This window comes from Streptomyces sp. HUAS CB01, from assembly GCF_030406905.1.
Classification (GTDB): Bacteria; Actinomycetota; Actinomycetes; order Streptomycetales; family Streptomycetaceae; genus Streptomyces; species Streptomyces chengbuensis.
Map to the genome: position 1 here is coordinate 3,855,343 of NZ_CP129137.1, position 114,652 is coordinate 3,969,994.

Sequence of the window (114,652 nt, forward strand, 5' to 3'; positions counted from 1 at the left end):
ATCGCCTTGAACCCGCACTGCGCGTCGGAGAAGCGCGCGGCGAGCGAGCCGCGCAGGATCAGGTTGTACGTACGGGAGAGGAACTCCCGCTTCGCCCCGCGCACCACCCGCGACGACCGGGTGAGCCGGGAGCCGATCGCCAGGTCCGAGTGCCCCGAGATCAGCGGGGCGACCAGGGGCAGCAGCGCGTTGAGGTCGGTGGACAGATCGACGTCCATGTACGCCAGCACGGGCGCGTCGGACGCCGCCCACACGGCCCGCAGCGCACGGCCGCGGCCCTTCTGCTCCAGCCGGCGGACCCGGACCCCCGGCACCGAGGCCGCGAGTGCCGCCGCCACCCGGGGCGTCCGGTCGGTGCTCGCGTTGTCCGCGACGGTGATCCGGAAGCCGTACGGGAAGGTGCGGGCGAGATGGGCGTGGAGCCGGCGCACGCACGGCTCCAGGTCCTTCTCCTCGTTGAAGACGGGGATGACCACGTCGAGCACGGGCGTGCCAGCCGGGACCACGGGCAGATGTTCCCGTGCCGGCAGGGTGCCCGTGGCGGTGGTGTCCGCCGGGGTGTCGGTTCGCATGGTCCGACTCTCGACGGGTCGGCTGTCACCCTCGTGTGCCGAGGCTGTGCGCCGTCTGTGAGTCCACGGGCTCATGGGCGAGCGGGAGCCGCACGGCGAAGACCGTGCGGCCCGGCACGCTCCGCACGTGCACCGTCCCGCCGTGCGCGGTGACCACGGCGTGCACGATCGCCAGCCCGAGGCCGGTGCTGCCGGCGTGCCGGGAGCGTGAGGCGTCGCCGCGCGCGAAGCGCTCGAACACATGCGGAAGCAGGGCGGGCGGAATGCCGGGGCCGTCGTCGCGGATCTCCAGCGCGACCGCCGTCCCGCACTCCAGCGGCCGCACGGCCGCGGTCACGGTGGTGCCCGGCGGGGTGTGCGTACGGGCGTTGGCCAGCAGATTGACCAGCACCTGCTGCAACCGCTCCGGATCGGCCCGCACCACGGCCGGGTCCTCCGGCAGGTCCAGGCGCCAGACGTGCTCGGGTCCCGCGGCCCGGGCATCGCTCACCGCGTCGACGACCAGCGGGGACACATCGGTGCCGCGGTACGCCAGCGGCCGTCCGGCGTCGAGCCGTGCCAGCAGGAGCAGATCCTCCACCAGCCCCGTCATCCGGGTGGCCTCCGACTCGATCCGGGCGAGCGCGTGCCGGGTGTCGGGACCGGGCCGCTCCCGGCCGCGCCGGGTCAGCTCGGCGTAGCCGCGGATGGACGCCAGCGGGGTGCGCAGCTCATGGCCGGCGTCCGCCACGAACTGCCGCACCCTCGTCTCGCTCTCCTGCCGCGCGTGCAGGGCGGAGTGGACGTGGTCGAGCATCCGGTTGAGCGCGGCGCCCACCCGGCCGACCTCGGTCGCGGGGTCGGCCTCCGCCTCGGGCACCCGCTCGTGCAGGGCCACCTCACCGCTGTGCAGGGGCAGTTGGGAGACACGGGTGGCGGTCGCCGCGACCCTCCGCAGCGGCCGCAGCGCGACCCCGACGAGAGTGCCGCCCGCCAGTCCGGCGGCAGCCAGTCCGGCGGCGGTCACGCAGACCTCGACGACCACGAGGGTGCCCAGGGTGCTGTGGACCTCGGTGAGGGGGACACCGACGAGGAACGCGCCGTTGCCGCCCGCCCGGTACTCGACGCGGTAGCCGCCGAGTCCCGGCAGCTCCACGGTGTGCGGCTGTCCGTCGCGCGGCACGGCCGCGAGTTCGGCCTTCTCCGCACCGGTCAGGGCCCGGTCCGTTATCCACGGACCCAGTTCGTCCGAGTCCTGCTGGGTGGAGACGAGGCCGTCGCCGAGGCCACCGTCCGGGGTGACCTGGACGCCGACCGTCCCGAGCGGCGCGCCGCCGCCGGTGACGAAGCGCAGCGGCTCCGGGGGCCGCGGCCCGGCGGCCGGTGCGCCCGGAGGGGGACCGGCCGCCCGCAGCGCGACACCGTGCAGTTGCTCGTCCTTCTGCCCGTAGAGGTAGGTGCGCAGCGCGAGCGTCGTCACGGTGCCGATGACCGCCGCGACCACCGCGATGAGCACCACGGCGGACACCACGAGCCGTGTCCGCAGCGACCATCCGCCGCCCGTGCCGCCGCTCACCTAGTCACCGGGCTTGATCAGGTATCCCGCCCCGCGCCGGGTGTGGATCATCGGGGTGCGCCCCGCGTCGATCTTGCGCCGGAGATAGGAGATGTAGAGCTCGACCACATTGGCCTGGCCGCCGAAGTCGTACGACCAGACCCGGTCCAGGATCTGCGCCTTGCTGAGCACCCGCCGGGGGTTGCGCATCAGATAGCGCAGCAGCTCGAACTCGGTCGCCGTGAGGTGGATCGACGTGCCGGCCCGGGTGACCTCGTGACTGTCCTCGTCGAGCTTCAGGTCGCCGACGACGAGCAGGGACCCGTCGCGCGCGGCCGCCGCGGTGCCCGAGCGCCGGATCAGCCCGCGCAGTCGCGCCACGACCTCCTCCAGGCTGAACGGCTTGGTCACGTAGTCGTCACCGCCCGCCGTCAGACCGGCGATCCGGTCCTCGACGGCGTCCCTGGCCGTCAGGAACAGCACCGGCACGTCCGGGAGTTCGCGCCGCAGCCTGCCGAGGACGGTCAGCCCGTCCATGTCGGGCAGCATCACGTCGAGGATCACCGCGTCGGGCCGGAAATCGCGCGCCGCGCGTACGGCACCCGCTCCGTCGCCCGCGCTGCGCACCTCCCACCCCTCGTAGCGCAGGGCCATCGAGAGCAGCTCGGTGAGGGAGGACTCGTCGTCCACGACGAGCACCCGTACGGGGCCGCCGTCGGTCCTGCGCAGTCCGGTCCGTCCCCGGGCGGTGGTCGTCGTCATACCGCCCACTCTGCGAGGCAGCGCTGAGAGGGGCCTTGCCCTTCCCTGTGAATTCCCTGAGAACCGTCCGGGCCGCCTCCGGAGCACGGGGTCACGGGCCGGCGGGCCTCACCGGTTCACGCGACCCGCCGGCCGGAGGCGGTGGCGGCGGACCGGGTAGGGGCAGGGGGTAGGGCATCACGGCTCGACGCGGAACAGCGCGGCCGCGTTCCCGTGGCAGACGGCGCGCAGCCAGTCGTCGCCGAGGTCCAGCCGCTCCAGCGCCCGGAGCTGGTGCAGATAGGGGTACGGGATGTTGGGGAAGTCCGTCCCGAGCAGCACGCGGTCCCCCAGGTCCGCCAGCCGTGCCCGCTCGGCCGCGGGAAACGGGCTGAGACGCTCGCTGAAGTCGGTGAACGCCATCGTCGTGTCCAGGCGCACCTCCTCGTGGCGCTCGGCGAGGTCCAGGAAGTCCGTGTACTCCGGCATCCCCATGTGGGCGACGATCAGCGGCAGTCGGGGATGGCGCGCGAGGAGACGCCCCACCGGCTCGGGCCCCGTGTGCTTGCCGGGCGCCGGCCCGGACCCGCAGTGCATCACCACCGGCACGCCCGCCTCGGCGAGCAGCCCCCACACCGGGTCGAGGAGGGTGTCGCCGGGGTCGTACGCCCCGACCTGGACGTGCGACTTGAACACCCGGGCCCCGCTCTCGACTGCCGCGCGGACATAGCGCTCGACACCCTCCTCGGGGTACAGCGTCGCCGTGCGCAGACAGTCGGGCGTCCGGGCGGCGAAGTCCGCGGCCCATCCGTTGAGCCACTCCGCCATGCCCGGTTTGTGGGGGTACAGCATGGAGGTGAATTTCTTCACCCCGAACTCCCGCAGCAGCGCGAGCCGTCGGCCCTCCTCCTCGCGGTAGGTGATGGGCCACGCCACGCCCGTCAGCGGCCCGGCGGAGTCGAAGTACGCCCACACCTTGTCCAGGACCCGCTCGGGCATGAAGTGGGTGTGCACGTCGATGAGTCCGGGCAGCCCCAGCCTCGTCCAGAACGCCCGTACCGCCAGGGCCTCGGTCCCGTCCGCGGCCGGGCTACCGCCGGGCCCCGCCACCGCTTCGCGGGCCGCTCCCGCCGTCTCCGGCGAACAGCACGGGGAGGTGGGGAGGTTCGGTTCCGGCACGGGGTGATCGCTCATGACCCCACCCTCCGACGTACGCCGACGGGCTGTCCAGGCCCGGCTCCGGTCGCGGGCGGTGCCGGGCGGATGTCCGCGTACCGGGGCCTGGTCCGGCAGCGGCGACCGCACCGGGCCCGCGCACCGGGGCAGGACCTGCCGGTGGCCGGGCCGGACCGGCCCCGTCGACCCCGGCCGGATCCCGTCGGACCCGTCCCGGACCGGGACCCGACCGGGACCCGACCGGTCAGAAGAGCCCGTCCTGGACGCCCGTCGGCAGCTCGTCCACCGGCACGGCCGGCACGGAGCGGGGATCGGCCGCGACGAGCTCCCAGCCCGACATCAAGCGGGTGTCGAGGACCGTCACCCGGCCGTCGTCGGTGCCCAGATGCAGATCGGGGCCCGCGGCGGCGACGAGCCGCCCGGCCACGCCTCCGCCGTCCACCAGCTCCCGCACCACCCGCAGGACCGCCGGGCCCCCGGCCGCCGCGCCGGGCCGCACCGTGCGCTCCAGCCCGAACACCCGTGCGTGGTCCACCACCTCGAACCCGGTCCGCTCCAGCGCCTCGGGCCACCCCGGGAGCGCCACGGCCCGCGCGTACAGCTCCACGACCTCGGCGGCCCGCTCGTCCGCACCGGCCGGAAGCACCGGTCGCACCGCCCGCTTCCGCGCGTAGGGGACCCGGTCCGGCACGCCGAGCGCGGCACGCAGCAGTTCCTCCGTGCGGCGCGCGGCCATCAGCGGTCCGCGGCCCAGCCAGCAGAACACCACCGCGCCCTGCTCCAGCAGACGCGCCGTGCCCCGCTCCTCGGCGGTGATCCCGACCTTCACCATCCCGGGCCCGAACCAGGCCAGATACACCCGGAACGTCCGCGGGTCGTCGGCCACGGTGTCGGCCGCCACGGAGTGCGCCCGGTCCAGTCGCGCGCACTCCGGGCACTGCCCGCCGGTGCTCCTGCCGGGCACCACGGCCCCGAGCGGGCAGACATGCCCCCGCGCCCCGGCACAGTGCCTCACCCCGACCGCCCGGAAGGCGATCTCCTGTCCGGCAGCGAGCGGGCTCGGCCGCGTCTGCGTACCGCGCGCCCACCTCAGCTCAGGAGCACCCCGCCCCCAGCTCAGCCCCGGCACCGCCACCGCTCGCCGCCCATGCCCGCACTCCTCCAGCAGGTCCCGCGCATGAGGCCCCCGGATCTCCCCGGGGGCCTCTCGGCTCTGTGCACTCGGCAGGATTCGAACCCGCAACCTTCTGATCCGCAGCTCCGGCCCGGTCGGTCGTCGACGTCCGTACCGGTCGCTTCGAGGGCCCCACGAGGACGCTACCGGACGGGGTCGGGTGCCGGCCCGGGCATGGTCGGCTTCCCCCGGCGGGCACCGCCGACCCACCGCGTCCGTGCGGGTGGCGGCCGAAGGAGTGCTTCCGGCGAGCCGGCACACCACCGTGACCTGCGGAAGGACCCCGACAGCGGGTGCGGGTCCCCGGGCCCGCGGGAGCGGGCCGGACGGGAGTGTGACTTTCTGGGGGAGACAGCCGCGTCCCTCGCCCAGGAGACAGCCGAGCCATGTTCGAGTTCCGCCCGTTTGAGGACGACCGGCCGAAGACGGCTCCTGCCGGGTGCTCCGGCCGACGCCGCGCCGGTACCCGGTCGCTGACCGCACTCGCCGTCCTCGTCATCGGAGGACTGCTCGTCTTCTCCGCCTCCACCACGTCCGCCGCACCCGGACCATCGCGGCGAGGGATGGAGTCGACCGCCTCGACCACGTCCCAGGTGTCGAGGACGTCGGGCGGCTCGACCTGTGAGGACGCCAGACCCACCAAAGTGGGCACCGAGCGGAACGACGTCATCTTCGGGACCCCCGGCAACGACGTGATCTTCGCACTCGGAGGCAATGACACGGTCCACGCGTTCGGGGGGAACGACCTCATCTGCGGGGGCCCGGGCAACGACACCCTCAACGGTGACAGGGACAACGACCAGCTCTTCGGCGGCAAGGGCGACGACCAGCTCTTCGGCGGCTGGGAGAACGACGAACTCCACGGTGACTCGGGCAACGACGAGCTCCGCGGCGAAACAGGCAACGACGAGCTTTCCGGCGGCTCGGGCAACGACCGGCTCTCCGGGTTCCTGGGCAACGACGCCCTGTTCGGCGGAAGGGGCAACGACGAGCTCCGCGGCGGAAGGGACAACGACGAGCTCTACGGGGACGCGGGCAACGACCAGCTCTTCGGGGAGGCCGACGACGACGCCCTGGACGGCGGATCGGGCACGAACCGCAACAACGGCGGATCCGGAGTCAACAGCTGCGTCGACCCGAGCCGTGGCCCCGGCTGCAACGACTGAGCCCGGAACGGGCGCGGTTGCTGTATTCGCTGCCGTACCGCACGACAAAGCCCCCTCCGGGATGATCCCGAGGGGGCTTTGGTCTGTGTGCACTCGGCAGGATTCGAACCTGCAACCTTCTGATCCGTAGTCAGATGCTCTATCCGTTAAGCTACGAGTGCTTGTCTGCCCGGGCTTTTCGGCCCGGTCGGCGTTGCGGGAACAACATTACATGACCTGCGCCGCCAGGCGAAATCCATTAGCCGCACCCCATCTGACCTGCATAAATGCCCGGACGGCCGTACGGGCGCCCATCGCTGGGGCCGCGGCCCCCGGCGGTGCGGAAGCGCGCGGAGCGCCGGAGACGGACCCCCGGGCGCCGGGAGAGGGCCGCGGCGCCCGCCGGGTGCGGCACCGGCGAGGAGCAGGCGTCACCGCGGGCAGCCGCCACGGCCGGAGGCGGCCGGCGGAACGGCCGGACGCGCACCGGGAACGGCCGAAGCCCCGGCCGTCGGGCCGGGGCTTCGGTGAGGGTGCGGAGGCGGAGGGATTTGAACCCTCGATGGGCTTTAAGACCCAAACCGCATTAGCAGTGCGGCGCCATAGACCGGACTAGGCGACGCCTCCAGCCCACCCGCGCGGACGCGGGTGGTGCGTGCAGATGATGACACAGCCGGGTGGGGTGTCACCAATCGCTCCCCACGGTACTAGGCGCCCGGGCTCCTGGGCAAAGACGCGCACACCCCCCGATCGGCCCACCCAGGGTTGCGCAACGCCCCGGCACGCGGAGCGTTAGAGATGCCGGGACGCCGTCCCCCGAAGCGGGGCCCCGCCCCCAAGACCTTCGCTTCCAGGAGAACGCATGCTGCGCCGCCTCGTCCTCACCGTCGCCGCGACGGCCACGGCCTCCCTCGCCGCGCTGACCGCGGCCGTGCCGACCGCGGGTGCCGCCCCGCACACGCCGATCCCGCTGCCGCTGCTCGAACCCGGCCAGCCGGAACGTACGGACCGTTCCGCGCCCGGGGACCGGCTCACCGTGACCACCTCGGAGACCGGGAACCCCCAGGCCGACGGCACGTACGAGCTGACGTGCGGCTCGGCGGGCGGTCCGGCAGGCGGCTCGCACCCCGAGGCGCAGGCCGCCTGCGAGCGGCTGTCCGAGTTCGCGACGGACCAGCGGGACCCGTTCAGCCCCGTCGGCGAGGACACCATGTGCACGATGCAGCACGGCGGCCCCGCCACCGCGCGGATCACCGGGACCTGGCGCGGCCAGACCGTCGACGCGACGTTCGACCGCACGAACGGTTGCGAGATCCGCCGCTGGGAGACCCTGGAGCCGGTCCTCCCGACCGCACGCCAGGACGACGCCCCGGCGCCCCGGACGTGACCCACCGCTGAGGGAGTCCCGCCGGGCGCCCCGGCGGGAGCCCGGCCCTCCGCCCCCGCTGAGGCTGCCCGGGCCCCTTCCCGGCCCGGCGCTTGCCGGCCTCTTCCCGGCCCGGCTCCTTCCCTTCCCGCCCGACGCTTCCGGCCTTCCGGACGGTGCCTCCGGGCCGGCGCCCGCCGGTCCTTCCCGGATGCTGCTCCGGGCGCGGAGGCGCCCTTGAGCGCCGGCGCGGGGACCGCCGGTCCCGGGCCGGCCCCACCCGGACGGCCCCCTGTCGGGAGCCGCGCGTCATCCGTCCCGGGGGTTTCCGCCAACGCCCCGGCCCACGCCCGCTTGACGTCCCACAGCGGAACCCAGCACTCCGGGCGGCCCGGCCCCGCCCAGGTCAGAGGGCCTGCCGGGGGCCCCGGGGCGACTGTGTGTACACAGAACCTTGGTGAGAGCTCCCCCTCATCCACCGCCGCGGCCGCCTCCCCAGCCCTTAGACTCCCTCCAGTGACAGGCTGCGGCCGCGAGGGCAAGATGGCCCCGGCCGTCCGCCGCAAGATGCTGTAGGTCAGGGAGGAAGCGTCGTCGTGAGCAGCAGGCCATCCCGAGGCGCTGCTCGCCTCGCCGCCATACTCGACGCCCTCCCGGACGGGCTCGTCCTCGTCAACTGCAACGGCACGGTCGTCAACGCCAACACCATCGCCCTCGAAATGTTCGAGGCCCCCGGTACCGCGCTCGTCGGGCGCGGGCTCCTCGACCTGCTGCCGGCGTTCGACTCCAGGCTGATCCCCGGCTCGATGCGCCGCCCCGACTCCGCCGACGAACGCGGCCGCACGAAGCCGACCCGGATGGTCGCGCGCCGCACCGACGGCAGCGAGTTCCCCGTGGAGGTGACCAGCGCCAGCCTCGAGGACGGCCGTGAGGCGTACGACTCCCCCGGCGTCGGGAGCGGCTACACCGGCGACGAACTGCTGATGCTCGTCGTGCGCGACCTCTCCGGCACCGTCGACACCGAGGCCGAACTCGCGCGCTCCCAGCGGCAGACCGAGATGATCCTGCGCGCCGCCGCCGAAGGTGTCGTCGGCACGGACACGGACGGCCGCGTCGTCCTCGTCAATCCGGCGGCCGCCCAGATCCTCGGCTTCCGCGCCAGCGACCTCGGCGGCAAGGATCTGCACCCGCTGATCCTGCACTCCCGCCCGGACGGCGAACCCTTCCCGTACGAGGAGTCGCCGCTCGCCGACACGCTCAAGTCCGGGCGCAAGCACCGCGTCCGCGGGCAGGTGCTGTGGGCCAAGGACGGCAAGCCGGTGCCCGTCGACCTGACGACCGCTCCGGTGCGGGACGGGGAGCAGCTGGTCGGCGCGGTCATGACGTTCACCGACCGTCGGCCCTACGAGGAGCAGGCGGAGCGGCACGCCGCGGAGCTCGCCGAACGGGACGAGAAGTACAGCAGGGACATCGCGGAGCGCGACGAGAAGTACGCGACCGACATGGCCGAGCGGGACGAGCAGCACGCGGCCGAACTGGCGGAGCTGACCGAGAAGCACACCGCCGAGATCGCGGACAGGACCGAGCAGTACGCCGCGGAGATCGAGACCCGGGACGAGCGGGAGGCCTCGCTGGCCGCCCGGCACACCCAGCTGGCCGCGGTGCTCGGCGACGCCCTGCGCGGGCCCCTGGAGGAGCTGCGCGGCGAGCTCGGGAAGCTGGCCGCCGATCCGGCAGGGCAGCTCTGGCCGGAGGCCAACCAGGTCCTGCACCACCTGGCCGCGGGCTACGCCCGGATGACGACGCTGGTGGACAACGTCCTGGGCTTCCAGCGGCTGGACGCCGGCGCGGAGCAGCTGCACAAGGACGTCGTCCTCCTCGACGCGGTCGTGGCGGCCGGTGTCGAGGGCGCGGTCGAGCTGATCGGCCCCGGGCGGGCGCAGTTCGCGGTGCACGCCCCGCCGATCGAGGCCGAGGTGGACGGCGCTCGGCTGGCGACGGCGCTGGCCCATCTGGTCGCCGACGTCGCCGGCGTCGACTCGACGGGCAAGGCCAGGGTGGTACCCGGCGCCGGGTACGTCGACTCGACCATCGTGGTCGCGGCGGCGCAGCGCGGCGACGTCGTACGGATCGAGGTGCGCGGTCCGCACTCCGGCGGCGATCCGGTGCACGAGCCCATCGTCCGCGGCATCGTGACCGCGCACGGCGGCGTGCTGCAGACGCACGAGGTACCGGGCATGAGCGGCAGCGCCTACGTCCTGGAGTTGCCGCTCGGCAGCGGCGCCGGCACGGTGGCGCCCCCGGCGGCGGCCCCCGAGCAGCAGGGACCGACGGCCCTCCCGGCGCAGGCCACGACCGGCGGCGGGCGGCGGCGCGCGCGGCGGGCCTCGACCGACGCGTTCCTGGAGAGCCCGACGGGTCCCGACGGCGCATCGCCGTCCGCCGAGCCCTCCGGGCGGCGCCGGGCGCGCACGGACGCCGACTCGGGCGAGGGCACGAGCGGCGCAGGCGTGGCCGGCCCCGGCGGCGCCGAGCAGGCGGGGACGCCGACCAGCGGCGGAGGCACGGGGCGGCGGCGCGGCCGGCCGAGCCCCGCCGAGGCCGAGCTGGCAGCCCTCCCGGCCGCGCAGGGCGGTTCGGTCGTGACCGCGGCGGAGGCCGGAGCGGGCCGCCCGGCGCTGGGCGACACCGTCCCGCCCCAGGGCGTGGGCCCGGAAGCCGCGGCGCAGGGCACCGGGCGGCGGGCCCGGCGCGCCCAGCCGGCGCTTCCCGCTCTGCCGCCGGCCGGCCCGGCCCCGGACGCCCCCGCGGCCACGGCGCAGGGCACCGTTCAGCACGGCGGTCAGGGCATGGCCGCGCTGGAGCCCGCAAGCACGGGAGCGGGGTCCGGCACGGGTGCCGGGACCGGTGGGCAGCAGGGCGGTCGGCGGGCCCGGCGCGCGCTCGCGACGGGCAACGACCGGCAGGCCCCGGCCGAGGAGCCGAGGGGCCCGTTCGCACTGCCGCCCGCGGAGGCCGACCGTACCCCGGCGCCTTCCGCCGTCGACGAGAGCCGCCACGACCAGGTGCGCCCCGAGCCGGACGCCGATCACACCCCGCCGCAGCCGCATCCCGTGCCGACCGGGCGCCGGCGTGCCCGCCCGCCCGAGGCCGGGACGCCGGGGCAGGGCATCCCCGCGCAGGCCGGACCCGCGACACCCACCGCATCCGGTCCGGTTCCGCCAGCGGCTCCGCGGACGAACGCCGCGAACGCCGGTCCCGGCGGGGACACCGGTTCCGTACCGCTGCCTCCGGCGGCTCCGGTCCCGGCCGAGCCCGCCGCGCGCCGCGCCGCCCAGCCACTGCCCGCCGCCCAGCCACTGCCCGCCGAGGCGCCGGTGCCCGCCGAGCGGACGACGACACCGGCGAGGGGGACCACCGCTCCGGTGCCCGCCCCGGAGCCGGTCGACCCCGATGCATCCCAGGGCAGGGCGTTCAGCGTGCGCACGCTCGGTCAGGGCGTGCCGTTCGCCCAGCAGATCGCCCAGCAGCAGAACCGTCCGGTCGTGCCCGCCGCGTCCGCGTCCCCGCTGGGGGCCGCCGCCCAGAACCAGACGCTGGGCTCCGGTCGCCGCCGCAAGCTGGCCACCCGGCAGGAGGGCGAGCAGCAGGTGTCCGAGTCCGAGACGGGGGCGCGGCCTCATCCGCAGCCCCAGGCGGCGCCCGCCACCGCGCCGGGTCCTTCGCAGCGGCTCGGTGCGCCCGCCGAGGGCCGGGCGTACGCGATCGGCGCCCCGGACGAGGGCGCGGAGGGACCGGAGCCGCTGGACGGTCCCGGTGGCGCGGTCGAGGTCGCCAACCGGCCTGCGCCGCTGCCCCGGGACGACGAACTGCCTCCGGAGCCGCTGGACAACCCGCGTCGGCTGCTGGTCTGGCCGGCGCCCGACGTCGCCACGCAGCAGGCGCTGAGCGACCGCGGCTACCGGCCGGTGATCGTGCACTCCCGCGAGGAGGTGGACGCGCAGATCGCCGCCTTCCCGGCAGCGCTCTTCGTCGACCCGCTGACCGGGCCGATCACCCGTACCGCGCTGCAGTCGCTTCGCCAGGCCGCGGTGGCCGCCGAGGTCCCCGTGCTGCTGGCGGCCGGACTGGGCCAGGCGACGCGCGAGGCCGCGTACGGAGCGGACCCCGCCGTACTGCTGAAGGCCCTGGCTCCGCGCGACAGCGAACAGCATCCGTCCAGGGTCCTGCTGATCGAGCAGCACGACGACATCGCGGCCGCGCTCACGGCCACGCTGGAACGGCGCGGGATGCAGGTCGCGCGGGCCGCGACCGACGCGGACGCGGTGGCGCTCGCCCAGCAGACGCGGCCGAACCTGGTGGTGATGGACCTGATGCAGGTGCGCCGCCGCCGTGCCGGGATCATCGACTGGCTGCGCGCGAACGGGCAGTTGAACCGCACCCCGCTGGTCGTCTACACCTCGGCCGGGCTCGACCAGGCGGAGCTGCCGAAGCTCTCCTCGGGCGAGACCGTCCTCTTCCTGGCGGAGCGGTCCACGAGCGCCGAGGTCCAGGGCCGGATCGTGGACCTGCTGGCGAAGATCGGCACCAACTAGGGCGGGGCGCGGAGGCAGCTCCGTCCGCCCGCAGGGCGGGGCCTGCGGCGTCCGGTGCGTGCGATCGCACGGCGCAGGATCATCCTCGTACTGGACGTACCTGGACGACTCCGACAACGCAGCGAGCGTGCGTGCCAGGCGTCGCGGGTCGGCCTAGCGCCGGGCAGGCGGGTGGCGCCCGCCGGGCAGGGCAAGCACCGCAATCGGCGACCGGCGGCTGCGACGGGCCGCCGACGCCGGCGACCACAGCCGGGTCTTCACGACCGCCCACGCACCCGTCGTCCGGCACCCCGGAGCGCCCGGGGCACCGATCCGCCGCCGGGAGGCGAAACCGTGCCCGAGGTCCACACGCCCCCGACACCCGCCGCGCAGGGCAAGCACCGCAATCGGCGACCGGCGGCTGCGACGGGCCGCCGACGCCGGCGACCACAGCGGGGACCTCACAGCCGCCGCGTCCCGGGCGTCCGGCACCCCGGAGCGCCCGGGGCACCGATCCGCCGCCGGGAGGCAGAACGCGCCCGGGGTTCCACACGGACCCACGGCCCAGGGACGCCGGCGCACTGTGCGGACGGCGCACGGACCCGGCGCCGCACATACCCGACCACCGACGGCGACGGACCCGGCGCGGCACGGAGCGGCCTCGGCCCGCAGCGGGCGCCGCACGGAGCCGGGCACGGCGGCACCCGCGGGCGCACGCGGCCAGGCCCGGTGCGCGATGCGCTCCGGGCCGAACGCCGGGGCTGCCTACCGCACTTCGGTGACCTGGAGCTCGCCGTCCGCGTACTGCCGGCGGATCACCTTCTTGTCGAACTTGCCGACGCTGGTCTTCGGCACGGACGGGATGATGGCCCAGCGCTCGGGCAGCTGCCACTTGGCGATCCGCCCGGCCAGGAACTCCTTCAGCGACACGTAGTCGGCGGTCGAACCGTCCTTCAGCACCACCGTCGCCAGCGGGCGCTCGCCCCACTTCTCGTCCGGTACGGCCACGACGGCCGCCTCGGCCACCTCCGGGTGCGCCATCAGCGCGTTCTCCAGCTCGACGGACGAGATCCACTCGCCGCCGGACTTGATGACGTCCTTGGCCCGGTCGGTGAGCGTGAGGAAGCCGTCCGGGCCGATGACGCCGACGTCACCGGTCTTCAGCCAGCCGTCCTCGCTGAACTTGTCGGCAGGGCGCAGCGGTTCGCCGGCCGCACCGCCGTAGTACGCGCCCGCGATCCAGGGACCGCGTACCTCCAGCTCGCCCGCGGACTCGCCGTCCCACGGCAGGAACTCCCCGCCCGGGCCGCGCAGTCGTGCCTCGACACCCGCCGGGAAGCGGCCCTGGGTGAGCCGGTAGCCGAACTCCGCCTCCGTGCCGACCGCGTGGGCCGGCGGCCGGGCGATGGTGCCCAGCGGCGAGGTCTCGGTCATGCCCCAGGCGTGGCAGACCCGCATGCCCAGCGAGTCGAACGCCTCCATCAGCGACGGCGGGCAGGCCGAACCGCCGATGGTGACCTGGGTGAGCGAGCTCACATCGCGCGGCTTGGCGGTGAGTTCGGCGAGGAGGCCCTGCCAGATGGTGGGCACGGCCGCGGCGTGCGTCGGGCGCTCGGACTCGATCATCTCGGCGAGCGGGCCCGGCTGCAGGAAGCGGTCCGGCATCAGCATGTTCACGCCGGACATCAGCACCGCGTGCGGCAGGCCCCAGGCGTTCACATGGAACTGGGGAACGACGACGAGGCTCGTGTCGGCGTCCGTCAGACCCATCGACTGGGCCATGTTGACCTGCATGGAGTGCAGATAGATCGAGCGATGGGAGTACACCACTCCCTTGGGGTCGCCGGTGGTGCCGGAGGTGTAGCACATGGCGGCCGCCGAGCGCTCGTCCAGCTCCGGCCAGTCGTACGTGGCCGGCTTCCCGGCGAGCAGTTCCTCGTACTCGTGCACGCGGGCGGCGGCGCCGTCCAGCACCGAGCGGTCGCCGGGGCCCGAGACCACGACGTGCTCGACGGTGGGCAGGTGGGGCAGCAGGGGCGCCAGCAGGGGGAGCAGCGAACCGTTGACGATCACGACCCGGTCGGCGGCGTGGTTGACGATGAACACCAGCTGCTCGACCGGCAGTCGCAGGTTGAGCGTGTGCAGGACCGCGCCCATGCAGGGAATCGCGTAGTAGGCCTCGACGTGCTCGGCGTTGTTCCACATGAGGGTCGCGACCCGCTCGTCACCGGTGACGCCCAGATCGTCGCGCAGGGCGTGGGCGAGCCGGGCCGAGCGCTCGCCGATCTCACGGTAGCTGCGGCGCTGCGGCTCGCCGTCGCCCGTCCATGTGGTGACCTGTGAACTTCCGTGGATCGTCGTCCCGTGGTTCAGGATGCGGGTGACGGTCAGTGGTACGTCCTGCATGGTGCTCAGCACGGCGTCCTCCCGGTGGGCGCACAGCTCTAAGGGGTGTGCAGATTCTGCGCACATACCACTCGGTATGTCACTACCCCCGGGTAAGAAAGCTCAGCGGACCGGGGAGAGCTCCGGGTCCTCACGGAGCTTTCCGAGCGCCCGCGAGACCGCGCTCTTGACCGTGCCCACGGAGACGCCCAGCACCTCGGCGGTCTGCACCTCGCTGAGATCCTCGTAGTACCTGAGGACGACCATCGCGCGCTGCCGCTCCGGGAGCCTCATCACGGCCCGCCACATCGCGTCGTGCAGCACCTGCCGCTCGGCCGGGTCGGCCGGCGGCGGTCCGGAGGGCTCGGGCAGCTCCTCGCAGGAGAACTCGTCGACCTTGCGCTTGCGCCACTGCGACGTGCGGGTGTTGAGCAGCGCACGGCGGACGTACCCGTCGAGGGCCCGGTGGTCCTCGATGCGCTCCCAGGCGACATAGGTCTTGGCGAGCGCGGTCTGCAGCAGATCCTCGGCGTCGTTCGGGTTGGCCGTGAGGGAGCGGGCGGTCCGCAGCAGCACGGGCCCCCGCGCCCGTACGTACGACGAGAACGACGTGTAGGAGGTCGGCGGCACGGCGGCGCTGGAAGCGGTCGTGCAGACTGGCGTGGTCATGGCTCCACGCTAGGAGCGGGGCCTCCCAGCCGGATCGGCCCCAGGTCCCGAACCCGGATCCGCCTCAGGTTGTAGGGGTGAAGCGGCCCGCACCTCCTCTGGGTGGAGGAGGCCTCGACTCCGCCTCAGGGTCCCGTGGGCCGGCGTCTCATCCGTCCGCCCCGAGGACCAGCGCCGAGGTCGGAACGCCCGTACCGGCCGTGACCAGCACGTGGGCCGCCCCGGCCGTCTGGTTGACGGAGGTGCCCCGCAGCTGTCTGACCGCTTCCGCGATGCCGTTCATGCCGTGCAGATACGCCTCGCCCAGCTGGCCCCCGTGCGTGTTCAGGGGAAGCGTGTCCGCCGCGACGAACTCCGCCGCCTCACCCCGTCCGCAGAAGCCGAACTCCTCCAACTGCATCAGAACATACGGGGTGAAATGGTCATAGAGGATGCCGACGTCGATGTCGGCGGGACCCATGCCGGAGCTCCGCCAGAGCTGCCGGGCGACGACACCCATCTCGGGCAGTCCGGTGAGGTCGTCGCGGTAGTAGCTGGTCATCTGCTCCTGGGCGCGGCCCGCGCCCTGGGCGGCGGCGACCACGACCGCGGGCGGGTGCGGCAGGTCCCTCGCCCGCTCGACCGTGGTCACGACCAGGGCCTGGCCGCCGTCGGTCTCCTGGCAGCAGTCCAGCAGCCGCAGCGGCTCGACGATCCAGCGGGAGGACGCGTGGTCGTCGAGGGTGATGGGCCTTCCGTGGAAGTACGCCGCCGGGTTGCGTGCCGCATACCGCCGGGCGGTCACGGCCACCTGCCCGAACGCCTCCGGCGTCAGCCCGTGGGTGTGGAGATAGCGCCGGGCCGTCATGGCCACCCAGGACGCCGGGGTCAGCAGCCCGAAGGGGAGGTTCCAGCCGAGGGCCGCGCCCTCCGCCGAGGGTTCGCGCTGCTGCACCCCCGAGCCGAATCTCCGTCCCGACCGCTCGTTGAACGCCCGGTAGCAGACGACGACTTCGGCCACGCCGGCGGCCACGGCGAGGGCCGCCTGCTGCACGGTCGCGCACGCGGCGCCGCCGCCGTAGTGGACGCGGGAGAAGAAGGACAGCTCACCGATCCCGGCTGCCTGGGCGACGGTGATCTCGGGGCTGGTGTCCATGGTGAACGTGACCATGCCGTCGACGTCGGCGGGCGAGAGACCCGCGTCGTCGATCGCGGCCCGCACCGCTTCGACGGCCAGCTTCAGTTCGCTGCGTCCGGAGTCCTTGGAGAACTCCGTCGCGCCGATGCCGACGACGGCGGCCCGGCCGCCGAGCGAGTCGGCCCCGTGCAGGCTCACGCCACCGCCTCCCCGGGCAGGGCGACGGTCACCGTGCCGGTGACGTGGTGGCCGAGGCCGTTGGCCCCGACCACGCGCACCACCGCCGTGTCCCCGTCGGCCTCGGTGACCGTGCCGGTCAACGTCATAGTGTCGCCGGGGTGGTTGGGCGCGCCGAGCCGTATCGCCACGCGGCGGAGCACGGCCCCCCGGCCGAAGTGGTCCGTGATGTAGCGCCCGACGAGACCGTTGGTCGTCAGGATGTTCATGAAGATGTCGGGCGAGCCCTTCTCCCGGGCGAGCTCCGCGTCATGGTGCACGTCCTGGTAGTCCCGGGAGGCGATCGCACCCGCGACGATCAGCGTGCGGGTGATCGGAACCGTCAGCGGGGGCAGTTCGTCGCCCGCACGCGGGCCGCGGGCCGTGGTGCCGCTCGCAGTCATGCCGTCTCCTCCTGCTCCTCCTGGTCGCCCTGCTCCTCGTGCCCGCGCCGCTCCTCGTGCCCGGACCGCCTGCCGAGCCTGCCGGGTTCGCTGTGCCCGGCGGGTTCGTCGTGCCCGGCGGGTTCGTCGTGCCCGGCGGGTTCGTCGTGTTCCTCGTGCTCCTCGTCGGCCAGCACCGCACCGAGTTCGTCCAGCAACCGGGCGCCGCAGCCCAGATGGGCGTCGATCTGCCGGCCCCAGAGGAAGTGCCGGTGCACGGGGTGGTCCAGGTCGGCACCGATACCGCCGTGCAGATGCTGGCCGGTGTGAACGACCCGCCGTCCCGCCTCGGACGCCCACCAGCCCGCCGTGAGCACATGGGAGGCGCAGGGCAACCCCTCGTCGAACCGCCATGCCGCCTCGTACGCGGTGACCCGGATCGCCTCCGTGTCCATATGGGCGTCCGCCGCCCGGAGCTGGACCGCCTGACGGGTCGACAGGGGGCGCCCGAACTGCTCCCGCACGGAGGTGTGGGCCACGGCCCGGGCGAGCGAGCCCGCGCACACCCCGGCCTGGAGCCCGGCGTACGCGACTCTGGCGGCGGCGAGCACATCCCCGTACGCCCCGACGCTCCCGAGCCGTTCGGCGGGCGTGGCCTCCAGCCGGAGCTCGGCCGCGGCCCAGGGAGCGGTGGTCACCACGGGGACGGTCCCGGCGTCCGCCACCCGCACCAGCCAGAGGCGCCGGTCCGCGTCCGGCACCAGGACGTGCGTGGCGTCCCGCAGCCAGGGCACCCAGCCCGTCGTACCCGTCAGCCGGCCGTCGGCGCCCGCCCGCACCGCTCCCCGGTCCGGGAAGGCGCCGGTCGCCACGGCCGAGCCGTCCCGGAGCGCCGGCAGCAGGCGGGCGCGCTGCTCCCGCGTGCCGTGCCGGCCCACGGCGAGCAGCCCGTACACACAGCTCACCGCGAACGGCACCTGCGCGGTCGTACGTCCCTGTTCCTCCAGCAGCAGGACCAGACCGAGCAGTCCGACGTCCTCCACTGCCGAGGTCAGTCCGGCCGCGCACAGCGCCTTCCACAGCTCGCCGTCCGTCCCCGACCCGGCGGCGGCGAGCCGCTCGGGGGTGGACAGGTCCCCGAAGATGCCCGCGGCCAGATCACGGGCCGCCGTCTGCTCCTCGGTCGGTGTGAAGTCCATGTCAGCCCGCCCCCGCGACCCGGAACACCGGCAGCTCCAGCTCCTCGTCGGCCCTCATGAACTCCAGCCGGACGGGCATCCCGATGCGCACCTTGTCGTACGGCACCCCGATCACATTGCTGACCATCCGCACGCCCTCGGCCAGCTCGATCAGTCCCACCGCGTACGGACCCCCGTCCGCACCCGCCCCGTCCGGGCCCTCGTCGGCCCCGCCGAAGGCGGGGAAGCGCGGATGGTGCATCACCACGTACGAGTAGACCGTCCCCGAGCCCTCGGCCTCGACCGTGTCCCACTCCGCCGAGCCGCAGCCGCCGCACCCCGGCAGCCAGGGGAAGCGCAGCCTCGCGCACGAGGCACAGCGCTGGATCAGCAGCCGGTGCCCGGCGACGCCCTCCCAGAATCCGGCGTTGTCACGGTTGACCACCGGGCGGGGGCGCCGGGGCACCGGCCGTCTCCCGGCCGCCGGTGCGTACTTGAGGATGCGGAATCGGTGTGTCCCCGCGAGTTCGCCGTCCGCCCGGATGTCCATCCTGGTCGTGACGAAGTAGCCCGTGCCGAGCTTGGTGGTCTTGCGCGGCGAGACCGTCTCGATCACCGAGTCGAAGGTGATCCGGTGTCCCGGCCGCAGCGGTCGCAGATACTCCTGCTCGCAGTCCGTCGCCACCACCGCGGCGAAGCCGGCGCCGTCGAGCAGCGCGAACAGCCCGTCGTGCGCGCCCGTGCGGCCCGCGTGGCCGGACAGCCCGCCCATCGTCCACGCCTGGAGCATGGTCGGCGGAGCGATGGCGTCGGGGCCCTCGTACGCCGGGTTGCGGTCGCCCATCACCTCGCACCAGTGCCTGATCATCGGCTCGTTCACCGGGTCCTTGCCCACGCCGGAGGCCGAGGCACTGCGGCCCTCGTACTCCTTCAGCCGCGGATACAGCTCGTCCTCGCTCACCGCTTCCCCCTCCGCATACCGAGCCGCATCGTGGCCACGAGCTCCCGCTGCACCTCGCTCACCCCGCCCCCGAACGTGTTGATCTGTGCCGCACGGTTCATCCGCTCCAGCTCCCCGTCCCCCACGGCGCCCGGTGAACCGGCCCTCACCAGCCCCGCCTCGCCCGTGATTTCCTGGCACATCCGATAGACCTCGACGGCCGATTCGGTTCCCATGAACTTCACGCCGCTCGCGTCGCCCGGGGCGAGCCGGCCGGCCCCGACATCCCCCACCAGACGCCAGCTGAGCAGGCGCGTCGCCGCGAGCCGGGCATGCACTTCGGCCAGCCTCGAACGCACCCAGGACTCGTCAATCGCCCGCCGGCCCGTCACCGGATCGGGTGTGCGGGCCCGCTCCAGCGCCTCGGCCGCGAAGTCCTCCGCCTGCATGCCGATCGCGGCGAGCGCCACCCGCTCGTGGTTGAGCTGGCTGGTGATCAGTCCCCAGCCGCCGTTCTCCTCGCCGACGAGGCGGGTGGCCGGCACCCGGACGCCGTCGTAGTACGTCGCCGTCGTCGTGAGCCCGCCGACCGTCTCGATCGGGGTCCAGGAGAAGCCCGGCGCATCGGTGGGCACCAGGAGGACCGAGATGCCCCGATGCCTGGGAGCCTCGGGATCGGTGCGGCAGGCCAGCCAGATCCAGTCCGCGTTCTGGGCGTTGGAGGTGAATGTCTTCTGCCCGCTGACGAGCCAGTCGCCCCCGTCCCGCACCGCCTTCGTGCGCAGCGCCGCGAGATCCGTCCCGGCCTCGGGCTCGGTGTAGCCGATGGCGAAGACGAGGTCACCGCGCAGGATCCGGGGGAGGAAGAACGCCTTCTGCTCGTCCGTCCCGTACGTCATCAGCGTCGGTCCGACCGTGTTCAGGGTGACCATGGAGACGGGCGCGCCCGCGCGGTACGCCTCGTCGAAGAAGACGAACTGCTCGTCCGGGCCCCGGCCCCGGCCGCCGTACTCGACGGGCCATCCGAGCCCGAGCAGGCCGTCGGCCCCTGTGCGCCGGAGCAGCCGGCGCTGCTCCGCGCGGTCGTCGGCCGCCGGGGGACCGTCCGGCATGAGGGCGCGGAAGTACGAGCGGAGTTCGGCGCGCAGCCGCTGCTGGCGCTGGGTCGGGGCGAGGTGCACGGCGGCGGCCTCCCGGGCGGCGCAGGGTGGGTTCTGGCGCAGGAGCAAGGTTTCTGACTGTCCGTCAGATAGGGTCGGCTGTCAAGGTCATGAGCGCCCGTCACCCTGCGGGACGGCCACCCCGGCCGCCCCGGCGCCTTCCGCAAAGGGTGCGTCGCCCCAGCCTGCCCCGGGAGAAACGCCGGCTCCGCGAACGGCGAACGGCCCGCGCGCCGATGCCGCAGCACCGCCACGCAGGCCGTCGTTCACCCTCGGTCGTCCGCTCCCCGGGCGGCGCCGCTACCAGAGCGGCAGGAAGGTGATGGCGATGTTCTCGTTCGACTGGTCGATCGCCGTGAAGGCCGACCCGTTAACACTGGCGGTGTTGTTCTGGTTGGACGCACCGGCGCCGGTGGCCACCTGCTGGGTGGTCGTCGAGTTGCCGAGGTTGTGACCGCCCACGCCACTGCCGCTGATGGTGGCCACGGCGGCGTTCGATCCGTCGCCCGCGAAGGCTCCGTTGTCGGCGTGCGCCACACCCGCGAAGAGGGCGGCGGCCAGGGGCAGCGCGGCGACGGCCGCCAGGGCGCGGGCGGTACGGATGCTTGCCATGTCGATTCCTCCGAAGCATTGGAAGTGCACCGGGCAGCGGCACACGGGACGTGCGGAACTACGGCTGGAAACAAGGCGGTTGGCCGACCGCCCCGATCGATCTTCACGACGTCGCGCATCCAGAGTTGCCCAGCGGATCCCCGGCGGACCACACCGGAAGGGGGGATTCGCCCTCAAGCGTGAGGACATGTCGACAAACCCTCACCATGGCGCGAATCTCGCAGCTCAACCGCCCGAGGGGCGCGAAACCCGCCCCCCTCAAGAGGAAAAGCGTTACGGCACATTTTCGGCCAATCTCCCCCTCTTCCCTTACTCGAACATTCGTACGAACATGGAGCCATGGCCATCACCGACCGGCACACCGCCACCCTGGCCCTCGCCCACGCGCTCTCCGCCGCCGAGCGCGGGCTCCCCGTGATTCCCCTGTCCCCCACGAAGCTGCCCGCCCTGCCGTCACCGCACCGCCTGGACCCCGAACCGGCCCGCTGCCGGGGCGAGTGCGGCCTGCCCGGCCACGGCGTGCACGACGCCACGGCCGACCCCGCCGCCGTGCGCGCGCTCTTCTCGGCCGCGCCGTGGGCCACGGGGTACGGCATCGCCTGCGGACGCCCGCCGCACCATCTGATCGGCATCGACCTGGACGTCCGGACCGCCGCCACCGGCGCGACGGACTCGGTCGCGGCGCTGCGGCAGCTGGCGCTGCGGCACCTGTTCAGGGTCCCGGAGACGGTCACCGTCGTCACGCCGAGCGGCGGCCGCCATCTGTGGCTGACCGGCCCGCCCGACGTGGTGGTGCCGAACTCGGCGAGCCGCCTCGCCCCCGGCATCGACGTCCGCGGCGCCGGCGGCTACCTCGTCGGCCCGGGCTCGGTGTCGGCGCACGGCGCGTACCGGCTCGCACCGGGCTCGGCGGAGCTGCCCCCCGCCCCGTGCCCCGACGCCCTGCTGCGGCTGATCGCACCACCGGCGCGCCCCCGCCCTCCCGCGCCCGCCCGCGCTCCGCGTGGCGAGGGCCTGGTCCACTTCGTGCTCGCCGCCCACGAGGGGCAGCGCAACACCCGGCTTTTCTGGGCCGCCTGCCGGGCCTACGAGAACGGCATCGGCGAGACCCTCGCCGACGCGCTGACGGAGGCCGCCGTGCGCACCGGTCTGACCGAGCACGAGGCCCGGGCGACGATCGCGTCTGCGGCGCGGCTGACGGGCCGCTGAAGACCGGCACCGAACCCGTGGCACCGCCGGCGCCCACTCGGCTCCGGCGGTGGCCGGCAGCGGGACACGGGCAACCCGCCCCACGCGAAGTGATATGCCTCACAGAAGAAACACGTCAATCGAGGGCAACTGCCCGAGTTGAGCACTTCGCCGGCCCTGTGAGACATCGTCAGGTCGCCCACCCCGCACGCAACTTGCTTCCGTACCGCAGGCGGCAGTCATACGATCACCACCGACCAGTCGCCTGCGTGAGGGAAACCGCGGTGGCTGCCCATGCTCCCGTACGCCGCCCCGGACCCCAGAAAAGGTGCTCGTGACACTCCGCCGCACCGTGGCAACGGCCGTCGCCGCTGCCGTGACCACGCCCGCCGTACTGTTCGGCGCCTCGCCCGCGTTCGCCGAGACCGGACCGGCCGCCGCCTCGGTCACCACCCCCGTCACCGCCGAGGACGCCGGATCGCACGCCGGCGTCCTGCGCAACGCCGCACTGGCCGGAAAGCTCCGCGCCGCCGGGGAGCGGGCCGTCACGCCCTCCCTGGAGGAACTGGAGAAGGCCGCCGCCGAGGCGCAGAAGGCGTACGACGACGCCGTCGCCGCGGAGGAGGCCGCGCTCGCCGCCATGGAGGCAGCGCTCGCCGACGACTTCCCGCTCGCCGTCGCGGCCAGGGCTGCGAAGGAGAAGGCGGCCGACGCCGCCACCGCCAAGACGAACGCCGACAAGGCCCTGGCCGACGCCGAGGCCGCGCTCGCCGCGCTGCCCGACACCGCCGGCCCGGAGGAGAAGGCCGCCGCCGAGAAGGCCGTCGCGGACGCCGCCGCCGCGGCCGGGACCGCCGCGGCCGCCAAGACCGCCGCCGACGAGAAGGCCGGGCAGGCCGCCACCGCCCTGGACGACGCCCGCGTCGCCGCCGTGCGCGCGTGGGGCAAGGCCGAGGAGGCCGTGAAGAAGGCCCTGGAGGCCAAGAAGGCCGCCGACAAGGCCCTCGAGGACGCCCTGGAGGAGCAGGACCCGGTCCCGTGCAAGCCCGAGAGCGAGCTCACCGCGACCCTCTCCGGACTGCCCGCCAAGATCACCGCCGGTTCGACCGTCGAGATGAAGCTCCGCATCACCAACGGCACGGACAGGACCCTCGACGAGGCCTGGCCGTTCGTCTACTTCCACGCGATCGAGAAGGGCGGTTACGCGCCCATCGACGACCGGATGCACCTGCAGTGGTCGACGGCCACCCAGACCTGGACGGACGCCGGCGACGACTACACCGCCGGTTCCGTCAGCCCGCTGAAGGCCGGCGCCCACGCCGACATCAAGCTGCGGCTGACGGTCGACGCCGGCACTCCCGCCGCTGCGGGCGCCGCGTTCATCGCGGCCGACTACGTCAACACGGACGGCTCCTGCGGCGGCTCGCCGAAGCTGACCCCGTACGACTTCGAGGTCACCGACAAGGCCGCCCCGTCCCCCTCCCCGTCGTCCAGCACGGGCACGGGCACGCAGACCCAGACCACGACCACCCAGCCGCTCACCACCACGAGCGGCAGCCTCGCCAGCACCGGCTCCTCCTCGGCCGTGCCGCAGCTCGCCGCCGCGGCCGGCGCGGCCGTGGCCCTCGGCGCCGGCGCGATCCTCGCGGCCCGCCGCCGGAAGGCGGACTCCGCCTCCTGACCGCGGCGACGCGGAGACGACGGAAGGGCGCTACCGACGGGCGGGGGCGCCCTTCCGCGCATGCCCTCAGCGTCTGCTGAACACGCTGACCGGACGCTGCTGCCGCTCACCGTCGACGATGACGTCGACGAACTCGTCGTAGAAGGCGATCCGGTCCTTGATGACGCCCACGGCCGGCAGCGGATCGGGATAGCTCCAGGCGATGTCCGGCCGCACGTCGCCCTCACCCGCCCACGACCAGTACTCGGTCGCCACTCCCTTGTACGGGCAGCGGGTGCTCGTGTCGGTCTGCGTGAACAGGTCGAGGCGCACGTCCTCGCGCGGGAAGTAGTAGCGCACCGGCAGATCCGTCTCGAACAGCAGCACGGGGGCCCGCGTGTCCGCGACGACCGTGCCCTCGATCTCGACCTGGACATGGCGAGTGCTGGGCAGCGCGTCGACGCGCTTGTGGGGATCACGTGGGTGCACGAAGATCTCCTCCTCCTCTTCGTACCAGTGGTCGAGGACCTCACGGCCGAACCAGGCGAAGCACACGCGGCCCGCCAGCTCCTCGCCGGGGCAGCCCCAGGCCGCGGAGCGAACGACCTCGTCGCCCACCACGAGGTCGTAGAACTCGGTCGCCCCCGCGTGACGCCGGCCCGGGGGCCGCTCGAACCTCCGCAACAGGTCCATCCGGACGTCCTCGGCCGGGAACGCGTAGACCGGCACGGGGACCCCGGGCTCCCACACCAGAACCGGACGGCGGCTGTCCACCACGGTGACGCCGCCCTTCGTGCCGCGGACCCAGCGGTCGCTGGGCTCCCAGACCAGGCTGTCGGCCGGTTCGGGACGGCGCCGGACCACGGGGGCGGTCCCCGACGTGCTCCCGGGTGTGGCCATGGCCTCCTCCTCCGGTCGGTGCGGCGCCGTCCGGACTCGCGGGACCGTGCCGCCCTTCTGACCTCTCCACCTTGGGGTTCGGCGACACCCGGCGCAACGCCGCGTCCCGGAGACGGCGGCGGGCCCGAGCACACCGTCGCCCGCGTATCCCGTCGTGCGAGTACCCCGTCGTGCGGGTGCCCTGTCGTGCGGGGGTGGCCTTCGTACGGGAGGCCCGCCCGCGCCGCCGACAGGGCGGGCTCGCCGTCCTTCCTTGATCGTCCGCCGTTACGGAACCGTCGTCTTCCCCCGTGCAACTCCCCTCTCCCCTGCGCCGTCTACCAGGCGGAACAGGGACCGCACAGGGACCACGCGCAGAAGGAGTCGACCGACGTGGGGGACATTCGCCGACGGGTAGCCGTCGCACTCGGGACCACCGCCCTGGTGGCCCCGCTCACCGTGGCGATGGGGAGCACGCCCGCGCACGCGGCGTCGTGCACGACGCAGACGGGGGCGTACCAGAAGCAGGTCGAGAAGTTCCTCGGCCGCCCGGTGGACGGGAAGCAGTCGCCGGCCGACTGCAAGGCGATCCAGGCCTTCCAGACCAAGCACTCGATCAGCCCGAACGCGGGCCTGGCGGGGCCGGTGACCTGGGGCGTCATGGACCTCATGAACAGGCAGAAGGCCGTCGGCAAGAACCCGAACAAGGCCGGCAAGTGCCCGACGAACAAGGGCCGCATCGCCTGCGTCGACCTGACGCTCCAGCTCAGCTGGATCCAGGACGGCAAGAAGCTGGCCTACGGGCCGGTGCCGGTCCGGACCGGTCGCAACGGCCACGAGACCCGCACCGGGCTGAAGAAGATCTACTGGCGCAACATCGACCACGTGTCGAGCCTGTACAACGTGCCCATGCCGTACAGCCAGTTCTTCGACGGCGGCCAGGCGTTCCACTCCGTCGGCATCAGCGTCTGGGCCCCGCCCGGCTCGCACGGCTGCGTGAACATGACCAAGAAGGACGCGGCCACGTACTGGAGCATGCTCCGCAAGGGCGACGACGTCTTCGTCTACGGCCGCAAGCCGGGCACCTGACGCACCCCGGTCCCGGGGAGCGGGCCGTCTCCCGGCGGTGACCGCGACCACCGGCTCCGGCCGGTCTCCGTGGAGCAGCCAAGGAGTCCGGGCGCCGGACGACTCTTCCCGGGCCGCCTCACGGGAGATCCCCGAGCCGGTAGGCTGTAGCCCGCTCCGCAGCAGGTGACGCGGGGCGGAGGTGGGTTGCCCGAGCGGCCTAAGGGAACGGTCTTGAAAACCGTCGTGGCGCAAGTCACCGTGGGTTCAAATCCCACACCCACCGCAAGCGAACGGCCCCTGACCGGGTGTACCGGTCCGGGGCCCTTCCGCTGTTGACGTCGTTTCCCGGAACGACACCGCGCAGAGAGTGGTGACGTACGGTACGGGAAAAGGGCGCCCGGAATATCCGGCCGCCCTTTCCGGGAAGCTCAGTCGCCGCTCGACGGCGGCTCAGTGGCTCAGCGGTCGGCGATGTCCTCGCGGAGGCCGTCGGAGAACTCCCACCACGACAGAGGAAGCCAGTCGCCGTCGACAAAGGCATCCACCGTGGCGCCACGACCGCGGACCGTCACCGTCGTACCGGCCGGGTACGTGGCTCCGGAGAGGCCCGGTACGGGGACGAGCAGGGTCCCTAGCCTTTGTGCTGCCACTTTCTCGCCCTCCATCTCGCTTTGACTCGGTGCGACACCTCAAGGCGCCACCCGGGGCGGGTATTCCTCCTGAGATTACCGGCTTGTCCGATCCCTCGGGCCGGAGAATCATGAGATGTGTGCCACAAGTGAGTCACAAGCGAAAGGAGGGCGGGGGCGGGGGGCCGCAGTCACGCACGCATCGCCCAGCGGAGGTCACAGCCATGAAAGCCGTCGTGTACAAGGAACCGTTCGAGGTGGCCATCGAGGACGTCGAGAAGCCGAGGCTTCACCACCCGAACGACGTGATCGTACGAGTCACCTCCACCGCGATATGCGGCTCCGACTTGCACATGTACGAGGGCCGTACCGCGGCGGAGCCGGGCATCGTCTTCGGTCACGAGAACATGGGGGTCATCGAGGAAATCGGTGACGGCGTCACCTCGCTCAAGCAGGGCGACCGAGTGGTCATGCCCTTCAACGTCGCCTGCGGTTTCTGCATGAACTGCGTGGAGGGTTTCACGGGGTTCTGTCTGACCGTCAATCCCGGTTTCGCGGGCGGCGCATACGGTTACGTCGCCATGGGCCCCTGGCCCGGCGGCCAGGCCGAGTACCTGCGCGTCCCCTACGCGGACTTCAACTGCCTGAAGTTGCCCGCGGGAAACGAGCACGAGACCGACTTCATCCTGCTCGCCGACATCTTCCCCACCGGATACCACGGCTGTGAACTCGCCCAGGTGCGCCCGGGCGAGAGCGTCGCCGTGTACGGCGGCGGTCCGGTCGGCCTGATGGCCGCGTACTCGGCCCTGCTGCGGGGCGCCAAGAAGGTCTTCGTCGTGGACCGGGTGCCCGAACGCCTCGAGAAGGCACGGGAGATCGGCGCGACACCGATCAACTTCGCCGAGGGCGACCCGGTGGAGCAGATCAAGGAGCAGACCGAGGGCATCGGCACCGACAAGGGCGTGGACGCGGTCGGCTACCAGGCGACGGTGCGCGACACCGGACGCGAGGAGCCCGCGACCGTGCTCAACTCGCTCATCGGCACCGTCAGGCCCACCGGAATGCTCGGCGTACCCGGGCTGTACGTACCGTCCGACCCCGGCGGCCCCGACGAGCAGTCCAAGCGCGGCATGCTCAGCGTCGCCATCGGCAAGCTCTTCGAGAAGGGCCTGAAGATGGGGACCGGTCAGTGCAACGTGAAGCGCTACAACCGGTACCTGCGCGACATGATCATCGAGGGCAGGGCGACGCCGAGCTTCGTCGTCTCCCACGAACTGCCGCTGGACCAGGCGCCGTCGGCGTACGAGAAGTTCGACAAGAGGGTCGAGGGCTACACCAAGGTGGTGCTGCACCCGTAAGCCCCGCGCGGCTCCCCCGCGGCGACCGGCCACGGGGAGACCGCCCGGGACGTCCCGCACGACGAAGGGGCTGCCGATCCGCTCGGCAGCCCCTTCGCCCCGTCCGTCCACCGGTGGTCCGACTCGCCGGGCGCCGGTGGTGCGCCCGCGTCAGCCGTCGCCCTCGCGCTCGCCCAGCGTGACCGTGGCCGTGACCTCCCGGCCGTCCCGCTCGTAGGTGATCCGGACCTTGTCGCCGGGCTTGTGGGTCCAGATCTCGCTGATGAGGGTCGGGCCGCTGTCGACCGGCTTGCCGTCGAACTCGGTGATGACGTCGCCCGGCCGGAGCCCCGCCTTGGCCGCCGGACCGTTCGGGGTGACGGACGCCGTGCCGCCCGCGCCCTCCTCGGCGATGGTCGCGCCGGCGCCCTTGTCCGTCATGTTCACCGTCGCGCCGATGACGGGGTAGACGGGCTTGCCCGTCTTGATGAGCTGGTCCGCCACGTTCTTCGCCTGGTTGACGGGGATGGCGAAGCCGAGGCCGATGGACCCCGCCTGGGACTGCTGCCCGAAGCCGTTGCCGCCGCCCGCGGACTGGATCGCGGAGTTGATGCCGATGACCGCGCCGCGCGCGTCCAGGAGCGGACCGCCGGAGTTGCCGGGGTTGATCGAGGCGTCGGTCTGCAGCGCGCTCATGTACGAGTTCCTGCCGCCCGAGCCGTCGCCGGAGGCCACCGGCCTGTTCTTGGCGCTGATGATGCCCGTCGTGACCGTGTTGGACAGGCCGAAGGGCGCGCCGATCGCGATGGTCGAGTCGCCGACCGCGACCTGGTCGGAGTTGCCGAGCGCCAGCGGGGTGAGCCCGGCGGGCGCGTTCCGCAGCTTCAGCACCGCCACGTCGTAGCCCTGGGCCCGGCCGACGACCTCGGCGTCGTACTTCTTGCCGTTGGAGAAGGTCGCGGAGAGCGTGCCGCTGTCGGCGGCGGAGGCCACCACGTGGTTGTTGGTGAGGATGTGGCCTTCCTTGTCGTACACGAAGCCCGTGCCCGTGCCGCCCTCGCCCTCGCCGCTCCCGGACTTCGCCTCGATCGTGACGACGCTGGGCAGCGCCTTGCCCGCCACCGCGGCGACCGTGCCGGGATCGCGCTTGAAGCCCGCGGGCGCGTCGCCCGCGGCCACGGTCGTCGAGACTCCGCCGTCGTTGCGCTCGGCGGCCCAGTAGCCGATGCCACCGCCCACGCCGCCGGCGACGAGCGCTGCGGCGAGGACGGACGCGATCATCCCGCCGGACCGCCTGCGCGGCCCCTGCGGAGCGGGCTCGCCCCAGTGCTGGACCGGCGGCGGGGGAGGCGGCCAGGCGCCCTGCGGGTACGGGGCTGTGGGGGAGTGGTCCCCGGGGACGGACCCGTGGGCGGTGGGCGGCGCCGGGGGCTCGGGGGGCAGCGCCCGGCCGGGCTGCGTGGGGGCGTCCGCGGCGGCGGGCGCGTGCGCGGCAGCGCTTTCGGGAGCAGCCGCCGGCACAGGAGGTACGGACGGGCCCGCGTGTGCCGGGGTGCCCTCGTTCTCAGTGCTCACAGCTTCCTCTTCCTCGATTCCACGATTCGGCGGCCCGCGGTCGCGCGGCACCGCACCGATGCGCTGCAGTCAGCTTTTCCCACAGCCTGTCAGGCCACTGTAAGCAGGACCTGTGCGTCCGTGCGCCGTTCCTTATCCCGGACATTGCGGACAGGGACGGGACGCGCGCTTTTCGACGATGACACCATGACGCGGTGACTCAGCACCGGATCCAGGTCGTGGCCCACCGAGGCGCCTCGGAGGACGCCCCCGAACACACCCTGGCCGCCTACGTGAGAGCCATAGAGGACGGGGCGGACGCCCTCGAGTGCGATGTGCGTCTCACGGCGGACGGGCATCTCGTCTGCGTCCACGACCGGCGGGTGAACCGCACCTCCAACGGCCGGGGCGCGGTCTCCGCGCTGGAACTCGCGGACCTCGCCGCTCTCGACTTCGGCTCCTGGAGGGACAGCGAGGAGAGCCCGGACTGGAGGGACCCCTGTTTCACCTCCGTGCTGACCCTGGAGCGGCTCCTCGAACTGGTGGCGGACGCGGGACGGCGGATCGAGCTCGCCATCGAGACCAAGCACCCGACCCGCTGGGCCGGACAGGTGGAGGAGCGGCTGCTCCATCTGCTGAAGCGCTTCGGCCTGGACGCACCGGCGGCACCCGACGAGTCCCCGGTGCGCGTCATGAGCTTCTCGGCCCGGTCGCTGCACCGGATCGCGGACGCGGCGCCGACCGTCCCGACCGTGTACCTGATGCAGTTCCTCCCGCTCCGTGCGCGCGAGGCGCGGCTGCCGGCGGGGGCCCGGATCGCCGGCCCGGGGATCCGGCTCGTGCGCAACCACCCCGCCTATGTCGAGCGGCTGCACGCAGCCGGTCACCAGGTGCACGTCTGGACCGTGAACGAACCGGCCGATGTGGACCTCTGCGTGGACCTCGGGGTCGAGGCGATCATCACCAACCGCCCGAAGCAGGTCCTCTCCCGGCTGGGCCGCCCCTGAGGTCGACGACCGGACCGGCCCCGGAGTCACTGCACACCGCGACCGCACCGCTACAGGGAGTGCACCGGCGCGTTCGATTCGTGGGCGAGCGTGACGAGTGCGTCACCAGACGCGGATTGGCCGGTTTCCGGTCCAGGCCGTCGGGGCATCCACACCGTGGCGTGGGGCGAAGGAGGTCTCGGGGGTGGCGTTGGTGGTGGCACAGGAGGTGCCCACGTCGTCGAGCATGGCCGTACCCCATGGCCCTGCGGGCGTGGGTGAGGCAAGGCACCGGATGCGTGAGCAACTGCGGCGCAGCGGGGTGTCCGAATCGGTGGTCGACGATGCCGTTCTGATCCTTTCCGAACTGCTGAGCAATGCCTGCCGGCACGGCAGACCGCTCGGGCACGCGGAGATCGGTGACGGCGACATCCGCGCCGCATGGCGTCTCGACCCGTCCGGCGGGCTGACCGTCGAGGTGACGGACGGAGGCGGTCCCACCCGCCCGGTTCCGTCGACGCCCTCGGTGACCGCGCACGGCGGCCGCGGACTCAACATCATCAGCGCGCTCGCCCGGGACTGGGGCGTACGGGACAGCGCGACCGGCGAGGTCACCGTGTGGGTGCTCGTCACCGAAGGGCATCGTCGCGACGATTTCGCTACGCGCGTCACCGGCCCCGGTTTCGAGTTCGCGGACGCCTACGACGACGTGGACTGAGCCCCGGGACGGCGTGGCCCGTCAGCCTGTCCGGGCAGTCGTCCGACGTACCCGGCACGGCACCGCCCGCCGCCGGTCGTCCGCGGACAGCCCGGGACCGGCTTGCCGCCGGGTCCGGCGAGTGCGGCCACGCGACGTGAAGTGCCGCTGCGACCGCTGCCACGGCCGCAACGGCTAGGCTCGCGCCCGAGACAAGCACGCCGTCATCGGGAGAAAGCCACATCATGGCCAAGAAGCGCCCCCAGACGAAGGCCGCCGCCCAGCCACAGGTCACCGACGGTGAGATCCCGGTGGTCGGCGCCCGCGAGCCCTGCCCCTGCGGTTCGGGCCGTCGCTACAAGGCCTGCCACGGGCGGGCCGCCGCACACGCCGTGACCGAGCTGGTCCAGCGCCCCTTCGAAGGGCTCCCCGGCGAGGGCGACTGGGTCGCCCTCCGCGAGTTGGTGCCCGCCGCCACCGTCGCCCTGACCCTCAAGGACGGGCTGCCCGAGGACGTCCCGTCGCTCACGCTCGCGACCGTCCTCCCCATGGCGTGGCCCGCGCTGCGCCGTGAGGACGGCTCCGTCCTGCTCGCCCTGCAGAACGACACGCCCTCCGGCGACCTCAGCCGGGACCTCGCCGACACCCTGCAGCGCGCGCTGACCACGAAGCCCGGCAACGCGGTACCGCCGGGGCGGGCCCCCGCCGACGGCCCGCGGCTGCAGGACCTGATCGCCGGGGACGCCCCGTTCGAGCCGGTCGTCCACAGCGGTTTCGAGTTCTGGATCCCGGAGTCGGTCGAGACCACGAGCGCCGAGGTGACGGCTTCGCTGGAGCGCGCCAACGCGGCCGCGATCCCGACCGCGAAGCTGTCCGGCGTGGACGCCGCCTACTGGTGCGAGACCCCGGAGAAGAACCACCTGCGCTGGGTCATGCCGCACACCGAGGAGCGGCTGCTCGACGCGCTCGCCCGGCTGCACGCGGCCGGGGCGTCGACCCTCGGGGAGGGCACGCGCCTCGTCGGGTCGTTCCGTGCGCACGGCCTGGTGGTCCCGGTCTGGGACCTCCCGAGCGGCATGGGTGCCGAGGAGTGCGAGAAGCCGGCCGCGGAGTTCGCCGAGCGGCTCGCCAAGGCGCTCGCGACGGACTCCCCGCTCACGGGCGAGGAGCGCCGGGCCCGCAGCGGCCTCACCAACCGCCAGGTCACGCTCAGCTGACCGGGGAACCCCCTCCCCGCGGTCGTCGCGCGGTCGACGACCGCGGGCGGGCGGCGGCTTCGTCCGCCGCCCGCCGGGCCATGACGCTTCCGCCCCGCAGTCAGTGATCCGTGTCACAACGGCCCCTACGGTCCGGTAATTCCCTGTCCGAATACCCGAGATCGAATTTGCGAACAGCAGATCTCTTGTTACCGTTCTGGAAGCCCGGTCGCTGGTGCATCCCCCGTCGCCAGCGACCGGGCGTCTCTATTTCCCGCAAAGCCCCTTGGCCCCGGCCGGTGTCAACTACGCCCGGCGGGAGGGGAGTTGGTCCCCGCGCGGCGTAACGGCGGACCATCGCCGGCTTCTCCGGAACGCGTGAACTCCGCGACCGCGGAATAGCCCCGCGCTTCACCACGGGGCCTTCTCACGCGCTGTTTCGCGGACCGCGGGCCCTTCTTGCGGAACGGCCGCGCATTGCGTCCGTACGACCCTTCCGCCGGGCCTCGTCGGACTCGGCGGGGACATCGCCCGTGCCCGGCGCGTTGCGGAAGTGCGTTCGCGCCCAGGCCTCCGGACCGCCGGCGAGGACGCGGTGGGTGCGCCGATGGCGTGCGGTGAGGTCATTCCGGGGGCGCGGCGTTCGCTTGTGCGTCGCCCACCCGCGGCGTCGCGATCCGGTTCGGACGTCTGCGGCGGGCCCGTCGGGGCATGTATTCCGGCCACACTTGCCGACCGCCTCGCCCTCTTGCCATCCGCCCTCGCATGGGTGCACTCCGGCACGGCGAGGCGGCGAGCGGCCGCACCGCGACACGGACGACGCGCTCGCCGGCCCGGCCCGGCGCCGCTTCCCGGGGTCGAGGGCATCGGCGTACGGAGACGCCCGGGTCCCCGGGCGGACGGGGACCCGGCTCCTACCCGGACGAGGGGGTACCCGGCCCCCGGCACAACCGCCGGTACGAGGGCGCGGCCGTCAGTAGGCGAGACGGGAGCCTTCCCCGCTCTCCGGAGGGGTCACGCCCGACGGCCCGCTGACGCTCGCCTCGACGAGGGCGTCGACCACCGCTTCCACATCCGGCAGCCAGGGCGAGGCCGAGCCGGGGAGCGGGGCGCGCTCCCAGCGGACCTGGCCCATGCCTGTCTCCGAGGGCGGCAGCATCAGATAGCCGCCGGAGCCGTGGAAACGCAGCGAACTCGGCACCCGGTCCTTGGCGTGGAGCAGTTCGCCCAGTTGCTCCATCGAGTACGGGGCGACGAGCAGGGACCACCGGGTCGGCGTGGCGACGACGGGGCCGAGTCTCGTCCCCATGCGGTCGAGCGCGGCGAGCGCCCGGGCCCCGGCGACCGCCGGCAGGCTCACCGCGCACGGAGCGCTGCCTCCCGTGGCGAGCACGATCGGGGCGGCGGGCCGCTGGGTCCACCACCAGCGCACCATCCGCTCGTCGGTGGTCGCCGCCAGCAGTCCGGGGTCGAAGGGGTGCGCGCCGGGTACGACGCACTCGTGATCGGGGCAGGCGCAGCCGCGCCCGCGGTCGGTCCGCCCTCCGGCGGCCTTGAGTCCCACACCGGGCAGCACGGGCCATTTCCACGCGGTGGCGCAGGTCAGGGCCGCATCGAGTTGAGGAGCAGGCCTCCCCTTGCGCCAGAACCGGAGCCTGCGTCGCCTTCCGAGGATCTCGCGCATGAGCGCTCGTTCCTTTCCGTTGAACGCCGAGGTCCATCACACCATGTGTGCATCACTTCACTGCGCGTACAAGACGGCGTCTCGCCGCCCCATGCGGTAGGCACGGGCGATCCCATGGGCTCTGTCCATTAAACGCGTGGCGAGGGGTGGCGCGCGCATGGCGCTTGCTCTCCCGCTGTACTCGTACCGCCACTCGGGACGGGGCGGCGGCCCACGGCGGTTAAGACGCCGGGGCTCCCCGCCAGGTTCCGGGGCGGTCCCAACTGCCCCTGGCCATCACCGTTTACGTACCCATCACGCCCGGGATGACTCCCCCCTCGGGCTTCGCCTCGGACTTCACCCTGGGTGGGATCCCCATGTCGAACGCCCTTAGTCGACCGCAAATCGCGTTCATGGGGGGCATTTTTTGGCCAAGTTAGCAACCCCACGGACACCAGCGATAGCACCAGGACAATGCTGGACATCCCCCTTTGTGTGCGTGTAGATGTGGATGCAGTGATAGCGGCGCAGATTGACATGGGGGTTTGCGATGCTATTGAGCAGAACGCACCAGCCGGAAGGCCGGCTGTCATGAGCGCCCCTCACCTGCCGAAAGTGGCTGGAATCGACTCAGCGGTTCCGGCCCCCACGCACACTGCCGCCCCGCTCGCCCCCGACACCGCGCCCGGCGCGGTGATCCAGGACCGGCTGGCCGGCTGGGTCTCCGACCTCACCACGCTCCACGAGCTCACCGAACGGCTCGCCAGAACGGGCACGCTGGACGAGGCACTCGACGAACTCCTGCGCGCCGGCGCCGCCCTGGTCGGTGCCCGCCGCGGCATGCTCGTCCTGGAACCGGCCGACGGCCGCGGCCCCGCCGCCACCGTCGGGCTCGGCCTCGCCCACGCCGACCTCGGCCACATCGAGACCGTCCCCCGCGGTGCCACCGGCTACGGCCGGATCCTCGACGGCGGCACCGCCGGCGTCCCCGGTCCCGTCGCCCAGGCCGACCTCTTCCACGACGAGGCACTCGACCCGCGCCACCGCGAGGTCGCCGCCCGCCTCGGCTACGCCGCGAGCTACGCCCTGCCGCTCGCGACGGAGGAGGCCGGGAGGCTGGGCGTCGCCGTCTGGTTCTACGACGAGCCCGCCGAACCCGTGGACCGCCAGCGCCATCTCGTCGGCCTCTACGGGCGGTACGCCACCGAGCACCTGGCCCGGCTGCTGGAGCTGGAACGGGCCCGCCGCCAGATGGCCACCATCGCCGACGAACTGCTGCCCAGCAGGCTTCCGCGGATCCCCGGGGTCCGGCTCGCGGCCCGCCATCTCACCGGACCGCGCGGCGGCGGCGAGTGGTACGACGCGCTGCCGCTGCCCGAGGGCGCGCTGGGGCTGGCCGTGGGCTCGGTCTCCGGTTCGGGGCCGAGCGCGCTGGCCGCCATGGGCAGGCTGCGGGCCAGTATGCGGGCGTACGCGGTGATGGAGGGGGAGGACCCCGTCGCCGTGCTGTCCGATCTCGAGCTGCTGCTGCGGCTCACCGAACCGGCCCGTTCGGCGACCGCTCTGTTCGCCTACTGCGAGCCCGCGGCGGCACCCCACGCGGAGGGCACCGGCAGCAGGATCGTGCTGGCCGGCGCCGGGCACACCCCGCCGCTGATCGTCGGACAGCACCGCACCGAGTTCGTCGAGACCTCGCTGTCGGCGCCGCTGGGAATGCTCGCGTGCTGGGAGGCGCCCAGTGTGGAGTTCTCCCCCGCCCCCGGAGAAACGGTGCTGCTCTACACGGACGGTCTGCTCCGGCGCACCGGCGACCCGATGGACCGGGCCTTCACGCGGCTGCACACCGCCGCGGCGAGCGTCCCCAAGGCCGTGCGCCACGACCCGGGCGCCATCGCCGACCACGTGCTGCGCGCGGTGCTGCCCGGCGGGCTCGACGCCGGGGAGGACGGCGAGGACGTGGTGATGCTGGCGGCCCGGTTCGAGTGACGCTCCGGTGACGCGGGCCGGAGGCCGCAAGGCTTCCGGCACTCCTGCGGTACGACCGTACGATGGGTGGGGGTTCAGCGTCGTACCGACTAGGAGGCAGACCCGTGGCAGAGGAGCTCACCCCGGAGACCCCGGAGAACGAGTCCGACCGCACCGCCGAGGCGGAAGGGACCGAGGAGCCGATCAAGCAGCGCAAGAACGGCCTGTACCCGGAGGTCTCCGACGAGCTCGCGGAGAACATGAAGTCCGGCTGGGCCGACACCGAGCTGCACGACCTGGAGCCGATCGCGCAGGCCGCGCACACCGAGCGCCGCCGCGCCGCCCTCTCCGCCCGTTTCCCGGGCGAGCGGCTCGTGATCCCGGCCGGCAACCTGAGGACCCGCTCCAACGACACGGAGTACGCCTTCCGCGCCTCCACCGAGTACGCCTACCTCACCGGCGACCAGAGCCACGACGGCGTCCTGGTGCTGGAGCCCACCGCCGACGGCCACGAGGCGACCGTCCATCTCCTGCCGCGCTCCGACCGGGAGAACGGCGAGTTCTGGCTCGACGGCCAGGGCGAGCTGTGGGTCGGCCGCCGTCACTCGCTGGCCGAGGCGGGGCGGCTGCTGGGCATCGCGGCCGAGGACGTGCGCGAGCTTCCGCAGAAGCTGCGTGAGGCGACCGGCCCGGTCCGCGTCGTCCGCGGCCACGACGCCGGCGTCGAGTCGGCCCTAACCGACAAGGTCACCGCCGAGCGCGACGAGGAGCTGCGCGTCTCCCTCTCCGAGGCCCGTCTGGTCAAGGACGAGTTCGAGATCGCCGAGCTGCAGCGGGCCTGCGACGCGACGGCCCGCGGCTTCGAGGACGTCGTCAAGGTCCTGGACAGGGCCGAGGCCACCAGCGAGCGCTACATCGAGGGAACGTTCTTCCTGCGCGCCCGCGTCGACGGCAACGACGTCGGCTACGGCTCGATCTGCGCCGCCGGCCCGCACGCCACGACCCTGCACTGGGTCCGCAACGACGGCGCGGTCCGCTCCGGCGAGCTGCTCCTCCTGGACGCCGGTGTGGAGACCACCGAGCTCTACACCGCCGACGTGACCCGCACCCTGCCGATCAACGGCCGCTTCACCGAGCTGCAGCGCAGGATCTACGACGCCGTGTACGAGGCCCAGGAGGCCGGTATCGCCGCGGTGAAGCCCGGCGCCCCCTACCGCGACTTCCACGACGCGGCCCAGCGGGTCCTGGCCACCCGGCTCGTGGAGTGGGGTCTGCTCGGCGACCTCGACGTCGAGAAGGTGCTCGAGCTCGGTCTCCAGCGCCGCTGGACGCTGCACGGCACCGGCCACATGCTCGGGATGGACGTCCACGACTGCGCGGCCGCCCGCCGCGAGACCTACGTGGCCGGCACGCTGGAGCCCGGAATGTGCCTGACCGTGGAGCCCGGTCTGTACTTCCAGGCCGACGACCTGACCGTGCCCGAGGAGTACCGCGGCATCGGCGTCCGGATCGAGGACGACATCCTCGTCACGGAGGACGGCAACCGGAACCTCTCGGCGGCGCTGCCGCGCCAGGCCGACGAGATCGAGGCGTGGATGGCCCGGCTCAAGGGCTGATCCCGTACCGCGTCCCTGCGGGCCGCGCCGGCCCGCACGGACGGACCCCGCGACGCAGGACGGCGCCTTCGCTCACACCGCTCCGAGCAGGGCGCCGTCCCGCCATTTCAGCACCTTGTCGAAGCTCACCACCGCGCCCCGGCCGGGCCTGTTCCGCAGATGGACGTGGTCGGCGAGCTGCTCGATGAGACAGAGTCCGCGGCCGCTCTCGGCGGCGGGCCCGGCACCCGTGACATGGGCGCAGTCCGGAAAACCCGGCCCTCCGTCCACCACTTCGATACGGCACTTCTCGCCGTCCAGGTACGCCGTCACGCGGTAACCGTCGGCCGAGGACCCCGGTGCGCCGGACCCGCCGTGCTCGACGGCGTTCGCGCACGCCTCGCTCAGCGCGACGGAGAGATCGAAGGAGATGTCGGGATCGACGCCCGCGGTCTCCATGGCACCGAGCAGAAGACGTCGAGCGAGCGGCACGCTCGCAGCCTCGCGCCGCAAATGGAGAGACCACCAGATGCTCATGCTCCAGCCTCCTGGCTGCGGCTCGACATACCGTTACGTATTGCCGCGCCATCGCATGCGTAAGCGCGGAGTTGACGTGATTGCCCTCATTCGGCGGATGCGTCGATCGGCCATGCCGGTGTATGCCCACGCCAGGCGGGCGAGTGGGCCCCAAACGTGACCTTCCGGACCTGCCGCTCGGGTCCGGAGGGCGCAGTGCGATGATGTCCCGGCCATGTCTGCCCATCCGCCGGTCGCGCCCGGCGACGCGTCTGCCGCGGCCGGACCCCGGCTGCTGAGGGCCGCGGTGTTCGCCGCGGTCTGCGTCGTGCTGTCCGCGCTGGGGCATGTGCTGGCGGCCTGCGCGGCCGTCCCCTGGTGGACGCTCCTCGCCGGTTTCCTGGGAGTGTTCGCGGTCGTGGCGCCGTTCGCCGGCCGCACCCGCTCGCTCCCCGCGGTCGTCGCCGCCCTGGCCGGCGGGCAGCTCGGCCTCCACACCCTCTTCGGCCTCGGCCAGCGCCGGCTCACCGTGTCACCGAGCGCCGACGACGCCCTGATCCGGATGGCGGCCAAGCTCGTCTGCGGGGCCGGCGGCAACGCGCTGAGCCCGGCCGACGCCCACCGGATCGTCGCCGGCGCGGGCATCGACCCGGCGACCGCGGCGCAGACCGCCCACGCCGGGCACGCCGCGGCCGTGCCGAACGCCGCGCTCGGGTCCGCCGGGGCCCTGCCGAGCCTGCCCATGGTGCTCGGCCATCTGCTGGCGGCCCTCGTCACGGGCTGGCTGCTGCGCCGGGGCGACCTCGCGCTGTTCCGGCTGGCCGAACTCTCCGCCCAGGGCGCCCAGGGCGCCGGCGAGATGGTGGCCGACGGCGCGCTCGTGCGCGCGCTGCGGGCCGCCCTCGTCCTCGTACGCGAACTGCTCGCCGGGCTGCCGTCGACACCGGACGCCGGCCCCGGGCCCGTCGGGTCGCGTCCCGTCGACTCCGCGCCGCCCCCGGCGGCCGCACTCCAGCACACCGTGATCAGGCGCGGTCCGCCCGCGCACCGGGTCCTCGCAGACTGCGTCCTCGCAGCCTGAACGCGGCGCCACTCGACGACGTACCCCGCAGCGGGTGTCCCGGGTGATCGGTGCCGCGGCCCTCCCGCGCACCCGCGCGCGGACCGATCACCTTTCTGCTCACGTGGAGTGTCTCTGCCATGAACAAGTCCTCTCGTCTCGCCGTCGCCGGCGGCGTCGCCGCCACCTCCGTGCTGCTGCTGTGCGGCCCCGCCGTCGCGCACGTCAGCGTCCAGCCCCAGGGCGAGGCCGCGAAGGGCGGCTACGCCACGGTCAACTTCAAGGTCCCGAACGAGCGGGACAACGCCGCGACGGTGAAGCTCGAGGTCACCGTCCCGGCCGACCACCCGCTCTCGTCGGTGATGCCGCAGCCCGTCCCGGGCTGGAAGGCCGAGGTCACCAAGACCAAGCTGGCCAAGCCGCTGAGCGTGCACGGCAAGCAGATCACCGAGGCCGTCTCGAAGATCACCTGGACCGCGGCCGGCGGCAGGATCGGCCCCGGTGAGTTCCAGCAGTTCCCCGTGTCCCTCGGACAGTTGCCCGAGGACGCCGACAAGCTCGTCTTCAAGGCGCTCCAGACGTACGACAACAAGGAGGTCGTGCGCTGGATCGAGGAGCCGCGGGAGGGCGCGGCCGAGCCGGAGCACCCGGCGCCCGTGCTCGCCCTGTCCGCGGCGACCGGCGACCACCACGGCGGCGGCGCCGACAAGAACGGGGCGGACGACAAGAACGCGGCCCATGCCGCGGACCACGCGGACGGCGAGAGCGAGAGCACCGCGAGCCCCACGGACACCACGGCCCGGGTCCTCGCCGTGGTCGGCATCCTCGTGGGTGCCGCGGGCGTGGCCTTCGGTGTGCTGGCCGGCCGCCGTCGTACCGCCTGACAGACGCACATCCATCACATCCGGGACACATCTCCATGCGCAACAAGCTCGTGACGGCCGCCGCCCTGGCGGTGGCGGCCGTACTCTCCCTTTCCGCCTGCGGCCCCGACGGAGGCTCGGACAACGCGGACGGCTCCGTCGCCGAGGTCTCCGCCCAGCCGCGGGACAAGGCCGCGACCGTCCTCGACCGGCCCTTCGAGAAGCCCGACCTCGTCCTCACGGACACCACGGGCAAGCCGTACGACCTCCGGGAGCGGACCAAGGGCAAGCCGACCCTGATCTACTTCGGCTACACCCACTGCCCCGACGTCTGCCCGCTGACGATGAGCAACATCGCCGTCGCCAGGAAGCAGCTGCCGAAGGCGGACCAGGACAAGCTCCAGGTCGTCTTCGTCACCACCGACCCCGAGCGGGACACCGCGGCCGAACTGGCCAAGTGGCTCCCCGCCGCGGGCGATCCCTCCTTCGTCGGGCTCACCGGCGACTTCCCGACCATCCAGGCCGGGGCGCGCCAGCTGGGCATCGGCATCGAGCCCTCCACGAAGGACAAGAACGGCAAGGCCGTGTCCATGCACGGGACGCAGGTCGTGGCCTTCTCCCCCAGGACCGACCGGGGCTACGTCCTGTACGGCGAGGACACCACGCCCGAGGACTTCACCAAGGACCTCCCCAGGATCATCAAGGGGGAGAACCCGTGACCCGCCGCACGGCGACCGCCCTCGCCGCCGCCCTGGCCCTCTCCGCCGGACTGGGGCTCGCGGGCTGTTCCTCGTCCGTGCCCGAGCTCAAGGTCGGCGGGGCGTTCATGCCGCAGCCCGTCGGCGACACGGCGGGCGGTTTCCTCACCGTCACCAACACCGGTGGCACCGCGGACAGGCTGACCTCCGTCACCAGCAGCCTCTCGGACGACGTCCAGATGCACGAGACGAAGGACCGCACGATGCGGCAGGTGACGTCGCTCGACGTCCCCGCCAACGGGGAGCTGAGGCTGGAACGCGGTGGCGACCACCTCATGTTCATGGGCATCAAGAAGCAGCCGGAACAGGGCGAGAGGATCGACGTCGAGCTGCACTTCGAGAAGTCGGAACCGATCAGGGTCGAGCTCCCCGTCGAGGAGCGGACCCACAACCCGAAGCAGCACTGAGCCCCGTGAAGAGGCTCTCGGCCATTCGAGGGACTGACGAGACACCATGACCACCACCGCCCCGCGCCTCGGCACGGCGACTCTCCTGCGGCTGCTGCTGATCACCGCGGCGCTGCTCGGCACCGTGCTCACGGGCACGGCGAACGCGCACGCCGCCCTGACCGGGAGCAACCCGAAGGACGGGGCGGTGCTGGCCGTCGCCCCCAAGGACGTCACGCTCACCTTCTCCGAGCAGGTCGCCCTGGGGAACGACTCGATCCGCGTCCTCGACCCCAAGAGCAAGCGCGTCGACACCGGCAGGCTGAAGAACCTCGGCGCCGGGGACGTCGTCAGATACGGGGTGGACCTGCACTCCGGCCTGCCGGACGGCACCTACACCGTCGCCTGGCAGGCGGTCTCCGCCGACAGCCACCCCATCGCCGGCGCGTTCACCTTCTCGGTCGGCGCGCCCTCGAAGACCGCCGTGGAGCTGCCGAAGCAGGAGGCGGGCGGCGGGCTCGTGGGCGCGCTCTACGGCATCGCGCGGTACGCGGCGTACACGGGGTTCACCGTCCTGGTCGGCGGTGCCGCGTTCGTGCTGGCCTGCTGGCCGCGCGGGGCGAGCGTCCGGCCGGTGCAGCGGATCGTGGTGGGCGGCTGGGTGACGCTCACCGCGGCCACCCTCGCGATGCTGCTGCTGCGCAATCCCTACACCGGCTCGGGCGAGCTGGGCGACGCCTTCGACCTCGCCGGGCTGCAGGCCGTCCTCGCCACCAAGACCGGAGCCGCGCTCGTGTCACGGCTGCTGCTGCTCGGGGCGGCGGCGCTGTTCATCGCGGTGCTGTTCGGGGCGTACGCGAAGCGCGCGACCGAACCCGAGGGCGCCGCGGAACAGGGCGCGCCCCGCCCGGGCGGCAGGGAGGACGCAGTCGACGGGGGTGCGGACGCGTCCGGGGACGACCCGGGAACGGCCGGCGACCCGGCGAAGGAGAAGCAGGACCTGACCTTCGGTCTGGCCATCGGCGGCACGGTCGTCGCCGCCGGGATCGCCGCCACCTGGGCGCTCTCCGAACACGCCTCGGCCGGTATCCAGGCGGGCGTGGCGATGCCCGTCGACGTGCTGCACCTGCTGGCCGTCGCCGCGTGGCTGGGCGGTCTGGCCACGTTGCTCGTGGCGCTGCACCGCGCGCCCTCCCTCGGCAGGGCAGCCGTCCTCCGCTTCTCCCGGGTGGCGTTCTGGTCCGTCGTCGTCCTCGCCGCGACCGGGCTCTACCAGTCCTGGCGGCAGGTCGGCTCGTGGTCGGCCCTGACCGGCACCTCCTACGGGCGGCTGCTGCTGGTCAAGATCGGGCTGGTCGGGATGCTCGTCGGGGTCGCCTGGATCTCGCGCCGCTGGACGGCGCGGCTGTCGGAGCCCACGCCCGGCGCGGCGGTGGACGCGGAGACGAGCGGCGTGGCCGCGGACGCCGCCGAGGCCGGGGAGCCCCGTGCCGCCGAGCCGGCGCCGTCCGACGACCCCGTGCGCGCGGCCCAACTCGCCCGGCAGGACGCCGCGGTGGCCGCGGCCGCCCGCAAGCGCCTCAGGGACGCCGACCCGGAGCGCACCGGGCTCCGGCGCTCCGTCCTCGCGGAGGCCGGCGTCGCCGTCGTCCTGCTCGCCGTGACGACGGTTCTGACCTCCACCGAGCCCGGCCGGACCGAGGAGCAGGCGGCCCGGGCGGGCGGCGGGGCCACCGAGGCCGTACCGTCCAAGCCCGTGGACGTGACGATGCCCTTCGACACCGGTGGCGCTGACGGCAAGGGCACGGCCCGGCTGACCATCAGCCCCGGACGCTCGGGCGCCAACGAGCTGCACGTGTGGACCGAGCGCCCGGACAGGAAGCCCCTGGACGCCCCCGAGGTCAAGGTGGCCTTCACCCTGACCGCGGAGAAGATCGGGCCGCTCCCGCTGGTCCCGGAACGCGTCGCGGCCGGCCACTGGAGCGCGAGCAACATCCAGATCCCGCTGCCGGGCGAATGGCAGGTCCGGATCACCGTACGGACGTCGGACATCGACCAGACGACCGTCGAGAAGAACGTGAGGATCGGCTGACGTGGTCAGCCGCCGAGGCACAGTGGTAAAGGCATGAGCGACAACGAGATCTCGCGGCGCAGGCTGCTCGGCACGGTCGGCGCCGCGGGGGCGACAGGACTCGCCCTCGGCGCGGCGGGCGGCGCGGCCGGGTACGCGGTGACCGCCGCCGACCCGGCGACCGCCCTGACGACCGTCGGCTCCACGGCCGAGCCCTTCCACGGCGAGCACCAGGCGGGCATCACCACACCGATGCAGTCCCACGGCCATCTCCTCGCCTTCGACCTGGCTCCCGGGGCGGGCCGCAGGGAGGCGGCCGCGCTGATGCGACGCTGGTCGGCCACCGCGGCCCGGCTGACGGCGGGCGAGCCGGCCGACGACGACACCGGCGTCGCCCTGGACGCCGGCCCTTCCTCCCTCACGATCACCTTCGGCTTCGGCCGGACCTTCTTCGACCGCACGGGGCTGACGGCGCAGCGCCCCGTCCAGCTCGACCCGCTGCCGGCGTTCTCCGCCGACCGGCTGGATCCGCGCCGTTCGGAAGGCGACCTCTGGGTGCAGATCGGCGCCAACGACGCACTGGTCGCCTTCCACGCGCTGCGCGCCGTCCACAAGGTGGCGGGCGGGGCGGCGCGGATGCGCTGGCAGATGAACGGTTTCAACCGTTCGCCGGGCGTCACCGCCCAGCCGATGACCAGCCGCAACCTCATGGGCCAGATCGACGGCACCCGCAACCCCAAGCCGTCCGAGCCCGACTTCGACCGCCGGGTGTTCGTACCGGCCTCCGGCGCCGGACCCGACGCGCCGGAGCAGCCGGCCTGGATGGCGGGCGGCTCGTACGCCGTGGTCCGCCGCATCCGGATGCTGCTGGACGACTGGGAGAAGCTGAACCTGAAGGACCAGGAGCTGGTGATCGGCCGCCGCAAGTCCGACGGCGCCCCGCTGACCGGCGGCGGCGAGACGACCGAGCTCGCTCTGGACCGGACCGGTCCGGACGGTTCCCTGGTCATCCCGGCCAACGCCCACGCGCGGATCGCCGCCCCCGAGCAGAACGCGGGCGCGGCGATGCTGCGCAGGCCGTTCTCGTACCACGACGGCATGGCGGCGGACGGCACCCCCGACGCGGGACTGCTCTTCGTCTGCTGGCAGGCCGACCCGCTCCGGGGCTTCGTACCGGTCCAGCGGAAGCTGGACCGCGGAGACGCGCTGTCCGCGTTCGTCCGGCACGAGGCGAGCGGTCTCTTCGCCGTCCCGGGCGGCGCGGAGGAGGGCGGGTACGTCGGCCGCCGGCTGCTGGAGCCGTGAGACGAGCCGCACGGGTCCGGGGCGCACTAGGGTGACGGGTATGTCCGCCACGCGCTACACGTACCTCGGCCCCGAGGGCACCTTCACCGAGGCCGCCCTGCGCACCCTCCCGGAGGCCGCCACCCGCGAACTCGTCCCGATGGTGTCCGTGCCGGCCGCCCTGGACGCCGTGCGCAACGGTGAGGCGGCGGCCGCGCTGGTGCCGATCGAGAACTCGGTGGAGGGCGGCGTCACCGCGACCCTCGACGAGCTGGCCTCCGGCGAGCCGCTGATGATCTACCGCGAGGTGCTGCTGCCGATCACCTTCGCGCTGCTGGTGCGGCCGGGGACGAAGCTGTCGGACGTGAAGACGGTGACCGGCCACCCGGTCGCGCAGCCGCAGGTGCGGAACTGGCTGCGGGCCCATCTGCCGGACGCGGTGTGGGAGTCGGCCGCGTCGAACGCGGACGGGGCGCGGCTGGTGCAGGAGGGACGCTTCGACGCGGCCTTCGCCGGGGAGTTCGCGGCGGCGACGTACGGGCTCGAGGCGCTGGTCACCGAGATCCACGACGCGCAGAACGCGGAGACGCGCTTCGTGCTGGTGGGCCGTCCGGCGCGGCCCGCGGCCCCGACCGGTGCGGACAAGACGTCGGTGGTCATCTGGCAGCGCGACGACCACCCGGGTGCCCTGCTGGAGCTCCTCCAGGAGTTCGCGGTGCGCGGTGTCAACCTGATGCTGCTCCAGTCGCGGCCCACCGGGGCGGGCATCGGCAACTACTGCTTCGCGATCGACGCCGAGGGACACATCTCGGACCGGCGGGTGGGGGAGGCGCTGATGGGGCTGAAGCGCATCTGCCCGAAGGTGCGGTTCCTCGGGTCCTACCCGCAGGCGGGGGTGGCGGCTGGGGGCGGGCGCGCGCTGCGTCCGGGGACCTCGGACGCGGAGTTCGTGGACGCCGCGGAGTGGCTGGCGCGCTGTCAGGACGGCCGCGCGTAACCGCGGGTTCATTTCGCCGGCGCCACCGGGTCTCCCCTTCTGCTCTCCATTGCCCACAGAGTTATCCACAGGGCTGCTTCTCGATCTGGGGACAAGTCGACAACACAAACCGACATAGTCGACAAATCACCTCACTCACCCCAGTTGCCTCCACAGCACACATCGAAAGCCCATGTCAGCCCAATTCCCCTGACCGACTCTTCGGGGCGAAGAAGTGCGAGGAATTCCCACTCGAACGAGTGCGTGAGCCAGGTTTGGAGGCGCAATCCCCGGACCGCCCGCCAACTTTCGGAATGATCAATTCCGTAATCCACAGACCACTCCCACAGCCTGTGGATAACCCCCGCGAACCCCTCCCCCCTGTGGACAACGGCCCCGGGGTTCCACGGCCCACGACGGCCCGAGGCCGAGAAAAGGGGCACCCGCCCCTTTGGGCGACCGCCCCGCCTCGCCCATGGACTGCGTCCGGGATTCACCGCGCCTTTCCCTAATTCGGGCAATTCGGTCAAAGTGACACGCAACCAATATCAACTGGGGTGCCGGGAGCACGCACCGGTAGCCTGGTGGGGTGATTGACCTTCGCCTGCTCCGTGAGGACCCCGACCGTGTTCGCGCCTCCCAGCGCGCCCGTGGAGAGGACGTCGAACTCGTCGACGCCCTGCTCTCCGCCGATGAGCGGCGCAGGTCGTCCGGCGTCCGCTTCGACGAACTCCGTTCCGAGCAGAAGTCGCTCGGCAAGCTCGTCTCCAAGGCGTCCCCGGACGAGCGCGCCGAGCTGCTGAAGAAGGCCGAGCAGCTCAAGTCCGACGTCAAGGCCGCCGAGGCCGAGCAGAACGAGGCCGAGGAAGAGGCCCGCCGGCTGCTGCTCGGGCTGGGCAACCTGATCCACCCGGACGTCCCGGTCGGCGGCGAGGAGGACTTCGTCGTCCTGGAGACGCACGGCACCGTCCGCGACTTCGGCGCCGAGGGCTTCGAGCCCAAGGACCACCTGGAGCTCGGCGAGGCGCTGGGCGCCATCGACGTCGAGCGCGGCGCGAAGGTGTCCGGCTCCCGCTTCTACTACCTGACGGGTGTCGGCGCCCTGCTGGAGCTCGCCCTCGTCAACGCCGCCATGGCGCAGGCCACCGAGGCGGGCTTCACCCCGATGCTGACCCCGGCGCTGGTCCGCCCGCGCGCCATGGAGGGCACGGGCTTCCTCGGCCAGGCCGCGGAGAACGTCTACCACCTGGAGAAGGACGACTTCTATCTCGTCGGCACGTCCGAGGTCCCCCTCGCGGCGTACCACATGGACGAGATCCTCGACGCGGGCAAGCTGCCGCTGCGGTACGCCGGCTTCTCGCCGTGCTTCCGCCGCGAGGCCGGCACGTACGGCAAGGACACGCGCGGCATCTTCCGCGTCCACCAGTTCGACAAGGTCGAGATGTTCTCGTACGTCCACCCGGACGACGCCGAGAACGAGCACAAGCGGCTCCTGGAGTGGGAGAAGCAGTGGCTGACCGGCCTGGAGCTGCCGTTCCAGGTGATCGACGTGGCCAGCGGCGACCTGGGTGCCTCGGCGTCCCGCAAGTACGACTGCGAGGCGTGGATCCCGACCCAGGGCAAGTACCGCGAGCTCACGTCGGCGTCGAACTGCGACGGCTTCCAGGCCCGCCGGCTGTCGGTGCGCATGCGCGACGGCAAGCAGGTCAAGCCGCTCGCGACGCTGAACGGCACGCTGTGCGCCGTGCCGCGCACGATCGTCGCGATCCTGGAGAACCACCAGCTGGCCGACGGGTCGGTGCGGGTGCCGGAGGTCCTGCGGCCCTACCTCGGCGGCCGGGACGTCCTGGAGCCGGTCGCCAAGTGAGCTTTCCGTACCGCCTGATCGCCACGGATCTCGACGGGACCCTGCTGCGCTCCGACGAGACGGTCTCGCAGCGCACGCGCGACGCGCTCGCCGCCGCCACGGCGGCGGGCGCCGCCCACATCGTCGTCACCGGGCGGTCCGTCCCGTGGACCCGGCACATCCTCGACGACCTGGGCTACCAGGGGCTCGCGGTCTGCGGGCAGGGCGCGCAGGTGTACCACGCGGGCGAGAACAAGCTGCTCACCTCGGTCACCCTGGACCGCCAGCTGGCCGGTCTCGCCCTCGCCAAGCTGGAGGCGGAGGTCGGCCCGCTCGCGCTGGCGGCGAGCCGCGACGGCCTGGACGGGAAGGTCGTCGTCAGCCCCGACTACCGGGTCCACGACGGTCCGCTCCCGGTCGTGGTCTTCGACGACCCGGCCGAGCTGTGGGCGGCTCCGCTGAACAAGCTCTACATCCAGCACCCGTCCCTCGACGACGACGAGCTGACCCGCATCGCGCGGTCGACGGTCGGCGGTCTGGTCGACGTGGTGATGGCCGGCGAGCGCATCGTCGAGATCCTCCCCCTCGGCCTGAGCAAGGCCACCGGCCTCTCCCTGGCCGCTCGTCGGCTGGGGGTGAAGTCCACCCAGACGATCGCCTTCGGCGACATGCCGAACGACATCCCCATGTTCGGCTGGGCCGTCCACGGCGTGGCGATGGCCAACGCCCACGACGAACTGAAGGCCGTGGCGCACGAGATCACGGCGTCGAACGAGCACGACGGCATCGCGCTGGTACTGGAGGAACTGCTGGGGCGCCGGCGCTGACGTCCCCGGGTACGGTGTGCGACCCGCGCGAACGCCGCGCCGCCGGCGACCCGGGACGTGCCCGCCCGCGCGGCACCGCGCCGGGCGCCAGGCCGCCGAGCCCGCGGCACCGCCCGGCGGCGCGGCTCACGCCGTAGGCCTTACACAGCACGGGTCGTGCACTGCGGTGTCGTGCAGTGCCGATGTCGTGCACTGCGGTGTCGTGCACATTGCGGAGGATGCGCGGATCGAACGCGCGCGGGGGTCGACCCCGACCACGGCTTAGCAAGCCGGTGCCTTACCACTCGGCCAATCCTCCGGGAGGGCGGCCCGCGCGAATGCGCGCTCGAAGCGGCCGCCCGGGCAGTGTGCCGACGGCTCGACGGAGTCCGATGATTACTCCGAAGCCTGCCGTGCGCTGCCCTGCTGGGAGCTCGACGGACTCGTACTCTCGGTCATCGCCGCGCCCCTCCCCGGTCTCTGATGTCGTGACCCTGCGGCCCCGCCGCACATCCGGCGGCGACATCGACCACTCTGCCCGGTCCGGGCGTACACGTGCCACCGGATTTCTGTGCGAGGCGTTCCGCGCGGATTGTCAGGACCTGCGCCACCAGCGCCGGCGGCGGCGCCGTGCGCGCGCACGGCTCCAGAACCAGCCCGCCGGCGGCTCGTCCGAGCGCCACGGCTGTGGCTCGGGTGCGGATCCGCGCCACCGGGCGGCGAGCATCCGCGCGCGGGCCGACGGCTCGGCGGTCTCGGCGGCGCGCACGAAGTCCTCGTCGAGAACGGCCTCGTCCCAGGCGCCTTCGTGCCCACCCTCGCCGGAAGCGGAAGCGGAAGCAGAAGCGGAAGCAGAAGCAGAACCGGCGGCCCGGGCTTCGCCCCCGGGGCGGCCGCCCGTGCTGCGGCGGGCGGCGTCCCCGCGCGGCGGGCCGTCCCCGTGGCCTGCGCGGTCCGGGCCGGGCGCTCCGGACGCCGGGTCCGGCGCCGGGCCGCGCTCGTCCCGGTCCGGCCCCGCATCCGCGCCCGGGGGAAGGTTCGGCTCCTCCGGCATGGCGGCTCCTCCTCGCCCCCAGTCTCCCCGCCGCCCCGTCAGGACCGTGTGAGGACGGAAACGCCCCCGGGGAAAATCCCGGGGGCGCTCTGCCTGTGACGCGCCTACTCCTCGCCGGCGAGCGTCAGCGTCCTCAGCTTCTGCCCGGCGTACCCCGTCGCCAGCAGCGTGACCCCGACGAGCAGCGCCACCGCGAGCGGCAGCCCCACGTCGGAGGTGATCATCCCCTCGCCGCCGATCCGTTCGGCCAGGGCCAGCGACCACTGCTGCACGCTGAGCGTCCGCGCCCCGGACACCAGGCTGCCGAAGAGCGTCTCCCACACCAGCGCGTAGACCAGGCCGATCACGACCGCGTGCCGGCTGACCGTGCCGAGCAGCAGGAACAGCGCGGCGTACGCGATCGACGCGACCAGCGCCGCGACCGTGTAGGCGACCGCGATCTGCTGTCCGTTGCCGTTGAGGATGTATCCCGCGACGAACGTGGGGACCGCGGAGAACACCATGGTCACGGCGATCGCCACGATCAGCTTGGTGACGATGATCGTCGGCCGCTTCACCGGCTTGGCCAGCAGATAGACGATCGAGCCGTCGTCGATCTCGGGCCCGATCGCCCCCGTTCCGGCGATCACGCCGATCAGCGGCACCATCGTGGCGAGGGCGAAGCCGCCCAGCACGTCGGAGGCGACCTGGTCGTCGACGCCGTTGAACGCCCTCACGGCCGCGGCGATGAGCAGCAGCAGGGCGGGGAGGACGAAGAGGATCGCCGCACGGCGCCGGCCGAGGAGGGCCCGGTAGGTGAGCCGGGCGACTGTCGGGTTGTACATGTCGTTGGCTCCTTTCAGGCCGCTACGAGGTAGGAGAAGACCGATTCGAGGGACTCGTCGGAGGGCGAGACCGTGAGCAGCCGGATGGAGTGCTCACGGGCCACCTTCGGCAGGAGCTCGGTGAAGCGCCCGAAGTCGACCGCCTGGATGCGCAACGCGCCCTCCTGGACGTCCACCTCGATGCCGGCGGTGGACGGGTCCGCGATCAGCGCGGCGGCGAGCGCGCGGTCGTCGCTGGAACGCACCAGATAGCGGTGCGGCCGGTCCGTCATCAGCCGCCGGATCCTGCGGAAGTCGCCGCTCGCGGCGTGCCGTCCCGCGACGATCACCTCGATGTGGGAGGCGAGTTGCTCGACCTCCTCGAGGATGTGCGAGGAGAACAGGACCGTGCGTCCCTCGCCACCCATGCGCCGGAGCAGGTCCATGAGCTGCATGCGCTGGCGCGGGTCCATTCCGTTGAACGGCTCGTCGAGGAGCAGCACGCTCGGCTCGTGCACCAGGGCGGACGCCATCTTGACCCGCTGGCGCATGCCCTTGCTGTACGTGGCGATCTTGCGGTCCTGCGCGGGCTCCATCTCCACCGTGGCCAGGGCGCGCTGGGCCTCCTTGGCGCCGAGCCCGTGCAGTTCGGCGTTGGCGAGGACGAACTCCCGCCCCGTGAGGAAGTCGTACATCGCCTCCCGCTCGGGCACGACGCCGATCTGCCGGTAGACCGACTCGTTGCGCCAGATCGTTTCTCCGTCGAGGGTGACGGTGCCCGTCGAGGGGGCGAGGAAGCCGCCCATCATGTTGATGAGCGTGGACTTGCCGGCTCCGTTGGGGCCGAGGAGTCCGGTGACGCCGGGCCCGATGGTCATCGTCACGTCGTTGACGGCCACCACGTTGCCGAACCAGCGCGAGGCGTGGTCGATGTGGACAGTGCTCATGGTCAGAGCCCGACCTTTCGGTAGCGGCGCATCAGGACGCCGTACGAACCGGCGATGAGCGCGAGGACGGCCAGCAGATAGACCACTCCGGCGCCCGTGCCGGGCCCCTGCCCGCCGGGGAAGGAGGAGGACGCGCCGAGGAAGGCGGTCTGCACACCGTCGATGAGGGTGACGGGCGAGAAGAGGCCCAGCCACTCCACGGCGCCCTCGGACCCGGTCTCGTACGCGATGGCCTGGACCGTGGAGACCGCACCGTAGGTGATGGTCAGGGTGGCGATGACCGCCGCGACCCCGAACCCGCGGCGCGGCGTGAGTGCGGCCATGACGAGACCGAGACCGCCGAAGAGGAGCGAGAGGAGTGCCACGGAGACCAGTCCCTGTGCGAAGCCCTTCGTCTGGTCGGCGAAGTCCATCTTCGCCAGCAGCGAGCCGATCCAGAGGATCAGGAGCGGGGCGGCGGTCAGGACGAAGAGCGCCGAGGCCATCGCGCCGAACTTGGCGAGGACGTAGTCCACGCGCTCGATGGGCCGCGAGAAGTACAGCGGCACGGTCTTGAAGCGCAGGTCGCGCGAGACGGACTGCGGGGCCTGCGCCGCGAGGAAGAGTCCGATCACCGCCTGCGTGACGATCGCGTAGCGGGTGTAGTCGAGCGGCAGGTCCTTCATCTTGGTGGTCACCGCCACGGCGACCACGATCGCCGCGGGCACGCACATCACCGCGAAGAGGATCATCGGCAGCACCTTCGACCGGGCGGAGCGGCCGAGTCCGTACGCCCCGCGCAGCGACTGCGCGAAGAGCGAGCGGCGGGCGTAGGCGCGGCCGAGCCGTGCGCCGTCGTAGTTGCGGTACCCGATGTTGTGGATACGGGTGGTCTCGGTGAGCGCCGTCCCCGTGCGGGTCGTCCCGTTGCTCATCGCGCCGGCACCTCCATGGGCTGGGCCGCCGCGTCGGGGCGGAAGACCTCCGCGATGTGGTGGCGGCGCTGTTCCATCCGTACGAGTCCGAGGCCGAGGGCGGCGACGGTGTCCCGGACGGTGTCGTACGTCTCCTCGCCGGTGGCCTCCAGCAGGAGGATGTGGCCGGCGCCCGGCAGTCCGTCCTCGACCTCGGCGTGCAGGGCGACCCCGGCGGCGGCGAGCGCCTCGCGCAGCGCCGCCGTCCCGTCGGGGTGGGTGTCGGAGTCGGTGACCTCGACCGCGAGGGTCGTGGTGATCTTGGTGAAGTCGCTGGTGGAGCTGGAGCGCAGCAGCCTGCCGCCGTCGACGACCACGACGTGGTCGCAGGTGCGCTCGAGCTCGCCCAGGAGGTGCGAGGTGACCAGGACCGAGATGCCGAAGTCGGTGTGGACGCGGCGGATGAGGCCGAGCATCTCGTCCCGGCCGACCGGGTCGAGGCCGTTGGTCGGCTCGTCCAGCAGCACCAGCTGCGGGTCGTGGACCAGGGCCTGGGCGAGCTTCACGCGCTGCTTCATGCCGGTCGAGTAGCCGCCGATGGGGCGGTACCGCTCCTCGTAGAGGCCGACATGGCGCAGGGTGTCCGCGGTGCGCTCGCGCGCCGCGGTCGGCGGGAGCCCGGACATGCGCGCCATGTGGACGACGAACTCGGTGGCCGAGACGTCCGGCGGCAGGCAGTCGTGCTCGGGCATGTAGCCGACACGCTCGCGGATGGCGGCGCCGGAGGTGGCGACGTCGAGGCCGAGCACCTCGGCGCGGCCCTCCGTGGCGGGGGAAAGACCCAGCAGGATCTTGATCAGCGTGGACTTGCCGGCCCCGTTGGCGCCCACGAGTCCGGTCACACCGGGCCCGATGTCCAGGGAGAGCCGGTCAAGCGCGGTCACCCGGGGGAACCGCTTGCTCAGGCTTTCGGTCACGATCACAGTCACGGTTCGACGGTAGTGGTGCACACCACACCCGGCGTCAACCCTGGCGGCTGGTTCCGCATCCGACTCCAGGCGTACGGACCCGTAGGGGGCGACGCCGGGAGGAGGAGACGACCCCGGGGCCCCGGCGGTTGTCCACAGGCTTGCGCAGGGCCCTTGACGCAGCCGCCGGACATTGTCACATTCATCAGTGTCAAGTTACGAGCACGTACCGCACACGCACACGGACGCAACGCGTCGGATCCGGACGGGACGGTGGCATGACCTCGGCAGTGATGAGCGAACGAACCGCGGAGCTGCGGGGGTTCCGGGAAGTGCAGCGCCTGGCGTACGAGTGCGCCGAGGCGGTCGCCGCCCAGCTGAAGCCCGGGGTGACCGAGCGGGAGGCGGCGCGGATGCAGCGCCGCTGGCTGCAGGAGCGCGGGGTGCGGGACTGGTTCCACCTGCCCTTCGCCTGGTTCGGCGACCGGACCGCGTTCGCGGGCTTCCGGATTCCGCTGCAGTTCTTCCCGACCGACCGGAGGCTGGAGGCGGGCATGCCCTTCATCCTCGACATGGCACCGGTCCTCAAGGGGTTCACGGCCGACATCGGCTATTCGGGCTGCCTCGGCCCCCACCCGCTGCACGACCGGCTGCTCGCGGACCTCCGGGCGCACCGGGAGCTCATCCTGCGCGAGGTGCGCGAGCGGCGCTCCCTCCGGGAGATCTACCAGGACGTGGACCGGCTCATGGTGCGGCAGGGGTACGCCAACCGGCACCGCGCCTATCCGTTCGGCGTCATCGCCCACAAGGTCGACCGGGTCCGACAGCGGCGCTGGTCGCCGACGCTGTTCGGGTTCGGCACGCAGTCGCTGAAGGGCCTGGCGAGCGACGCGCTGCACGGTCACCGGGAGGGCTGGTCGCCCCTGTGGTCACCCCACCGTTTCTCCGACCATCCGCCGCAGCCGGGGCTGTGGGCCGTGGAACCCCACCTCGGCTTCCGCGGGACGGGCGCGAAGTTCGAGGAGATCCTGGTGGTCACGGACTCGAAGGACCCGGAGCAGAGCGCGTTCTGGCTGGACGACGACCTGCCGCACGTGCGGCGCTGGGCCGAGGAGGAGGCGGCGTGAGCACGGGGATCGAGGGAGCGCGCGAGCGCCGGGTGCGCACGGGCGGGATCGAGCTGTGCGTGGCGGAGCTCGGGGACGAGCGGCAGCCGACGGTCGTGCTGGTGCACGGCTATCCGGACAGCAAGGAAGTGTGGTCCGAGGTCGCGTCCCGGCTGGCGGAGCGCTTCCACGTGGTGCTGTACGACGTCCGGGGCCACGGCCGCTCCACGGCCCCGGTGCCGCTGCGCGGCGGCTTCACCCTGGGCAAGCTGACGGACGACTTCCTGGCGGTGGCGGACGCGGTCAGTCCGGACCGGCCGGTGCACCTGGTGGGCCACGACTGGGGCTCGGTGCAGGGCTGGGAGTTCGTGACGGTGAAACGGACCGAGGGGCGCATCGCCTCCTTCACGTCCGTGTCGGGGCCGTCGCTCGACCACTTCGGCCACTGGATCAGGAAGCGCACGGCCCGGCCGACCCCGCGCCGGGTGGCCCAGCTCCTCGGCCAGGGCGCCAAGTCCTGGTACGTGTACATGCTGCACACACCCGTGCTGCCCGAACTGGCCTGGCGGGGGCCGCTGGGCCGGCGGTGGCCGAAGATCCTGGAGCGGGTGGAGAAGGTGCCGGGAGATGGCTACCCGACCGCCTCCCTGCCCTCGGACGCGGCGCACGGGGCCTGGCTCTACCGGGACAACGTCCGCTTCCGGCTGCTCCACCCCCGCCCCGACGCGTACGCCCATGTGCCGGTGCAGCTGATCACCCCCACCGGGGACGCGTTCCTGTCCGAGCGGCTCTACGACGATCTCGCGGAGTGGGCCCCACGGCTCGTGCGCCGCACCCTGCCGGCCAAGCACTGGGTGCCCCGCACCCGTCCCGACCGACTGGCCGGCTGGATCACCGAGTTCGTGACCGCCCACGAGGAGGGGGGCGGTTCGGGTGCCTCCCTGCCGGCGCCCGCGACCGGGGCTCCGGGGCGGTACGCCGAGCGCTTCGGCGGGCAGTTGGTGCTGGTGACGGGCGCGGCCAGCGGCATCGGCCGCGCGACGGCGTTCGCCTTCGCCGAGGCCGGGGCTCGCGTGGTCGCGGTGGACCGTGACGGCGAAGGCGCCACCAGGACGGCCGAGATGGCCCGGCTGGTCGGAGCGCCGGAGGCCTGGGGCGAGACGGCCGACGTCGCCGACGAGGCCGCGATGGAGAAGCTCGCCGAGAAGGTGGCGGGCGAGTACGGCGTCGTGGACGTGCTGGTCAACAACGCGGGGATCGGTCTCTCCGGCTCGTTCCTCGACACCACGGCCGACGACTGGCGCAAGGTCCTCGACGTCAATCTGTGGGGCGTCATCCACGGCTGCCGCCTCTTCGGCAGGCAGATGGCCGAGCGCGGCCAGGGCGGCCACATCGTGAACACGGCCTCGGCGGCCGCCTATCAGCCCTCCAGGGCCCTGCCCGCGTACGCGACCTCGAAAGCCGCCGTCCTGATGCTGAGCGAGTGTCTGCGCGCCGAGCTGGCGGGCCGCGGCATCGGCGTCTCGGCGGTCTGCCCCGGCATCGTGAACACGAACATCACCGCCACGGCGCACTTCGCCGGCGTCTCCGAGGAGGAGGAGAAGCGTCGGCGGACGAGGAGCTCGAAGCTCTACGGGATGCGCAACTACCCGCCGGAGAAGGTGGCAACGGTGATCCTCCGTGCCGTCCTGGACAACCAGGCGGTGGTGCCGGTGACGCCGGAGGCCCGTGGTGCCCGGGTGCTGTCCCGGTTCGCTCCGGGGATCCTGCGGGCGACAGCGCGGTTGGAGCCTCCGCTGTGAGCGGTCATGATGTGGTCGCGCCGCGCCGGTCCCCCGGCCGGGCCGCGGCCTTCCGGTCCGGATGGGCCCGCGAGGTGCGCGCCCTGCCGGAGCGGGCCGTCATGGAGCAGTAGAGGAGTGGTCGTGTCCGGGGAGCATGCGGTGGAGTACCGGATCGAGGACCTCGCCCACCACAGCGGGGCGACGGTCCGGACGATTCGCGCCTACCAGGACCGCGGGCTGCTGCCCAAACCGGAGCGGCGCGGCCGGTCGAACGTGTACGGGGACTCCCATCTGGCCCGGCTGCGTCAGATCGCCGACCTCCTCGACCGCGGGTACACCCTCGCGTCGATCAAGGAGCTCCTGGAGGCCTGGGACACGGGCCGTGGACTGGGCGGGGTGCTGGGGCTCGTCGCGGAGGTCCACGGTCCCTGGACCGACGAAAAGGCCGACCGGATCAGTCGTGTGGAGCTCGACGCGACCTTCGGGGGGCAGCCGGACGAGGAGGCCATCGGCGAGGCCGTGGAGCTCGGTGTGCTGGAGCGCATCCCGGGCAGGGACGACGAGTTCCTGGTGCCGAGTCCCCAGGAGCTCGCCGTCGCGGCCGAGTTGTACGCCGCCGGCGTCCCGCTCCTGGCGATCGCCGGGCATCTACGGGAACTTCGCGGGCAGGTGGAACATATCGCCTCCCGCTTCCTGGAGTTCACCACCGAGCACGTCTTCGCCCGGTATCTCGGTCACCGGCCCCCGACGGACGCCGACGCGGCGGAGGCGGCCTCGATGGTGCGGCGGCTGCGGCCCCTCGCACAGCAGACCGTCGACGCCGAACTTGCGCGGGCCATGCGCCTGTTCGCGACGCGTCATCTGCAGTACCACCTCGGCGCCGAGGGCTCCCTGGAGAGTGGGGACGATGCACGCCGGGTGACTCTCCCCGCCGACACGATCCGTGCCGTGGAAGGGCTTGTTGGTGCGGAGCACACAGCCGCCTTCATCGCTGCGGCCGCCGAACGGGAGGTACATGCACGGCGATTGGACGCCCTCGCGGCAAGTCGGCTGCAATCCGTCGATGTTGATCAAAAGGCCTGACCGTGCCGAGAGTTGTCCACATCAACGTCAATTCTGTTGTGGATAAGTCGAGTTGGCTGTGGATCAAACCTGTCGGCAGTTGTCGTCCGGATGAAAATCGCGTGGCGACGCGTCGGCCTCCGGCGGCACTCTGAGGACATGGACGAACAACGCACCGTGAAGGTGTCGAAGTACCTCGCGAAACACCTGCGGCATCAACCGGAGCGCATCGGGATCGCCCTGGACGCGAACGGCTGGGTCACGATCGAGGAGCTGCTGCGCGCCACGGCCGAGAACGGCTTCCCCATCACCCGGGACGAGCTGGACCACGTGGTGGCGGCCAACGACAAGCGGCGCTTCATGATCGACGGCGCCCGGATCCGGGCGAACCAGGGCCACACCGTGGAGGTCGACCTGGAGCTGCCGGTCGCCGAGCCGCCCGCGTACCTGTACCACGGCACGGTCGCGCGCAGCCTGGACGCGATCCGGGCCGAGGGACTGCGCCCGATGGCCCGCCACCATGTGCACCTCTCCCCGGACCGCGAGACGGCGACACGGGTCGGCGCCCGCAGGGGCCGCCCCGTCGTCCTCTCCGTGGACGCGGGAGCGATGCACCGCGCCGGCCACGTCTTCCACATCAGCGCCAACGGCGTCTGGCTCACGGACACCGTCCCGCCGCGGTTCCTGCGCTTCCCCGGCTGACGGGGCCTTCCGCCACGGGAACCACGGGAAACCACGGAAAGGGGACGCGCAGGGCACCCGTACGCTGGAGGGCATGCCTCTCCCCTGCCCCTGAGCACCGTGATCCTTCCCGTGCACCGCTGGAACGAGGGGGGCCGGGCCCGGTGGCAGCGCGCCGAGGAGCTCGGTTTCCACGCCGCGTACACGTATGACCACCTGGCGTGGCGTTCGTTCCGCGACGACCCCTGGTACGGGGGCGTTCCCACGCTGACCGCCGCCGCGGCCGCGACCGACCGGCTGCGCCTGGGCACGCTGGTGACCTCAGTCAAGCCTCGATCACCCATCGCAGCCTGATCTGGGGAAACATACGTCAAGGGCGTCTTGGTCCCGCCCGAAGCGGATCAGATCGCGATGAGTCGGACGCGGCTACCGCACAGCTTGCCCATGTCGTCGACGTCCGACGTGAGCATGGCCACCGGGCCCGGCTGGCGGAGCGACAGCTCGGCGACGGTGGCATCGATCGCGTACTTGTGGCCGTGCAGTCCGGCCTCTTTCAGCAGCCCGGCGGCGGCCCTGGCCGCCTGCTCGGTCACCGCTTCGACCTTGACCTGGGAGAGGACCCAGTTCAGTCGGGCGGTGTTCACCCGGGCGTGCATGACTTCCACGATGGTGTTGGCACAGACCACGAGATCGGCAGCCATCGAGTGGAAGGATCGGATCATCGCGAGCACGGCCCGGTCCTGTGAGACCCAGGCGGACAGTCCCTGGGAGTCCAGTACAACGGTCTCGATGCGGTGGTTCACGCGGCGCTCGCCGACTCCTCGTGCTTGGCCGTGCCGAAGATCCTGGCCTGGGCCGCGGCCAGCTCCTCGTCGGTGAACGCGCCGTGCTCCTCCTCGTAGCGGCGCAGCTCCTCGCCGAGCAGCTGGTGCCTGATCTGGCGAGCGACCGCCTCCGCGACGTAGCCGGAGACGTTGTCCGTGAGCCTCTTCAGCTCCGCCACCTGCTCGGTGGGCAGAGTGACCGTGATGCGGGTCGTTTCAGCCATGGAGCCAGCATACTGCGGTATGCGCGCCAGCTGTCGGGCTTCTCCACCCACGAGCTCAGCGCCGTCCCGCATCGAGCAGCTCGCGTAGACGGTCGCCGATCACGGACACCCCGGGGCGCGGGGCGGCCTCGTAGTACCAGGGCTTGCGCCGACGCAGCAGCGCGTCACCGTGCTCGCTCCAGGTGAATCCGGGCTTCCTCAGCAGTTTCCGGAACACGGCGTCCGCTGTCTCCGGGTGAGCGGCGGCCAGCCGGCGGATCGGCAGTGGCGTGATCGACTCCTCGCGCAGGTACGTGCGCAGCAGGTCCTGGTGCTGTCTGCGGCCCGTGAGGGCGGGCTCCGCGAAGAGGTCCCGCAGCATCCCGTAGTCGGCGTAGAAGTTGAGCCCGTCGACCTGGTCGTAGATGACGCCGACGGTGTCCGAGTCCGCCAGTTCTGACGGCAGCTCGAAGAAGGGCAGGTCCAGGCCGGGGAGCCGCTTGCGTCGGGCACGGCTGGGCTGTGCGGCGACGGCGGCCTGTTGGCGGTGGCGGTAGTAGGCGTTGAGGAGGTCCTCGGCTTCGGCAGGCGGAAGGACCAGTTCGTCGCCACCGCAGAACTCGATGAACGCGGCCCGGTCCTCCCGCATACGCTGCCGTCCCTGCTCGATCTTCTCTGGGTTGCGGAAAACCAGCTCGGGGTCGTGCGTGGCCAGTTTCAGAGCTGCTTGGGCGATCTCGGTGGCGCTGGACCTGGGGTAGCTCGTCATCGCCCCGGACACCAACCACGCCCCGCCGGCCGAGTGGACGGGTACCAGGCAGGTATGGAGGAATCCCCCCTTGGACACTCCGCGGAACGCCGCCCGCCCGACGTTCGAGTACGTGCGGTACTCCAGGTCGTCGACAAGGTTCAGCAGGATGACGGCATCGCCGTCCTTGCGCCGGACCTCGAAGACGCCCTCGACCGGGTCACGCCAGCCGAGCAGCATCTCCCGGTCGGTCGCGCTCAAGTCCTTCCGGCCGGCGATGAAGCGGTCCACCACGGTCGAACCGTCCGGCAACCGGTACCGCAGGACGAAATGGTCGGTGATCCGGATCGCCTCACCCTCGTCCAACTGCCGTTCAGGTCCGGCGGCCTCCAGCAGGAGGTGCGTCAACCACCGGTCGAAGCGGGCACTCTGCGCGAAGGTGACCAGCCGCCCCTTCAATTCGGCGCTGCGCTCGATGAGATCAGCCAATGACGGTTCATGGGCACCCTGATGTGCGCCCTGTGCGGCCTCAGCCACGTTCAGCCCTTTCGTACGAGCCGGTTCCGCATGAAGCGAGAGGTGTCCGGCCTCAACCGGCCCAGTGGCGGTACGCCCCGATCCACTCCGCCCCCTCGGGCGCCGGGTTCGGCAGCGGCAGGTCCAGGATTCCGATCGCCTGCTGCACACGGCCACGCGAGCCCAGGGCGACGATCCTGCCGCCGGGCGTGATGTCGACGCCGCGCACCGTCACCTCGGCGCCGAGAACTGTGGTGGTGAAGGGCAGGGCGAGGTTCTCCTCAAGCATGGTGAACAGGCCGGTCCACTGCTCATCCTCGCCGGAGCCGTCCACCGTCACCTCGTCGATCACGGCCTCGAGCTCGGCCCTGTCCAGCGTGCCCATGACGCCACGGTAGCGGCCCGCATCGCGACGTCGGCGTGGCTTCCCGAATCTGCTCCACCGGCATATCCGTGACAGCGGGAGGCCCGCGTATCGTCGAGGCCATGCGTCTGAGCACGGTGATCCTCCCCATCCACCGATGGGCCGAAGGGCAGAAGATCTGGCGGCGGGCCGAAGACCTCGGTTTCCATGCCGCGTACACGTACGACCACCTGTCGTGGCGGTCGTTCCGGGACGGGCCGTGGTTCGGTGCCATCCCCACGCTCACAGCCGCAGCGACGGTCACACGGAGTATGCGATTGGGCACGCTGGTGACCTCGCCGAACTTCCGGCACCCGGTCACCCTCGCCAAGGAACTGATCACCCTCGACGACATCTCCGACGGCCGCGTCACGCTGGGCATCGGGGCCGGGGGCAACGGCTTCGACGCGACCACGCTGCTGAAGGGCGACGAGGAGCCCTGGACGCCCCGGGAGCGCGCCGACCGCTTCGGCGAGTTCGTGCCCCTGCTCGACAGGCTGCTGCGCGAGCCCGCCGGGACGACCCACGAGGGCCGTTTCTACTCGGCCCGGGAGGCACGCAACGTACCCGGCTGCGTACAGCGGCCCCGGCTCCCCTTCGCCGTCGCCGCCACCGGCCCCAGAGGACTGAGGCTCGCCGCCCAGTACGGGCAGGCCTGGGTGACGACCGGCGACCCGAAGCTCTTCGAGACGGGTACCCCCGAGCAGTCGGTCGAGGCCGTGTCCGGCCAGCTCACCAAGCTCGGCAAGGCCTGCTCCGAGGCAGGCCGGGACGCCTCCGAGCTGGACAGGATCCTGCTCACCGGCTTCACCCCGGACTTCAACCCCGCCCTCCCCGCGCCCGGGCGGGGCCGTCCGCTGGACTCCCTCGAGGCGTTCGTGGACTTCGCCGGCCGGTACGCGGAGCTCGGCTTCACCGAGATCGTCGTCCACTGGCCCGTCGACGACTCCGTGTTCGCCGCCGACCAGGCCGTTTTCGAGCGGATCGCCACCGAGGCCCTCTCACGGCTGGGCTGACTCCCGACGCCCTCACGCCACCCCGACTACAGGGAGCCAGCGGGCGAACACTCAGATGTGCGCCCCCCTGCACGGCCGTGCAGGGGGTACGGGAGAATGCCGGGGTGACCTCAGCTACCGATCCTCTGCCGCTTCCCCCGACCGTCCGGCTGATCGCCACCGACCTGGACGGCACCCTGCTGCGCGACGACAAGTCCGTCTCGGAGCGCACCGTCGCCGCACTCGCCGCGGCGGAGAGGGCGGGGATCGAGGTCTTCTTCGTCACGGGCCGCCCGGCGCGCTGGATGGACGTCGTCAGCGACCATGTGCACGGTCACGGGCTGGCGATATGCGCCAACGGCGCGGCGGTGGTCGATCTGCACGCCGGCGGGAAGCTGCTGGAGGTCCGCCCCCTCGCGCGCGCGAGCGCCCTCGACGTCGTCCAGCGACTGCGCGACGCGGCACCGGGCACCACCTTCGCGGTGGAGACCGCCACGGGAATCCACTACGAGCCCGGCTACCCGCCCTTCCACCTCGACCCCGGCGCCACGGTCGCCGTCGCCGAGAAGCTGCTGCACGAGGAGGAGCCCGGCTCGGCGGCCCCGGTCCTCAAGCTGCTCGCCCAGCACGGCGATCTGACGCCCGACGGCTTCCTCACCGTGGCCCGCACGGCCGCCGGGGACCTGGCCACGATCACCCGCTCCAGCCCGACGTCGCTGCTGGAGGTGAGCGGTCTCGGGGTGTCGAAGGCCTCGACGCTCGCCCTGTGCTGCGCGGAACGCGGCATCTCGTCGGACGAGGTCGTGGCCTTCGGCGACATGCCGAACGACGTGGAGATGCTGACCTGGGCGGGCACGTCGTTCGCCATGGGCAACGCGCACCCCGACGTCGTCGCCGCCGCGTCCGGCCGGACCGTGGCGAACAACGACGACGGGGTCGCGGTCGTCATCGAGCGGATCCTCGCCGCACACGGCGCCGGGCAGCAGGCGTAGCACCCGCGGCCCACCGGCGGCCTCCGGCCGGCCCCTCCGGACTACAGCCAGACTCCGCGGTTCCGCAGCCAGGTCACCGGGTCCACCGCCGATCCGAAGTCCGGGGTGAGCCGGACCTCGAAGTGGAGATGGGGCCCGGTCGAGTTGCCCGTGGTTCCGGCCTGGCCGAGCCACTGGCCGGTCCGGACCCGGTCGCCCTGGTCCACCGTGACGGACGCGAGGTGGGCGTACTGCGAGTACCAGCCGTCGTTGTGCTGGACGACGATCTGCATGCCGAAGCCGCCGCCGCAGGAGACGGACACGACCCGGCCGGCGCCGATCGAGCGCACGGGGCTGCCGATCCCGACGGCAAAGTCCTGCCCGGTGTGCCGGTTCGCCCAGCGCGTACCGGCACTGTCGAAGCCGGCCGACAGGGTGTAGCGCTGGACGGGCGTGACCCAGGCCGACCCCTCGGGGAACTCGGTCTGCGGCAGCGGGACCGAGCCGGAGCACTGCCCTGACGCCGCGCTGCGGTCAGCCTGCGCCTGCAGTGACCAGCGCGCCGAGTCGAGCTTGGTCTCGATGCCCCGTTTGATGCGCGCCAGCTCCGCCGTGCGGGCGTCCAGGCGGTACCAGGCCGCGCGGGCCTTCTTCTCCGCCACGGCCGTCAGGCGCTCGGCCTCCTTGGCGTCCTCCAGCAGCAGGTTCACCGTCATCGTGGCCTTGGCGTACATCCGCTGCCCACGCAGCAGCTCGTCCGGGTCGGAGGCGAACATCAGCTCGAGGGTGGGCGCCAGGTTCCCTCCGCTGCGGTACTGGGCCCTGGCCACGGCGCCCAGCTTGTCGTGCATCTTCCGCATCTCTCGCCGCCGGTCGGCGAGCTGCCACTGCAGCTGGTCGAGCCGGGCGCGCTCGGCGACGGACGCCTGGAGTCCCCGCTCGTACGTGGCGGTGGCCTTGGACACCTCCTCGAGCAGCTGGGCGACCTGCACGCTCACGTTGGGGCCGTCATTGGCGGACGCGGCGGGTGCGGGCAGCAGCGGGAAGGCGACCAGCAGCGCGCACAGCAATGGCCTGAACAGCCGCCGGTGGCAGTCGCGTTGTCGGTGTCCCATGCTCGGATCGTCACACCCGGGCTGACGGTCTGCCACATTTATCCGGTTCGTACGGCCATCCGGCCCAGCCGGTCCGGCCAGCCCTCGCCGGCGCCGCGCGACACGTCGCTGACGGTGTGTCGGCCCGCCGGAGGGCCCCGGGCGGGACCGCTGCCGGTGAGGCACCGGTCCTGCCGGACGTCGGGGCGGGAAAGCTGCTGACGGTGCGTCGGTCCTGCCGACCGGGCGGTGCGACGACTGCCGAGGGGACATCGGACCGCGGGTTCACTGCTCCGGCGGCTCGGTACCCGTCGTGTCGGCCGGTGGCGCGGCGGGGGCGGCCTGCGCCTGGAGCGGGGCCTCCCAGACGACCGTCGTACCGCCGCCGCCCTCCGCGAGCCCCGGTCCGCACCGGCTCGACCCACCGAGCGACTCGGCCCGCCGGCGCAGATTGCGCAGCCCGCTCCGGCGTCCGCCCTCCGGGATGCCGACGCCGTCGTCCGCGACCGTCAGCCGGACGCCGTCGACCCCGCCGGCCGGGGCGCCCTCACCCACGAGCCGTACGGTCGCGTCGACGACGACCTCGATGCGGGAGGCGTCGGCGTGCCGGAAGGCGTTCGACAGCGCCTCGCGCAGGGCGGCGATGAGGTTCTTCCCGGTGAGCTCGCCGACCACCGAGTCGACCGGCCCGACGAATCGGTGGGCGGGTTTGAACCCGAGCGGCACGGCCGCCATGTTGATCTCCCGCAGCACCCTGGTGCGCAGCCCCGACGGCGCCTCGGCCGGCCCCTGCTGGAGGGCGAAGATCGCGGTCCGGATCTCCTGGATCGTCACGTCCAGTTCGTCGACCGCCTTGCTGACGCCGTCCCGCACGGCGGGCGCGACGGACTTCCGGGAGGCGCTCTCGAGCATCATCCCCGTGGCGAACAGCCGCTGGATCACCAGATCGTGGAGGTCGCGCGCGATACGGTCCCGGTCCTCGTACACGGCGAGCCGCTCACGGTCCCGCTGGGCCTCGGCCATCATCAGCGCCAGCGCGGCCTGCGCGGCGAACTGCGTGCCGAGGGTGCGCTCGGCCTCGGTGAACTGCCGCGCCCCGCGGGCGCGCGGGGTCACGAGTGCACCGAGGATCCGTCCGCCGCTCTGCAACGGCAGCAGCATGGTCGGCCCGTAGCCGCCGGCCAGATCCGTGACCATGCGCGGGTCGGTGGAGGCGTCCGCCGCGAACACCGCCTCACCGGCGAGCAGCGCGGCGACCACCGGGCTCTCCGCCGGGGCGACCGCCCCCAGCGGTACGGCGGGCTCGGTCGCGGCGACGGCGACCACCTCCAGTCCGCCGCCGTCGGTCGGCAGCAGTACGATCCCGGCCGACGAGTCGGCCAGCCTCCGCGCCTGCTCGGCGACGACGGTCAGCGCGTCCTCCGCGTCGCCGCCGGACAGCAGCGCCGTCGTCACCGCCACCGAGCCGTCGATCCAGCGCTCGCGCTGCCGTGCCGCCTCGTACAGCCTCGCGTTGCCGATCGCGATGCCCGCCTCGGTCGCCAGGACGCGGACCATGTGCAGGTCCTCGTCGGTGAAGTCGGCCCCGTCGCGTTTCTCGGCCAGGTACAGATTGCCGAAGATCTCCCCGTGGACCCTGATCGGGACGCCGAGGAACGAGCGCATGGTCGGATGGCCGGGCGGGAAACCGCGGAAGCGCGGATCCTCGGTCAGGTCGGGGAGCCGCAACACGACGGGGTCGTGGATCAGGGCGCCGAGCAGACCCTGGTGCCCGTCGGGGAGGCGCCCGATCCGACGGGCGACTTCCTCGCTGACGCCGCAGGTCACGAAGTCCGCCAGGCCCTGACTCCCACCGTCGACGACCCCGATGGCCGCATAGCGGGCATCGGCGAGCCGCGCGGCGGTCTCACAGATCCGGTTGAGCGTGGAGTGCAGCTCCAGGCCGGTGCCGACGGAGCGCATCGCCTCCAGCAGCTGCGGCACACGCGCGGTGAGTTCCGTGGACAGCCCTTGCAGTTCCCGGGTCGCCCGGGCGGCGGCGTCGAGGTGGTCCGTGGGGCCCGTCCGGTCCCTCGGCTCCACGACGTCTCCCGGCTCCATGGAGTCCGGGTGTTCGGGCGCTGCCATGCCCCCGAGGGTAGTTAGTCCTATTTGCCAGGGAAAGCCGGATCCACGAGCCGCTCCCTGAGGAGATCACCGGCGCGCTCGCGCTCCAGCATGCGACGCAGCGGGCCGTCCGTCGCCGCCAGCTCCGCACAGGGCCCGCGCTGCACCGTGCGGCCCTCGTCCAGCACCAGCACCTCGTCGACCGCCTCGAGGCCGCGCAGCCGATGGGTGATCAGCACCGTCGTGCGCCCCTCGGTCGCGTACAGCAGGTCCGCGGTCAGGGCGTCCGCCGTGGCGAGATCCAGATGTTCGGCCGGCTCGTCGAGCAGCAGCACGGGGAAGTCGGCGAGCAGTGCACGGGCCAGGGCGAGACGCTGTCGCTGACCACCGGAGAGCTGGGCTCCGTGCTCGCCGACGAGGGTGTCGAGCCCGTCCGGGAGAGCATCGGCCCAGTCGAGCAGCCGGGCGGCGGCGAGTGCCCCGCGCAGTTCCTCCTCGGAGGCACCGGGCCGGGCGAGCCGCAGATTCTCCCGGATCGAGCTGTCGAAGAGATGGGCGTCCTGGGCGCAGAGACCGACGCTGCGGCGGACGGTGTCCCCGTCGAGCGAGGTCGCGTCGCTCCCGCCGATCGTGTACGTCCCGGCCCTGACGTCCAGGAAGCGCAGCAGCACCTGCGCGAGCGTGGTCTTGCCCGAGCCCGAGGCCCCGACGACGGCGACCCGCTTGCCGGCCGTGAGCGTCAGATCGAAGCCGGAGAGCGCGTCCTGCCGCGCGTCGGCATGGCGGGCGGTGAGCCCGCGGACCTCCAGGGGGAACGGGGAAGCGGGCTCGGGGGCCGGCTCCCGCGGCTCGCTCACCGGCACCGGGGCGTCGAGCACCTCGAAGACCCGCTGGGCGCTGCGCTTCACCCGTTGCCGGTACTGCACCGCCAGCGGGAGCCCGACGACGGCCTCGAAGGCGGCGAGCGGCGTGAGCACGACGACGGCGAGTTCGACTCCTTCGACCCGGCCGGAGTGCACGGCCGTGACCCCCGCGTACGCCGCGAAGGCGACGGTCAGGCCGCAGGCCACGGCCGACAGTCCGCCACCCAGCGCGGTGGCGGCGGCCGCGCGCGAGGCGATGCGGGTCAGCACGCGGTCTGCCTCCCGCACACCGGCCGTCCGCCGGGCCAGTGCCCCGGTGACGGTCAGCTCCGCGGTGCCCTTGAGCAGATCGACGACCTGCGTGGCCAGCGCCCCTCGGGCCGGGGCGAGTCGCCGCTCCGCCCGCCGTGCGAACGCCCCGCTCAGCATCGGCACGGCCACCCCGGCCACGAGCAGTCCCACGGCCAGTACGGCGCCGGCCTCGGGCAGCAGCCACGCGGTGAACCCGACGGACGCGGCGCCGACGACGAGCGCGGCGCCCGCCGGCAGCGTCCAGCGCAGCCAGTAGTCCTGGAGGGCGTCGACGTCCGCGACGAGCCGGGACAGCAGATCACCCCGGCGGGTACGGCGCAGCCCGGCGGGCGCGATCCGCTCCAGCCTGCGGTACACGCCGACCCGGAGATCGGCCAGCATCCTCAGCACGGCGTCGTGCGAGACGAGCCGCTCGGCGTAGCGGAACACGGCCCGCCCGATCCCGAACGCCCGCGTCGCCGTGACCGCCACCATCAGATAGAGCACGGGCGGTTGTTCCGACGCCCGTGAGATCAGCCATCCCGACACCGCCATGAGCCCCACGGCGGATCCCAGCGCGAGGCTTCCGAGCACGAGCGCCGTCACCAGCCGGCCGCGCAGCGACCCGGCCATGGCGCGCACCCGCGCGAGCACCCCGCCGTGGACCGGCCCGGACGCTTCTCGGAGGGCCCCGTCCCCGGGGTCCGTGGCGGAGGGCGACCGAGGCTCCAGCGGTTCCACGGGCGAGGTGGCCACCGCCGCTCCCGTGCCGTCGGCCGAGGGGGAGGGGCGGGGAATCCCGGCGGGGGCGAGGAGTGTCCGGGCCTCCTCACCGCCCGGAGCCTGCGGGGAGCGCAGTTCGACGACCCTGTCGGCCACAGACAGCAGCGCCGGGCGGTGGACGACGAGCAGCACCGTCCGGCCGCGCGCCAGCCTCCGCACCGCGTCGACGATGCCCGCTTCGGTCTCCCCGTCCAGCGCCGCGGTGGGCTCGTCCAGCAGCAGCAGCGGCCGGTCGGCGAGGAAGGCCCGGGCGAGCGCGATCCGCTGGCGCTGGCCCGCGGAGAGTCCCGCGCCGTCCTCACCGAGGACCGTGTGCACGCCCTGCGGGAGCGCGGCCACGAAGCCCTCCGCACCGGCTTCGCGGAGCGCCGCCAGGACCTCCGTGTCGTCCGCTTCGTGCCGTGCGAGCCGTACGTTCTCCGCGATCGTCCCCGCGAAGAGGTACGGCCGCTGCGGCACCCAGGCGATCTGCCGGTGCCAGGCCGCCCGGTCCACCGAGCCCAGGTCCACCGGCCGCGCACCCGGGGCCCCGACCCGGACCGTGCCCTCGTCCGGCGGGAGGAAGCCGAGCACGACATCGAGCAGCGTCGACTTTCCGACCCCGCTCGGACCGACCAGCGCGACGGTCTCGCCGTCCTCCACCGTCAGGGAGGCGGCGGCCGGCGAGGCGGTGGCACGGCCCTCGTGCCGCACGGTCACGCCGTCGAGCTCCAGCCGCACCCCCCGGGCGCCCGGGGCCGGCGCCGTACCGCCGGCCCGGACCGGGGTCTCCAGCACCCGGAAGATCTCCTCCGCGGCCGACAGCCCCTCCGCCGCGGCGTGGTACTGCGCGCCGACCTGCCGCAGCGGCAGATAGGCCTCCGGCGCGAGGATCAGCACCACGAGCCCGGTGTACAGGTCCAGATCGCCGTGGACGAGCCGCATGCCGATGCCGACCGCGACCAGCGCCACGGAGAGCGTCGACAGCAGTTCCAGGGCGAACGAGGACAGGAAGGCGATCCTCAAGGTCTTCAGCGTGGCCCGCCGGTACTCCGAGGTGATCTTCCGGATCGACTCGGCCTGGGCCTTCGCCCGACCGAACACCTTCAGCGTCGGCAGTCCCGCGACCACGTCGAGGAAATGACCGGACAGCCTCGACAGCAGCGCCCACTGACGGTTCATCCGGGTTTCGGTGGCCCAGCCGATCAGCACCATGAAGATCGGGATCAGCGGCAGAGTGACCACGATGACCGCAGCCGAGACCCAGTCCTCGGTGACGATCCGGGCCAGCACCGCGACCGGGACGACCACCGCCAGCCCCAACTGCGGCAGATATCGCGCGAAGTAGTCGTCGAGCGCGTCGACCCCCCGGGTGGCGAGGGCGGCCAGGGACCCGCTCCGCTGCCCGCTCAGCCACCCGGGCCCCAGCTGTGCGGCGCGCGCCAGCAACCGCAGCCGTAGTTCGGACTTGACGGCCGCGCTCGCCCGATGGGCCGCCAGCTCGGTCAGCCAGGCCACCAGTCCGCGTCCGGCGGCGACGGCGGCCAGCAGCAGCAACGGGTTCCACAGCTCAGCAGCGTCCAGCCCGCGCTGGAAGGCGCCGACCACCACCTCGGCGATGAGCATCGCCTGGGCGACGACCAGCGCCGCACCGGCAAGGCCGAGGGCCACCACGGCCGCCATGAAGAGGCGGGTGGCACGGGCGTACCGGAGCAGTCGCGGGTCGACGGGTTTCACGTGAAACATCCCTTGGTCAGGGGACCGGATGGTCCCTTCGGAACTCCGGCCTCAGTGCGGATCGGCGATGTGCTGGGTGCCGATCCGCTTCCGGAACACCCAGTACGTCCAGCCCTGGTACAGCAGCACCATGGGCGTCGCGATCCCGGCGCACCAGGTCATGATCTTCAGGGTGTAGGGACTCGATGACGCGTTGGTGACAGTCAGGCTCCATGCCTCGTTGAGCGACGACGGCATGACATTCGGGAAGAGCGTCAGGAACAGCATCGCGACCGCGGCCACGATCGTGACGCCCGAGAGGGCGAACGACCAGCCCTCACGGCCCGCCTGGTTCGCCCCGAGCGCCGCGACCAGTGCCACGACGGCGACGACCATGGCGACCAGGCTCGGACCGTCACCCTTCTCCAGCTGGGTCCAGCCGAGGAACCCGAGAGCCAGCACGGCTGTGACCAGGCCGAGGTTCCGGGCGAGCTTCCGGGCCCGCTCCCTGATGTCCCCGACGGTCTTCAGCGCCGTGAAGACCGTTCCGTGGAAGGTGAAGAGCGTCAGGGTCACCAGGCCGCCGAGGATCGCGTACGGGTTCAGCAGGTCCCCGAAGGTGCCGACGTACTCCATCTCCTGGTCGATCTTCACCCCGCGCACGATGTTCCCGAAGGCCACGCCCCACAGGAAGGCGGGGATGAGCGAGGTCCAGAAGATGGCCTCCTCCCAGTTGCGCTGCCAGTGCTCCTCGGGCCGCTTGGCCCGGTACTCGAACGCGACACCACGCACGATCAGACAGATCAGGATGATCAGCAGCGGGAGGTAGAAGCCCGAGAAGAGCGTGGCGTACCACTCGGGGAAGGCCGCGAAGGTCGCACCGCCCGCCGTGAGCAGCCACACCTCGTTGCCGTCCCAGACCGGTCCGATCGTGTTGATGAGGACGCGCTTCTCGATCCGGTTGCGGGCGAGCAGTTTCGTCAGGATGCCGACCCCGAAGTCAAAGCCCTCGAGGAAGAAGTAGCCGGTCCACAGGACGGCGATGAGTACGAACCAGACGTCGTGGAGTTCCATGCCTCAGCTCACTGTCCTCGGTCTCAGTACGAGAAGGCCATGGGCCGGTCGGCGTCACGGTCGTCGCCGCCGATCCTGGTGGGTGGATTGAGGTCGGCTTCGGTGAGCTCGGGAGGCCCGGCCTTGACGTACTTGACCAGCAGCTTGACCTCGATGACGGCGAGGATCGCGTAGATGAGCGTGAAGACGATCATCGACGTGAGCACCTCGCCCTGGGAGACGCCGGGGGAGACGGCGTCGCGGGTGCGCAGGACGCCGTACACGACCCAGGGCTGGCGCCCCATCTCCGTGAAGATCCAGCCCCACGAGCTGGCGATCAGCGGGAAGCCGAGCGTCCAGATCGCGACGAGCCAGTACAGCCGGGTGAGCTTCGCCCCGAGCGGCTTCCGGAACAGCACCACATGGGGCACCTCGTCCTCACCGACCCGCGAAGCCGCCGGCAGCATGAACTTCTTCCGGGTCAGCCACAGCCCGGCCAGGCCGATGGCGAACGACGTCATGCCGAAGCCGATCATCCACCGGAAGCCCCAGTAGGTGACCGGGATGTTCGGCCGGTAGTCGCCGGGGCCGTACTTCTCCTGCTCCGCCTTGTTGGTGTCGTTGATGCCGGGCACGTACGACGTGAAGTCGTCGTTCGCCAGGAAGGAGAGCAGACCGGGTATCTCAATGGCGACCTTGTTGTGGCCCTTGTCCACATCGCCGTAGGCGAAGACGGAGAAGGGTGCGGGTCCCTCGCCGTCCCACAGGGCCTCGGCGGCCGCCATCTTCATCGGCTGCTGCTTGAACATCACCTTGCCGAGGAAGTCACCGCTGATCGCCGTCAGCAGACCCGCGATGACCACGGTGACCAGGCCGAGCCGCAGTGAGCTCTTCATCACCGGGACGTGCTTCTTGCGCAGCAGGTGGAAGGCGGCGATGCCGACCATGAACGCACCGCCGGTGAGGAAGGCGGCGGTGAGTGTGTGGAAGACCTGCGTGAGGGTGGTGTTCTGGGTCAGCACCAGCCAGAAGTCGGTGAGCTCCGCACGGCCGTTCTCCTGGTTGATCCGGTAGCCGACCGGGTGCTGCATCCAGGAGTTGGCCGCCAGGATGAAGTACGCGGACAGGATCGTGCCGATCGAGACCATCCAGATGCAGGCGAGGTGGATCTTCTTCGGGAGCTTGTCCCAGCCGAAGATCCACAGCCCGATGAAGGTGGACTCGAAGAAGAAGGCGATCAGCGCCTCGAAGGCGAGCGGGGCGCCGAAGACATCGCCGACGAAGCGCGAGTAGTCGGACCAGTTCATGCCGAACTGGAACTCCTGCACGATGCCCGTGACGACACCCATGGCGATGTTGATCAGGAAGAGCTTGCCCCAGAACTTGGTCGCCCTGAGGTACTTCTCCTTGCCGGTGCGCACCCACGCCGTCTGCAGGCCGGCCGTCAGCGCGGCCAGCGAGATCGTCAGAGGAACGAAGAGGAAGTGGTAGACGGTGGTGATGCCGAACTGCCAGCGGGCCAGTGTCTCTGGCGCCAGAGCGAGGTCCACGTCGTCTCTCCTTACGTCGGCGTGGTCACATCGGCGTGCTCGTCGCGTATGTCACGGCAGTTTGCCCAGTAAATCCATGACATAGCGGGAGCTTCCGCTCACGCTTGTGAACGCGTTCACATTCACAAGCAATTATGACCCATACGAAATCCGAACCTGCGAGCGGGGTCCCGGTAGGAGCCCACCGGCCGGTCGGTACGTGGGGCGGGCAGCTCACCGCGACCATCGACGACACCCCGACCGGCACGGCGCTCGCGGGCGTCCTCCCGGTCTCCGCCCCCGCACGGGTCTCGGGCGAGGAGGTGCACTTCACGGTGTTCCCGGCCGGACCGATCGCCGGGGCGTCGGCCCCTCTCCCACCGGCCCTCGAGGCCGACGTCCGCCAGGTCGTCGAACCCGGCACGGTCGCGTTCTGGACGGAGGGCGACGCGCCGGCCCTCCCCTGTCCGACGCCCGTCTCCCCCGGGGACGAATGCCGGCCGGCGAGCCACTGCCACACCGTGGGCCGCCGCGTGGACGGCGACCCGCGCGTCCTCGCGACGGTACGTCCGGGCGATCCGGTCCACGTGGAAAGGGCGAAACGGACTGATCACCCTCGTCGCGCACCCGCGCCACCGGCGATGCGGGGCTCACCCGCACCCGGCCCGTCACGAACCCGGCAATGGCGCCGAGTGCCCGCCCCCGCTCCGCGCGGAACCGGCGTGCGGAACCCGCGACACGCCGATCGCCCGCACCCGGGTACCGGGGTGCGGGCGATCACGGGATCCGCGTCGGTAGGTCGGCGGCTACATCCTGCTGCGGAACGCGTCCGCCGCGTGCAGGAAGATGTCGTTCGCCTCGGACTCGCCGATGGTGACCCGCACTCCCTCGCCCGGGAACGGCCGCACCACGACCCCGGCCTCCTCACAGGCCGCGGCGAACTCGGCCGTGCGCTCCCCGAGCCGCAGCCAGACGAAGTTCGCCTGCGTGGGCGGCACCGTCCAGCCCTGCTTCACCAGCCCCTCGTACACCCGCGACCGCTCCGCCACGAGCGCGCCGACCCGGCCCAGGAGTTCGTCCTCCGCCTGCAGCGAGGCGACCGCCGCGTCCTGGGCGAGCTGGCTGACGCCGAACGGGACCGCCGTCTTGCGCAGCGCGGCGGCGACCGGCTCGTGGGCGACCGCGAAGCCGACCCGCAGCCCCGCCAGCCCGTAGGCCTTGGAGAAGGTGCGCAGGACCGCCACGTTCGGCCGCGAGCGGTAGATCTCCAGACCGTCCGGCACCTCGGCGTCCCGGATGAACTCGCGGTACGCCTCGTCCAGGACCACGAGCACGTCGGACGGGACCCGGTCGAGGAACCGCTCCAGTTCCGCCCGGTGGACCACCGTGCCCGTCGGGTTGTTCGGGTTGCAGACGAAGATCAGCCGGGTCCGGTCGGTGACCGCGTCCGCCATCGCGTCAAGGTCGTGCACATCGCCCGAGGTCAGCGGCACGGGCACCGACGTGGCCCCGCTGATCTGGGTGATGATCGGGTACGCCTCGAAGGACCGCCAGGCGTAGATGACCTCGTCGCCCGGTCCCGAGGTGGCCTGCAGCAGCTGCTGCGCGACGCCCACCGAGCCGGTGCCCGTCGCCAGGTGCGAGACCGGCACCCCGAAGCGGTCGGCGAGCTCGTTCATCAGCCCGGTACAGGCCATGTCCGGGTAGCGGTTGAAAACGCCCGCGGCCGCGACGGCCCTCTCCATCACGCCCGGGAGCGGCGGGTAGGGGTTCTCATTGGAGGAAAGCTTGAACGCGACCGGCCCGCCGGCAGCGGCGGGCTTGCCGGGCTTGTATGTGGGGATGCCGTCCAGCTCGGCGCGCAGCTTGGGGCTCGTCTCGCTCACCGCAGGTCCTCCTCGACCGTCGTGCATCGTGCTCACCAATACTGCTCACCCTATGAGGATTCCTCGCCGCCGCGCAGGGGAGAGCCGGCAACAACCCGGGAACGGACCGCGAGCGGCGACGAGGGGGAGGGGCGCTCTTCGGATCACCGCGCGCCGGTGGCTCACTCCGTGGCGCGCATCCCTCGTAGTGGTGAGTTGAGACCTCTTCGAGACCTCGACCATTCGGCAGGCCCTCACCGGTCGGCAACCATGAGACAGTCTCGAAATGCACCAACTACCTTTGTTTCCAAGGCAATTGACGCCACATGGCCTTGCAGAAACGTGCCTGTCAACGCCTGCATATGCGACCGGCTCCACCACCCCGCCTCGCCCTACTATCGGCCTGCCATGACAGCAGCAGGGAAGCACCAGGTGAGCCGGACGGAGACATCACGCCGGGGCAGCCGGCAAGGCCGGGCGGGCATCCGGGACGTAGCCGCCGCAGCCGGTGTCTCCATCACGACTGTCTCGGACGCACTGAACGGAAAGGGCCGGCTACCGGACGCCACCCGCCGCCATGTCCGCGAGGTCGCCGACCGGCTGGGCTACCGCCCGTCCGCCGCGGCGCGCACGCTCCGTACCGGCAAGTCCGGACTCATCGGCCTCACGGTGACGACGTACGGGGAAGAACCGTTCACCTTCACGGAGTTCGCGTACTTCGCGGAGATGGCGAGAGCCGCCACCTCCGCCGCGCTCGCCCGTGGATACGCACTGGTCATCCTCCCCGCCACCTCACGCCACGACGTCTGGTCCAACGTCGCACTCGACGGCACCGTCGTGATCGACCCGTCGGACCACGACCCCGTGGTCACCGAGCTCGTCCGCCAGGGCCTGCCCGTCGTCTCCGACGGCCGCCCTGCGGGTACCCTCCCCGTCACCGCCTGGGTCGACAACGACCACGAGGCCGCCGTGCTCGAACTGCTCGACCATCTGGCGGCCGGTGGCGCACGCCGGATCGGCCTGCTCACCGGGACCACCACGGACACCTACACCCGGCTCTCGACCACGGCCTATCTCAACTGGTGCGAACGCGTCGGCCAGGACCCGGTCTACGAGGCGTACCCCGCGCACGACCCGTGCGCCGGGGCGGTCGCCGCCGACCGGCTGCTCGCCCGTCCGGACCGTCCCGACGCGGTGTACGGGCTCTTCGACCCGAACGGCACGGACCTGCTCGCCGCCGCCCGCCGGTACGGACTCCGCGTCCCCGACGATCTCCTGCTCGTCTGCTGCAGCGAGTCCACCGTGTACGCCAACACGGAGCCGTCGATCACCACGCTCTCGCTCAAACCGCGGCGCATCGGCACCGCCGTGGTCCAGTTGCTGATCGACGCGATCGAGGGAGTGGACGGCGGCGGCCCGGTCGAGCAGGTGATACCGACCGAACTCATCGTGCGGACGTCGTCGCAGCGGCGTTCCCCGCGTACGACGGTGAGCGCCCCGCGGTCGCCTTCCCAGGACTAGACCAACGCAATTGGGGCGAAACGACCGGTGAACCGGTGGTGTACCCGGATTCAGCACCCCTGGTGCGTCACACAGCACGATCCGCATTCCTATGATGGGCGCACGACACCGCGGACCGTCCCCGACCAGGCCGGTCCGGCGGTGAGGGCGGTGCGACGGTGGTGGAGGGGTCGATGACTCAGGGGGCCGGTCAAGGACCCGTGGTGCGTACGGCGACGTTGCGCGACTTCCGCGTCCCGCCGTACGCACAGGTTCCGGTGCAGTCGCAGTCCTCTTCCCACGAGTACGTGCTCGCGCACCCCGAGGACTCAGTCCCACAGGCGGTTCCTCCCCGGGCCGGCGAGCCCGCCGCGCAGCCGGCACCCGCCACCGGGCCCGAGACCCCGCCCCGCACGGCTCCCGAGGCGGAGCCCGGCGGCGACCAGGCGGCCCCGGTCCGCACCGAGGACACCGTCCCCCAGGCGCCGCCGGTCCACCCCGGCAACGCCTTCCCGGACGACGAACCGCCCGAGGGCTACACCCCCACCGAACGCGACCTGCCGGTGATCAACCGCGGCGACACCGTCCAGGTGACCGTCGCCGCCGCCCCCGAACAGCCCGAACCGGCCGCCGAGGGCCTCGGCCCGCTCTATGTGGTCGGGGATGTCCACGGCTATCTGGAGGAGCTCGTCGCCGCGCTCACCGCCCAGGGCCTCGTCGACGCCGAAGGCCACTGGTCCGCGGGCAACACCCGGTTGTGGTTCCTGGGCGACTTCACCGACCGCGGCCCGGACGGCATCGGCGTCATCGACCTCGTGATGCGGCTCTCGGCCGAGGCCGCGGCGGCCGGCGGGTACTGCAAGGCCCTGATGGGCAATCACGAGCTGCTGCTCATCGGCGCCAAGCGCTTCGGGGACACGCCGGTCAACTCGGGCGCGGGCACCGCCACCTTCCAGGCGGCCTGGCTCCTCAACGGCGGCCAGAAGAGCGACATGGACCGCCTCCAGGACGTCCATCTGCAGTGGATGTCCCGGCTCGACGCGGTGGTGGAGGAGGACGGGCATCTGCTGATGCACTCCGACACGACCGCCTACCTCGACTACGGCACCACGATCGAGGACGTCAACGACAAGGTCCACGAGATCATCAACCGCAACGACGCGGACGAGTGCTGGGACCTCTTCCGCAAGTTCACCAAGCGCTTCGCCTTCCGGGACGACGACGGCCCGCAGGCCGTCCGGGAACTGCTCGCCACTTACGGCGGCGGCCGTGTCGTCCACGGCCACAGCCCCATCCCCTATCTGCTGGGCGAGGTCGGCACCGAGGACGCGGACGGCGAGGGGAACTCGGAGCCACTGGTGGAAGGACCCCACGTGTACGCGGACGGGCTCGCCATCGCCATGGACGGCGGAGTGACCATGGCCGGAAAGCTGCTGGTGGCCCAACTCCCCCTGCAGGGCTGAGCCAATCCGGCGCAGGCGATTTCCGGAAACCCCCTGTCACCCCGTGCCGTAACCGCTCTACCATCGGCTTATCCGTAGCAGGCTCTCCTCCGTTTCCGCCCAACTGCCCCCATCACGCGGGCAAACCGGCCCTACGGAGCATCGGGGGATGCACATGAACAGCGCTCCGCACCTGCTGGCCGAGGACCGCGCCGAGTACGAGCGCATCCTCGACGACGCGCTGCGCAACGCGCACGACCGTCCAGAACTCGACGGCATGGGCAAGCGGCTCAACGCCGAACAGCTGCGCACGATGGCTCTGAACGCCACCGCGCTCATCACCAGCGCCGCCGCGGCCGAGTACGACCACTTCGTGAAGGTCCGCGAGGAGACACGCACCTCCTCGGGGACGTCCGTCGGCCAGTCGGTCCTCGGTCCGGCCGCCGAGGCGGGCGCCGGCTTCGCCGCCGTGCTCACCGTTCTGGCGCCGGTCCTCGCGGGCACCGCCGCGCTCATCTTCCTGCTCGTCGGTTACGTCCTGAAGGCCGTCAGCCCCGACGCCGCCTTCGCGGACACCCTGCTGACGGCGGGCTGGTTCTTCGGCGCGCTGACGGCGGCCGGACTCCTCGCCGCCGCGATCGGTCTGCTGATCACGGCGCTCCGGAACGGCGCGACCCAGGTCCCCGCAGAGGAAGCGACCGGAGAACTGCCCGACGAGGTGGCACGCGCCAAGGAAGCCTGGCGGCACGCGCTGCTGGAACGGGGCGTCCTCCCCTTCCTGCGCACCGCCCTCGCGGACCCCAGCGCCGATCCCGCCTCCTCGGCCCCGCCCCGCCGGGTGAACCGCTTCCCCAAGGTCGGCTACAGCGGCCCCGACTTCTCGAGCCCGAGCGACGGCACCTCGGCCGGCTCCCGGCCGACGTTCACGAGCCCGGATTTCACCAGCCCGGACTTCGGACCGCCGGAGCACCGGCCCGAGTAGCGGCACGGCGCGGCGACGGCACCGGCCCGTGACCCGTGTGGGGTCGCGGGCCGGTTCCCTCACCCGCTCAGTCCGCCAGCGGCAGGTACACCCGGTTCCCCGAGGCGGCGAACTCCTTGGACTTCTGGAGCATGCCCTCGGCGATCTCCGTGTCCGACGACGCCGGCTCGTCACCGCCGAACTGCTCCGTGATGCTCCTGCTGATCTTCATCGAGCAGAACTTCGGACCGCACATGGAGCAGAAGTGCGCGGTCTTCGCCGGCTCGGCCGGCAGCGTCTCGTCGTGGAACTCCCGTGCCGTGTCCGGGTCCAGGGCCAGGTTGAACTGGTCCTCCCAGCGGAACTCGAAACGCGCGTCCGAGAGCGCGTCGTCCCATTCCTGCGCGTCCGGGTGCCCCTTGGCGAGATCCGCCGCGTGTGCCGCGATCTTGTAGGTGATGACGCCCGTCTTGACGTCGTCCCGGTTCGGCAGGCCCAGGTGCTCCTTGGGCGTGACGTAGCAGAGCATGGCCGTGCCCCACCAGGCGATCATCGCCGCGCCGATGCCGGACGTGATGTGGTCGTAGGCCGGCGCCACGTCCGTCGTCAGCGGTCCGAGCGTGTAGAACGGGGCCTCCTCGCAGATCTCCTGCTGGAGGTCGATGTTCTCCTTGATCTTGTGCATCGGGACGTGCCCCGGGCCCTCGATCATGGTCTGCACGTTGTGGCGCTTGGCGATCGAGTTGAGCTCCCCGAGCGTCCTCAACTCGGCGAACTGCGCCTCGTCGTTGGCGTCCGCGATGGAGCCGGGCCGCAGTCCGTCGCCGAGCGAGTAGGTGACGTCGTACGCGGCGAGGATCTCGCAGAGCTCCTCGAAGTTCTCGTACAGGAACGACTCCTTGTGGTGCGCGAGGCACCAGGCGGCCATGATCGAGCCGCCGCGGGAGACGATGCCGGTCTTGCGACGGGCGGTCAGCGGCACGTACCGCAGCAGCACGCCCGCGTGGACCGTCATGTAGTCGACGCCCTGCTCCGCCTGCTCGATGACGGTGTCCTTGTAGATCTCCCAGGTCAACTCCTCGGCCCGGCCGTCGACCTTCTCGAGCGCCTGGTAGAGCGGGACGGTGCCGATCGGCACGGGGGAGTTGCGCAGCACCCACTCACGGGTGGTGTGGATGTTGCGGCCGGTGGAGAGGTCCATGACCGTGTCCGCGCCCCACCGGGTCGCCCACGTCATCTTCTCCACCTCCTCCTCGATGGAGGAGGTCACCGCCGAGTTGCCGATGTTGGCGTTGACCTTCACCAGGAACCGCTTCCCGATGATCATCGGCTCGATCTCGGGGTGGTTGACGTTGGCCGGCAGCACGGCCCGGCCTGCGGCGATCTCCTCGCGGACGACCTCCGGGGAGACGTTCTCCCGGATCGCCACGAACTCCATCTCCGGCGTGATCTCACCGCGCCGGGCGTAGGCGAGCTGGGTCACCGCCTGCCCGTCGCGGCCCCGGCGGGGCTGGCGCGGGCGGCCGGGGAAGACCGCGTCGAGGTTGCGCAGACCGCCGCGTGGGGACGTGTGCTTGATGCCGTCGTCCTCGGGCCTGACGGGGCGGCCGGCGTACTCCTCGGTGTCGCCGCGGCCGACGATCCAGTTCTCCCGCAGCGGCGGCAGCCCGCGGCGCACGTCCGTCTCGGTGTCGGGATCGGTGTACGGACCGGACGTGTCGTACAGGGTCACGTCCTTGCCGTTGGTGAGGTGCACCTGGCGGACCGGCACCCGGATGTCGGGGCGTGAGCCCTCGACGTATCCCTTGTGCCAGCCGATGGACTTCCCCGCCTCGGACGAGCCGGAGGCAGGCGTGCGCGTGTCCGATGTGGTCATGAGACCTACTCCCTACGCCGGCATTACCCGGTAACAGGTTCGGCGGTCGGCGCAGCTGTCCCGTACGGTCGTACGGCGGTCAGCGCCCTCTCAGCCCGGTGCTCCGAGCTCCCGCGTGTGCAAAGGTGTCACCACGCTAGCGCCCCGTCGGGCGTGCTGAACAGTGGGCCCCATCCGTTCTTGCGATGATCTGTCGGTGACTTCCTCTCAGCAGACACCGGAACCGGACGACCGCCCGGGCGGTCCGCCGCACTCCCACGGCCACGCCCACGCCCATGCCCACGGTCACGGCCACGGTCCTGCCGCTCCCGTCTCGCGCCATCTGCGGCGGGTCATCGCTGCGGTGCTCATCCCGTTCGCCGCCGCGGTGGTGGTCGGTCTCGTCGCGCTCTGGCCGGGCGGGGCACCGGAGCACGAGCGCACCGGTGTCGGCTTCGACCGGCAGACCGAACAGGCCCGGGTGGTCCGGGTGCAGGAGGTCGACTGCTCCGACGTGAACGCCGGACAGGTGCCGCCGACGGGGGACACCACGACCCCCGAGGGGCGCGAGGCGGTCAACTCCCAGCAGGGGAAGTGCAAGAAGGCGACCGTCGAGGTCACCACCGGAAAGGACAAGGGCCGTACGTTCGTCGAGGTCGTCCAGCCGGACGCCTCGCGCCAGCTGAAGCAGGGCCAGGAAGTGGTGGTGGCGTACGCGCCCGACGCCCCGCGCGATCTCCAGTACTCGGTGAGCGACATCAACCGGGACTTCCCGATGATGCTGCTCGCGGGGATCTTCGCGGTCGTGGTGGTGCTGGTCGGGAGGCTGCGCGGGGTGATGGCGCTGATCGCGCTGGCCCTGAGCTTCGCCGTACTGACCCTGTTCATCCTGCCGGCGATCCTGCAGGGCTCGAATCCGCTGATCGTGGCAGTGATCGGAGCCAGCGCGATCATGCTGATGGCGCTGTACCTCTGTCACGGCCTGAACGCCCGTACCTCGGTCGCGGTGCTCGGGACGCTGATCTCGCTGCTGCTGATCGGGCTGCTCGGCTCGGTGTTCATCGGCTGGGCGTCCCTGTCCGGCAACACCGACGACAACACCGGTCTGATCCACGGCCTGTTCCCGAACATCGACATGTCCGGCCTGCTGCTGGCGGGAGTCATCATCGGCTCGCTCGGCGTGCTCGACGACGTCACAGTGACCCAGACCTCGGCGGTCTGGGAACTGCACCAGGCGGACCCGGCGATGGGCCCTCGCGGCCTCTACAAGGCGGGCATCCGGATCGGTCGCGACCACATCGCCTCGGTCGTCAACACGCTCGTACTGGCGTATGCGGGCGCCTCGTTGCCCCTGCTCCTGCTGTTCTCGATCGCACAGTCGGGGGTGGGCACGGTGGCGACCAGCGAGCTGGTGGCGGAGGAGATCGTCCGGACGCTCATCGGTTCGATCGGTCTGGTGGCGTCGGTGCCGGTGACCACCGCACTGGCCGCTCTGGTCGTCTCCGCCGACCGGCCCGGCGGCACGGTGACCGGTGTGGCGGCGGGCGCGGTGCGCAGCAGGGGGCGCCGCCGGCGGGCGAAGTAGGTCCGTCGCGCACCGACGCGGCGGGCGCGGACCGGACCAGACGCGCCCGGACGTCGGTCAGCCGGTGGCCTCCTCGGCGAGGATGCGGCCCAGGGCGGCCTCCAGGTTGTCCTCGAAGTCGCCGAGCGTGCGCTCCTGTCCCAGCGGAACCAGCTTGTCGGTCCGGTCGAGGAAGGCCACCAGGGGTGCGGCGCCGGCCCGGAACAGCGCCCGGTCGACACCGACCTGGAGCCGGATGTGGACGTCGGACAGCCCCTCGGGCTCGGTCGGGGCGATGTGGACATCGCCGTCCCCGCTGGGCCCGTTGATCCCGTCGAGCAGCAGCTCGCGTCCGAACGCCCAGGTCACGGGGGCGTCGCCGGGCAGATGGAAGGTCATGCGCACCGCATAGGGGTCTCTTGTCTCGTACGTGAGCTCCACAGGGATCCGGAAGGAGAGTTCCTCGGAGACCAGGAAGCTCATCAGGACCTCTGCCTGAACCGACTCGCGCATCGTGTCAACCCCGCTGTGGATGAAGCACCTCGTGAAAACGGCCGGGAATGCTCCCCCGGGCGCACCCCGCCATCGTGCTGTAAGTGACCGATAGATCACAAGGAGTAATTTTTCAGATACTGATAGAGAAGGCGAATGAACTGAGCAGGCTGCCCACGCCACTGCGTAGTTGTTCGACCGCCGGGATCAAACGATCTTCCTGGTGGAGCGGAAGGGAAATCGCCATCGCGCCGGCGGTGGAGCCCACGGTGACGGGAATAGCCGCACAGACCGTTCCCAGGGCATATTCCTGCCGCTCGATCACCGGTTCCATCTGGCCCATCGCCCCGAGCCGTTCCAGCAGAGCTCCCCGATTGCGCACCGTATAAGGCGTGATCCGGTCCACGGGGTGCCGGGCGAGATGGTCCTTGCGGGCCCGTTCGTCGAGCTGACCGAGCAGGCACTGCCCGAGAGCGTGCGCATGACCCGTTTCCCGGAAATCCGCCCATTCGTCCACCGCGGGCGCGTACGGGGTGTCGGCCACGGCGACGAGTTCGATCTCCTCCTCCCGATAAAGGGCGAAATAGACCGGTACGCCGATGGAGTCCCGCCAGTGCGCCAGGGATTCCTCGATCTTGGTGCGACGATTCTGCATCGCCCCGCCCATCGCGAGCCGCACCGCGGCCTCGCCGAAGACGAACACGCCCTTCTCACGCCGCAGATAGCCCTCGTGCGCAAGGGTCCGCAGCAGGTGGTAGGCGGTGGGAAGGGGCAGGCCCGCCTCGCGTGCGAGCTGTTTGGCGGGGGCTCCGTCGGCGTGGGAGGCCACGGCCTCCATGAGTCTCAGCGCCCGTTGCACCGAGCCGATCAGGGTAGGAGCGGCGGGCGAGGTGGTGGGTGCGGAACTGGTAGCCAATGCCGTGGCCAAAGGTCACCCCCAGGCATGGTGACGGGCGGAGGGCCCGCGTGCGGGGGCCGCCCCCGCACGCCCGCCGCACACCCCGAGGGCCTGGGCTGCCCCGGAGACCGGCTTGGGGAACTGTCCAGGAAGTCGTGCGAACCGCTGAACACGGTGGTCATCGACCGGGGATTCCCGGGGGACGGCGGAGGACTGCCACTCTAATGGCAGCCCCCGACGGGCCGCCGGGATCGCCTGCGGCATTCCCCCGCGCGGGCTAACGGGCGTACGTACCTGCCGTTTTCCGCCCCGCGACGCCCACCGAACCGAGCCGCGCACGCGCCCCCGGCGTGCCCACGGCGGCCGCGGCCCCTGCCGTCACCAGTCGCCCTTCGACGACGACGAGCTCATGAACTTCCGTACGACGTAGATCAGTCCGCCCACTATCGCCACGAAGAACAGGACCTTGAACAGCAGCCAAATCACAAAGCCGATGAGATTCGCGATCATCCCGCCGAAGACGACAAGGGCGATCAGGGGAATGGCGACCCACTTCACCCACCAGGGCATCCCCTTCAGTATCTCCCGCACCGCCATCGTCCTACCTCGCTTCCGTGAGTTCTCCTGCTGTCGATGCTAGAGGCGGGAGCACGGTCCGCGGGGCGCCCGCGTCCCCCGAAGTCCCCTGAGCCGTCCCCTAGGGAAACCGGGGCCGGCCGGTCAGCTCTCGGGCGGGGAGAAGACGACGAGCACCCGGAGATCCTCGCTGATGTGGTGGAACCTGTGGTCCACTCCGGCGGGGACGTAGACGACGCTGCCCCGCCCCACCTGGGTCGTCTCCGTGCCGACGGTGATCGAGGCCCGGCCGCTGACGACGAGGTAGACCTCGTCCTGCTGGTGCGGCCGCTGCGGGTCCAGCGCGCCCGCGTCCAGCGCGTACAGCCCGACCGACATGTTCCGTTCGCGCAGGAACTGCAGATACGCGCCGTCGTTGGCGGCCCGCTCCGCCTCGAGCTCGTCCAGTCGGAATGCCTTCATCGTCCGTCCGCCCCTGCCATCGGTCCGATCACGTCTGCCACGATCAGACACATGAAGAATTTCCTCGTCAAGACGATCGCGAACGCCGGGGCACTCGCCGTGGCGATCTGGCTGGTCCAGGACATCACACTCACCGGCGACAGCACCGCCCGGAAGACCGTCACACTGATCATCGTGGCCCTGCTCTTCGGCCTGGTGAACTTCTTCGTCAAGCCGATAGTCAAGCTGCTGACGCTTCCCCTCTTCATCCTGACGCTCGGCCTGATCACACTGGTGGTCAACGCCCTCATGCTGCTGCTGACCTCATGGCTCGCCGACGTCCTGGACCTGAACTTCCATGTGGAGGGCTTCTGGACGGCCGTACTCGGCGGATTGATCATCTCGATCGTGTCGTGGGCGCTGAACGTGGTGCTCCCCGACGGCAAGGACTGAACGCACGATGCCCTTCTCCGTCTGTTTCGTCTGCACCGGCAACATCTGCCGGTCGCCGATGGCCGAGTCCGTGTTCCGGGCCCGGGTGGAGGACGCCGGACTCGACGGCCTCGTCGTCGTGGACAGCGCCGGCACGGGCGGCTGGCACGAGGGGGACGGAGCCGATCCCCGCACGGTCGACGTGCTGCGGGAGCACGGCTACCCGTCCGGTCACGTCGCCCGGCAGTTCCGGCCCTCCTGGTTCGCCCGGCTGGACCTGGTGATCGCTCTCGACGAGGGTCATCTGCGGGAGCTGCGCCGGCTGGCGCCGACCGCAGCGGACGCCGCGAAGGTGCGGCTGCTGCGGTCGTACGACCCGGCCGCCGGTGCCGACCTCGACGTCCCCGACCCGTACTACGGCGGGACGGACGGCTTCGAGGAGTGCCTGGACATGGTGGAGTCCGCGAGCGAGGGACTGCTCGCCGCGGTGCGCGACGCGGTGGAGGAGAAGGCGGCATGAGCACGGGTGAGGGAACGCGGGCCGTACGGGCCGGTCTGCCGGAGGCACAGAAGTACGAACCGACCCTGCCCGGGCCGGTGTTCGCCGCCCACTACCACCTGCCCGGTGAGCCGACGGGCCCGTACACCTACGGGCGCGACTCCAACCCCACCTGGACTCTGCTGGAGCAGGCCATCGGTGAACTGGAGGCACCGGGGGACGCCGGGGTCGAGACCGTCGCCTTCGCGTCGGGCATGGCCGCCGTCTCCGCCGTCCTGCTGTCGCAGGTCCGGGCGGGCGACGTGGTGGTGCTCCCCGAGGACGGCTACCAGGCCCTGCCCCTGGTGCGGGAGCAGCTGGAGGAGTACGGGGTCGAGGTCCGGACCGCGCCCACCGGCGGTGACGCCCAGCTCGACGTGCTGGACGGGGCGAAGCTGCTGTGGATCGAGACGCCCTCCAACCCGGGGCTCGACGTGTGCGACGTACGGCGGCTCGCGGACGCCGCGCACGCCGGCGGCGCCGTGGTGGCGGTCGACAACACGCTCGCGACGCCGCTGGGCCAGCGCCCGCTGGCCCTCGGCGCGGACTTCGCGGTCGCCAGCGGCACCAAGGGCCTGACGGGCCACGGCGATCTGCTCCTCGGGTACGTGGTCTGCCGGGACGCCGCGGCGGCGGCGCGGGTACGGCAGTGGCGCAAGGTCGTGGGTGCGATCCCGGGCCCCATGGAGGCCTGGCTGGCCCATCGCTCGCTGGCCACGCTCCAGCTGCGCTCCGACCGGCAGTGCGCGAACGCGCTCGCCCTGGCCCGGGCGCTGGCCGGGCGGGCGGAGGTCACCGGACTGCGCTACCCCGGTCTGCCCGAGGACCCCTCGCACAAGATCGCCTCGGAGCAGATGCGCCGGTTCGGCTCGGTGGTCTCCTTCGAGCTGCCCGACCGTGACCACGCCGAGCGCTTCCTCGCGGAGGCGCGGCTCGTCGACGACGCGACCAGCTTCGGAAGCGTCCGCTCCAGCGCCGAGCGCAGGGGCCGCTGGGGCGGGGACGCCGTGGCGGAAGGCTTCATCCGTTTCTCGGCGGGTGTGGAGGACACGGTCGACCTCGTCGCGGACGTGCTCAGGGCGCTGGACGCCGCGGCGGGCTGAGGCGCACGGAGACCCCGGCGGGCCACCGCGGCGGACATCGACCGCGGCGGGCGCGAAGGACGGTCCGAGCCTCCCCCCTCATGGCTCGGACCGTCCGTCTTCCGCATGCGGTTCCCGGGCCGGTGACACGTGGCACCACGCACACTCCGCGCGTAGCGCCGCGAACGGTGTCCCGGAGCAGGAGCCGCTCGCACAAGGCTAGTTGACTGTGCGTCAGTGTCCAATCACAGGGGCGACACAGACCTATCGACTTATTTATAGTTGGACGATGGATCTGGCCCTGCTGCGCACGTTCCTCACGGTGCACCGGGCCGGCTCGTTCACCCGCGCCGCCGCGCTGCTCGGACTCTCCCAGCCCGCGGTGACCAGCCAGATAAGGACGCTGGAACGACAGCTGGGGCGGCCCCTCTTCCTCCGTCAGGCGCGCGGGGTCACGCCCACGACCGTCGGCGACGAACTCGCCCACCGGGCCGCCCCCCATCTGGACGCGCTCGTCGAGATCGTGGAGGCGGGCCTGGACGAGGAGTCCGGCGTCCGCACCCTCCACCTGGCCGGCCCGCCCGAGTTCACCTCCGCGCGGGTGCTGCCCGCGCTGGCGTCCCTCGTCTCGCAGGGACTGGCGCTGCGGACGTCGTTCACGGGCAACGCCGAAGAGACGCTCGAGGGCCTGGCCGCCGGACACCACGACCTGGCCGTGACCACGGCCCGACCGCGCGGCGGGCTGCTCGCCTCCACCCCGCTCTGCGACGAGGAGCACGTCCTGGTCGCCTCACCGCGCTGGGCGGCCCGGCTGGGCGACGGAGCCCTGCTGCGCAAGGGCGCCGTCGTGCTGGAACAGCTGCCGGTGGTCGAGGTCCACGAGTCCCTGCCCTTCGTCTCCCGCTACTGGTCCTCGGTGTTCGACAGCCCGCCGCCCGCCGTGGCGGCCGTCATCGCGCCCGACCTGCGGGCGGCGCTGGATTCGGCCGCGGCCGGGGCCGGGCTCGCCGTGCTGCCCCGCTATCTCTGCCTGGACGCCCTGGCGAGCGGTCGGCTGGCGGCGCTGCTGGAGCCTCCCGTTCCCCCGCTGCGGACGTACTTCCTCGTCGCCCGGACGGGCACGCTCGCACTGCCGCACATCGCGCGTGCGCACGAGGAACTGTTGCGCGCCGCGGCCGCCTGGTGACGGCAGGCGACAGCACGGGGGACGGGCGTTTCAGAACGGGTGTCGTGGGCCACTCTCTGACCATGACCGAACGGCCAGTGGTCAAGCGCACCGCACGCGCCATCCTGCTCGACGGCGACGACCTCGTCCTGATCAAGCGCACCAAGCCGGGCATGGATCCGTACTGGATCACTCCGGGGGGCGGGGTCGAACCCGAGGACACGACCGTCGTCGAGGCCCTCCACCGTGAGGTGGACGAGGAACTCGGCGCCAAGATCGTCGATGTGGTGCCCTGCTTCGTGGACACCGTCGAGCACATCGTGGACGGCGGCGTCTCGGGTGTGAAGGTGCAGCACTTCTTCGTCTGCCGTCTGGTGGCCATGGACGAATCCCGCCGGCACGGCCCCGAAGTGGAGGAGCCCTGCGGCGAGTACGAGATCGTCCGGGTCCCCTTCAGCCGCGTCGGGATCGCCGCCGTGCATCTCGTCCCGCTCTCCCTGCGGCACTACCTGGACGGCAACATCGAGGGCGTCCGGGCGATGCACGCACCCGATCTGGGCTGAGCGGCGGAGCTCTCGGGGCCCGCCGCCGCGACCGGCCGGCGGCCCTAGTCGGCGGCCGCCACGAGCTCTTCGAGCGAGTCGTGACGGATGCGCTCGAAGGGGATGCCGACGCCCCTGAGAGTGTCCACTCCGCTGCGGATCATCCCGACCGGGCCGGAGAGGAACGCGTCGTACTCGTTCCACGGCCCGTACTCGAGTACCGCGTCGGGCAACTGCGCCCTGCCGTCCACGACCGGCCGTACCTGCAGCCATGGATGGCTCTGCTGGAGCCGCAGCATCGTGTCGATGTCGTACAGGTCGTGATCGCTGCGCGCCCCGTAGAACACCTCCACCGGACGGCGCTCACCGTGCTCGGCGACGTCCTCGACCAGTGCCTTGATCGGCGCGATGCCGGTTCCGCCGCCCAGGCACAGCATGCCGTTGTCGGTGGTGTGGTCGACGACCATCGATCCCGCCGGCGGACCGAGCCGGAGCACATCACCGGGTCGGGCGTGATGGACCAGGGCGTTGGAGACCCAGCCCGCCGGGACGGCCTTCACATGGAACGAGAGCAGTCCGTCGGAGCGGGGCGCCCCGGCGAAGGAGTAGTGCCGCCAGATCCTCGGCCACCACGGGGTCTCCAGGCTCGTGTACTGACCGGCCAGGAACGGGTACGGCTGGTCGGGGCGCACCGTGACGACCGCGATGTCCGGTGTTCTGAGGTCGTGGGACACCACCTCGGCATGCCACCAGGCGGGCGCGTGCCGCTCGTTCTCCGCCGCCGAGTCGATCATGATCTGGGAGATCGTCGTGTAGGTGCGGACCCACGCCGCCTCGGTCTCCTCGTTCCAGGTCGTCGTCGCGTAGCGCGTCAGCGCTCCGATGAGCGCCTCGCCGACGGCCGGGTAGTGCGCGGGCTGGGTTCCGTACTTTCGGTGGCCGCGGCCGAGGTGTTCGAGGTAGTCCACCAGGACGGGTGTGTTGTCCATGTGCTCGGCGGCAGTGAGCAGCGCCTTGAGGAGCCGGTCGCGCTGGGTGTCCATGGCGGCCGGGAAGAGGGCCCGCAGATCGGGGTGGCGGACGAACAGCAGGGCGTAGAAGTAGGACGTGACCTTGTCGGCGACCGGCGCGATCTCCTCCATGGTCCGCCGGATGAGGATCGCGTCGGGCGACGCCTTCTCGTCGGAGACTCCGGGGAACAGACCGGTGGTGCGCGTGCCGTCACCGGCAGCGGGGTCGGGCCCGGGGTGCTGGGCGGCGCCGCCGTGGTACGGGGCGGTGTGGTGCGGGTGCTGGGGCGGGACGCCCTGCTGGGGCGGGACGCCCTGGTGAGGCGCGGCGCCGCCGTGCGGCGGGGCGGTGTGCCGGGGGGACGTGCCGTGGTGCGGGGCGGTGTTCCCGTAAGGGGTGGGCGCCCCGTGTACGGCGCCGCCGCTGCCGTACGGAGCGGCCGGCGGAGCGGGCGTCCCACGCGGCGTCGCGGCCTGTGGAGGCGTCTGCGGTCCTGGGGCGGTGCGCGTCTGCGGGGCGGTCGTGCCGCGCGGCGGAGGCCCGGCCGCCCGCTCGGCACCCGTGCCGACGGGGCGGATGGAGGCGACCGGCCGGCTGGGAGTGGCTATTCGCCCGTCGTCCGCCGCTTCTTCTCCTTCACGGGCAGAGCCGTCGGCTCCGGGAGCCGGACGGCCTTCGGCAGGCTGCTTCCGGGGGGTGAACCAGCCTCCCCCGCCCCTCGCGCCGTTCTCACCTGAGGTCCCGTTGTCGGCCGACGTGGTGGTCGGAGCGTCCATTGTGTGCCTCGCCTCGAACATCTCTCGGTCGGTCTGCGCACTTCCGCTGGTCCGGAAGGTGCCTCGATTTCCCCGCTCTGCTCTCAATGACTCGTGCCCGCCCACATTAGCCTTCGCGATTATGGGATTCGGGCGAGTGGGACCGGATGGTGACGTTGCCCGCAGCGCTCGTCTTCGCAGCATGCCAGCTCCTGCGCGGCAGCGGACAAAGAGCGGAAAGTCCGGGTATCCCCACCCGCTTTCCCGTTAGGCTGCATCGCACCCATGTCCGTTTACGCGGCCAGGACTCGGGTCTCGGCGGGTATGTCCCCGCACCCGAAACCAGCAATGGAATCGCACCAGTTCGCAGGCCTCCAGCAGATCGCGTCCCGTCCGGTGTGGTGTGGCGAGCCCGGACAGATGATGGTCCGCATTCACCGCCTCCGCAACGGTCACCACGGCAAAGATCTGCACACCGGGCACCGAATCGGCAGGGACGACAGGGCCGTTCAGCCATCATCCCGATCTCTGCACAGAGCCCCTTCGCGACCTTCACGCACTTCGTAGCACGTGAATGCGGACGGGTCGCCCAAGGCGATGGACGGAATGGCCGACGCACATGAACCCCGGACGGCACATGCGCTTCGGTTCTCCGATGTCCTGGCGACGGAATCGTGCTCGCCGTGTACACCGAGGCGAGTACCCCCGGCTACTCCCCTCGTCAGACGCGAAGACGACGCGCGAGGTGCACGGTGTTTCACGTGAAACCACTCAAACGCCCCGCTCGGCGAGCACTCCTCGTCCTCCATGTGTCGGCGTCCGCGGGCTGGCTCGGACTCTCGCTCGGCCTGCTGGGGCTGAGCGTTGCCGCGGTGGTCTCCGGTTCACCGACCGCCGCCGAGGCCTCCTACCGTTCGATGGCCGTCTTCGCGAACTGGCTGATGATCCCCGTCGCTCTGCTCACCCTCGGCAGTGGGCTGCTGCTCTCCCTGGGGACACCCTGGGGCCTGGCCCGCTATCGCTGGGTCTGGACCAAGTTCTGGCTGACCCTGACGACGACCGGACTCACCGCGCTCTCGCTCCGCCCGGGGGTGAACGCGGCGGCCGAGCAGGCCGCCGCGGGGCTGCCCGTGTCCGATACCACCGGCCTGCTGGCCGCCCCCGTCGTCTCGCTGTGCGCCTACGTCTTCATGACCGCGATCTCCGTGCTCAAGCCCTGGGGGAAGACGCGCCGAGGCCGGCGCATGCCGGGCCGGGCCACTTCGACGAAAACGGTGGACGAAAGATCACTGCGTCAGACAGCCTGACCTCATGCCGACTCCGCTCAACGAGCTCCCCGTCCGCCGTCTGACTCCTGCGGACCTGCAGGCCTGCGCGAACCTCTCGGAGGACCGGGGATGGCCACGTGAGGAGCACAAATGGGGACTCCTGCTCGCGGCCGGCACCGGCTACGGCATCGACGACCCCGATGCCAAGGGTCTCGTCGCGGCGTGCGTGGTGACCTCGTACGGCCCGGAACTCTCCGCCCTCGGCATGGTGCTCGTGGCCGAGCGGCACGCCCGGCGAGGTGTCGGGCGCCGGCTGATGCGGCATGTGCTCGCGGAAGCCGCCGGGACTCCCCTGACGTTGCATGCCACGCCGAACGGCCGGCCGCTGTACGAGGAACTGGGCTTCACCCATGCCGGCCGCGCCGAGATGGTCAGGGGGCGCTTCCGCCTGTCGGGTCCGGCGCCCCGGCACGTGACCCGGCCGGCCACCGCGGAGGACCTCCCGGCGATCCTCCGGCTGGACGCGGAGGTGTTCGGCGTGGACCGTACGCACATGCTCGCCCGACTCCCCGCATTCGCCGACCAGTTGAGGGTCGCGGAGACCGACGGCGTCCTCACGGGGTATGCCGCGGCCTGGCCGAACATGGAGACCCACGTCGTCGGCCCGTTGATCGCACGGGACACGGACACGGCCAAGTCCCTGATCGCCTCGCTCGCCGCGGGGACGGAACGTCCCCTGCGCACCGACATCGATGTGCGGCACGAGGAGCTGCTCACATGGGTGAAGGCGAACGGCCTCGAGCCGATCGCCTTCAATGCCGTGATGCTCCGCGGTGTTCCCGCTCTCCCGGGCGACTGGACCCGCCGTTTCGCACCTCTGACGGTCGCTGCGGGCTGAGCCCCGGGCGGACCGGCACACACGTCCGCCCGGGGCCTCTCCGGCAGGCTCAGCCGGCGAGTGCCTCCAGCGCCGCCGTCGCGAAACCGTGGTCCTGCTCCGGGGCGCCTCCGCCGACACCGATCGCCCCGATGAGGCGACCGTCCCGCCGCACCGGGACACCGCCCGCGATGAAGAGGAGCGGGCGGTCGAGGGCGGTCGGCAGGGTGTGGAAGGGGCCGCCCGGCAGGACCGCGTCCACGAGGTCCGCCGTGGGCGCATCCAGCTGGAGGGCCGTGTAGGCCTTGCGGTTGCTGGTCTCACCGGCGATGAGCACGGCCTGGTCGTCCCGGCGGAAGGCCAGGGGATGGCCCCCGGCGTCCAGAACCGTGATCGCGACGGTCGCACCGTCCGCCTCGGCGGCGGCACGGGCGGCCTCGACGAGGGCCTCGGCGTCCTGGATCGTCAGCGGAGCGACGGCGGTGGCTGCGGTGGTGGTCATGGTGTTCTCCTGGTGCTTGCTTTCGGTGATGAGGTCGCGTCTCGGTCCCGGGCGCCGGCCGGAATCCGTGAGGGCTCCGGTGGTCGCCTCGTGTGACTCAGTGAGGAGCCGCGGCGACCGGGGCCGGCTCCGAGGTGGCCGAACCCGCGACCACGCGGCTGTCCCGTCGGACGTCCCGGCGCTCAAGGGCGCTGGAGAGCACCGCCAGTACCAGCGCCGAACCGGCGAGAAGCGCGCCCACCCAGTTCGGGGCGGTGAAGCCGAGACCGGCCGCGATGACGATGCCGCCGAGCCAGGCCGCAAGGGCGTTGCCGAGGTTGAAGGCGCCGATGTTGACGGCCGAGGCCAGTGTGGGCGCCCCCGAAGCCTGGTCCAGGACCCGCTTCTGGAGCGGCGGCACGGTGGCGAAACCCAGCCCGCCGACGAGCACGATCGTGACGGCCGCCGCGATCTTGTTCTGGGCGGTGACGGTGAACAGGGCCAGCACCAGCGCGAGGGCGCCGAGCGAGACGTAGAGCAGCGGCATCAGCGCCCGGTCGGCGAACTTCCCGCCGATCAGGTTGCCGCCGACCATGCCCAGGCCGAAGAGAACGAGCAGCCAGGTCACGGAGGAATCGGCGAAGCCGGCGACCTCGGTCATCATCGGCGTGATGTAGGTGATCGCGGCGAAGACGCCGCCGAAACCGAGCACGGTCATCGCCATGGCCAGCAGTACCTGGACATTGCGGAAGGCGGCCATCTCGTGACGCAGCCGTACCCCCTCGGGCCTGGGCTGTTCCGGAACCAGCTTGGCGACGCCCGCGAGCCCGAGCACCCCGAGCCCCGCCACGATCAGGAACGTGGCCCGCCAGCCGATGCTCTGCCCGATGAACGTGCCCAGCGGGACGCCGACGACATTGGCGACGGTCAGGCCGGTGAACATCATCGCGATGGCGCCGGCCTTCTTCTCGGGGGCCACCAGATCGGCCGCGACGACCGAGCCGATACCGAAGAAGGCCCCGTGGGCGAGCGAGGCCACCACCCGGCCAGCGAGCATCAGGCCGAAGGCGGGGGCGAGGGCCGAGAGCACGTTGCCCACGATGAAGAGGCCCATCAGCAGCATCAGCATCCGCTTGCGGGAGACCTTGGTGCCGAGGACGGTCATCAGGGGTGCGCCCAGGACCACCCCGAGGGCGTACCCGGTCACGAGGAAGCCGGCGGTCGGGATCGAGACCTGGAAGTCGTTCGCGACCTCGGGCAGCAAGCCCATGATCACGAATTCGGTGGTTCCGATACCGAATGCCCCGATGGCGAGGGCGAGGAGGGCGAGCGGCATGGGGATTCACCTTCTTGGAAGATTGCGCGTGCGCCTTACGAGCGTCGACAATAATTGCAGGCGCATTTAATTGCAAGCGCGGGCTATTGCGTTTGTCGTCTACTCTTGGAGGCGCGCGCCACTCCGCAGGGGCCGAGCCCCGGCCCGCACGGACGCTCCGCGGACGGAGGAGACATCAATGACAGCGACGGACCCGGCACTCACCGCACTCGCCCAGAGCTGGTGCGCGCTCTCGCTGCTGCACGGCAGGATCGAGGGCCACATCGAGCGGGCTCTCCAGACGCAGCACGATCTGAGCGTCCGCGAGTACTCGCTGCTGGACGTACTGAGCCGTCAGCACAGCGGTCCGGGCGGCCACCTCCAGATGAAGCAGGTCGCCGACGCCGTCGTGCTCAGCCAGAGCGCCACGACCCGCCTCGTCACCCGGCTCGAGGACCGTGGGCTGCTCAGCCGCTATCTGTGCGACACCGACCGCCGCGGCATCTACACCGATGTCACGGAGGCCGGCCTGGAGCTGCTCGCCGCGGCCCGGCCGACGAACGACGGTGCGCTGCGCGAGGCGCTCGACGAGGCAGCCAGAGACCCCGAGCTGGCTCCGCTCGTCCGGGCGGTCGAGGAGCTGAAGATTTCCCCTTCCACGGTTCCGGCACCGGCAGCCACCGCCGTCTGAAGGATCGGGCAGCCGTTCGGCCCTCGCAGGCGCATAGGGTGCGGATCATGAGCGAACTGCAGATACGGCCCGCTTCCCCGTCCGACATCCCCGCGATCGTGGCGATGCTCGCCGACGACCCGCTGGGCGCGCAACGTGAATCACTCGACGACCCGGCCCCCTACCTGGCCGCTTTCGCACGCCTCGCGGACGACCCGAACCAGCATCTCGTGGTCGCCGAACGAGACGGACGTACCGTCGGCACCCTGCAGCTCACGATCATTCCCGGGCTCTCCCGCCGAGGCGCCACCCGCTCGATCATCGAAGCGGTGCGGATCCACGCCGACGAGCGGGGCAGCGGGCTCGGCACGCAGCTCATCGAGTGGGCGGTCGAGGAGTCGCGCCGGCACGACTGCCACCTGGTTCAGCTGACGTCCGACGCCTCCCGTACCGACGCCCACCGCTTCTACGAGCGTCTGGGCTTCGAGGCCTCGCACGTGGGCTTCAAGCGGGTGCTCTGACGCCCCCGGCGGCCCCCTGCTCTCGCACAGACCCCCCGACCGGGCCTCCCCCCAGTCCGACGGCACGATCCGTAGCGGGAGGCCTCGGTCCCGCCCGGGCGAGACCTCCCCGGCTGTGTCGCAGCGGCCGGTCGGGCAGCTCACTCCGCGCAGCCCCGCGCCCCTGGGTACCGGCCCGCCCCTGAGGGGGAACGGCGTTTCACGTGAAACGGCCCCAGCTGCGCGAGACGACGGAACACGCCCGGCCACGGTGTGCGGAAGCCGACCGTCACAGGGGCAGGCCGCGCCAGCCCTCTTCGTCCACACCGCCGGGCACCTCGGCAGCCGGATCGTAGGGCTCCCGGGTGAAGACGAAGGAGCCCAGATCGAGATGGATCAGCCGCCCCTCCGGCCGGCGCACCGCGCGCAGCGTTTCACCCGCGAAGTACCCGTCCAATCCGGTCCATGTCCCGTCGGTTCGGGCGCGGAAACGCGAGCCCCGGCCCTGGCCCGACAGCGGGTACAGCTCGATGCCCCGGTCCTCGACGAGCTTCAGGCCGAAGGCGGAAGTCCCCCAGTACCAGGCGCCCGTCAGTTCCAGCAGCGCCTCGTCCACCTCCGGCATCGGACGCCAGGGCTCCGGGAAGCGGGGCTCCGCCTCCACCACGATGCGGACGAGATCCGCCGCCGCGGCGGCCGGCGTGGGCCCTGACGTCGCGTTGGCGAGCACGGTCGCGGCCACGCCCTCCTCCGCGTCCACCCACAGGCAGGCGACGAATCCGGGCAGCGATCCGGTGTGGCCGAAGAGCGTGCGCCCGTTCCTCCGGACGATCTGAAGACCGAGCCCATAGGTGCCGTCCCAGTCCCCGGGCTCCGCAGGGGCCGACGGCGTCCGCATCTCGCGCACGGAGTCCGCGCTCAGCACCCGTTCATCGCCCTCGGTGAGAAATCCGGCGAACCGGCAGAGGTCCGCGGCGGTCGACCAGAGCTGCCCGGCCGGAGCCATCAGTCCCAGATCCTCGACCGGTTCGGGCATCACCACATCCGCCCACGGATGCACCGCCCAACCACGCGCGTGAGGGTCCTGGGGGTCGCAGGTCGTACGGTGCATCCCCAGCGGCTCCAGGAGTTCACACCGCAGCACCTCCTTCCACGGCTTCCCGCGCACCGCCTCGATCAGCGAACCCAGCAGTGTGTAGCCGGTGTTGGAGTAGTGATGCCGACGACCGGACGGATGCAGCAGGGGCTGCTCTCCGAGCACATCGGCCAGCTCCGGGCGAAGCGAGCCGGGCGTGCGCTCCCACCACGGGGCGGGGCTCTCGGCCGCAAGTCCCGCGCTGTGCGACAGGAGTTGGGCGATGGTCGCCCCGCCCACGGCGGTTCCCGGAAGGTACTTGTCCAGCGGATCGTTCAGATCCAGCAGCCCTTCGTCCCGCAGTCTCAGCACGAGCACGGCGGTGAACGTCTTGGTGAGGGACCCGATGCGGTACTGGGTGTCCGCGTCCGGCTCATGTCCCTCGGTGCAGCTGCGGGCCCCGCTCCAGGCGGGGCGCCCGTCCCGGGCGACCGCCCCGACGAGCGAGGGCGTCCGCCCTTCGGACTGGGCGACGGCGACACGGTGCAGCAGGGCGCGCTCCGTGCTCGGCAGCAGCGATGCGAAAGGTGAGGTCATGCACCAGATCTATCCGACCGCCCGGTCGGGGTCGACCGCACCCCGCTCCTGAGTCAGTCGAGACAGAACTCGTTGCCCTCGATGTCCTGCATCACGATGCACGACTCGTTGACACCATCGGCGAGCAGGAGGCGCACGCGTACCGCACCGAGTTCGAGCAGGCGTGCGCATTCGGCCTCGAGTGCGGCCAGGCGCTCCTCACCCACGAGTCCCGTGCCGACACGCACGTCCAGATGAACCCGGTTCTTGACGACCTTGCTCTCGGGAACGCGCTGGAAGAACAGTCGCGGGCCCACGCCTGAGGGATCAATGCACGCGAACGCCGAATCCTGATGCTCAGGCGGCAGCGAGCGATTGAAATCGTCCCAGGTGGCGAACCCCTCCGGAGGCGGCGGTACGACGTACCCCAACACCTCGCACCAGAAGCGAGCGACGCGCTCCGGTTCTGCGCAGTCGAAGGTGACTTGGAACTGCTTGATCGACGCCATTGGCCCACCGTAGTGGCACGTGCCGGTTCACCCGAGCCCTCGAGGGCATCGCCGTCAGGTCTGTGCCATGTCGACGAAGCGCGAGTAGTGGCCCTGGAACGCGACCGTGATGGTCGCGGTCGGACCGTTTCGGTGCTTGGCGACGATCAGGTCCGCCTCGCCCGCACGCGGCGACTCCTTCTCGTAGGCGTCCTCACGGTGCAGCAGGATGACCATGTCCGCGTCCTGCTCGATGGAGCCGGACTCACGCAGGTCCGAGACCATCGGCTTCTTGTCCGTACGCTGCTCGGGACCACGGTTCAGCTGCGAGAGGGCGATCACCGGGAGCTCCAGCTCCTTGGCCAGCAGCTTGAGGTTTCGCGACATGTCCGAGACCTCTTGCTGACGGCTCTCGGCCCGCTTGGAGCCACCGGACTGCATCAGCTGCAGATAGTCGATGACGACGAGCTTCAGGTCGTTGCGCTGCTTGAGGCGCCGGCACTTCGCACGGATCTCCATCATCGACAGGTTCGGGGAGTCGTCGATGTAGAGGGGCGCCTGGGAGACATCGGGCATCCGGCGGGCGAGCCGGGTCCAGTCCTCGTCCGTCATCGTGCCGGAGCGCATGTGGTGGAGGGCGACGCGCGCCTCGGCGGACAGCAGACGCATGGCGATCTCATTGCGCCCCATCTCGAGGGAGAAGATCACGCTCGGCAGATTGTTCTTGATCGACGCGGCCCGTGCGAAGTCCAGCGCGAGCGTCGACTTGCCCATCGCGGGACGAGCGGCGATGACGATCATCTGGCCGGGATGCAGGCCGTTGGTGAGCGAGTCGAAGTCGGTGAACCCGGTCGGGACCCCGGTCATCTCGCCACTTCGGGAGCCGATCGCCTCGATCTCGTCGAGCGCGCCCTCCATGATGTCGCCGAGCGGCAGATAGTCCTCGCTGGTGCGTTGCTCGGTGACCGCGTAGATCTCCGCCTGCGCCGAGTTGACGATCTCGTCTACGTCGCCGTCTGCCGCGTATCCCATCTGCGTGATGCGCGTGCCCGCTTCGACCAGGCGTCGCAGCACGGCACGCTCGTGCACGATCTCCGCGTAGTACGAGGCGTTCGCCGCCGTCGGGACCGACTGGACGAGCGTGTGCAGATAGGAGGCGCCACCGACCCGGGTGATCTCACCGCGCTTGGTCAGCTCGGCGGCTACGGTGATGGGGTCGGCGGGCTCGCCTTTGGCGTAGAGATCGAGAATCGCCTGGTAGACGGTCTCGTGCGCCGGCCGGTAGAAGTCATGGCCCTTGATGATCTCGACGACGTCGGCGATGGCGTCCTTGGACAGCAGCATGCCGCCGAGGACGGACTGCTCGGCGTCGAGGTCCTGCGGGGGGACCCGCTCGAAGCCCGGGGATCCGTCGTCCCAGGCGACGCTCTCCCTGCCGCGCTCGTGCTGCTCGTCCCGGCCGCCACGTCCGCGGCCCTCACCTCGGCGGGGGCGGGAGACGGGGAGACGGTCACCCGGACCGATGTCGGTCCAGGGCTCGTCAAGGGGCTCGGGAACGCTCACCGGCCACCTCCTCCCGTCCGCTCCGCGGACCTCTGCGTGGCACTCTTTTTAGGACACGGCACTGACAACACGGCAGGCCCGATTCCGCTTCGCGGCACATCGGGCGCCGGTCCACGGTAGGGCCGTCGGCACCGTCAGCCAATCTGGTTATCCACAGGCCGTGTGGACGACGGAGCGGATGCTGTGGAGAACCCCGCGGAACCTGTGCACGGAGCGGGGGACAGCACTGTGGACAAAGTCATACGTCCCATTTCGCATGGGGCCTGACCTGCACGTTTTCCGTCCACCGGCTGTGGGGGAGAAAAACTTCCCCAGCCGGATCAAGATCAGAACAAACGGCGCACAGCAGAAGCCCCGCCCCATGATTCGGTAAGGATCACAAACTCATTGCATCGCTTACCTGTGGAAGATTAGATTGGTGCGCATGACACAGGCTCCCGCGACGTCGAGATCCAGCCGCCGCCGACATGATCGCGAGATCATCGCGCTCGCCGTCCCCGCCTTCGGAGCGCTCGTCGCGGAGCCCCTGTTCGTGATGGTCGACAGTGCGATCGTGGGCCACCTCGGCACCCCGCAACTCGCAGGGCTGGGCATCGCGGCTGCGCTTCTGATGACCGCGGTCAGCGTCTTCGTCTTCCTCGCCTATGCCACCACTGCCGCAGTCGCGCGCCGCGTGGGCGCGGGCGATCTGAGCGCTGCGATCCGCCAGGGCATGGACGGCATCTGGCTGGCCCTCCTGCTCGGCATAGCGGTCGTCGCCGTCACACTGCCCTCGGCACCCTGGCTGGTCGACGTCTTCGGTGCCTCCGACACGGCGGCTCCGTACGCGATTACCTATCTGCGCATCTCGAGCTTCGGCATCCCCGCCATGCTCGTGGTCATGGCCGCCACCGGGGTGCTGCGCGGTCTCCAGGACACCCGTACCCCCCTCTACGTGGCGATCGGCGGCTTCGCCGCGAATGCGGCCCTCAACCTCGGTCTCGTCTACGGCGCCGGCCTCGGCATCGCCGGCTCCGCCTGGGGCACGGTCATCGCCCAGTGCGGAATGGCTGCCGCCTATCTCGTGGTCGTCATCCGGGGCGCACATCGCCACGGCGCCTCCCTGCGGCCGGACGCCGGGGGGATACGGGCGAGCGCCCAGGCGGGTGTACCGCTGCTGATCCGTACGCTCTCGCTGCGAGCCGTCCTGCTGATCGCCACCGCCGTTGCGGCCCGTATGAGTGACACGAGCATCGCCGCGCACCAGATCATCCTCGCCCTCTGGAGCCTCACGGCCTTCGCCCTGGACGCGATCGCGATCGCCGGGCAGGCCATCATCGGCCGCTATCTGGGCGCCGACGACCCCGTAGGGGCACGTGCGGCATGCCGACGCATGGTGGAGTGGGGAATCGCCTCGGGCGTGGTGATCGGACTTCTGATCGTGGTGGCGCGTCCGCTCTTCATCCCCCTCTTCACCAGCGACCCCACGGTCAAGGACACCCTGCTGCCGGCCCTGCTCGTGGTGGCCATCTCCCAGCCCATCGCAGGTGTGGTGTTCGTCCTCGACGGTGTGCTGATGGGCGCCGGTGACGGCCCCTATCTGGCCGGAGCCATGCTCATCACGCTCGCGGTGTTCGCGCCGGTCGCCCTCCTGGTGCCGGCCCTCGGCGGCGGGCTCACCGCCCTTTGGGGGGCCATGGGCCTGATGATGACGGTCCGGATGGCGACCCTGTGGCTGCGGGCCCGCTCCGGCCGCTGGATCGTGACAGGGGCCACGCGCTGACGAGCGGAGTTTCACGTGAAACGCCTCCAGGGCCGTCTTCCGATGCGCTCGACGACGGAGCCGCCCTCGGCACCGTAACGGCGCCCTCGGAACGGCAAGAGGGCCGCACCCTGGCGGGTGCGGCCCTCTCATGCTGCTCTGCGGGCAGTCGCTCAGGCGGCGACGACCTCGACGCCGAGCTTCGCGGCAACCTCGGGGTGCAGACGCACGGACACCTGGTGCGAGCCCAGGGTCTTGATCGGCGCACCGAGCTCGACACGGCGCTTGTCGACCTCCGGGCCACCGGCGGACTTGATCGCCGAAGCGATGTCAGCCGGGGTGACGGAGCCGAACAGACGGCCGGCGTCGCCGGAGCGAACGGCCAGACGCACCTTCACGCCCTCGAGGCGGGCCTTGATCTCGTTGGCCTGCTCGATGGTCGCGATCTCGTGGATCTTGCGGGCGCGGCGGATCTGCGCGACGTCCTTCTCGCCACCCTTGGTCCAGCGGATCGCGAAACCGCGCGGGACCAGGTAGTTGCGAGCGTAGCCGTCCTTGACGTCGACGACGTCGCCGGCAGCGCCGAGACCGGACACCTCGTGGGTGAGGATGATCTTCATGTTTCGGTCACCCTTCCCTTAGCGCGCGGTGGACGTGTAGGGCAGCAGCGCCATCTCACGGCTGTTCTTGACGGCCGTGGCGACGTCACGCTGGTGCTGCGTGCAGTTGCCGGTCACGCGGCGGGCACGGATCTTGCCGCGGTCGGAAATGAACTTCCGCAGCATGTTCGTGTCCTTGTAGTCCACGTACGTGACCTTGTCCTTGCAGAAAGCGCAGACCTTCTTCTTCGGCTTGCGCACAGGCGGCTTCGCCATGGTGTATCTCCTGTGTGATCAAGAAGTGGGAGTACGAGCTCTCCCGGGAACCGCTCCCCTGAGGGGCCGGCCCCTAGAAAGGAGGCTCGTCCGAGTAGCCGCCGCCGGAGCCGCCGCCCCAGCCGCCACCGCCGCCGCCCTGCTGCTGCTGACCGCCGGCCGGCGCGCTGCTGGCCCAGGGGTCGTCGGCGGGAGCACCGCCGCCGCCCTGCTGCTGGCCGCCGCCGGGACCGCCGCCCCAGCTGCCGCCCTGCTGCTGGCCACCGCCGTAGCCGCCCTGGCCACCGCGACCGGTGGTCTTGGTGACCTTGGCCGTGGCGTTCTTGAGGCTGGGGCCGACTTCCTCGACGTCCAGCTCGTAGACCGTGCGCTTGACTCCCTCACGGTCCTCGTAGGACCGCTGCTTCAGCCGGCCCTGCACGACGACGCGCATGCCTCGCTGGAGCGACTCGGCGACGTTCTCCGCCGCCTGACGCCAGACCGAGCAGGTGAGGAAGAGGCTCTCGCCGTCCTTCCACTCGTTGGTCTGACGGTCGAAGGTGCGGGGGGTGGACGCGACACGGAACTTCGCGACCGCCGCACCGGACGGGGTGAAGCGCAGCTCGGGGTCGTCGACGAGATTGCCGACGACCGTGATGACGGTCTCGCCTGCCATGGGTGAACCTCTCGGCGGGATTGCTTCTGGCTGCTTGCTGCTACTCGAACCCGATGACCTCTGAGCTAGGTGCTCAGTGGGTCTCGGGACGGAGGACCTTGGTCCGGAGGACCGACTCGTTCAGGTTCATCTGGCGGTCGAGCTCCTTGACGACCGCAGGCTCGGCCTGCAGGTCGATGACCGAGTAGATGCCCTCGGGCTTCTTCTTGATCTCGTAAGCGAGACGACGACGGCCCCAGGTGTCGACCTTCTCCACCTTTCCGTTGCCCTCACGGACGACGGAGAGGAAGTTCTCGATCAGCGGGGAGACAGCACGCTCCTCGAGATCGGGGTCGAGGATGACCATCACCTCGTAGTGACGCATGTGGAACCCACCTCCTTTGGACTCAGCGGCCACGGTCGTTCCGTGGCAGGAGGGTCGTGATGCGTTGAGCATCGATGCCTACGCAGTAAATCAGGCGACTCTGACAATCGGCCTCGCCGTCGATCCGGGAGGGCGAGGTATCGAGAGCCGGCCTGGGCAGACACCGGTGCAGACGCTACACAGTACCCGTCCACCCGCTTCCGGTTGAAATCCGGCGTCCGCCCACCGCACCCTGTACGCATCGGGTGTGGGCGGCGTCACAGTGCGCCGCCCTCCGGGAATGCCAGGAGGTGCTTCATGGCGCAATCGCAACCGAATCCCACCGGCTCTCTCCTCGCCACGGACGGCAAGCCCCATCCACTCCAGGACACGCTGATGGCCGTGACCCTGGTCCTGGGTGTGGTGGCCTTCGTGACGGCGCAGTTCCACAGCCTCCACCTGCTCAGCTCCTGGTCCGGGCTCATCGGGATCCTCACGGGCGCGTACGGCCAGTTCATCTCGGCCACCACCCGGGAACGCTTCCTTCTGGTCATCGGGCTGGGGGCCTCGGCCGTCGGCTTCTTCCTCGGAATGGCACACGGTGGCCTCTTCGGCGGCCTGATCGGCTACTAGCCCTCCCCACGCGCACACGCGGGGCGCTTCCCGGGCCCAGTAGGCTTCGGCGCGAGAGCCGGAGCCCCTGACCCATGGGGACACACCAGCCGAGGAGCGCCCCGCATGAGCCTGACCCTGAGGACCATCAGCCGAGAGCAGCATCTGGCGTACATCCAGAGCCTGCCTTCGGCGAGTCACTGCCAGGTCCCGGCATGGGCGGACGTCAAGACCGAGTGGCGCTCCGAGAACCTCGGCTGGTTCGACAAGAGCGGGGAGCTCGTCGGCGTCGGCCTCGTGCTGTACCGCCAGCTCCCCAAGATCAAGCGCTACCTGGCCTATCTCCCCGAGGGCCCGGTGATCAACTGGTACGCCCCCAACCTGGACGACTGGCTCCAGCCGATGCTGGCGCACCTCAAGAACCAGGGCGCCTTCTCCGTGAAGATGGGTCCGCCGGTCGTGATCCGCCGCTGGGACGCTCCGGCGATCAAGGCGGGCATCCAGGACCCGGACGTGAAGCGCCTGCGGGACGTGGAGGCGAGCCACATCGAGCCCCGCGCCTTCGAGGTCGCGGACCGGCTCCGCAAGATGGGCTGGCAGCAGGGGGAGGACGGCGGCGCCGGCTTCGGCGACGTGCAGCCGCGGTACGTCTACCAGGTCCCGCTGGCCAACCGGTCGCTCGACGACGTGCTCAAGGGCTTCAACCAGCTGTGGCGCCGGAACATCAAGAAGGCCGAGAAGGCCGGTGTCGAGGTCGTCCAGGGCGGTTACGAGGACCTGGCCGAGTGGCAGCGGCTGTACGAGATCACGGCCGAGCGCGACCGCTTCCGGCCCCGCCCGCTCTCGTACTTCCAGCGTATGTGGACGGTCCTGAACTCCGAGGACCCCAACCGCATGCGGCTGTACTTCGCCCGGCACAACGGGGTGAACCTCTCGGCGGCGACGATGCTCGTCGTCGGCGGCCACGTCTGGTACTCCTACGGCGCCTCCGACAACATCGGCCGCGAGGTCCGGCCCTCGAACGCGATGCAGTGGCGGATGCTGCGCGACGCCTACGCCATGGGTGCCACCGTCTACGACCTGCGCGGCATCAGCGACTCGCTCGACGAGTCCGACCACCTCTTCGGGCTGATCCAGTTCAAGGTCGGCACCGGCGGCGAGGCCGTCGAGTACGTCGGCGAATGGGACTTCCCGCTCAACAAGCTTCTGCACAAGGCGCTCGACATGTACATGTCGCGCCGCTGATCCTGCCGCAACCTCGCTCACACCTCTGATACACCGCTGCCACCAGAAAGGTTCCGGACCCGGCCATGGCGCTCTCCCTCTACGTCGACACCGCGCGCTGGCGGGCGCACCAGAAGTCCGTGATCGACCAGTTCCCGGGGCTCGTGCCGGTCTGCAAGGGCAACGGCTACGGGTTCGGTCACGAGCGTCTCGCCGAGGAGGTGACCCGTTTCGGCGCGGACATGCTCGCCGTGGGCACCACTTACGAGGCGGCTCGGATCAAGGACTGGTTCGGGGGCGACCTCCTCGTGCTCACGCCCTTCCGCCGCGGTGAGGAACCGGTGCCGCTGCCCGACCGCGTCATCCGCTCGGTCTCGTCCGTCGACGGCGTGCACGCCCTGGTCGGCGCGCGGGTCGTCATCGAGTGCATGAGCTCGATGAAGCGGCACGGCGTCTCGGAGCACGACCTGAACCAACTGCACTCCGCGATCGAGGACGTGCGGCTGGAGGGCTTCGCCCTCCATCTGCCCCTGGACCGCACGGACGGCTCCGACGCGGTGGAAGAGGTCATCGGCTGGATGGACCGGCTGCGGACCGCGCGGCTGCCCCTGCACACCATGTTCGTGAGCCATCTGCGGGCCGACGAACTCGCGCGGCTGCAGCAGCAGTTCCCGCAGACCCGCTTCCGTGCGCGGATCGGCACCCGGCTGTGGCTCGGCGACCACGAGGCCACCGAGTACCGGGGTGCCGTCCTCGACGTGACCCCCGTCGTCAAGGGCGACCGCTTCGGATACCGCCAGCAGAAGGCCGCCTCGGACGGCTGGCTGGTGGTCGTCGCCGGCGGCACCTCGCACGGTGTGGGCCTGGAGGCCCCCAAGGCGCTGCACGGCGTCATGCCGCGCGCCAAGGGCGTCGCCCGCGCCGGTCTGGCGACCGTCAACCGCAACCTGTCGCCGTTCGTCTGGGCGGGCAAGCAGCGGTGGTTCGCCGAGCCCCCGCACATGCAGGTCTCGATCCTCTTCGTCCCCGCCGATTCGACGGAGCCGAAGGTCGGGGACGAACTGGTCGCCCACCTGCGCCACACGACCACCCAGTTCGACCGTCTGGTCGACCGCTAGCCGCGGTCCGGCCCCCGGGGGCCACTCCGATGACCCGAGGCCCCCGGGACGGGCGCCGCGGCCCGCTCAGCGGGTCGCCGGGCCGGTCGTGCCCCACTCCACCCGCGGTCCCTCCACGGCGTGCGCCGCATGCCGCGGCGGATGGGCTGCCTGGCCGAGCACGAAGACGTCCGGGGCCCTGTCGAGAACGCCGCCGGACGGGTCGTCCGACCCGTCCTGCCGCACCACGTCCCGCTCGGGCATGAGGGCGTCCCGTACGACCACGGCGCACAGGTAGAGCGTGCCCAGCAGGTGCAGGGCGATCGCCAGCTGGTAGCCCTCCGGCGGAAGGCCCTGGTGCTTGTCCCCGCTCGTCGTGTACGCGAGGTACATCCAGATGCCCAGGAAGTACATGACCTCGCAGGCCTGCCAGATCAGGAAGTCCCGCCAGCGCGGCCGGGCCAGCACCGCCAGGGGGATCAGCCACAGCACGTACTGCGGCGAGTAGACCTTGTTGGTCAGGACGAACGCCGCCACGACCAGGAAGGCGAGCTGCGCGAACCGCGGTCTCCGGGGGGCGGTGAGGGCCAGCCCGGCGATACCGGCGCAGGCCAGCAGCATCAGCAACGTCGCATAGGTGTTGACCGTGTCGACCTCGATCGACTCGCCCGTGCGCTGCGTGATGACCAGCCAGAAGGAACCGAAGTCGACCTGCCGCTCCTGGCTGAACGTGTAGAACTTCTTCCACCCCTCGGGCGCCAGGAGCATCACGGGCAGGTTCACCACCAGCCAGGCCCCCGCCGCACCGAGGAACGCCGTCCCGTACTCCCGGTACCTGCCGGCCCGCCAGCACAGCACCAGCAGGGGCCCCAGGAGGAGCACCGGGTACAGCTTGGCCGCCGTGGCGAGCCCGATCAGGAGGCCGAAGGCCAGCGCACGCCCGCGTGACCACATGAGCATCGCCGCCGCGGTGAGAGCGACCGCCAGCAGGTCCCAGTTGATGGTGGCGGTCAGGGCGAACGCCGGTGCCAGGGCCACCAGCAGGCCGTCCCACGGCCTGCGGCGCTGGGTCCGCGCGACGCACACGGCGATGATCGCGGCGCAGATCATCAGCATGCCCGCATTGACCATCCAGTAGATCTGCTCGCGGTGCTGGACGGATCCGCCTGACGGGGTGAGCCACGCGGCGACCTGCATGAACAGTCCCGTCAGCACGGGGTACTCGAGGTACTCCATGTCGCCGTCCAGCCGGTCGAAGTACGGCACCAGACCGTCGGCGAAGCCCCGCCCGAGGAACAGATGCGGGATGTCGGAGTAGCAGGCGTGCGTGTACTGCGAGCTGGTGCCCCGGAACCACGCCCAGTCGTAGCAGGGGATCTTCTGCACCATGCCGAGTGCGAACATCCCGATCGCCACCAGGGCGACGACCCTCACAGGCGTGAGCCGGCTGCCGCCGACCCGTGCCCAGCGGCCGAGGGGGCCCCCGATGAGCTCACTGCCGGCAGCCGCGATCTCGTCCCTCTGCGTGGGACTGACCTGCGGCTCGTCGTGCTGCGGCATCGTCTTCTCCGGGCTCGGCATGGAGCACATCCTGCCGTACCGGGCCGCGCCCGCGTGCGGCCTGTGGACAACGACCTGTGGACAACGGCGAGGGCCGTGGCCCGGAGTCGTCCTCCGGGTGCCACGGCCCTCTCGGCGCGTTCAGGGGCGGATCGTCAGCCTTCCGGTCCTCCCAGCCAGCCGCCGCCGCTCCCGTTTCCTTGTGAGCCGTTGCCGTTGCCGCCTGTCGGCGGTGAGGGGCTGGTGGTCACACCGCCATCCGTGGCACCACCGTCCGTGGTGCCCGTGTCGGTCCCCCCGTTGCTCGGATCACCGTCCTGACCGGCTGTCGGGTCACACGTCCAGTCGAACCGGTCGCAGGACTCCGAGGGCTTCGGAGTCTCGGACGGGGTCTCCGAGGGCGTCTCGGACGGAGTCTCGGACGGAGTCTCCGAAGGGGTCTCGGTCGGCGTCGGCTCGGGGCTGGTGAGACCGCCGCCGTAGACGGCGTCGCCGTCGAGGGCCTCGGGCTCGGGGAAACGCTCGACTTCGGCGCCCTTGAGCGCGTCCTCCATGTAGTCGTGCCAGATCTCGGACGGGAACGACGAACCGTGGATCTTCTGCTGACCGCCCGTTCCGAACATCTCCAGGAACTTGCGGTTCTTGTTCTCCGCGTTGTCGTCCATCCTGTACATGTCGATGGCGGTCGCCAGCTGGGGCGTGTAGCCGACGAACCACGCCGACTTGTTGCCGTCGGTGGTACCGGTCTTGCCGGCGACGTCACGGCCCGGGAGGCGGGCGTTGCGGCCCGTGCCCTCGGGGTCCTCGACGACGTCCCTCAGCACGTCGGTGACATTGCTGGCGACGGCCGAGGAGAACTTCCGCTCCGACTTGTCCTCGTGCTTGAAGATCACCTTGCCGCGGTGCTCCACCTGCTTCACCGAGTACGGCTCGCGCTGCTCGCCGTTGGCGGCGAAGGTGGCGTAAGCGCCGGCCATGCGGATCGCGCTGGGGTCGGAGATGCCGATGGAGAAGGACGGGACGTCGGACTCGACGAGCGAGTCCTCTCGCAGACCGGCGTCCATCGCCGCCTCGCGCACCTTGTCGATGCCGACGTCCATGCCCAGCTGTACGAAGGGCGAGTTCGCGGAGTGGATCATCGCTTCGCGGAGGCTGATGTCCTTGTAGGACTCGTCACCGTCGTTGCGCTGCAGCCACTCCTCGCCCTTCTCGTTCCGCCAGACGGTGCCGTCGTACTTCTTGATCTTGAGCTTGTTGACGCCGTTGTACCGGCTCTTGTCCGGGTCGAGGATCCGGCGCTCCTCCGGGCCCTGGACGGGTCCGGAGTTCGGGTCGCGCACGCCGTCCCGCATCGCGGCGGCGAGCACGAACGGCTTGAAGGTCGAGCCGACCTGCGCACCGGTCTTGTCCGCGTTGTTGGTGAAGTGCTTCGTCGCGTCCTCACCGCCGTAGATGGCGACGATCGCCCCGGTCTTGGGGTTCACGGAGGCACCGCCGAACTGGACGTGGGTGTCCGTCTCCGGGCGCTTCTTCGCGTCGATGTTCTTCTTGCGGACGTTCTCGACGGCCTTGGTCAGCTTCTCGACCTTCTTCTTGTCGAAGGTCGTGTGGATCTCGTAGCCGCCCTTGGCGAGGTCCTCGGCGGTGATGCCCTGGTCGTTGTTGTTGATGAAGTAGGCCTTGGCGAGGTCGACCAGATAGCCGGTCTGACCGCCGAGCTGCGCGTTCTTCTTCGGCTTGTCGGGCTTCGGGAACTCCTTGACGGCCTCCGCGTGCTCCGCGGCGGTCAGGTAACCGTCCTTGCGCATCTCGCCGAGGATCCACGTCCAGCGCTTGGTGGCACGCTCGGTGTTGGCCTTCGGCGTGGCCTTGGCGTCGATCTCCGTGGCCCCGGCCGGGTCGTAGTACGTCGCGCCCTTGAGGAGCGAGGCCAGGAAGGCGCACTGGCTCGCGGTGAGTTCCTTGGCGTTCACGCCGTAGTAGGTGCGGGCGGCGGCCTGGATCCCGTAGGCGCCCCGACCGTAGTACGACGTGTTGAGGTAGCCCTCCATGATCTTGGGCTTGTCGACCTCGGTGCCGACCTTCATGGAGATGAAGAGTTCCTTGACCTTGCGGCTCAAGGTCTGGGACTGGTCGCCGAGCATGGCGTTCTTCACGTACTGCTGCGTGATGGTGGAGCCGCCCTGGGTCTGGCCGCCCTTCGCCATGTTGACCACGGCACGGGCGATACCCATCGGGTCGATGCCCTTGTCGGTCTCGAACGTCTTGTTCTCGGCCGAGATCACCGCGTTCTGCATGTGGGAGGGGATGTTGTCGATCGAGATGATCTGGCGGTTGACCTCACCACCGGTCGCGGCCAGCTGCGACCCGTCGGCGTAGTAATAGACGTTGTTCTGCGCACCGGCGGCCTTGTCCTGCTCCGGGATCCCCACCACCGCGTACGCGATGGTGCCGGCGGTCATCAGGCTGCCGAGGAACGCGAGACAGAGCCCGGCCACGAGCTTCCACGACGGCACCCAGCGGCGCCAGCCGTACTTGTCGTGACGCGGATAGTCGATCAGCCGCTTCTTTCCGGGCCCACCTCCCCGGCCGCGCCCAGGTCCTCCCGGACCGCCGCCGCCGCGGCGGCCGCCTCCGTGGCCGCCGATCCCGGCGCCGCCGGCCTCCGAGGCCCTTCTGCGGCCACCCCCGCCACGCTGGGCGGCCCGCCGGGCGGCAGCCCGGCCTCCGTACGGTTGCTCGTCTCCGTGCGACGCGGAGGGAGAGCTGGTGCTTGCGCCTCGGGCTGCGCGGCGGCCAGTCGGAGACTGTTGGGCGGCGCGCCGGGCCGCGGCACGTCCGCCGCCCTCGGGCTGCGGCGGTTTGCGACGGTGCTCGCTCATCGAACGACTACTCCTCGAGCAGGCGCGAACGCCTGGAAGCGGCAGTTGAGATCCGGTCCCCCCGACATCAATACGGACCAGCCCGGCGGAGGGCTCATCCGCAATGCATCCAGGACGAGGACGCCTCCTGGTGTCACACGGTTCCCGGTGGTCTGCATGGCGCACAGACTACGCACGAGCAAAAGCCCCCCAGGTCGACAATTCACTCCAAATCAGACAAGTTGCTTGCGGTGAATTGGGGATGTGACGCCGGTCACAAGGGTCACCCTTGTCGCAGCAGCAGCGTCGCTCTATCGTCTGGATGTATCGAGTCGATACATCAGCACGGCATAGACATCCGCGAAGGCAGAGGAGGCGATCGATGAGCCGACGTTCCGGCATCCTCGAATTCGCCGTTCTCGGCCTGCTCCGCGAGGCCCCCATGCACGGGTACGAGCTGCGCAAGCGGCTCAACACGTCGCTGGGGATCTTCCGGGCCTTCAGTTACGGGACCCTCTACCCCTGCCTCAAGACGCTGGTCGCCAACGGCTGGTTGATCGAGGAGCCGGGCAGCGCTCCCGAGGACGCCCTCGCCGCCTCGCTCGCGGGGCGCCGAGCCAAGATCGTCTACCGGTTGACGGCGGAAGGTAAGGAGCACTTCGAGGAGCTCCTGTCCCACACCGGCCCCGATACCTGGGAGGACGAGCACTTCGCAGCCCGGTTCGCCTTCTTCGGCCAGACGGAGCGCGACGTGCGGATGCGGGTGCTGGAAGGCCGGCGCAGTCGGCTGGAGGAGCGTCTGGAGAAGATGCGCGCCTCCCTCGCCCGCACACGCGAGCGCCTCGACGACTACACGCTGGAGCTTCAACGGCACGGCATGGAATCCGTCGAGCGCGAGGTGCGCTGGCTGAACGAACTCATCGAGAGCGAGCGGGCGGGGCGGGACCAGCGACGGTCCACGGCCTCCGGGGAAGCCGCTCGGCAGGACCACACATCTGGAGAGTCGGGCGGCCTGCCCCGGCGCGGGGACGAAGCGTCCCCCGGTGGTGCCGCCTCGCGGCACACCACCCCGCCGGATCCGTCCGAAGACACCACCAACTGAGATCCCGCGTCGAAGCAGGGTCTCGCACGAGAACACACAGGGAGCAGCCGGAATGGGTTCGGTTCGCGTAGCCATCGTCGGCGTGGGCAACTGCGCCGCCTCGCTGGTGCAGGGCGTCGAGTACTACAAGGACGCAGACGCGGGCACCAAGGTGCCGGGTCTGATGCACGTCCAGTTCGGCGACTACCACGTCCGTGACGTCGAGTTCGTCGCCGCCTTCGATGTCGACGCGAAGAAGGTCGGCCTCGACCTCGCGGACGCCATCGGTGCCAGTGAGAACAACACCATCAAGATCTGCGACGTCCCGTCCACCGGCGTGACCGTCCAGCGCGGTCACACTCTCGACGGTCTCGGCAAGTACTACCGCGAGACCATCGAGGAGTCCGCCGAGGCCCCGGTCGACATCGTCCAGGTCCTCAAGGACAAGCAGGTCGACGTCCTCGTCTGCTACCTGCCCGTGGGCTCCGAGGACGCCGCCAAGTTCTACGCCCAGTGCGCCATCGACGCCAAGGTCGGCTTCGTCAACGCCCTCCCGGTGTTCATCGCGGGCACCAAGGAGTGGGCGGACAAGTTCACCGCCGCCGGCGTGCCGATCGTCGGTGACGACATCAAGTCGCAGGTGGGCGCCACCATCACGCACCGTGTGATGGCGAAGCTCTTCGAGGACCGGGGCGTCATCCTGGACCGCACGATGCAGCTGAACGTCGGCGGCAACATGGACTTCAAGAACATGCTCGAGCGCGAGCGCCTGGAGTCCAAGAAGATCTCCAAGACGCAGGCCGTCACCTCGCAGATCCCCGACCGTGAGCTCGGGGAGAAGAACGTCCACATCGGCCCGTCCGACTACGTGGCCTGGCTGGACGACCGCAAGTGGGCCTACGTCCGCCTGGAGGGTCGCGCCTTCGGTGACGTCCCGCTGAACCTGGAGTACAAGCTCGAGGTCTGGGACTCCCCGAACTCGGCCGGTGTCATCATCGACGCGCTGCGTGCCGCGAAGATCGCCAAGGACCGCGGCATCGGCGGCCCGATCCTCTCGGCGTCCTCCTACTTCATGAAGTCCCCGCCGGTCCAGTACTTCGACGACGAGGCCCGCGAGAACGTCGAGAAGTTCATCAAGGGCGAGGTCGAGCGCTAACTCGACACAGGGCCGCGCACTCCGCGTCCTTCTGCTCCGTCGAGAGTCCCCGTGGCATCTGCCCGGGGACTCTCTGCGTATGTGACGCTTGCCCACATGCCTGTCGTACGTGATCTGCGCGTACTCCTGCGCCTGACGAACTTCCGCCGTCTCCTTGCCGTACGGCTGCTGTCGCAGTCGGCCGACGGGGTGTTCCAGGTCGCACTCGCCACGTACGTCGTCTTCTCGCCGGAGAAGGAGACCTCTCCGGGAGCGATCGCTGCTGCGATGGCGGTGCTGCTCCTGCCCTACTCCCTCGTCGGTCCGTTCGCCGGTGTCCTTCTGGACCGATGGCCTCGCCGGCAGGTATTCCTCCACGGGAATCTCCTACGGGCCGTCCTCGCCTGCTGCACGGCCATGCTGATGCTGGCACCGGTACCCGAATGGCTCTTCTACGCCTCCGCGCTCTGCGTCACGGCGGTCAACCGCTTCGTGCTGGCCGGTCTCTCCGCGGCCCTTCCGCGGGTCGTCGACGAGGAGCGCCTCGTCATGGCCAACTCCCTCTCACCGACGGCGGGCACGCTCGCGGCCACCGTCGGCGGCGGCCTGGCGTTCGCCGTACGCATCGCCGCCTCCGACTCGGACGTGGTCGTCGTACTCCTCGGCGCAACGCTCTATCTCTGTGCGGCGATGGCGTCGCTTCGCATGGGGCGGGAACTACTCGGCCCCGACCCGGAGTTGGTCCAGCCGCGTCTGTTCGCGGCCCTGGCCTCGACCGCCCGTGGCCTCGTCAGCGGGCTGCGCCATCTGGGGGAGCGCCGCACCGCCGCCCACGCTCTCGCCGCGATGACCCTGCTGCGTTTCTGCTACGGCGCCTTGACCGTGATGGTCCTCATACTGTGCCGGTACACCTGGTCCGAGACGGAGTCGGAGGGCCTGAAGCTTCTCGGCCTGGCCGTGGCCCTCTCCGGAGCCGGATTCTTCGCCGCCGCCGTCATCACACCGTGGGCGGTCGGCCGGCTCGGCCAGTACGGGTGGATGGCGGCCCTCTCAGGCGCGGGCGCGCTTCTGGAACCGGCCCTGGGCCTGACGTTCGCGCCTGCACCGATCCTCACCGCCGCATTCGCCCTCGGGACGGTCACCCAAGGGGCCAAGATCGCGACAGACACGGTAGTGCAGACCTCCGTCGACGACGAGTACCGAGGCCGGATCTTCTCCCTCTACGACATGCTCTTCAACGTCGCCTTCGTCGGCGCCGCCGGGGTGACGGCCCTGATGCTGCCTCCGGACGGCCGCTCCGCCCCCCTGGTCGTCCTGCTGGCCGCGCTCTACGGGCTGACTGCCGCGATGCTTCTGCACTGGCGCCGCGGCGGGGCCGGCCCCTGAAAGGGGATGGGCGATGTTTCACGTGAAACATCGCCCATCGATCCCCGTCACGCGGTCATGTTTCACGTGAAACATGACCCTCGTTCCACGGTCAGCCCTGCGTCGCCCACCACTCCTTGAGTGCCGTCACCGCGTCAGCATGTTCCATCGGCCCGTTCTCGAGTCGCAGCTCGAGCAGGAACGCATACGCCTTGCCGATGACGGGTCCAGGGCCGACCCCCAGGATCTCCATGATCTGGTTGCCGTCCAGGTCCGGCCGGATCGCGTCCAGCTCCTCCTGCTCCTGGAGCTGAGCAATCCGCTCCTCAAGCCCGTCGTACGTGCGGGAGAGAGCGGCCGCCTTCCTCTTGTTGCGTGTGGTGCAGTCCGAGCGGGTCAGCTTGTGCAAGCGCTGGAGCAACGGGCCGGCATCCCGCACATAGCGACGCACGGCCGAGTCGGTCCACTCTCCGGTGCCGTAGCCATGGAAGCGCAGATGCAGCTCCACGAGACGAGCGATGTCCTTGACCATGTCATTGGAGTACTTGAGCGCCGTAAGGCGCTTCTTCGTCATCTTGGCCCCCACCACCTCGTGGTGGTGGAAGGAGACACGGCCGTCCGACTCGAAGCGCCGGGTCCTGGGCTTGCCGATGTCATGGAGAAGCGCGGCGAGCCTCAGGACGAGGTCCGGCCCGTTCTCCTCCAGAGCGATCGCCTGCTCCAGCACGATCAGCGAGTGGTCGTAGACATCCTTGTGGCGGTGGTGCTCGTCACTCTCCAACCGCAGCGCCGGCAGTTCCGGGAGGAAGCGGTCGGCCAGCCCCGTGTCCACGAGGAGCGCGAGGCCCTTGCGCGGGTTCGGAGCGAGGATCAGCTTGTTGAACTCATCACGGACCCGCTCGGCCGAGACGATGTCGATACGGTCGGCCATCTCCTTCATCGCCGTGACGACCTCCGGGGCGACCTCGAAGTCGAGCTGAGCGGCGAAGCGTGCCGCACGCAACATGCGCAGCGGATCGTCGGAGAACGACTCCTCCGGGGTCCCAGGGGTCCGCAGCACACGGGACGCAAGGTCCTGCAACCCTCCGTGAGGGTCGATGAACTCCTTCTCGGGAAGTGCGACGGCCATCGCGTTCACCGTGAAGTCGCGACGGATCAGGTCTTCCTCGATGGAGTCGCCGTAGGAGACCTCCGGCTTCCGCGAGGTCCGGTCGTAGGCCTCGGAACGGTAGGTCGTGACCTCGATCTGGAAGCGCTGCAGCCCGTCCCCGACCCGGCCGTCCTTCTGGCAGCCGACCGTGCCGAAGGCGATCCCCACTTCCCACACGGCATCCGCCCAGGGGCGGACGATCTTCAGGACGTCCTCGGGGCGGGCATCGGTGGTGAAGTCGAGATCATTGCCGAGCCGGCCGAGCAAGGCGTCCCGTACGGAGCCACCGACCAGTGCCAGACGGAATCCGGCATCCTGGAATCGACGGGCGAGATCATCGGCGACCGGGGACACGCGCAGCAGCTCGCTCACGGCGCGGCGCTGCACCTGGCTCAGTTCGGTGAGATTGTCATCGTTGGCGTTCGGCACAACAGAAAAGGGTACGTGCACCTACGGCCCGTGGCTTCCCTGTTTCCGCCTGCCGGCACCGCCCTTCCGATCATGTGGAGCAGTCCCGAGCACTTCGTCACAGCGCGCCTCGTTACCATGCGGGGACGCACCTAGCGACACCCACCAACGGCAAGAGACGACGAGGGACGGACGAACGCGTGGCCGAGGCGGCAAAATCCCAGGGGATGGCTATCTCTCCTGCCCGCCGGTGGTTGCGACGCGCAGCTGCCCTCCTTGCGGGAACCCCGTTGCTCGCCGGTCTGCTGTACCTGCCGGCGACGCCGGTCGCCCATGCCGCGGAGAAGGCGAGCGACGCCGACACCGTCGATGTGGCGCTGAACAGCCTCTCTCCCAGCGTCCCTGTGAAGGACGACACTCTCACCATCTCGGGCACCGTCACCAACAAGGGCAAGAAGGCCATCACGGACGCAGAGGTCGACCTGCGCGTCGGACCCCGTCTGTCGGGCCGTCCGGACATCGACGAGGCCGCGAAGGCCACCGGCTACACCCCCGGCACAGACGCCGGGGCGCTCGGCGGCCCCTACAGCGTCAAGATCGACCGCCTGGCCACCGGGATCAGCGAGGACTTCACGCTGACCGTCCCGGTCAGCAAGCTGAAGCTGGACGACGCAGGGGTCTATCAGCTCGGTGTGTCCCTCTCCGGGCAGACGGCCGGCAGCTCCTACGACAGGGTGCTCGGCATCGAGCGCACCTTTCTCCCCTGGCAGCCGGAGGCCGTGAGCAAGAGGACCCAGCTCACCTTCCTCTGGCCGCTGATCTCCACCACCCACCTGTCGGCGGAGACCGGCTCGGACGAGCAGCAGACCCCGGTCTTCGAGAACGAGGCACTCGCCTCGGAGCTCGCACCCGGCGGCCGGCTGGACCAGCTCGTCTCGCTCGGCAGCCAGCTCCCGATCACCTGGGTCATCGATCCCGATCTGCTCGCGACGGTCGACGCCATGACCCGGAACTACGAGGTCAGAACCGCCACGGGAGACACGGTGCCGGGCCGGAACCAGGCCGTGGCCAAGCAGTGGCTGAGCACCCTCGAGAAGGCGGTCCAGGACCGCCAGGTCGTCGCTCTTCCCTTCGCGGACCCGGACCTGGCGTCTCTCGCGCACCGCGGCAAGGACGTCTCCGGGTCGCTCAGCCATCTGCAGCCGGCGACGGCGGTGGCCGAGACGACGGTGGAGACCATCCTTCACGTGAAGCCTTCGACCGACTTCGCCTGGCCCGTGGAAGGCGCCATCGACCCGTCGATCGTCGACGTC

General features: G+C 71.3%; 98 protein-coding genes, 4 tRNA genes and 3 pseudogenes (2 of these 105 running past the window's edge). 51 read left to right on the forward strand and 54 right to left on the reverse strand.

Annotated features, from left to right (window positions below):
• The 5 genes and pseudogenes from QRN89_RS17090 to QRN89_RS17110 all read right to left on the reverse strand — a co-directional run.
• Positions 1-572: the 5' portion of a bifunctional glycosyltransferase family 2/GtrA family protein gene (locus tag QRN89_RS17090; protein ID WP_290350295.1), read on the reverse strand. 757 nt of this gene lie to the left of the window's left edge; the window shows 572 of its 1,329 coding nt (coding positions 1-572); it begins with the start codon at positions 570-572; the stop codon falls past the left edge of the window.
• A gap of 25 nt (positions 573-597) precedes the next feature.
• On the reverse strand, positions 598-2,127 hold the full coding sequence (locus QRN89_RS17095; protein WP_290350296.1) for a HAMP domain-containing sensor histidine kinase: 1,530 nt from the start codon (positions 2,125-2,127) through the stop codon (positions 598-600).
• A complete protein-coding gene (locus QRN89_RS17100) occupies positions 2,128-2,868 on the reverse strand; it encodes a response regulator transcription factor (protein WP_290350297.1) in 741 nt (246 codons plus the stop codon).
• Between the two features lie 177 nt (positions 2,869-3,045).
• The gene (locus QRN89_RS17105) at positions 3,046-4,041 is read right to left on the reverse strand and encodes an amidohydrolase family protein (RefSeq protein WP_290350298.1); all 996 of its coding nucleotides are present in this window, start codon (positions 4,039-4,041) and stop codon (positions 3,046-3,048) included.
• Positions 4,042-4,267: 226 nt separating this feature from the next.
• Positions 4,268-5,172 (reverse strand): annotated as a pseudogene (locus QRN89_RS17110) (DUF2797 domain-containing protein).
• A gap of 411 nt (positions 5,173-5,583) precedes the next feature.
• On the opposite strand from QRN89_RS17110, the gene QRN89_RS17115 reads away from it, so the two are divergent.
• A complete protein-coding gene (locus QRN89_RS17115) occupies positions 5,584-6,363 on the forward strand; it encodes a calcium-binding protein (RefSeq protein WP_290350299.1) in 780 nt (259 codons plus the stop codon).
• 88 nt (positions 6,364-6,451) lie between these two features.
• Here QRN89_RS17115 and QRN89_RS17120 read toward each other — a convergent pair.
• Positions 6,452-6,524 (reverse strand) — tRNA-Arg (locus QRN89_RS17120).
• A gap of 354 nt (positions 6,525-6,878) precedes the next feature.
• Positions 6,879-6,969: transfer RNA gene (locus tag QRN89_RS17125), tRNA-Ser, on the reverse strand.
• Positions 6,970-7,204: 235 nt separating this feature from the next.
• On the opposite strand from QRN89_RS17125, the gene QRN89_RS17130 reads away from it, so the two are divergent.
• Together QRN89_RS17130 and QRN89_RS17135 are read left to right on the forward strand one after the other, a co-directional pair.
• Positions 7,205-7,729: an SSI family serine proteinase inhibitor gene (locus QRN89_RS17130; RefSeq protein ID WP_290350300.1), complete on the forward strand. Its 525-nt coding sequence runs from the start codon at positions 7,205-7,207 to the stop codon at positions 7,727-7,729.
• 575 nt (positions 7,730-8,304) lie between these two features.
• Complete coding sequence (locus QRN89_RS17135; RefSeq protein WP_290350301.1) at positions 8,305-12,303, forward strand: PAS domain-containing protein; 3,999 nt, start codon at positions 8,305-8,307, stop codon at positions 12,301-12,303.
• Positions 12,304-13,047: 744 nt separating this feature from the next.
• On the opposite strand, the gene QRN89_RS17140 is transcribed toward QRN89_RS17135, so the two are convergent.
• The 8 genes from QRN89_RS17140 to QRN89_RS17175 all read right to left on the reverse strand — a co-directional run bounded on the left by QRN89_RS17140 (position 13,048) and on the right by QRN89_RS17175 (position 20,942).
• Entirely contained in the window at positions 13,048-14,700 is a 1,653-nt protein-coding gene (locus QRN89_RS17140; RefSeq protein WP_290350302.1) for a long-chain fatty acid--CoA ligase, read from the reverse strand.
• Positions 14,701-14,790: 90 nt separating this feature from the next.
• Entirely contained in the window at positions 14,791-15,336 is a 546-nt protein-coding gene (locus tag QRN89_RS17145; protein WP_290350303.1) for a SigE family RNA polymerase sigma factor, read from the reverse strand.
• A gap of 148 nt (positions 15,337-15,484) precedes the next feature.
• A complete protein-coding gene (locus tag QRN89_RS17150) occupies positions 15,485-16,651 on the reverse strand; it encodes a lipid-transfer protein (RefSeq protein ID WP_290350304.1) in 1,167 nt (388 codons plus the stop codon).
• Positions 16,648-17,073, reverse strand: a complete 426-nt coding sequence (locus tag QRN89_RS17155) for a MaoC family dehydratase (RefSeq protein ID WP_290350305.1) — start codon at positions 17,071-17,073, stop codon at positions 16,648-16,650. Before QRN89_RS17155 ends, QRN89_RS17150 begins: the two co-directional genes overlap by 4 nt.
• Positions 17,070-18,251, reverse strand: a complete 1,182-nt coding sequence (locus QRN89_RS17160; protein WP_290350306.1) for an acyl-CoA dehydrogenase family protein — start codon at positions 18,249-18,251, stop codon at positions 17,070-17,072. The genes QRN89_RS17155 and QRN89_RS17160 overlap by 4 nt, the downstream gene beginning before the upstream one ends.
• Position 18,252: 1 nt before the next feature.
• The gene (locus QRN89_RS17165) at positions 18,253-19,191 is read right to left on the reverse strand and encodes a bifunctional MaoC family dehydratase N-terminal/OB-fold nucleic acid binding domain-containing protein (protein ID WP_290350307.1); all 939 of its coding nucleotides are present in this window, start codon (positions 19,189-19,191) and stop codon (positions 18,253-18,255) included.
• Positions 19,188-20,351, reverse strand: coding sequence for an acyl-CoA dehydrogenase family protein (locus QRN89_RS17170; RefSeq protein WP_290353742.1), 1,164 nt, complete (start codon positions 20,349-20,351; stop codon positions 19,188-19,190). The genes QRN89_RS17165 and QRN89_RS17170 overlap by 4 nt, the downstream gene beginning before the upstream one ends.
• Positions 20,352-20,630: 279 nt before the next feature.
• On the reverse strand, positions 20,631-20,942 hold the full coding sequence (locus QRN89_RS17175) for a hypothetical protein (protein ID WP_093655459.1): 312 nt from the start codon (positions 20,940-20,942) through the stop codon (positions 20,631-20,633).
• A gap of 339 nt (positions 20,943-21,281) precedes the next feature.
• Here QRN89_RS17175 and QRN89_RS17180 point away from each other — a divergent pair, with 339 nt between their 5' ends.
• On the forward strand, positions 21,282-22,151 hold the full coding sequence (locus QRN89_RS17180; RefSeq protein WP_290350308.1) for a bifunctional DNA primase/polymerase: 870 nt from the start codon (positions 21,282-21,284) through the stop codon (positions 22,149-22,151).
• 313 nt (positions 22,152-22,464) lie between these two features.
• Entirely contained in the window at positions 22,465-23,811 is a 1,347-nt protein-coding gene (locus tag QRN89_RS17185) for a hypothetical protein (protein ID WP_290350309.1), read from the forward strand.
• 66 nt (positions 23,812-23,877) lie between these two features.
• On the opposite strand, the gene QRN89_RS17190 is transcribed toward QRN89_RS17185, so the two are convergent.
• Positions 23,878-24,690 (reverse strand): DUF427 domain-containing protein, encoded by an 813-nt coding sequence (locus QRN89_RS17190; protein WP_290350310.1) that lies wholly within the window; start codon positions 24,688-24,690, stop codon positions 23,878-23,880.
• Positions 24,691-25,062: 372 nt separating this feature from the next.
• On the opposite strand from QRN89_RS17190, the gene QRN89_RS17195 reads away from it, so the two are divergent.
• Positions 25,063-25,758, forward strand: a complete 696-nt coding sequence (locus tag QRN89_RS17195) for a L,D-transpeptidase family protein (protein WP_290350311.1) — start codon at positions 25,063-25,065, stop codon at positions 25,756-25,758.
• 180 nt (positions 25,759-25,938) lie between these two features.
• Positions 25,939-26,023, forward strand: a tRNA-Ser gene (locus QRN89_RS17200).
• Between the two features lie 175 nt (positions 26,024-26,198).
• On the opposite strand, the gene QRN89_RS17205 is transcribed toward QRN89_RS17200, so the two are convergent.
• A complete protein-coding gene (locus QRN89_RS17205) occupies positions 26,199-26,390 on the reverse strand; it encodes a hypothetical protein (protein ID WP_026165024.1) in 192 nt (63 codons plus the stop codon).
• 203 nt (positions 26,391-26,593) lie between these two features.
• Between QRN89_RS17205 and QRN89_RS17210 the strand changes: the two genes are divergently transcribed.
• The gene (locus QRN89_RS17210; protein ID WP_290350312.1) at positions 26,594-27,727 is read left to right on the forward strand and encodes a glutathione-independent formaldehyde dehydrogenase; all 1,134 of its coding nucleotides are present in this window, start codon (positions 26,594-26,596) and stop codon (positions 27,725-27,727) included.
• A 150-nt stretch (positions 27,728-27,877) separates the two neighbouring features.
• On the opposite strand, the gene QRN89_RS17215 is transcribed toward QRN89_RS17210, so the two are convergent.
• The gene (locus tag QRN89_RS17215) at positions 27,878-29,281 is read right to left on the reverse strand and encodes a S1C family serine protease (protein WP_290350313.1); all 1,404 of its coding nucleotides are present in this window, start codon (positions 29,279-29,281) and stop codon (positions 27,878-27,880) included.
• Positions 29,282-29,499: 218 nt separating this feature from the next.
• Between QRN89_RS17215 and QRN89_RS17220 the strand changes: the two genes are divergently transcribed.
• The 3 genes from QRN89_RS17220 to QRN89_RS17230 all read left to right on the forward strand — a co-directional run bounded on the left by QRN89_RS17220 (position 29,500) and on the right by QRN89_RS17230 (position 32,160).
• Positions 29,500-30,267: a glycerophosphodiester phosphodiesterase gene (locus QRN89_RS17220; protein WP_290353743.1), complete on the forward strand. Its 768-nt coding sequence runs from the start codon at positions 29,500-29,502 to the stop codon at positions 30,265-30,267.
• A gap of 97 nt (positions 30,268-30,364) precedes the next feature.
• Entirely contained in the window at positions 30,365-30,964 is a 600-nt protein-coding gene (locus QRN89_RS17225) for an ATP-binding protein (RefSeq protein ID WP_290350314.1), read from the forward strand.
• Between the two features lie 224 nt (positions 30,965-31,188).
• Positions 31,189-32,160 carry a DUF5926 family protein gene (locus QRN89_RS17230; protein ID WP_290350315.1) on the forward strand — a complete coding sequence of 324 codons (972 nt, stop codon included), beginning with the start codon at positions 31,189-31,191 and terminating at the stop codon, positions 32,158-32,160.
• Positions 32,161-33,112: 952 nt separating this feature from the next.
• On the opposite strand, the gene QRN89_RS17235 is transcribed toward QRN89_RS17230, so the two are convergent.
• Complete coding sequence (locus QRN89_RS17235; protein WP_290350316.1) at positions 33,113-33,823, reverse strand: bifunctional DNA primase/polymerase; 711 nt, start codon at positions 33,821-33,823, stop codon at positions 33,113-33,115.
• A gap of 453 nt (positions 33,824-34,276) precedes the next feature.
• Here QRN89_RS17235 and QRN89_RS17240 point away from each other — a divergent pair, with 453 nt between their 5' ends.
• Both QRN89_RS17240 and QRN89_RS17245 read left to right on the forward strand, forming a co-directional pair.
• Complete coding sequence (locus QRN89_RS17240) at positions 34,277-35,788, forward strand: PP2C family protein-serine/threonine phosphatase (protein ID WP_290350317.1); 1,512 nt, start codon at positions 34,277-34,279, stop codon at positions 35,786-35,788.
• 104 nt (positions 35,789-35,892) lie between these two features.
• On the forward strand, positions 35,893-37,383 hold the full coding sequence (locus tag QRN89_RS17245; protein WP_290350318.1) for an aminopeptidase P family protein: 1,491 nt from the start codon (positions 35,893-35,895) through the stop codon (positions 37,381-37,383).
• 72 nt (positions 37,384-37,455) lie between these two features.
• Here QRN89_RS17245 and QRN89_RS17250 read toward each other — a convergent pair whose 3' ends face one another.
• Positions 37,456-37,899 carry an ATP-binding protein gene (locus QRN89_RS17250; protein WP_290350319.1) on the reverse strand — a complete coding sequence of 148 codons (444 nt, stop codon included), beginning with the start codon at positions 37,897-37,899 and terminating at the stop codon, positions 37,456-37,458.
• Between the two features lie 214 nt (positions 37,900-38,113).
• Between QRN89_RS17250 and QRN89_RS17255 the strand changes: the two genes are divergently transcribed.
• The 9 genes from QRN89_RS17255 to QRN89_RS17295 all read left to right on the forward strand — a co-directional run bounded on the left by QRN89_RS17255 (position 38,114) and on the right by QRN89_RS17295 (position 47,949).
• Positions 38,114-38,959 carry a hypothetical protein gene (locus QRN89_RS17255; RefSeq protein ID WP_290350320.1) on the forward strand — a complete coding sequence of 282 codons (846 nt, stop codon included), beginning with the start codon at positions 38,114-38,116 and terminating at the stop codon, positions 38,957-38,959.
• 119 nt (positions 38,960-39,078) lie between these two features.
• Entirely contained in the window at positions 39,079-39,822 is a 744-nt protein-coding gene (locus tag QRN89_RS17260) for a YcnI family copper-binding membrane protein (RefSeq protein ID WP_290350321.1), read from the forward strand.
• A gap of 35 nt (positions 39,823-39,857) precedes the next feature.
• Complete coding sequence (locus QRN89_RS17265) at positions 39,858-40,520, forward strand: SCO family protein (RefSeq protein WP_290350322.1); 663 nt, start codon at positions 39,858-39,860, stop codon at positions 40,518-40,520.
• A complete protein-coding gene (locus tag QRN89_RS17270) occupies positions 40,517-40,966 on the forward strand; it encodes a copper chaperone PCu(A)C (protein WP_290350323.1) in 450 nt (149 codons plus the stop codon). The genes QRN89_RS17265 and QRN89_RS17270 overlap by 4 nt, the downstream gene beginning before the upstream one ends.
• A 46-nt stretch (positions 40,967-41,012) precedes the next feature.
• Positions 41,013-43,037: a copper resistance CopC/CopD family protein gene (locus tag QRN89_RS17275; RefSeq protein ID WP_290350324.1), complete on the forward strand. Its 2,025-nt coding sequence runs from the start codon at positions 41,013-41,015 to the stop codon at positions 43,035-43,037.
• Between the two features lie 33 nt (positions 43,038-43,070).
• On the forward strand, positions 43,071-44,321 hold the full coding sequence (gene efeB, locus QRN89_RS17280) for an iron uptake transporter deferrochelatase/peroxidase subunit (RefSeq protein ID WP_290350325.1): 1,251 nt from the start codon (positions 43,071-43,073) through the stop codon (positions 44,319-44,321).
• A gap of 40 nt (positions 44,322-44,361) precedes the next feature.
• Positions 44,362-45,297, forward strand: coding sequence for a prephenate dehydratase (pheA, locus tag QRN89_RS17285; RefSeq protein WP_290350326.1), 936 nt, complete (start codon positions 44,362-44,364; stop codon positions 45,295-45,297).
• 568 nt (positions 45,298-45,865) lie between these two features.
• Positions 45,866-47,143, forward strand: coding sequence for a serine--tRNA ligase (gene serS, locus QRN89_RS17290; RefSeq protein WP_290350327.1), 1,278 nt, complete (start codon positions 45,866-45,868; stop codon positions 47,141-47,143).
• Positions 47,140-47,949, forward strand: coding sequence for an HAD family hydrolase (locus tag QRN89_RS17295; RefSeq protein WP_290350328.1), 810 nt, complete (start codon positions 47,140-47,142; stop codon positions 47,947-47,949). Before serS ends, QRN89_RS17295 begins: the two co-directional genes overlap by 4 nt.
• 212 nt (positions 47,950-48,161) lie before the next feature.
• On the opposite strand, the gene QRN89_RS17300 is transcribed toward QRN89_RS17295, so the two are convergent.
• The 6 genes from QRN89_RS17300 to QRN89_RS17325 form a co-directional block, all read right to left on the reverse strand.
• Positions 48,162-48,247: transfer RNA gene (locus tag QRN89_RS17300), tRNA-Ser, on the reverse strand.
• A 276-nt stretch (positions 48,248-48,523) separates the two neighbouring features.
• Positions 48,524-48,982, reverse strand: a complete 459-nt coding sequence (locus QRN89_RS17305) for an SGM_3592 family protein (RefSeq protein ID WP_290350329.1) — start codon at positions 48,980-48,982, stop codon at positions 48,524-48,526.
• A gap of 104 nt (positions 48,983-49,086) precedes the next feature.
• On the reverse strand, positions 49,087-49,806 hold the full coding sequence (locus QRN89_RS17310) for an ABC transporter permease subunit (RefSeq protein WP_290350330.1): 720 nt from the start codon (positions 49,804-49,806) through the stop codon (positions 49,087-49,089).
• Between the two features lie 14 nt (positions 49,807-49,820).
• The gene (locus QRN89_RS17315) at positions 49,821-50,732 is read right to left on the reverse strand and encodes an ABC transporter ATP-binding protein (protein WP_290350331.1); all 912 of its coding nucleotides are present in this window, start codon (positions 50,730-50,732) and stop codon (positions 49,821-49,823) included.
• Positions 50,733-50,734: 2 nt separating this feature from the next.
• On the reverse strand, positions 50,735-51,646 hold the full coding sequence (locus tag QRN89_RS17320) for an ABC transporter permease (protein WP_290350332.1): 912 nt from the start codon (positions 51,644-51,646) through the stop codon (positions 50,735-50,737).
• A complete protein-coding gene (locus tag QRN89_RS17325; RefSeq protein WP_290353744.1) occupies positions 51,643-52,608 on the reverse strand; it encodes an ABC transporter ATP-binding protein in 966 nt (321 codons plus the stop codon). Before QRN89_RS17325 ends, QRN89_RS17320 begins: the two co-directional genes overlap by 4 nt.
• Positions 52,609-52,871: 263 nt before the next feature.
• Between QRN89_RS17325 and QRN89_RS17330 the strand changes: the two genes are divergently transcribed.
• The 5 genes and pseudogenes from QRN89_RS17330 to QRN89_RS17350 all read left to right on the forward strand — a co-directional run.
• Positions 52,872-53,720: a M24 family metallopeptidase gene (locus tag QRN89_RS17330; RefSeq protein WP_290350333.1), complete on the forward strand. Its 849-nt coding sequence runs from the start codon at positions 52,872-52,874 to the stop codon at positions 53,718-53,720.
• The gene (locus QRN89_RS17335) at positions 53,717-55,501 is read left to right on the forward strand and encodes an SDR family oxidoreductase (RefSeq protein WP_290350334.1); all 1,785 of its coding nucleotides are present in this window, start codon (positions 53,717-53,719) and stop codon (positions 55,499-55,501) included. The genes QRN89_RS17330 and QRN89_RS17335 overlap by 4 nt, the downstream gene beginning before the upstream one ends.
• 123 nt (positions 55,502-55,624) lie before the next feature.
• The gene (locus QRN89_RS17340) at positions 55,625-56,566 is read left to right on the forward strand and encodes a MerR family transcriptional regulator (RefSeq protein WP_290350335.1); all 942 of its coding nucleotides are present in this window, start codon (positions 55,625-55,627) and stop codon (positions 56,564-56,566) included.
• Positions 56,567-56,704: 138 nt separating this feature from the next.
• Entirely contained in the window at positions 56,705-57,247 is a 543-nt protein-coding gene (locus QRN89_RS17345; protein ID WP_290350336.1) for an RNA 2'-phosphotransferase, read from the forward strand.
• An 84-nt stretch (positions 57,248-57,331) separates the two neighbouring features.
• Positions 57,332-57,571, forward strand: a pseudogene (locus QRN89_RS17350) (LLM class flavin-dependent oxidoreductase); the annotation flags it as partial.
• Between the two features lie 56 nt (positions 57,572-57,627).
• Here QRN89_RS17350 and QRN89_RS17355 read toward each other — a convergent pair.
• The 4 genes from QRN89_RS17355 to QRN89_RS17370 form a co-directional block, all read right to left on the reverse strand.
• Positions 57,628-58,029: a DNA-binding protein gene (locus QRN89_RS17355; protein WP_290350337.1), complete on the reverse strand. Its 402-nt coding sequence runs from the start codon at positions 58,027-58,029 to the stop codon at positions 57,628-57,630.
• Positions 58,026-58,274 carry a type II toxin-antitoxin system CcdA family antitoxin gene (locus tag QRN89_RS17360; protein WP_290350338.1) on the reverse strand — a complete coding sequence of 83 codons (249 nt, stop codon included), beginning with the start codon at positions 58,272-58,274 and terminating at the stop codon, positions 58,026-58,028. The genes QRN89_RS17355 and QRN89_RS17360 overlap by 4 nt, the downstream gene beginning before the upstream one ends.
• 55 nt (positions 58,275-58,329) lie before the next feature.
• The gene (locus tag QRN89_RS17365) at positions 58,330-59,490 is read right to left on the reverse strand and encodes a selenoprotein S family protein (RefSeq protein ID WP_290350339.1); all 1,161 of its coding nucleotides are present in this window, start codon (positions 59,488-59,490) and stop codon (positions 58,330-58,332) included.
• Between the two features lie 100 nt (positions 59,491-59,590).
• On the reverse strand, positions 59,591-59,902 hold the full coding sequence (locus QRN89_RS17370; RefSeq protein ID WP_290350340.1) for a hypothetical protein: 312 nt from the start codon (positions 59,900-59,902) through the stop codon (positions 59,591-59,593).
• 101 nt (positions 59,903-60,003) lie between these two features.
• On the opposite strand from QRN89_RS17370, the gene QRN89_RS17375 reads away from it, so the two are divergent.
• Positions 60,004-60,936: an LLM class flavin-dependent oxidoreductase gene (locus QRN89_RS17375; RefSeq protein WP_290350341.1), complete on the forward strand. Its 933-nt coding sequence runs from the start codon at positions 60,004-60,006 to the stop codon at positions 60,934-60,936.
• Between the two features lie 104 nt (positions 60,937-61,040).
• A complete protein-coding gene (locus tag QRN89_RS17380) occupies positions 61,041-61,907 on the forward strand; it encodes an HAD family hydrolase (RefSeq protein WP_290350342.1) in 867 nt (288 codons plus the stop codon).
• Positions 61,908-61,948: 41 nt separating this feature from the next.
• On the opposite strand, the gene QRN89_RS17385 is transcribed toward QRN89_RS17380, so the two are convergent.
• The 5 genes from QRN89_RS17385 to QRN89_RS17405 form a co-directional block, all read right to left on the reverse strand.
• A complete protein-coding gene (locus QRN89_RS17385) occupies positions 61,949-63,001 on the reverse strand; it encodes a M23 family metallopeptidase (protein ID WP_290350343.1) in 1,053 nt (350 codons plus the stop codon).
• A 264-nt stretch (positions 63,002-63,265) separates the two neighbouring features.
• Positions 63,266-65,080 (reverse strand): sensor histidine kinase, encoded by a 1,815-nt coding sequence (locus tag QRN89_RS17390; protein WP_290353746.1) that lies wholly within the window; start codon positions 65,078-65,080, stop codon positions 63,266-63,268.
• Between the two features lie 47 nt (positions 65,081-65,127).
• Entirely contained in the window at positions 65,128-68,739 is a 3,612-nt protein-coding gene (gene cydD, locus QRN89_RS17395) for a thiol reductant ABC exporter subunit CydD (RefSeq protein WP_290350344.1), read from the reverse strand.
• Between the two features lie 51 nt (positions 68,740-68,790).
• Positions 68,791-69,792 carry a cytochrome d ubiquinol oxidase subunit II gene (gene cydB, locus QRN89_RS17400; RefSeq protein ID WP_290350345.1) on the reverse strand — a complete coding sequence of 334 codons (1,002 nt, stop codon included), beginning with the start codon at positions 69,790-69,792 and terminating at the stop codon, positions 68,791-68,793.
• A 23-nt stretch (positions 69,793-69,815) separates the two neighbouring features.
• Positions 69,816-71,321, reverse strand: coding sequence for a cytochrome ubiquinol oxidase subunit I (locus QRN89_RS17405; protein ID WP_290350346.1), 1,506 nt, complete (start codon positions 71,319-71,321; stop codon positions 69,816-69,818).
• A gap of 134 nt (positions 71,322-71,455) precedes the next feature.
• Between QRN89_RS17405 and QRN89_RS35615 the strand changes: the two are divergent.
• Positions 71,456-71,881 (forward strand): annotated as a pseudogene (locus QRN89_RS35615) (cyclophilin-like family protein); the annotation flags it as partial.
• A 225-nt stretch (positions 71,882-72,106) separates the two neighbouring features.
• Here QRN89_RS35615 and hisC read toward each other — a convergent pair.
• On the reverse strand, positions 72,107-73,186 hold the full coding sequence (hisC, locus tag QRN89_RS17410) for a histidinol-phosphate transaminase (protein ID WP_290350347.1): 1,080 nt from the start codon (positions 73,184-73,186) through the stop codon (positions 72,107-72,109).
• Between the two features lie 387 nt (positions 73,187-73,573).
• On the opposite strand from hisC, the gene QRN89_RS17415 reads away from it, so the two are divergent.
• From QRN89_RS17415 to QRN89_RS17425, 3 genes are all read left to right on the forward strand, one after another.
• On the forward strand, positions 73,574-74,686 hold the full coding sequence (locus QRN89_RS17415; protein WP_290350348.1) for a LacI family DNA-binding transcriptional regulator: 1,113 nt from the start codon (positions 73,574-73,576) through the stop codon (positions 74,684-74,686).
• A gap of 173 nt (positions 74,687-74,859) precedes the next feature.
• Positions 74,860-76,128 carry a metallophosphoesterase gene (locus QRN89_RS17420; protein WP_399009255.1) on the forward strand — a complete coding sequence of 423 codons (1,269 nt, stop codon included), beginning with the start codon at positions 74,860-74,862 and terminating at the stop codon, positions 76,126-76,128.
• A 148-nt stretch (positions 76,129-76,276) separates the two neighbouring features.
• Positions 76,277-77,089 (forward strand): hypothetical protein, encoded by an 813-nt coding sequence (locus QRN89_RS17425; RefSeq protein ID WP_290350350.1) that lies wholly within the window; start codon positions 76,277-76,279, stop codon positions 77,087-77,089.
• A gap of 67 nt (positions 77,090-77,156) precedes the next feature.
• Here the strand turns inward: QRN89_RS17425 and thiC are convergent, their stop codons facing one another.
• Positions 77,157-78,944 (reverse strand): phosphomethylpyrimidine synthase ThiC, encoded by a 1,788-nt coding sequence (gene thiC / locus QRN89_RS17430; protein WP_290350351.1) that lies wholly within the window; start codon positions 78,942-78,944, stop codon positions 77,157-77,159.
• Between the two features lie 196 nt (positions 78,945-79,140).
• On the opposite strand from thiC, the gene QRN89_RS17435 reads away from it, so the two are divergent.
• Positions 79,141-80,508: a YibE/F family protein gene (locus tag QRN89_RS17435; RefSeq protein ID WP_290350352.1), complete on the forward strand. Its 1,368-nt coding sequence runs from the start codon at positions 79,141-79,143 to the stop codon at positions 80,506-80,508.
• A gap of 57 nt (positions 80,509-80,565) precedes the next feature.
• Here the strand turns inward: QRN89_RS17435 and QRN89_RS17440 are convergent, their stop codons facing one another.
• The 4 genes from QRN89_RS17440 to QRN89_RS17455 all read right to left on the reverse strand — a co-directional run bounded on the left by QRN89_RS17440 (position 80,566) and on the right by QRN89_RS17455 (position 82,915).
• Entirely contained in the window at positions 80,566-81,000 is a 435-nt protein-coding gene (locus QRN89_RS17440; protein WP_290350353.1) for an SsgA family sporulation/cell division regulator, read from the reverse strand.
• 112 nt (positions 81,001-81,112) lie between these two features.
• Complete coding sequence (locus QRN89_RS17445) at positions 81,113-81,817, reverse strand: IclR family transcriptional regulator (RefSeq protein WP_384068990.1); 705 nt, start codon at positions 81,815-81,817, stop codon at positions 81,113-81,115.
• Positions 81,818-82,255: 438 nt separating this feature from the next.
• On the reverse strand, positions 82,256-82,468 hold the full coding sequence (locus tag QRN89_RS17450; protein WP_290353748.1) for a DUF5326 family protein: 213 nt from the start codon (positions 82,466-82,468) through the stop codon (positions 82,256-82,258).
• 129 nt (positions 82,469-82,597) lie between these two features.
• Complete coding sequence (locus QRN89_RS17455; RefSeq protein WP_290350354.1) at positions 82,598-82,915, reverse strand: cupin domain-containing protein; 318 nt, start codon at positions 82,913-82,915, stop codon at positions 82,598-82,600.
• Between the two features lie 51 nt (positions 82,916-82,966).
• Here QRN89_RS17455 and QRN89_RS17460 point away from each other — a divergent pair, with 51 nt between their 5' ends.
• The 5 genes from QRN89_RS17460 to QRN89_RS17480 all read left to right on the forward strand — a co-directional run bounded on the left by QRN89_RS17460 (position 82,967) and on the right by QRN89_RS17480 (position 86,674).
• Positions 82,967-83,347: a phage holin family protein gene (locus QRN89_RS17460; RefSeq protein ID WP_290350355.1), complete on the forward strand. Its 381-nt coding sequence runs from the start codon at positions 82,967-82,969 to the stop codon at positions 83,345-83,347.
• 7 nt (positions 83,348-83,354) lie between these two features.
• Complete coding sequence (locus QRN89_RS17465; protein ID WP_290350356.1) at positions 83,355-83,846, forward strand: low molecular weight protein-tyrosine-phosphatase; 492 nt, start codon at positions 83,355-83,357, stop codon at positions 83,844-83,846.
• A complete protein-coding gene (locus tag QRN89_RS17470) occupies positions 83,843-84,967 on the forward strand; it encodes a cystathionine gamma-lyase (RefSeq protein ID WP_290350357.1) in 1,125 nt (374 codons plus the stop codon). Before QRN89_RS17465 ends, QRN89_RS17470 begins: the two co-directional genes overlap by 4 nt.
• Before the next feature lie 268 nt (positions 84,968-85,235).
• Positions 85,236-86,132, forward strand: coding sequence for a LysR family transcriptional regulator (locus QRN89_RS17475; protein WP_290350358.1), 897 nt, complete (start codon positions 85,236-85,238; stop codon positions 86,130-86,132).
• A gap of 62 nt (positions 86,133-86,194) precedes the next feature.
• On the forward strand, positions 86,195-86,674 hold the full coding sequence (locus QRN89_RS17480) for an NUDIX domain-containing protein (protein ID WP_290350359.1): 480 nt from the start codon (positions 86,195-86,197) through the stop codon (positions 86,672-86,674).
• Between the two features lie 44 nt (positions 86,675-86,718).
• Here the strand turns inward: QRN89_RS17480 and QRN89_RS17485 are convergent, their stop codons facing one another.
• Positions 86,719-88,440, reverse strand: a complete 1,722-nt coding sequence (locus QRN89_RS17485; RefSeq protein WP_290350360.1) for a globin domain-containing protein — start codon at positions 88,438-88,440, stop codon at positions 86,719-86,721.
• Between the two features lie 740 nt (positions 88,441-89,180).
• Between QRN89_RS17485 and QRN89_RS17490 the strand changes: the two genes are divergently transcribed.
• Together QRN89_RS17490 and QRN89_RS17495 are read left to right on the forward strand one after the other, a co-directional pair.
• Positions 89,181-89,726: a DUF2269 domain-containing protein gene (locus QRN89_RS17490; RefSeq protein ID WP_290350361.1), complete on the forward strand. Its 546-nt coding sequence runs from the start codon at positions 89,181-89,183 to the stop codon at positions 89,724-89,726.
• Between the two features lie 4 nt (positions 89,727-89,730).
• Positions 89,731-90,585 (forward strand): GNAT family N-acetyltransferase, encoded by an 855-nt coding sequence (locus QRN89_RS17495; protein ID WP_290350362.1) that lies wholly within the window; start codon positions 89,731-89,733, stop codon positions 90,583-90,585.
• 49 nt (positions 90,586-90,634) lie between these two features.
• On the opposite strand, the gene QRN89_RS17500 is transcribed toward QRN89_RS17495, so the two are convergent.
• On the reverse strand, positions 90,635-91,066 hold the full coding sequence (locus tag QRN89_RS17500) for a GlcG/HbpS family heme-binding protein (RefSeq protein WP_290350363.1): 432 nt from the start codon (positions 91,064-91,066) through the stop codon (positions 90,635-90,637).
• Between the two features lie 97 nt (positions 91,067-91,163).
• Positions 91,164-92,381 carry an MFS transporter gene (locus tag QRN89_RS17505; protein ID WP_290350364.1) on the reverse strand — a complete coding sequence of 406 codons (1,218 nt, stop codon included), beginning with the start codon at positions 92,379-92,381 and terminating at the stop codon, positions 91,164-91,166.
• Between the two features lie 178 nt (positions 92,382-92,559).
• On the opposite strand from QRN89_RS17505, the gene QRN89_RS17510 reads away from it, so the two are divergent.
• Both QRN89_RS17510 and QRN89_RS17515 read left to right on the forward strand, forming a co-directional pair.
• A complete protein-coding gene (locus QRN89_RS17510) occupies positions 92,560-93,051 on the forward strand; it encodes a MarR family winged helix-turn-helix transcriptional regulator (protein ID WP_290350365.1) in 492 nt (163 codons plus the stop codon).
• Between the two features lie 47 nt (positions 93,052-93,098).
• A complete protein-coding gene (locus tag QRN89_RS17515) occupies positions 93,099-93,551 on the forward strand; it encodes a GNAT family N-acetyltransferase (protein WP_290350366.1) in 453 nt (150 codons plus the stop codon).
• Positions 93,552-93,819: 268 nt separating this feature from the next.
• On the opposite strand, the gene QRN89_RS17520 is transcribed toward QRN89_RS17515, so the two are convergent.
• From QRN89_RS17520 to dnaB, 3 genes are read right to left on the reverse strand one after another with little or no spacing between them, the layout of a single operon-like run.
• Positions 93,820-95,202, reverse strand: a complete 1,383-nt coding sequence (locus QRN89_RS17520; RefSeq protein WP_290350367.1) for a serine hydrolase domain-containing protein — start codon at positions 95,200-95,202, stop codon at positions 93,820-93,822.
• A 53-nt stretch (positions 95,203-95,255) separates the two neighbouring features.
• On the reverse strand, positions 95,256-95,690 hold the full coding sequence (locus QRN89_RS17525; protein WP_290350368.1) for a VOC family protein: 435 nt from the start codon (positions 95,688-95,690) through the stop codon (positions 95,256-95,258).
• 54 nt (positions 95,691-95,744) lie between these two features.
• Positions 95,745-97,232 carry a replicative DNA helicase gene (dnaB, locus tag QRN89_RS17530; protein ID WP_290350369.1) on the reverse strand — a complete coding sequence of 496 codons (1,488 nt, stop codon included), beginning with the start codon at positions 97,230-97,232 and terminating at the stop codon, positions 95,745-95,747.
• A gap of 424 nt (positions 97,233-97,656) precedes the next feature.
• Here dnaB and QRN89_RS17535 point away from each other — a divergent pair, with 424 nt between their 5' ends.
• The gene (locus tag QRN89_RS17535) at positions 97,657-98,994 is read left to right on the forward strand and encodes an MATE family efflux transporter (RefSeq protein ID WP_290350370.1); all 1,338 of its coding nucleotides are present in this window, start codon (positions 97,657-97,659) and stop codon (positions 98,992-98,994) included.
• A gap of 152 nt (positions 98,995-99,146) precedes the next feature.
• On the opposite strand, the gene rplI is transcribed toward QRN89_RS17535, so the two are convergent.
• The 4 genes from rplI to rpsF all read right to left on the reverse strand — a co-directional run bounded on the left by rplI (position 99,147) and on the right by rpsF (position 100,867).
• Positions 99,147-99,593, reverse strand: coding sequence for a 50S ribosomal protein L9 (gene rplI, locus QRN89_RS17540; RefSeq protein ID WP_290350371.1), 447 nt, complete (start codon positions 99,591-99,593; stop codon positions 99,147-99,149).
• 18 nt (positions 99,594-99,611) lie between these two features.
• Complete coding sequence (gene rpsR / locus QRN89_RS17545) at positions 99,612-99,848, reverse strand: 30S ribosomal protein S18 (RefSeq protein WP_003949403.1); 237 nt, start codon at positions 99,846-99,848, stop codon at positions 99,612-99,614.
• 73 nt (positions 99,849-99,921) lie between these two features.
• Entirely contained in the window at positions 99,922-100,503 is a 582-nt protein-coding gene (locus tag QRN89_RS17550; protein WP_290350372.1) for a single-stranded DNA-binding protein, read from the reverse strand.
• Between the two features lie 73 nt (positions 100,504-100,576).
• Positions 100,577-100,867, reverse strand: coding sequence for a 30S ribosomal protein S6 (gene rpsF / locus QRN89_RS17555; RefSeq protein ID WP_004950685.1), 291 nt, complete (start codon positions 100,865-100,867; stop codon positions 100,577-100,579).
• A 297-nt stretch (positions 100,868-101,164) separates the two neighbouring features.
• On the opposite strand from rpsF, the gene QRN89_RS17560 reads away from it, so the two are divergent.
• From QRN89_RS17560 to QRN89_RS17570, 3 genes are all read left to right on the forward strand, one after another.
• Complete coding sequence (locus QRN89_RS17560; protein WP_290350373.1) at positions 101,165-101,479, forward strand: hypothetical protein; 315 nt, start codon at positions 101,165-101,167, stop codon at positions 101,477-101,479.
• A gap of 105 nt (positions 101,480-101,584) precedes the next feature.
• A complete protein-coding gene (locus QRN89_RS17565) occupies positions 101,585-102,703 on the forward strand; it encodes a lipid II:glycine glycyltransferase FemX (RefSeq protein WP_290350374.1) in 1,119 nt (372 codons plus the stop codon).
• Positions 102,704-102,768: 65 nt separating this feature from the next.
• Positions 102,769-103,800, forward strand: a complete 1,032-nt coding sequence (locus QRN89_RS17570; protein ID WP_290350375.1) for an alanine racemase — start codon at positions 102,769-102,771, stop codon at positions 103,798-103,800.
• A gap of 66 nt (positions 103,801-103,866) precedes the next feature.
• Here QRN89_RS17570 and QRN89_RS17575 read toward each other — a convergent pair whose 3' ends face one another.
• Both QRN89_RS17575 and QRN89_RS17580 read right to left on the reverse strand, forming a co-directional pair.
• A complete protein-coding gene (locus QRN89_RS17575; protein WP_290350376.1) occupies positions 103,867-105,360 on the reverse strand; it encodes a glycosyltransferase family 87 protein in 1,494 nt (497 codons plus the stop codon).
• 134 nt (positions 105,361-105,494) lie between these two features.
• Positions 105,495-108,221 carry a transglycosylase domain-containing protein gene (locus QRN89_RS17580; RefSeq protein WP_290350377.1) on the reverse strand — a complete coding sequence of 909 codons (2,727 nt, stop codon included), beginning with the start codon at positions 108,219-108,221 and terminating at the stop codon, positions 105,495-105,497.
• A 361-nt stretch (positions 108,222-108,582) separates the two neighbouring features.
• On the opposite strand from QRN89_RS17580, the gene QRN89_RS17585 reads away from it, so the two are divergent.
• The 3 genes from QRN89_RS17585 (at position 108,583) to QRN89_RS17595 (ending at position 111,802) form a co-directional block, all read left to right on the forward strand.
• Positions 108,583-109,302, forward strand: a complete 720-nt coding sequence (locus tag QRN89_RS17585; protein ID WP_290350378.1) for a PadR family transcriptional regulator — start codon at positions 108,583-108,585, stop codon at positions 109,300-109,302.
• A gap of 52 nt (positions 109,303-109,354) precedes the next feature.
• Positions 109,355-110,437: an inositol-3-phosphate synthase gene (locus QRN89_RS17590; RefSeq protein ID WP_290350379.1), complete on the forward strand. Its 1,083-nt coding sequence runs from the start codon at positions 109,355-109,357 to the stop codon at positions 110,435-110,437.
• 96 nt (positions 110,438-110,533) lie between these two features.
• Positions 110,534-111,802, forward strand: coding sequence for an MFS transporter (locus QRN89_RS17595; protein ID WP_290350380.1), 1,269 nt, complete (start codon positions 110,534-110,536; stop codon positions 111,800-111,802).
• A gap of 91 nt (positions 111,803-111,893) precedes the next feature.
• Here the strand turns inward: QRN89_RS17595 and QRN89_RS17600 are convergent, their stop codons facing one another.
• Positions 111,894-113,360: a CCA tRNA nucleotidyltransferase gene (locus QRN89_RS17600; RefSeq protein WP_290350381.1), complete on the reverse strand. Its 1,467-nt coding sequence runs from the start codon at positions 113,358-113,360 to the stop codon at positions 111,894-111,896.
• A gap of 179 nt (positions 113,361-113,539) precedes the next feature.
• Between QRN89_RS17600 and QRN89_RS17605 the strand changes: the two genes are divergently transcribed.
• On the forward strand, positions 113,540-114,652 hold the 5' end (the start) of the coding sequence (locus QRN89_RS17605) for a DUF6049 family protein (protein ID WP_290350382.1). Its footprint extends 1,212 nt past the window's final position; only the first 1,113 of its 2,325 coding nucleotides appear in the window; the start codon lies at positions 113,540-113,542; its stop codon lies off the right edge, out of view.

What these genes read in the sequence shown, in the direction of transcription:
- QRN89_RS17100 (WP_290350297.1), bottom strand. Translation starts at nt 2,868, where the DNA reads ATGACGACGACCACCGCCCGGGGACGGACCGGACTGCGCAGGACCGAC.
- QRN89_RS17105 (WP_290350298.1), bottom strand. Translation starts at nt 4,041, where the DNA reads ATGAGCGATCACCCCGTGCCGGAACCGAACCTCCCCACCTCCCCGTGC.
- QRN89_RS17115 (WP_290350299.1), top strand. Translation starts at nt 5,584, where the DNA reads ATGTTCGAGTTCCGCCCGTTTGAGGACGACCGGCCGAAGACGGCTCCT.
- QRN89_RS17130 (WP_290350300.1), top strand. Translation starts at nt 7,205, where the DNA reads ATGCTGCGCCGCCTCGTCCTCACCGTCGCCGCGACGGCCACGGCCTCC.
- QRN89_RS17145 (WP_290350303.1), bottom strand. Translation starts at nt 15,336, where the DNA reads ATGACCACGCCAGTCTGCACGACCGCTTCCAGCGCCGCCGTGCCGCCG.
- QRN89_RS17155 (WP_290350305.1), bottom strand. Translation starts at nt 17,073, where the DNA reads ATGACTGCGAGCGGCACCACGGCCCGCGGCCCGCGTGCGGGCGACGAA.
- QRN89_RS17160 (WP_290350306.1), bottom strand. Translation starts at nt 18,251, where the DNA reads ATGGACTTCACACCGACCGAGGAGCAGACGGCGGCCCGTGATCTGGCC.
- QRN89_RS17175 (WP_093655459.1), bottom strand. Translation starts at nt 20,942, where the DNA reads ATGGCAAGCATCCGTACCGCCCGCGCCCTGGCGGCCGTCGCCGCGCTG.
- QRN89_RS17180 (WP_290350308.1), top strand. Translation starts at nt 21,282, where the DNA reads ATGGCCATCACCGACCGGCACACCGCCACCCTGGCCCTCGCCCACGCG.
- QRN89_RS17190 (WP_290350310.1), bottom strand. Translation starts at nt 24,690, where the DNA reads ATGGCCACACCCGGGAGCACGTCGGGGACCGCCCCCGTGGTCCGGCGC.
- QRN89_RS17210 (WP_290350312.1), top strand. Translation starts at nt 26,594, where the DNA reads ATGAAAGCCGTCGTGTACAAGGAACCGTTCGAGGTGGCCATCGAGGAC.
- QRN89_RS17230 (WP_290350315.1), top strand. Translation starts at nt 31,189, where the DNA reads ATGGCCAAGAAGCGCCCCCAGACGAAGGCCGCCGCCCAGCCACAGGTC.
- QRN89_RS17235 (WP_290350316.1), bottom strand. Translation starts at nt 33,823, where the DNA reads ATGCGCGAGATCCTCGGAAGGCGACGCAGGCTCCGGTTCTGGCGCAAG.
- QRN89_RS17240 (WP_290350317.1), top strand. Translation starts at nt 34,277, where the DNA reads ATGCTGGACATCCCCCTTTGTGTGCGTGTAGATGTGGATGCAGTGATA.
- QRN89_RS17250 (WP_290350319.1), bottom strand. Translation starts at nt 37,899, where the DNA reads ATGAGCATCTGGTGGTCTCTCCATTTGCGGCGCGAGGCTGCGAGCGTG.
- QRN89_RS17255 (WP_290350320.1), top strand. Translation starts at nt 38,114, where the DNA reads ATGTCTGCCCATCCGCCGGTCGCGCCCGGCGACGCGTCTGCCGCGGCC.
- QRN89_RS17260 (WP_290350321.1), top strand. Translation starts at nt 39,079, where the DNA reads ATGAACAAGTCCTCTCGTCTCGCCGTCGCCGGCGGCGTCGCCGCCACC.
- QRN89_RS17265 (WP_290350322.1), top strand. Translation starts at nt 39,858, where the DNA reads ATGCGCAACAAGCTCGTGACGGCCGCCGCCCTGGCGGTGGCGGCCGTA.
- QRN89_RS17275 (WP_290350324.1), top strand. Translation starts at nt 41,013, where the DNA reads ATGACCACCACCGCCCCGCGCCTCGGCACGGCGACTCTCCTGCGGCTG.
- efeB (WP_290350325.1), top strand. Translation starts at nt 43,071, where the DNA reads ATGAGCGACAACGAGATCTCGCGGCGCAGGCTGCTCGGCACGGTCGGC.
- pheA (WP_290350326.1), top strand. Translation starts at nt 44,362, where the DNA reads ATGTCCGCCACGCGCTACACGTACCTCGGCCCCGAGGGCACCTTCACC.
- QRN89_RS17305 (WP_290350329.1), bottom strand. Translation starts at nt 48,982, where the DNA reads ATGCCGGAGGAGCCGAACCTTCCCCCGGGCGCGGATGCGGGGCCGGAC.
- QRN89_RS17310 (WP_290350330.1), bottom strand. Translation starts at nt 49,806, where the DNA reads ATGTACAACCCGACAGTCGCCCGGCTCACCTACCGGGCCCTCCTCGGC.
- QRN89_RS17315 (WP_290350331.1), bottom strand. Translation starts at nt 50,732, where the DNA reads ATGAGCACTGTCCACATCGACCACGCCTCGCGCTGGTTCGGCAACGTG.
- QRN89_RS17320 (WP_290350332.1), bottom strand. Translation starts at nt 51,646, where the DNA reads ATGAGCAACGGGACGACCCGCACGGGGACGGCGCTCACCGAGACCACC.
- QRN89_RS17330 (WP_290350333.1), top strand. Translation starts at nt 52,872, where the DNA reads ATGACCTCGGCAGTGATGAGCGAACGAACCGCGGAGCTGCGGGGGTTC.
- QRN89_RS17345 (WP_290350336.1), top strand. Translation starts at nt 56,705, where the DNA reads ATGGACGAACAACGCACCGTGAAGGTGTCGAAGTACCTCGCGAAACAC.
- QRN89_RS17360 (WP_290350338.1), bottom strand. Translation starts at nt 58,274, where the DNA reads ATGGCTGAAACGACCCGCATCACGGTCACTCTGCCCACCGAGCAGGTG.
- QRN89_RS17370 (WP_290350340.1), bottom strand. Translation starts at nt 59,902, where the DNA reads ATGGGCACGCTGGACAGGGCCGAGCTCGAGGCCGTGATCGACGAGGTG.
- QRN89_RS17375 (WP_290350341.1), top strand. Translation starts at nt 60,004, where the DNA reads ATGCGTCTGAGCACGGTGATCCTCCCCATCCACCGATGGGCCGAAGGG.
- QRN89_RS17385 (WP_290350343.1), bottom strand. Translation starts at nt 63,001, where the DNA reads ATGGGACACCGACAACGCGACTGCCACCGGCGGCTGTTCAGGCCATTG.
- QRN89_RS17390 (WP_290353746.1), bottom strand. Translation starts at nt 65,080, where the DNA reads ATGGAGCCGGGAGACGTCGTGGAGCCGAGGGACCGGACGGGCCCCACG.
- cydB (WP_290350345.1), bottom strand. Translation starts at nt 69,792, where the DNA reads ATGGAACTCCACGACGTCTGGTTCGTACTCATCGCCGTCCTGTGGACC.
- QRN89_RS17415 (WP_290350348.1), top strand. Translation starts at nt 73,574, where the DNA reads ATGACAGCAGCAGGGAAGCACCAGGTGAGCCGGACGGAGACATCACGC.
- QRN89_RS17420 (WP_399009255.1), top strand. Translation starts at nt 74,860, where the DNA reads ATGACTCAGGGGGCCGGTCAAGGACCCGTGGTGCGTACGGCGACGTTG.
- QRN89_RS17425 (WP_290350350.1), top strand. Translation starts at nt 76,277, where the DNA reads ATGCACATGAACAGCGCTCCGCACCTGCTGGCCGAGGACCGCGCCGAG.
- thiC (WP_290350351.1), bottom strand. Translation starts at nt 78,944, where the DNA reads ATGACCACATCGGACACGCGCACGCCTGCCTCCGGCTCGTCCGAGGCG.
- QRN89_RS17440 (WP_290350353.1), bottom strand. Translation starts at nt 81,000, where the DNA reads ATGCGCGAGTCGGTTCAGGCAGAGGTCCTGATGAGCTTCCTGGTCTCC.
- QRN89_RS17445 (WP_384068990.1), bottom strand. Translation starts at nt 81,817, where the DNA reads ATGGAGGCCGTGGCCTCCCACGCCGACGGAGCCCCCGCCAAACAGCTC.
- QRN89_RS17455 (WP_290350354.1), bottom strand. Translation starts at nt 82,915, where the DNA reads ATGAAGGCATTCCGACTGGACGAGCTCGAGGCGGAGCGGGCCGCCAAC.
- QRN89_RS17460 (WP_290350355.1), top strand. Translation starts at nt 82,967, where the DNA reads ATGAAGAATTTCCTCGTCAAGACGATCGCGAACGCCGGGGCACTCGCC.
- QRN89_RS17465 (WP_290350356.1), top strand. Translation starts at nt 83,355, where the DNA reads ATGCCCTTCTCCGTCTGTTTCGTCTGCACCGGCAACATCTGCCGGTCG.
- QRN89_RS17470 (WP_290350357.1), top strand. Translation starts at nt 83,843, where the DNA reads ATGAGCACGGGTGAGGGAACGCGGGCCGTACGGGCCGGTCTGCCGGAG.
- QRN89_RS17475 (WP_290350358.1), top strand. Translation starts at nt 85,236, where the DNA reads ATGGATCTGGCCCTGCTGCGCACGTTCCTCACGGTGCACCGGGCCGGC.
- QRN89_RS17480 (WP_290350359.1), top strand. Translation starts at nt 86,195, where the DNA reads ATGACCGAACGGCCAGTGGTCAAGCGCACCGCACGCGCCATCCTGCTC.
- QRN89_RS17485 (WP_290350360.1), bottom strand. Translation starts at nt 88,440, where the DNA reads ATGGACGCTCCGACCACCACGTCGGCCGACAACGGGACCTCAGGTGAG.
- QRN89_RS17495 (WP_290350362.1), top strand. Translation starts at nt 89,731, where the DNA reads ATGCCGACTCCGCTCAACGAGCTCCCCGTCCGCCGTCTGACTCCTGCG.
- QRN89_RS17500 (WP_290350363.1), bottom strand. Translation starts at nt 91,066, where the DNA reads ATGACCACCACCGCAGCCACCGCCGTCGCTCCGCTGACGATCCAGGAC.
- QRN89_RS17505 (WP_290350364.1), bottom strand. Translation starts at nt 92,381, where the DNA reads ATGCCGCTCGCCCTCCTCGCCCTCGCCATCGGGGCATTCGGTATCGGA.
- QRN89_RS17510 (WP_290350365.1), top strand. Translation starts at nt 92,560, where the DNA reads ATGACAGCGACGGACCCGGCACTCACCGCACTCGCCCAGAGCTGGTGC.
- QRN89_RS17515 (WP_290350366.1), top strand. Translation starts at nt 93,099, where the DNA reads ATGAGCGAACTGCAGATACGGCCCGCTTCCCCGTCCGACATCCCCGCG.
- QRN89_RS17520 (WP_290350367.1), bottom strand. Translation starts at nt 95,202, where the DNA reads ATGACCTCACCTTTCGCATCGCTGCTGCCGAGCACGGAGCGCGCCCTG.
- QRN89_RS17525 (WP_290350368.1), bottom strand. Translation starts at nt 95,690, where the DNA reads ATGGCGTCGATCAAGCAGTTCCAAGTCACCTTCGACTGCGCAGAACCG.
- QRN89_RS17535 (WP_290350370.1), top strand. Translation starts at nt 97,657, where the DNA reads ATGACACAGGCTCCCGCGACGTCGAGATCCAGCCGCCGCCGACATGAT.
- rplI (WP_290350371.1), bottom strand. Translation starts at nt 99,593, where the DNA reads ATGAAGATCATCCTCACCCACGAGGTGTCCGGTCTCGGCGCTGCCGGC.
- rpsR (WP_003949403.1), bottom strand. Translation starts at nt 99,848, where the DNA reads ATGGCGAAGCCGCCTGTGCGCAAGCCGAAGAAGAAGGTCTGCGCTTTC.
- QRN89_RS17550 (WP_290350372.1), bottom strand. Translation starts at nt 100,503, where the DNA reads ATGGCAGGCGAGACCGTCATCACGGTCGTCGGCAATCTCGTCGACGAC.
- rpsF (WP_004950685.1), bottom strand. Translation starts at nt 100,867, where the DNA reads ATGCGTCACTACGAGGTGATGGTCATCCTCGACCCCGATCTCGAGGAG.
- QRN89_RS17560 (WP_290350373.1), top strand. Translation starts at nt 101,165, where the DNA reads ATGGCGCAATCGCAACCGAATCCCACCGGCTCTCTCCTCGCCACGGAC.
- QRN89_RS17565 (WP_290350374.1), top strand. Translation starts at nt 101,585, where the DNA reads ATGAGCCTGACCCTGAGGACCATCAGCCGAGAGCAGCATCTGGCGTAC.
- QRN89_RS17570 (WP_290350375.1), top strand. Translation starts at nt 102,769, where the DNA reads ATGGCGCTCTCCCTCTACGTCGACACCGCGCGCTGGCGGGCGCACCAG.
- QRN89_RS17575 (WP_290350376.1), bottom strand. Translation starts at nt 105,360, where the DNA reads ATGCCGAGCCCGGAGAAGACGATGCCGCAGCACGACGAGCCGCAGGTC.
- QRN89_RS17580 (WP_290350377.1), bottom strand. Translation starts at nt 108,221, where the DNA reads ATGAGCGAGCACCGTCGCAAACCGCCGCAGCCCGAGGGCGGCGGACGT.
- QRN89_RS17585 (WP_290350378.1), top strand. Translation starts at nt 108,583, where the DNA reads ATGAGCCGACGTTCCGGCATCCTCGAATTCGCCGTTCTCGGCCTGCTC.
- QRN89_RS17590 (WP_290350379.1), top strand. Translation starts at nt 109,355, where the DNA reads ATGGGTTCGGTTCGCGTAGCCATCGTCGGCGTGGGCAACTGCGCCGCC.
- QRN89_RS17595 (WP_290350380.1), top strand. Translation starts at nt 110,534, where the DNA reads ATGCCTGTCGTACGTGATCTGCGCGTACTCCTGCGCCTGACGAACTTC.